This is a genomic window from Streptomyces hokutonensis, assembly GCF_000376565.1.
Taxonomy (GTDB): domain Bacteria; phylum Actinomycetota; class Actinomycetes; order Streptomycetales; family Streptomycetaceae; genus Streptomyces; species Streptomyces hokutonensis.
Genome location: NZ_BARG01000033.1, coordinates 1 through 110,490, shown reverse-complemented (window position 1 = coordinate 110,490; position 110,490 = coordinate 1). Strand labels below are relative to the sequence as shown.

Below are 110,490 nucleotides of genomic sequence, written 5' to 3'. Positions count from 1 at the left end.
TCCCGGGGACGATCGCCGACGTCGCCGGGTTTTCCAGGTGCGCTCCTACTCCAGCGGTTCGGTCGCCATCGTCGTGTCGTGGAACCGCGCCCAGGTGCACGCCACAAGCCCTCCACCGGCTTTCCGCACGCGCCGCGGCCCACCAATGGCGGGCGAGGGCAGGGGTGGAGTGTAGTCCCCGGCCGAGCGGCGAGGGTCCCTGTGGCTCACTCGGCGGCCCGCGTCCACGCCGCCTCGCGCAGCAGCCGCAGGCCGTTGAGGCCGACGACGACCGTGGAGCCCTCGTGGCCCGCGACGCCGAGCGGCAGCGGCAGATGACCGGCCAGGTCCCAGACGACGAGGCCCGCGATGAACACTCCGGCGATCACGAGGTTCTGCACGACGAGTCCGCGGGCCCGGCGCGAGAGGGAGATCACGGCGGGCACGGTGGTCAGCTCGTCGCGGACGACCACCGCGTCGGCCGTCTCCAGCGCGAGGTCGGAGCCCGCCCGGCCCATCGCGACACCGGTGTGCGCGGCGGCCAGCGCCGGGGCGTCGTTGACGCCGTCCCCGACGACCATGACCGTGCGGCCCGCTGCCTCAAGTTCCCTGACGGCGTTCACCTTGTGCTCGGGCAGCAGCCCGGCCCGTACGTCGCCGATGCCGACCTCGGCGGCGAGGCGGGCGGCCGCACGGGGGTTGTCGCCGGTCAGCAGCAGGGGCGCGGTTCCGGTGAGGGACGCCAGTGAGGCGACGGTCGTGGTCGCGTCGGCACGCAGGCGGTCGGCGATGCCGAGCACGCCCACCGGCCGCCCGTCGAGGGTGACCAGCACGGCGGTCCGTCCGCCCTCCTCCAGCGCGCCCACGAGCGCGGCGGCCCGCGCGGAGCCCGCGTCCGACGCCTCTGCGAGCAGCCGGGCCGGGGCTCCGACCGCGACCGGTCGCCCCGCGACGGTGGCGGTCACCCCGACCCCGGGCGTGGAGGTGAAGTCCTCCGCCACCGGCAGGGCGAGTCCGCGCTCGCGCGCCGCCTCCACCACGGCACGGGCCAGCGGATGCTCGCTCGGGTGCTCCGCCGCGGCGGCGAGTGCCAGCAACTCGTCCGCGCCCAGCCGGAATTCGGTGAGCGGCTGTACGTCGGTGACCCTCGGGGTGCCCTCGGTCAGCGTGCCGGTCTTGTCGAGCGCGACCACGTCGACCTGTCCCAGCCGCTCCATGACCACCGCCGACTTGACCAGCACACCATGGCGTCCGGCGTTGGCGATCGCGGAGAGCAGCGGCGGCATCGTGGCCAGCACGACCGCGCACGGCGACGCCACGATCATGAACGTCATGGCCCGCAGGAGCGCGTCGGTCAGTCCCGTCCCGAAGGCCAACGGGACGAGGAACACCGCGAGGGTCGCCACCACCATGCCCAACGAGTAGCGCTGTTCGACCTTCTCGATGAACAGCTGTGTGGGCGCCTTGGTCCCGGACGCCTCCTCCACCATCCGTACGATCCGTGCGATCACCGAGTCGGAGGAATCCCGCTCGACACGTACCCGAAGGACGCCGGTTCCGTTGAGGGTGCCCGCGAAGACCTCGTCGCCCTTCTCCTTGGCCACGGGCAGCGGTTCACCGGTGATGGTCGCTTGGTCCACCTCACTGGCCCCGTCGAGCACCCGGCCGTCGGCGCCGACGCGCTCGCCCGGCCGTACGAGGATCGTGTCGCCGACGGTCAACTCCGCTACGGCGACGCTCTGTTCGCCGCCGAAGGTGTCGAGGCGAGTGACCGTCGCCGGTGCCAGGTCCAGCAGACCGCGCACGGAGTCGGCCGTCCGTGCCGTGGCCAGCGCCTCCAGCGCACCGGACGTGGCGAAGATGACGATCAGCAGCGCGCCGTCCATGACCTGCCCGATCGCCGCCGCCCCGAGCGCGGCGACAATCATGAGGAGGTCGACGTCGAGGGTCTTGTCCTTGAGCGCCTTCAGTCCCTCCCAGCCCGGTTCCCACCCGCCGGTGGCGTACGACAGCGCGTACAGCGGACCCCACGCCCACGCCGGAGCACCGGCCCACTGCAACGGCAGCGCGAGCAGAAAGAAGACCGTGGCCGCGATCGCCCAGCGCGCCTCGGGCAGGGCCAGGACACGGGTGCGGCGGTGAGGGGTACGGCCGTCGCGCGGCAACGCGGCCCGGTCGGCGTGCGGCTGGGTGAGGGTGGAGGTCATCGGAGCGGAAGTCCTTCACGGAGACATGGCGAAACAGCGGTCGGCCGGGATCCGGCACCGCTCCCTTCACCGTACAGGACCACATGAAGACCCATTCATGTGTTCATGGGTCCACCTCCGTAGGATGGGCGCCATGGGCCACGGAGCTGACGCCAAGACCACCGCCACCGCACGCGAGCGCCTGGAGGCCGTGGGCGCCGCCGACGTCGCCGCCACGCTCCAGGCCCTGGCCACCCCTTCCCGCCTGCGGATCCTGACCCGCCTCCAGGAAGGCCCCTGCGCGGCGACCGAACTCGCCGACGCCGTCGGCATGGAACAGTCCGCCTGCTCCCACCAACTGCGCCTGCTGCGCAACCTCGGCCTGGTCACCGGCGAGCGCCGGGGCCGCTCGGTCATCTACGCGCTCTACGACAACCACGTCGCCGAACTGCTGGAGCAGGCCCTCTACCACGTCGAGCACCTGCGCCTCGGCCTGCGCGACACCCCGACGCAGCTCCCGACCACAGCGGCCGGAGCCTCCTGAAGCGGAGGGGATCCGCGCGACGGACCCCTCACCCGAGGAACGACAGCCGAACGGTCCTCTCAGGGTTGTCCCTGTTCGTGTCGACGAGACACACCGACTGCCACGTCCCCAACTCCAGCCGCCCGCCCAGCACCGGCAGCGTCGCGTGCGGCGGCACGAAGGCCGGGAGGACGTGGTCGCGGCCGTGGCCGGGGCTGCCGTGGCGATGCTGCCAGCGGTCGTCGGCGGGGAGGAGGGTGTGCAGGGCGGCGAGCAGGTCGTCGTCGCTGCCGGCGCCCGTTTCGAGGATCGCGACGCCCGCGGTGGCGTGCGGGACGAAGACGTTGAGGAGGCCGTCGCGGCCGGCCGCCGCCTCCCGCAGGAAGGCCTCGCAGTCGCGGGTCAGGTCCATGACCCGCTCCCGGGAGCCGGTGGCGACATGCAGAACTCGGGTGGTGAAGGCAGCTGACATGTTCCCATCCTGACCCATCCCCGGAGCCGCCCACCGGGTCGGCCGACCGGCCCGTGATACGAGGGGTCCAGTCCGCGAGACACCGTTGACCGTGGCACGCCATCTGACCTAGTTTCGGCCGCATGTTGCGTTCAGTTCTGCTCACCACGCGCGGTCACATCGACCTGCTGCGGGTGGCCTCCGCCGCGTGTTGTCGCGGCTGCTGACGCCTTCTTCCGCCTCACCCCCTCTTTTCCCGCACTCCGTCGCGCCCGCGCACACCGTCGTGACGCGGCGGCGTTGAGGCGTACCCCTTTCCTCACCGGACGCTCTCCCCACTCCGTGGAGCACCCATGAGCATCAGCCATGCGCCACCCGGCTCCTCCGAGCCCGACATTTCGCGTATATCCACCTCGAAGGCCGGCCCGGACGCGCGCCCGGACGACCACGCCCCCCTCGATCTCGTCCCCCTCGTCCCCACCTCCTCCCGCCGCACCCGTGTCCCCCGCTGGCTGCGCCGCACCACCGGCCCGCTCGTGCTGCTCGCGCTGTGGCAACTCCTCAGCAGCACCGGTGTGTTGACCTCGGACGTACTCGCCTCGCCCGGGCGGATCGCACACGTCGGCTGGGATCTGATCGACAGCGGTTCGCTGACCTCGGCCATGGCCACCTCGCTCCAGCGCGTCGCGATCGGGCTGCTCCTCGGCACCGTCATCGGTACCGGACTCGCCCTGGTCTCCGGCCTGTTCAGGATCGGCGAGGACCTGGTCGACGCTCCCGTGCAGATGCTGCGGACCGTGCCCTTCGTGGGGCTGATCCCGCTGTTCATCATCTGGTTTGGCATCGGCGAGGCCCCCAAGGTCGCCATCATCACGCTCGGGGTGACCTTCCCGCTCTATCTGAACGTCTACGCCGGAATCCGGGGCGTGGACAGCCAGTTGATCGAGGCCGGGGAGTCGCTGGGGTTGTCCCGCTGGGGGCTGGTACGGCATGTGGTGCTGCCGGGCGCGCTGCCCAACGCGATGACCGGGCTGCGTTACTCCCTCGGTATCGCCTGGCTGGCGCTCGTGTTCGCCGAGCAGATCAACGCGGACGCCGGGATCGGCTTCCTCATGGTGCAGGCACGGGACTTCCTGCAGACCGACGTGATCGTGGTCTGCCTGATCGTCTACGCCTTCCTCGGCCTGCTGGCCGACTTCGTCGTCCGAACCCTCGAAAGGCTGCTGCTGCAATGGCGACCGACGTTCACGGGCCGGTGACCGCACAGCCGGTCACCTCGCAGGCGGTGCGCGTCGAAGGGCTGACCCGCTCCTTCGACGGCCGTCCCGTCATCGACAGGCTTCAACTCGACGTACGGCAGGGCGAGTTCGTGGCGCTGCTCGGCCGCAGCGGCTGCGGAAAGTCCACGTTGCTGCGCATCCTCGCCGGACTCGACCGGGACATCGAGGGCACCGTCCTCGTCCCGCGCCGCAAGGCCGTCGCGTTCCAGGCGCCCCGGCTGATGCCGTGGAAGAAGGTGTGGCGCAACGTCCTGCTCGGACTGCCCGGCAAGCCCGAACGGGCCGTGGCGGAGCGCGCGTTGGCGGAGGTCGGGCTCGGGGACCACGCCGACGCCTGGCCCAAGACGCTCTCCGGCGGTGAGGCGCAGCGTGCCTCGCTGGCCCGTGCCCTGGTGCGCGAGCCCGATCTGCTGCTGCTCGACGAGCCGTTCGGCGCGCTCGACGCGCTCACCCGCATCAAGGCCCAGCGGCTGGTGGGCGAGCTGTGGCAACGGCGGGGCTGCGCCGTCCTGTTGGTGACCCACGACGTCGAGGAGGCGGTGCTGCTCGCCGACCGTGTCCTGGTGATGGACGACGGTGTCATCGCGCACGAGCAGCACATCGACCTCGACCGCCCGCGCGACATCACCGACCCCCGGTTCGCCGAACTGCGCGCCGGACTCCTGGAACGCCTCGGCGTCGACACCGCCGCCGAAGCCGCCTGAACTCCCCCCCCTCCCACCGCTCACTTGCACAGAACGGATCCCCCATGCGACGTCGCCTCGTCCCCGCCGCACTGCTCCTCCCCCTCGCCCTCCTGCTCACCGCCTGCGGTGGCAACTCGTCCGCCAGCACGGGGACCGACACCGACGGCACGGGTTCCGTCACGCTCGACGTCGGTGACCAGAAGGGCGGTTCGGAGGCCATCCTGCGGGCCGCCGGTGAACTCAAGAACCTCGACTACAAGATCAAGTGGTCCACGTTCACCTCCGGCCCGCCGCTCCTGGAGGCCGTCAACGCCAAGGCCGTCGACATCGGCGGTGTCGGCAACACCCCGCCGGTGTTCGCCGCGGGCGCGGGCTCCAAGATCAAGGTGGTGGCCGCCTGGCACGGCAACTCCCAGGGCGAGGCCATCCTTGTGCCGAAGGACTCCAAGCTGACGAGTCCCGAGCAGCTCAAGGGCAAGTCCATCGCCGTCGCGCAGGGTTCCTCCGCGCACTACCAGCTGATCGCCTCCCTCAAGGCGGCCGGGCTGACCCTGAGCGACGTCAAGGTCAAGTACCTCCAACCCGCCGACGCGCTGGCCGCGTTCACCAGCGGCAAGGTGGACGCGTGGACGGTGTGGGACCCGTACACCTCGCAGGTCCTCGAAGCGAAGCAGGGCCGCATCCTGACGACCGGTCAGGGTCTGGTCAACGGGCTCAACTTCCAGGTGGCGGCGCCCTCCGCGCTGGCGGACGGCAAGAAGGCCGCGGCCATCAAGGACTATCTGGAGCGGCTGCGGCGCGCCCAGGACTGGGTCTACGACCACCCCGACGCGTGGGCCAAGGTGTGGGCGAAGGACACCGGGCTGCCGTACGCGGTGGCGCTGGCCTCGGTGAAGCGCACCAACGCCTCCCGGATCGCGGTCGCCGTGGACAAGCCGCTGATCGCCTCGGAGCAGGCGATCGCGGACCAGTTCACCGCGTTGAAGCTGATCCCCCGCAAGGTTGATTTCGCCGAGTTCGTCGACACCCGCTTCAACGGCAGCCTGCCGGTCTCGACCACCGCGCCGCGCGTCTACAAGGAGAAGTGACATGACGGTCCGTCTCCACTGGTTCCTGCCGACCGGCGGCGACGGCCGTACCCTCGTCGACCGGCACGCCTACGGCCCCAACCGGGCGGGGTCGGTCCGCGGGGTGCGTCCGCCGGACATCGAGTACCTGGCCCAAATCGCCAAGGCGGCCGAGCAGTTGGGCTTCGAGGCGGTCCTCACGCCGACCGGCACCTGGTGCGAGGACGCGTGGCTGACCACCGTGGCACTCGCCCAGCACACCGAGCGGCTGAAGTTCCTCGTGGCGTTCCGGCCGGGGGTGATCTCGCCGACGCTGGCCGCGCAGATGGCGGCGACCTATCAACGCCTCACGCGCGGACGGCTGTTGCTCAATGTCGTCACCGGCGGCGACTCGGCCGAGCAGCGACGCTTCGGCGACCATCTCGACCACGACCGGCGGTACGCCCGCACCGACGAGTTCCTGTCGGTCGTACGAGGGGCGTGGCGGGGAGAGCCGTACGACTTCGACGGTGTCCACTACCAGGTCGAGGGCGGGCTCACCGCGCTGCCGCCCGATCCGGTGCCGCAGGTGTTCTTCGGTGGTTCGTCGGCGGCGGCCGGGCCGGTCGCCGCCCGGCATGCGGACGTGTATCTCACCTGGGGAGAACCGCCGGCCCAGGTCAAGGAGAAGATCGACTGGATTCGCGGACTCGCCGAGCGCGAGGGGCGGGACGTGCGGTTCGGGGTACGGCTGCACACGATCTCGCGCGACTCGTCGGCCGAGGCGTGGGCGACCGCGAACCGGCTGCTCGACGATCTCGACGCGGACACGATCGCGGCGGCGCAGGCCGCCCTCGGACGCAGTGAGTCGGTGGGCCAGCAGCGGATGCTGGCGCTGCACGGTGGTTCGCGGGCCGATCTGGAGATCCATCCGAACCTGTGGGCGGGGGTCGGTCTCGTCCGGGGCGGTGCGGGCACCGCGCTGGTGGGCAGCCATGGCGAGGTCGCCGATCTGATCGAGGAGTACCACTCGCTCGGCGTCGAGCACTTCGTGCTGTCCGGGTATCCGCATCTGGAGGAGGCGTACTGGTTCGGCGAGGGTGTGATTCCCGAGCTGACGGCGCGCGGACTGGTCGAGGGGCCGGAGCGGGCGGGTGTGCCGTTCCTCGTCGGCAGCGGGCGCTGAGCGCGCGGGAAGATCCACGGCCCCGGGGCTGTTCGTAGAAACGTGAACAACACCCGTGAGGTCGACGTGGTCGTCATAGGCGCCGGGCAGGCAGGACTGGCCGGCGCCTATCACCTGCGGCGCACCGGTTTCGAGCCGGAGCGCGACTTCGTGGTCCTGGACCACGCGCCCGCGCCGGGCGGCGCCTGGCAGTTCCGGTGGCCGTCACTGACGTACGGCAAGGTGCACGGGATGCACGCGTTGCCGGGCATGGAACTCACGGACGGAGATCCGGACCGGCCGTCCTCCGAAGTCGTCGCCGAGTACTTCGCCGCCTACGAGCGCGCCTTCGACCTGCGGGTACGGCGGCCGGTGGATGTGAGAGCGGTACGGGAGGGCGAGGGCGGGCGGCTGCTCGTCGAGACGTCCGACGGGACCTGGTCGACGCGGGCGCTGATCAATGCCACCGGCACCTGGGACCGGCCGTTCTGGCCGCGCTATCCGGGCCAGGAGACCTTCCGGGGGCGGCAGTTGCACACCGCGCAGTACCCGGGGCCCGAGGAGTTCGCCGGGCTGCGGGTGGTCGTGGTGGGCGGGGGCGCGTCCGGAACGCAGCATCTGATGGAACTGGCCCCGTACGCGGCGGCGACGACATGGGTGACCCGGCGTCCGCCGGTCTTCCGCGAGGGTCCCTTCACCGAGGACGTGGGGCGGGCGGCCGTCGCGCTGGTGGAGGAGCGGGTACGGCAGGGGCTGCCTCCGAGGAGCGTCGTCTCCGTGACCGGACTGCCGCTGAACGACGCGATCCGGCAGGCCGTCGCGGACGGAGTCCTCGACCGGCAGCCGATGTTCGACCGGATCACCCCCGACGGTGTGGACTGGGACGACGGCCGCCATGTGGACGCCGATGTCATCCTGTGGGCCACCGGCTTCCGGGCTGCCATCGACCACCTGGCACCGCTGAAGCTGCGCGGCCCGGGCGGCGGCATCCGCCTCGACGGCACCCGGGTGGCCGCGGATCCCCGCATCCATCTCGTCGGCTACGGTCCCTCCGCGAGCACCATCGGCGCCAACCGCGCGGGACGTTCGGCCGTACGGGACATCAGACGGCTGCTGGCCGGGGAGCCGGTCGCGGTCTGAGGTTGTTCGGGCGGGGGCGCTTCGTGGGCGGGGCGGAGGCGTCGAGAGCGCGCACGCCGTCGCCGATCCGCGCCTCCCGCTCGTCGGCCACGGGCCGCCTGCGGGCACCCGTCTACGACGCCGGCCGCGCGGCCGTAGGCGACATCGAGCAACTCCGCGCCGGAGGAACAGCCGCCGCCGAACACCGCGCCGCCCGTTACGGAGACCGTCCACATACGCCTCGGCACAGCCCCACGGGACATCGGACGGCTGCCGGCTGGAAAGCCGGTCGCCGCCCGACGCCGTCCCGCGCGGGTCACTTCGGCGGCTGCGAACTGCCGCTCTTCTGGGCCGCGTTGAACTCGGCCACGTTGCGCTGGTGTTCCTCGTAGGTGGCCGCGAAGCGGGTGTCGCCGGGCTTGACCGTGACGAAGTAGAGCCAGTCGCCCGGGGGCGGGTTGATCGCGGCGCGCATGGCGTCCTCGCCCGGGTTGTCGATCGGGGTGGGCGGCAGGCCCATGCGCTGGTAGGAGTTGTAGGGGCTGTCGATCCGGGTGTCGCTCGTGGTCGTCCTCAACGTGGTGCGGTTGAGGGCGTAGTTGACGGTCGAGTCCATCTGGAGCGGCATCCCGCGTTCGAGGCGGTTGAAGATGACACGGGCCACCTTCCCCATGTCGGCCTTGGAGGCCGCCTCGGCCTGCACGATGCTCGCGATGGTGACCGCCTGGTAGACGTTCATCGCGTTGCGCTGCGCGCCGGCGGCGACCGGGGCGCCGTTGAACTTCCGGTTCGCGATGTTGACCATGAACGAGAGCAGCGACTCCGGCGTCGCCTTCTCCTTCAGCGGATAGGTCGCCGGGAAGAGATAGCCCTCGGGGTTGCCCTCCGCGTCGTTCGGCAGCTTGAGGCCGGCCTTCGGGATGGACTTCTTGGTGGTGCCGGCCGGGAGCGCGAGGGCCTTGTCGACGGCGTCGTAGATCTGGCCCGAGCGCCAGCCCTCCGGGATGACCAGTGAGGTGGGACGCGCGTCCCCTTCGTCCTCCAGGCCGAGCAGCGGCACCGCCACGGCGGTGCCGGCCACGACGGCCCCGGTCGCGATGAGGGCGACCCGGCCCCGGCGGGTCAGTCGAATCGTTCTCCGTGGCGGAGTGTTCATCTGCATGCGGGCACGGTAACCCGCATATCGTCACAATCCCGGCATATCTTCAGCTTGTCGGTTCCAGTTGGGCATCCCGGCGTACGAGGGCCGCGTACCGCCCGTCGAGTTCCAGCAGTTCTTCGTGCGTGCCCCGTTCCGCCACGTGCCCGGAGTCGAGGACCACGATCTGGTCGGCGCTGCGGATGGTGGACAGGCGGTGGGCGATGGTGAGCGTGGTGCGGTTGGCCGACAGGGCGTCGATGGCGTCCTGGACGGCCGCCTCGGTGCGGTTGTCGAGGGCACTGGTCGCCTCGTCGAGGATGAGGACCGGCGGGTCGCGCAGGATCGTGCGCGCGATGGCCAGCCGCTGCTTCTCACCGCCGGAGAACCGGTGGCCTCGCTCGCCGACGACCGTGTCGTACCCGTCGGGCAGGCCCGCGATGTGGTCGTGGATCTGCGCCGCGCGCGCCGCCGCGTACAGCTCCTCGTCGGTGGCGTCCGGCTTGGCGAAGCGGAGGTTGTCGGCGACCGTGGCGTGGAAGAGGTACGTCTCCTGGGAGACGACGCCGACGGCACGCGCGAGCGTGTCGAAGTCCAGGTCGCGGACGTCGACGCCGTCGAGGGTGACCCGGCCGCCCGTCACGTCGTAGAGCCGGGGCGCGAGATAGCCGAGGGTCGACTTCCCGGCGCCGGTCGGGCCGACGATCGCGAGGCTGTTGCCGGCCGGGACGGTGATGTCGATGCCGTCGAGGATCGGGCCGCTCTTCTCGTCGTAGTGGAACTCGACGCCCTCGAAGGCGACTTCGCCCTTGACGCTGTCCAGGTGGACCGGGTTCTCGCGTTCGGTGATGTCGATCGGGAGGTCGAGGTACTCGAAGATGCGCGCGAAGAGGGCCAGCGAGGTCTGGATCTGGACGCCGGTCGACAACAGGCTGACGGCCGGGCGGAACAGGCCCTGCTGGAGCGAGACGAAGGCGACGATGGTGCCGATGGAGACGTCCGGGCCGCCCATCTGGAGGGCGATTCCGGCGGTCCAGTAGATGACGGCGGGCATCGCGGCCATGACGATCGAGATGACGGCCATGCGCCAGCGCCCCGCCATGTTCGACCTGACCTCCAGGTCGACGAGACCCTCGGACTCCTCGGAGAAGGACTGGGTGAGCGAGTCGGAGCGGCCCATGGTGCGGCCGAGCAGGATGCCACTGACGGACAGCGACTCGGTGACTGTGGCGGCCATCGCGGCCATCTGCTTCTGGCGCTGGGTGGCGATCTTCTTGCGTTCGTTGCCGACCCTGCGGCTGATCCAGACGAAGACCGGGAGGAGCAGCAGCGAGACGACGGTGAGCCGCCAGTCCAGGGCGATCATCGCGATGATCGTGGCGACCACGCTGGTCAGGTTCGACACCAGGGAGGTGGCCGTGGAGGTGACGGTGGCCTGCATTCCGCCGATGTCGTTGGCTATGCGGGACTGGACCTCGCCGGTGCGGGTCCGGGTGAAGAAGGCGAGCGACATGCGCTGCAGCCGGCCGTAGACCGCCGTGCGCAGGTCGTGCATGACGCGCTGGCCGACCGTCGTGGAGATGAGGGTCTGCAGGACGCCGAAGATGCTGGTCAGGACGGCGCTCAGGATCATGCCGAGCGCGAGCAGGCTCAGCAGTCCGGTGCGGCCCTGCGGGATGGCGACGTCCAGCGTCTCCTTGAGGAGGAACGGGGTCGCCACGGTGACCAGGGACGCGGCGCCGACCAGGAGGCCGACGACCGTGAGCCGGGCGCGGTAGGGCTTGAAGAGCCTGAGGATGCGGCGCACCTGCCGGGGCTGGTCGGTCGAGGTGCCGGGGGACGGTGTCCATTTGATGTCGTCGCGGGGCATGGTCTCCTGCGGATGGTGAGGTGATCAGGGCTGGTCGAGCACTCAGAACTCGTGGAGCAATGAGATCTGGTGGAGCATAGCTCATTGTTACCTATACTCACAATGAACAAGGTCCTGATATTGTTCCCGCATGACCACCCCCGATTCCGACGGCCTCCTCGCGGAGCAGCTGCTGCGGCTCACCCGCCGGGTGCACCGCATCCAGAAGCGCCATCTGGAGCAGCGCGACCTCGGCATCACCCCGGCCCAGTCCCGCCTGCTGCGCACGCTCGCGCACTTCGGCTCGCCGCCCCGCATGGCCGACCTCGCCGAGCGCCTCGAGGTGGTGCCGCGCGCGGTGACGACGCTGGTCGACGGCCTGGAGGCGAGCGGCAAGGTACGGCGGGTGCCCGACCCGTCCAACCGGCGGGTCATCCGCATCGAGATCACGGACGACGGTCGCAAGGCGCTCAGCGAGCTGCGCAGCGCCCGGCGGGGCGCCGCGGACGAGATCCTCGCGCCCCTCACGGATGTGGAGCGCGAGGTGCTGCGGACCTTGCTGGACACGCTGGTGGACGGCACGCCCGGTACCCATGAGGAGCACGGGCGGACCTGCTGACCACAGGCGGTCGCCACGGCGTCACTCCGGCCAGTCCGAGCCCTTGATCTTCTCGACGAAGTCGCCGCGCACGAAGCCCGGTACGAAGTGGGCCAGTACGTCCGCCTTGATGTTGCCGAAGGTGGTCTCGGGGCGGTCCTTGATGCCCTCGGTGAAGGCGGCGAGGATCCCGTTCTTGAAGTCCGGGCGGGGATGCGCCGCCACGACGGCCGCGCGCTGCCCCTCGGAGACGGCGTCGTAGCCGATGCCCACGACGTCCAGCGACACACCCCGGTTGACCAGGGCGATCTCGGCCGCCATGTGCAGCGGGATCTCCTGGGTGGTGTGCAGCGCGATGCTCGTCCAGACCCGGTCGGCCGACTCACCGGTGATGCCGTGCGCCTGCAGGAACCGGCGGGCCTCATCGGCGCCGTCGATCTCGAAGCGCTGGTCGGTCCGGCGGAACTTCTCGGTGAGCCCGAGGTCGTGGAACATCGCGGCCACGTAGAGCAGTTCGGGGTCGTAACGGATGCCCTGCTCCCGGCCGCGCAGGGCGCCCCACAGGAACACCCGCCGGGAGTGGTCGAACAGCAGCGGCGACGCGGCCTCGCGCACCAGTTCGGTCGCCTCCCGTGCCAGCGCGCTGTCCGGGATCTCCACGCCTGCGATCACTTCACTCATCGTTCTTCCCTCTCCTCGACGGCCTGTGCGTCCAGGATCTTCGGCGGCGTACGCTGGAGCCATGTCCTCAGAGCCATAAAAACCACGGATTCGGACATGACCGCGGTCCCGCTCCCTCGGGTCGGCTTCGTCGTCTTCGACGGCGTGACCCTGCTCGACGTCAGCGGCCCGGCCGAGGTGCTGCACCAGTCGGGCAAACTCGGCCATCCCTACGAGGTGGTGCTGGTCTCTCCGCACGGCGGCCCAATCACCACCGCCAACGGACTCGCCCTGACCGGCACGGTGACCGCGGCCGACGCGGGGCCGGTCGACACGGTGGTGGTCGCCGGGGGCGATCTACTGGCCCAACACCCCGCCGAGGAAGGGCTGTTGAGTACGACACGCGCCCTCACCGACCATGCGGCACGGGTCACGTCCGTCTGCACAGGTGCCTTCGTCCTCGCCGAACTCGGCCTGCTCGACGGCCGTTCGGCCACGACCCACTGGCGGCAGGCCGGGACACTGGCCCGCCGTTACCCCCGGGTGCGCGTCGAACCGGACGCCATCCACGTCCGCGACGGCCGCTTCGTCACCTCGGCGGGAATCACTGCCGGGATCGACCTGGCGCTCGCCCTCGTCGAGGACGACCACGGAGCGGCCGTGGCCCGGGACGTCGCCCGCGAGCTGGTGGTCTTCATGCAACGCCCGGGCGGCCAGTCGCAGTTCTCCGCGGCGACCACCACCCCGCCGCCGCGCACCGATCCCCTGCGGTCACTGATCGCGTCCGTGCTGGCCGACCCCGCCGCCGACCACAGCCTGCCCGCCATGGCGGCGACCGCGGCCGTCAGCACCCGGCACCTGACGCGGCTCTTCCGCACCGAACTCGGGACCACGCCCGCCCGTTGGGTCGAACGGGTGCGTCTCGACCGCGCCCAACACCTGCTCCTCGAAGGCCACAGCGTCACCTCCGCGGCACACCACAGCGGGCTCGGCACCGACGAGACCCTCCGCCGCGCCTTCGCCCGCCATCTGGACACCACACCGACGCACTACCGCAGCCGTTTCACGAGCACGCGCGGGCGGTCGTCGACGCCATGAGTCACCGACGGCACTTCACCTCTCCGCCGGTGGCATGCCGTTCAACAACGCCGTGAGGATGCGGGTCAGTTGGGGCTCGACGTCGACCAGCGCGTGCGCCAACTCGGGATGCGTCTCGTAGAGCGTGCGAAGCCTGGTACCGGGGGCGGCCATCTGGAGAAGCGCCCCGGCCATGCTCGTGGCCGTGGCGATCACGTCCACGGCGGCACGCTCGGTGATCTCGAGCAGTCGGCACAACTCGGCCGCCACGGCGGCGACTTCACCGAGTACGACGGTCTTGAACGCGTACACGGACTCCAGCGACACATTGCGTTCCAGGTTCAACGGCGCCTGAGCCAGGAGGTCGCAGAAGAACGGCCGCGCGACGAGCGACTGCGCGAGGACGGCCGCGATCGCACCACGATCCCCGTCGGCGACTTCGGTGACGTCGGTGAATTCACTCAGCCGCGCGCGGAGCGCCGCCGACCAGTCCTCCCAGCCCTCGGCGGTCAGCGCCAGGAAGATCTGCTCCCGCGTCTCGAAGTACCGCAGCATGGCGGACTTGTGCATGCCGACGGCGGCGGCGATGTCCGTGAGGGTGACCTCGCGCACGCTGCGGTCGGCGCCGAGCGCCCGGGCGGCGTCGAGAATCGCCCGTTCGCGCTGCTGCTTGGCCGCGGCGCTGCGGGCTCGTTGCGGGGTGGGCGTGCTCATGACGCAGAGCATAGCGCAACACAGTTGCACTAATAACGAAACAGTGTTTTGCTAGACCCATGACACAGACATGGTTCATCACCGGTTCGTCCCGCGGCTTCGGCCGCAACCTCACCGTCGCCGCCCTGGAGGCCGGCGACCGGGTCGTCGCCACGGCACGCAGGCCGGAGCAGCTGGACGACCTCGTGAAGGAGTACGGCGACCGCGTGCTCCCCGTGGCCCTCGACGTCACCGACCGAGCGGCGGCAACGGCGGCTCTACAGGCGGGAGTCGACCGCTTCGGGAGGATCGACGTGGTCGTGAACAACGCCGGGTACGCCAACCTCTCCCCGGTCGAGACGACCCCCGAGGACGACTTCCGCCGCCAGTTCGACACGAACTTCTGGGGGGTCTACAACGTCTCGACGGCAGCGCTCCCGTTCCTCAAGGCACAGGGTGCGGGCACGGTCGTGCAGTTCTCGTCGGTCGGCGGCCGGGTCGGCGGCAATCCCGGGCTCGGGTCGTACCAGGCGGCGAAGTTCGCGGTCGACGGCTTCACCCGCGTGCTCGCGGCCGAGACCGCACCGTTCGGCATCAGGTATCTCGTCGTGGAACCGGGCGGCTTCGCGACCGACTGGGCCGGTTCGTCGATGCAGATACCGGAAGTACCGCCGGAGTACGACGAGACGGTCGGCTCGCTGATCCGCCTCTTCGACGGTCCCGTGGTCGCCGCGGGCGACCCGAAGCGCGCCGGGGAGATCCTGGTCCGGATCGTCAAGCAGCCGACCCTCCCCTCCCACCTCCTCCTGGGCGCCTTCGCCGTGGAGCTCGCGCAGAACTACTCACGCGACCAGATCGCACAGGCGGAGGCATGGCAGCGGGTGAGCCAGTCGGCCGACTTCGACCAGCCCTACCCGGCGGACCTCGTCGACCACGCATAGAAGAACGGGCCGCGACTCCCCACCACCTGGGCGGATCAGGAGCCGCGACCCGTCACGACAGCGCTCAACCGGCCTCGGCGGCCGACTCCTTGACGAGCTGCGCGGGGATCTCCGCGTCCGCTTCCACGCCGTTCTCCACGCCATCGTCTTCTACTTCTACGACCGTGATCTCACCGTCGAGGACCTTCTTCGCCCGCTCGATGTCGAGCGCGCCCTCCCAGCGGGAGACGGCGAAGACGGCGACGCAGTTGCCGAGGAGGTTGGTGACGACGCGCATCGAGTCCATGATGCGGTCCACACCCAGGAGCAGGGCGACCGCGCCGGCCGGGATCGCGCCCAGCGAGGAGGCCGTGGCGGACAGGGCGAGGAAGGCCGAACCGGGGATGCCGGCCATGCCCTTGCTGGTCAGCATGAGCACCAGGATCACGGTGATCTGCTGGCCGAGGCTGAGGTCGACGCCGACGGCCTGGGCGATGAACAGGGTGCCGATGGAGAGGTAGAGCGAGGCTCCGTCGAGGTTGAAGGAGTAGCCGGTGGGCAGCACCAGGCCCACCGCGTCGTCCCGGGCGCCCGCCTTGCGCAGCTTCTGCATCACGCGCGGCATGACGGACTCGGTGGAGGCGGTGCCGAGCGCGAGCAGCATCTCCTCACGGATGTAGCGGAGGAACTTCCAGAGGCTGAGCCCGGTGACCAGCCGCAGCGCGACGGCGAGCAGTGCGACGAAGAGCGCGGCGGCGACGTAGCAGAGGATGATCAGCTTGGCGTAGGTCTTGATCACACCGAGCCCGTACTGGCCGACGAGGACGGCCATCGCGCCGAACACGGCGAGCGGGGCGAGCCGCATGACGAAGCCGACGATCGCGAAGATGATCTCCTGGGCCTGCTCGATCGCGGGCAGCACCTGGGGCACCTTGGTGTGGCCGAGGTGGAGCAGCGCGGCGCCCACCAGGCAGGCCAGGATGAGGACTTGGAGCAGGGAGTTCTCGGCGAAGGCGCCGATGAAACTGGTGGGCAGCGCGTTGACGATGAACTCGGTCGTCGAGGGCAGCGCGGCACCGCCCGTCTTCGCGTCCACCGCCGAGGTGTTGAGGGTGGACGGGTCGACGTGCATCCCGGAGCCGGGCTGGACGACGTTGGCGAGGACCAGGCCGATGATCAGCGCCGCGGTGGACGCGACCTCGAACCAGATCAGCGCCTTGAGGCCGATCCGGCCGAAGGCCTTGAGGTCACCGGCCTTGGCGATGCCCACGACGACCACACAGAACACGAGCGGCGAGATGATCGTCTTGATGAGCCGGGTGAATCCGTCGCCGAGGGGCTGGAAGTCTGTGGCCACGTCGGGCCACAGCTTTCCGACGAGGATTCCGAGGACGAGCGCGCAGGCGACCTGCGCGAAGAGAGAGGTACGCAATATGCGTGCGACGCGTCGCGGCAGGGGCGGGACGGACGGCGGCACGGGCACTCCTTGAGGGGGGACGGTCGTTCGCGGAAGCCGAATGGGGTGACTTCTGCGATACGGAAAGCGGCTTCCGTGACGATCACTTTGAAGCCGTTGTTGATCGCCCCGAAAACCTCCGTGTGACAGCCGTGTAAATCACGAACCCGAGTGACGCGTCGCACGCACGACGGCTCAGCAGCCGCTGCTGTCCTCGGTCAGCACCCCCTGCGCGGTCGCCAGCGAGCGGTCGTAGCAGCCGCCCGAGCCGTACAGCCGATAGCGCTCGCTCGACGTCCCGACGGCATGCCGCTGATCACGCGGGACGCCGAGCGTGTACGTCGCGTCCCCGCTGTAGGTGTCATCGAGCCGCGACCATCCGGTCCGCCGCCCGTCCCGCGTATCGACGACCGCCGCCCGGTCGCCGAGCGTGAGAACGGTACGCAGCCGGTCGTCCGTGCCGATGGTCGTCGCACCGTTCATCGTGTACGTCCGATGCGTGGCCGTCGTCCGGGCCGGCCCCCGTCCGTCTACGGTCACCGACTCGTCGTCCGTCCAGGTCGCGTCGAGCCCGTCCATGTTCTCGCCGTCGATCCAGCGGTGCACGGAGGTGTTCGTGAGCCTGCGGTCCACCGTGGTCGCCACCCGTCCGTGCGAGGTGTCGACGTAACCGGCGACGGTCAGCCGATGACCGGCGTCGGTGTCCACGCGTTCCTCCGAACCGGGCGTGTACGCCGAGGAGTTGGCGAGCTCGCCCGCCCGGTCGAGGGTGAGCTTTCCGGTGACGTGGGCACGCTGCGCGTCCTGCCAGACGAGCACGTTCACCGGCGCGCTCCAACCGCTCTGCCCCTCGGGCACGCCCACGACGGAGACGTCGACATGGTGCGGGCGGCCGTCGTTGAGCAGCCCGGCGAAGGGCGTGAGGTCGTATTCGATCGGCTTGACGTCGAAGGCGCGCGGGCCCGGAATGACGTACCAGAGGAAGGGGTCGGACCAGCCGCCGGTCCACACGTTCGGGAACGGGGCGGCGATTCCGGCGAGTTGACCGTCGACCTTGATCTGCACCTCGCGGTAGGGGCCCTTGTCGGCCTGGCAGGAGTACGGCGCCGAGTCGGGGACGGCAAGATACCAGAATTCCTCGCAGCCGCCGCCGGATCCGGTGGCGTACACCTCGGCGACGATGCGTTCGCTGTTGCGCGGGGTGGTGACGGTCGAGTCGGCGCCGAGGGTGAGGACGCGGTCGGGGCTCTGCGCCGCCGCGGGTCTGCCCTCGTAGAACGTCAGCGTGGCCTTGACGCCGATGACTCCGGTGTAGGTGTCGTCGACGACGTTGCCGATGAGCATCTCGACGTTCTGTGTGTCGCGGAAGGTGGCGCTGTAGCGGGTGACGTCCTTCTCGACGGACCATGCGATGCCGTCGGGCGAGGGCTCCGGTGTCGAGGTGCGCAGGATCTCGACCCCGCCGACGTGCAGATAGCCGAGCCGGTCGTACTGGCGCCCCTTGACCGTGCCGTCGAGGCGGAGCACGACCTTGCTCCAGCGGTCACCGCAGCCCTTGGGCGGTGTGTACGTCCCCTGGTACGGGGTGAAGTCGCGGAACTCGGTGTCGGCGAGGGTGACTTGGCAGGACTTGGTGGCGGGCCTGGCGATGGGTGGCGCGGCGGTCAGGGGGTCGTGCCAGTCGGTGCCGAACTCGGCGGGGACATCGGCCGGTTGGGCCTTGGTATCGACTGCCTGGGCGGGGCTCACGCCCAGCAGGGCGCTCGCCAGGAGGGTCGCCCCGGCGAGCATGGACATGACTATCCGGTTTCTCATGGGCGGTGTTCTACCCCTTGAGGTCCGCCCTGTCCCCCATCAGCACCACGGGATGCCGCTCCGGGTCGAGCGTGCGCAGCAGGTACTCCATCGCCTCCTTGGGCAGGCTGACGCACGCCGACGTACCGCTGCCGTGGTCCAGATGCAGCCAGATCCCGCCGCCCTTGTCCTCGCCCTCGGGCTGTTCGGCGTCGTCGGGCGGGGTACCCGGGACGCGGTTGTAGTCGATGGCGATGACGTAGTCGAAGTCGTGCCAGTGGGACTCGTCCCAGTCGCGCGGCGCCTCGTACGACTCGTCCTGGCTGTACGGGAGCGCCGTGCCCGGGTCGTCGAGCACACCGCCCGCGGCGGTCAGGGTGAACACGCCGACGGGGCTGCGTTCGTCCCCGAGGTGGTGGTCGAGGGTCCAGCCCCGCTTGCCGTTGTGCGCGGGCCAGCTGCGGGTCCGCTCCCAGGTGGAGCCGTGCTTCGTGAACAGGACGGCGGTGGAGTACGGGGAGTCCTTGCCGTCGCCGTAGACCGCGAGGACCTGGCGGGATTCGGCGGGGATGTCGCGGTGGAGCCGGTCCCCGACGTCCGGGATGCGGGTCCGGACGGCGACGGCTTTTCGCGGGTGGGCCGCCTGGGGCCCCGGTCTCCCCTCCCGGCCGTCGGCGTGTCTTGTCTCCGTGCTTCCGCACGCGGACAGGGTCGTCATCGTCAGGAGGGAACCGAGAGCCGCCATCGCGACCATCGCACGTCGTGTGCCGCCACTCTGCATCGGCCCATGGTCACATCGCGTTTGGCGACATTGCGTGAGGTCACGGACATCTCGGCACGAATGGGTGAACGCCGGTTCTGACCCCCGACGGGGAAAACCGCTTGCTTCCGACCACGCTGCGAGGCGAACCTTTCACGGTTTGTTGCCGCACTCCGCGGTTCCTTCCGCCGCCCCGACCAGAGCCACTGGGACGTCATGCAGATTCAAGACCTTCCGTATCCCGACCCGGGTGTGCCGGACGCCCGCTCGGGGCCCCGATTCCTGTGGTGGCTCGGCCGGAACCAGCTCGGCGGACAGTTCAAGTCGCTCGCCTGGGGACTGCTGCACTTCGTGTCCGTCTGCGCGCTGCCGTTCTGGGTGGGACTCGCCGTCCAGGCCGTGGTCGACCGCTCCGGCAGCCGGCTCGCCCTGACCGGCGGGCTGATGGCGCTGTGCGGAGCGGGCATCGCCGTGGGCGACACCTTCCTGCACCGGGCCGCCGTCACCAACTGGATCACGGCCGCCGCCCGCGTCCAGCAACTGCTGGCCCGCCAGGCCGCCCATCTCGGGTCGGCGCTGACCCGCCGGGTCGCGGCCGGTGAGGTCGTGGCCGTGTCCACGGGAGACGTCGAGAAGATCGGCTGGTTCGTCGAGGCACTGTCCCGCTTCCTGGCCGCCGCGCTGACCGTCGTCGTCGTGTGCGTCGGCCTGTTCGTGTACCAGCCGGCCCTCGGTGTCGTCGTCGCCGTGGGCATGCCCGTGCTGGCGGTCTCCGTGCTCCCGCTGCTGCCCCGCGCCACCCGGCGCGCGGACATACAGCGCGAGAAGGCGGGACGCGCCACCGAACTGGCCTCCGACACGGTCGCCGGACTGCGGGTGCTGCGCGGCATCGGCGGTGAGGAACTGTTCCTCGACCGCTACCGCCGTGCCTCCCAGGAGGTGCGCCACGCTGCCGTGCGCAGCGCCCGGATGTGGTCGCTGATCTCCGCGATCCAGGTGCTGCTGCCGGGTCTGCTGCTGATCGTCGTCGTCTGGCACGGTGTGCACCTGGCCCGCGAGGGCCGGATCACGGTGGGTGAACTGGTCACCGTCTACAGCGCGGTGATGGTCATGTCCTACCCGCTGCGGCACTTCGAGGAGATCGCCATGGCGTACTCCTTCTCCCGTCCCTCGGCCCGACGCGCCGCGCGTGTGCTGTCCCTGGAGCGGGTCACCGACACCGTGGGATCGCGCGCGGCCGAGGTGCCGGCCGGGGATCTGTACGACCCGGCCACCGGTCTGCTCGTGCCGTCCGGCCGGTTCACCGCCGTGGTGTGCGGCGACCCCGACGCGGCCGGGCGGCTGGCGGAACGCCTCGGCGGACACCCGGCCGAGGCGGGCACCTCGGTGCTCCTGGACGGCGTGGCGCTCGACGAACTCCCCCTCGCCTCCGCTCGCACCGCGGTCCTCGTCCAGGACAAGGACCCGGTGCTGCTGTCCGGTTCGCTGCGCGAACTGCTCGATGTGCCCTCCTCGGGTGCGGTCGGCGCGGAGCAGGCCCTGGCCGCCGCGCAGTGCGGTGACGTGCTGGTGGCGCTGGCGCAAGGTTCGCTCGACACCGACGACCCGATGGACGCCCGCATCACCGAACGCGGGCGCTCCCTCTCCGGCGGCCAGCGCCAGCGGCTCGCCCTGGCCCGGTCGTTGATCACCGATCCCGAGGTACTCGTCCTGGACGAGCCGACCTCCGCCGTCGACTCCCACACCGAGGCCCGGATCGCGGACGGCGTAAGGAAGTTGAGGGCCGGCCGGACCACGGCGGTGTTCACCTCCTCGCCCCTGCTCCTGGACCACGCGGACCGGGTGGTCCTCGTGCACGAGGACGAGGTCGTGGCGGTCGGCACCCATCGCGACCTGCTCCGGAGCGAGCCGCGGTACCGGGCCGTGGTGACCCGTGAGACGGAGGAGGAGACGGCACTGCACAACGCCGCCGACAGCGGGACCGCTCCGCAGAACGCCGTCGCCGACGAGGCCGCTCTGCGAAGCACCCTGGACGACCACGATGTCGCGCTGCGCGGCGCGCTGGAAGAAATCGAGGAGACCGCATGATCGGCGTGGCGCCCCCGGCGTACGACCCGGCGGCCCCGACCACGGCCAACACCCTGCCGGTCGGCGCCCCCGCGACCGTACGCGCCTACGTGTCCGAACTGTTCCGCCGTCATCGCCGGGCCTTCCTCCTCCTGGTCACCGTGAACACGGTCGCCGTGGTCGCGTCGATGGTGGGCCCCTATCTCCTCGGCGACCTGGTCGAACGGGTGTCGGACGGAGCGCGGGAACTCCATCTCGGCCTGACCATCGGGCTGTTCGGGATCGCTCTCGCCGTCCAGGCCGTGTTCATCCGGCAGGTACGGCTGCGGGGCGCGATGCTCGGCGAGCGGATGCTGGCCGATCTGCGCGAGGACTTCCTCGTACGGTCGGTCGGACTGCCTCCGGGTGTCCTGGAACGGGCGGGCACCGGCGACCTCCTGTCCCGCATCACCACCGACATCGACCGGCTCGCCAACGCGATGCGCGAGGCCGTACCGCAGTTGGCGATCGGCGTCGTGTGGGCGTTGCTGCTGCTCGGCGGCCTTGTCGTGACCGTGCCGGCGCTGGCGCCCGCCGTACTGATCGCGGTGCCGCTCCTGGTGGTCGGCTGCCGCTGGTACTACAAGCGCGCACCCGCCGGTTACCGCTCCGAGGCCGCCGGGTACGCCGCCGTCGCCGCGGCCCTCGCGGAGACCGTGGACGCGGGACGCACCATCGAGGCGCACCGCCTGGGCGACCGGCGCATCGCGCTCTCGGAGCGCCGCGTCAAGGAGTGGACGGCCTGGGAGAACTACACGCTCTGGCTGCGGTCGGTGCTCTTCCCGGTCATCAACATCACGCACGTGACGGTGCTCTGCTCGGTCCTGATGCTCGGCGGGGTGTTCGTCCTGCACGGCTGGATCGGGGTGGGCGAGCTGACGACGGGCGCCCTGCTCGCGCAGATGCTCGTCGACCCGGTGAACCTGATCCTGCGCTGGTACGACGAGCTCCAGGTCGCCCAGGTCTCGCTCGCCCGGCTGGTCGGTGTCCGGGACATCGAGCCCGATGCCGGGGACGCCGGGCTGTCCCCCGAGGGCCGGGACGTGCATGCGGACCGGGTGCACTTCGGCTACCGCGAGGGCGTCGACGTACTGCGCAAGGTGTCCCTGGAGGTCGCACCCGGCACCCGGCTGGCCCTGGTCGGCCCCTCGGGCGCGGGCAAGTCCACTCTGGGCAGGCTGCTCGCCGGCATCTACGCGCCCCGGGACGGCCGGATCACTCTCGGCGGCGCCGAACTCTCCCGGATGACCGCCGAACACGTCCGCTCCCATGTGGCCCTCGTCAACCAGGAGCACCACGTCTTCGTGGGCTCCCTGCGCGACAACCTCCTCCTCGCCCGGACCGACGCGGCGGACGCGGAGCTGTGGGCGGCGCTCGGCGCGGTCGACGCGGACGGCTGGGCGCGGGCACTGGACGAGGGCCTCGACACCGAGGTGGGCTCGGGCGGGCTTGCGCTCACCCCGGCCCAGGCCCAGCAGATCGCGCTGGCCCGGCTGGTGCTGGCCGATCCGCACACGCTGGTCCTGGACGAGGCGACCTCGCTCCTCGACCCGCGCGCGGCCCGCCATCTGGAACGGTCCCTGGCCCGCGTCCTCGACGGCCGCACGGTCGTCGCGATCGCCCACCGCCTGCACACGGCACACGACGCGGACGTCATCGCCGTGGTCGAGAACGGCCGCATCAGCGAACTGGGCAGCCATGATCAGCTGGTGGCGGCGGAGGGTGCATACGCGGCGCTCTGGCGGTCGTGGCACGGGTAGCTCCGCCGGTTTGACGGCGACCGACCTGGAGGTCGGTTGGGGGGCTGATCGCAGAGGGTCGTGACGTGGCTGCGGGCCGGTGGGGGCTGGTCGCGCCCACGCGGCGGAGCCGCACACGTCACGGCCCCGCGCCCCTGACGGGGCCCGTGCCGTTGCGCGCGGGGGAAAAGGGGTGGAAGGCTGGGGAGCGGCACCGGTTCGGGGAGTGCCCGGGGACCATGTGGTTCGTGCCGGGCTCCGCCTGTGCCCCGCACAGCGGCGGCCCGCCGCCGAGCGCGGTGAGTACGGGCCGGTCCCCACCACCTGGAGGTACCCGTGAACAGCGTCGACGGATGGGGAGACGACGTCTACCAGCCCGACGGATCCGAGGTACAGGACGACGCGGGCCTGCTCGACGCGGAGGACACCCTCGTGGCCGACGGTGTCGAGGACCCCCTCGACCGCGGCTGGTCGCCACCGGACCGCCCCTGGGCGGTGGAGCGCGCCGACGTCACGGCCGCCGAGCGTCAGCACGGTGAGACCCTCGACCAGCGCCTCGCCGAGGAGGTCCCGGATCTCGCGGTGCCCGACGGCGACGGCCTCGGCGACTCCGAGGACACCGACGGCGAACTCCTGGACATCGAGGTCGGTGACATCCGCTCCGGCCGGCTCGTGGCACCCGACGAAGGGGCGCACGAGGACGAGGAGAGCGGCCTGATCGCCACCGACGTGGGCATCGACGGCGCGGCGGCCTCCGCCGAGGAGGCCGCGATGCACATCGTCGACGAGGACGAGGGTTCGCTCTACGGCTGACCTCGCCGTCCCTCGGCCGTCACCCACACCCCCGCCGCACGAGGAGCAGGAGCAGCCATGCAGCAGGACAAGCAGCCCGACTACCACCCCGTGGTCTTCCGCGACCGCTCCGCCGGATACGCCTTCCTGACCCGGTCCACCGCGACCAGCGACCGGACCATCGACTGGGACGACGGCGAGACCTACCCGGTCGTGGACGTGGAGATCTCCTCGGAGAGCCACCCCTTCTACACGGGCAAGGCCAGGACGGTGGACTCGGAGGGCCGCATCGCCCAGTTCGAGCGGCGCTACGGCGGAGGGGCGGGCGAGGGTTCCGGCGGGGCGTAACCCAGGGGCCATGCCGGAACGGGGGCCGGGCCTCAGATCACGTTGAGCGCCGCCGCGCAGCCCACTCCCCCGAGCAGTATGAACACCGGCATCAGGACCTTGAGCTCGACCCAGCTGCCCGCGCGGAACCGCATCACCTTCGGCGGCCCGATCGGGTACCAGCGCTTGCGGCCCAGCGGGATCGGCCACAGGATCGGGCAGCCGGAGACGGTCAGCGCGTCCCCGATGTCGTGCACCAGCGCGCCCAGCACGACCGGCAGGCCCAGCCACAGGTACTGGTGCTGGTCCGTGAACAGCCAGTCCGAACCGTTGCCCGGCTTGTCCAGCACTCCGGCCAGGATCCACGCGCTCGTCGCCGCCAGCAGCCACACCAGGATGTCGCTGCTGGAGCCGCGGGCCGCCCGCCACAGCAGGCCCTCGATGGCCAGCACCATGTGCACGAAGAGGATCGCCAGCACTCCCCAGCGACCGCCCAGGATCGCCACGCCCGCACTCCCCGCCCCGATCAGGACCGCCCACAGCCAGGTGTGGGTGAGTGTGCGGTGCCCGCCGTTGCGGCGCGGGTCGCCCTGCTTCCTGGTCCCCTTGTAGACGGCGTACGAGAGCTTGTCGACGACCTCGCACACGCCCCGGGAGAGGGGGCCGAAGGCCCGCGAGATGGTCGCCGCCTTGTGGTCGAGGTCCGGGGCGAGCGCGGCGCCGGCACAGATCAGCGCGCCGACCAGGACCACCGGCCAGGGCATCGGGTGTCCTGCCGCGGCTGTCGCCGCCCCGACGCCGAGCCAGGCCGCCGCTCCCGACAGTGAGTGTGCTGGTCCCATCATGGCCGTTCCCCGCCCCATTCCTCTTACGCCGCCGGTCAGTTGCTCGGGCGCCCTGACACTCCGTCGGCGACACAGCGTAGCGGTAGCGATCTTCATCTCCGCAGCCGATTCCCCCATCGGCCACGGCGCCAGGCAAGATGGGGTCGTGACCCTCATCGACCAGTTGCCGCCGACCGCAGACCCCGACGCCCTCTACGAAGCCTTCGAGTCGTGGGCCCAGGAGCGCGGTCTCACGCTCTACCCCCATCAGGAGGAGGCGCTGATCGAGGTGGTCTCCGGTGCGAACGTGATCGTGTCGACGCCCACCGGCTCCGGCAAGAGCATGATCGCCGCCGGCGCGCACTTCGCCGCGCTGGCCCGGGACGAGGTCACCTTCTACACCGCCCCGATCAAGGCGCTGGTCTCGGAGAAGTTCTTCGAGCTGTGCAAGATGTTCGGCACCGAGAACGTCGGCATGCTGACCGGCGACGCGTCCGTCAACTCGGACGCGCCCATCATCTGCTGCACCGCGGAGGTCCTCGCGTCGATCGCGCTGCGCGACGGCAAGCATGCCGACGTCGGCCAGGTCGTCATGGACGAGTTCCACTTCTACGCGGAGGCGGACCGCGGCTGGGCCTGGCAGATCCCGATCCTTGAGCTGCCGCAGGCGCAGTTCATCCTGATGTCGGCCACGCTCGGCGACGTCGCGATGTTCGAGAAGGACCTCACCCGACGCACCGGACGCCCGACCTCGGTGGTCCGCTCGGCGGTCCGGCCGGTGCCGCTGTCCTACGAGTACAAGCTGACCCCGCTCACCGAGACGCTGACCGAACTGCTGGAGACCCGGCAGGCGCCGGTCTACATCGTGCACTTCACCCAGGCGCAGGCCGTGGAGCGGGCGCAGGCGCTGATGAGCATCAACATGTCCTCGCGCGAGGAGAAGGACCAGATCGCCGAGCTGATCGGCAACTTCCGCTTCACCACCAAGTTCGGCCGCAATCTCTCCCGTTACGTACGGCACGGCATCGGCGTCCACCACGCCGGCATGCTGCCCAAGTACCGGCGCCTGGTGGAAAAGCTCGCGCAGGCCGGTCTGCTGAAGGTCATCTGCGGCACGGACACGCTCGGGGTGGGCGTCAACGTGCCCATCCGCACAGTGCTGTTCACGGCGCTGGCCAAGTACGACGGCGTCCGGGTTCGCACGCTGCGTGCCCGCGAGTTCCACCAGATCGCGGGCCGCGCGGGCCGCGCCGGTTTCGACACGGCGGGGCTCGTCGTCGCCCAGGCTCCGGAACATGTCGTCGAGAACGAGAAGGCGCTCGCCAAGGCGGGCGACGACCCGAAGAAGCGCCGGAAGGTCGTCCGGAAGAAGGCGCCCGAGGGCTTCGTCGGGTGGACGGAAGGCACCTTCGAGAAGCTCATCACCTCCGAACCGGAGCCGCTCACGTCCCGGTTCCGGGTCACGCACACGATGCTGCTGTCGGTCATCGCCCGTCCGGGCAACGCCTTCGAGGCGATGCGGCATCTCCTGGAGGACAACCACGAGCCGCGCAAGCAGCAGCTGCGGCACATCCGGCGCGCGATCGCGATCTACCGCTCGCTCCTGGACGGCGGCATCGTCGAGAAGCTCGACACTCCGGACGCCGAGGGCCGCATCGTGCGCCTCACGGTCGACCTGCAGCAGGACTTCGCCCTCAACCAGCCGCTGTCGACGTTCGCGCTCGCCGCGTTCGAGCTGCTGGACCCCGAGTCGCCGTCGTACGCGCTGGACATGGTGTCCGTCGTCGAGTCCACGCTGGACGACCCCCGGCAGATCCTGGCCGCCCAGCAGAACAAGGCGCGCGGCGAGGCCGTGGCGGCGATGAAGGCGGACGGCGTCGAGTACGAGGACCGCATGGAGCGCCTCCAGGACGTCAGTTACCCCAAGCCGCTGGAGGAGCTGCTCTTCCACGCGTACAACACGTACCGCAAGAGCCACCCGTGGGTCGGCGACCACCCGCTGTCGCCGAAGTCCGTGATCCGTGACATGTACGAACGGGCCATGTCCTTCACGGAGTTGACCTCCTACTACGAGCTGGCCCGCACCGAGGGCATCGTGCTGCGCTACCTCGCCGGTGCCTTCAAGGCCCTCGATCACACCGTCCCGGACGACCTCAAGTCCGAGGACCTGCAGGATCTGATCGCCTGGCTCGGCGAGATGGTGCGCCAGGTCGACTCCAGCCTGCTGGACGAGTGGGAGCAGCTCGCCAACCCGGAGGAGATGACCGCCGAGGAGGCCCAGGAGAAGGCCGACCAGGTCAAGCCGGTCACCGCGAACTCGCGTGCCTTCCGGGTCCTCGTCCGCAACGCGATGTTCCGCCGGGTCGAACTGGCCGCCCTCGACCATGTCGCGGAACTGGGCGAGATGGACGCCGAGTCCGGCTGGGACGAGGACGCGTGGGGCGAGGCGATGGACAAGTACTGGGACGAGTACGAGGACCTCGGCACCGGCCCCGACGCCCGCGGGCCCAAGCTCCTGCTCATCGAGGAGGAGCCGCAGCACAACCTGTGGCGCGTTCGGCAGATTTTCGCCGACCCGAACGGCGATCATGACTGGGGCATCAGCGCGGAGATCGATCTCGCGGCCTCCGACGCGGAGGGCCGTGCGGTCGTCCGTGTCACCGACGTCGGCCAGCTGTGAGCACAGGAGAATCCCACCCATGACGAACCCGGCAGAGCGGCTCGTCGACCTGCTCGACCTGGAGCAGATCGAGGTCAACATCTTCCGTGGCCGCAGCCCGCACGAATCCCTCCAGCGGGTCTTCGGCGGCCAGGTGGCCGGCCAGGCGTTGGTCGCCGCGGGGCGCACCACGGAGGGCGACCGGCCCGTGCACTCGCTGCACGCGTACTTCCTGCGCCCGGGCCGGCCGGGCGTGCCGATCGTGTACCAGGTCGAGCGGGTGCGGGACGGGCGGTCGTTCACCACCCGCCGGGTCACCGCCGTACAGCAGGGCCGCACGATCTTCAATCTCACCGCCTCCTTCCACAAGCCTGAGCAAGGTCCTTTCGAGCACCAGCTGCCGCCCCGCGAGGTCCCGGACCCGGAGTCCCTGCCGACGGTGTCGGAAGAGGTCCGGGCCCATCTGGGCGTGCTGCCCGAGCAGTTGGAGCGGATGGCACGCCGTCAGCCCTTCGACATCCGGTACGCGGACGGGCTGCGCTGGAGCGCCGAGGAGATCAAGGACGCCGAGCCGCGCAGCGCCGTGTGGATGCGCGCGGTGGGGCCGCTCGGCGACGATCCCCTGGTGCACACCTGCGCGTTGACGTACGCCAGCGACATGACGCTCCTGGACGCCGTCCGGATCCCCGTCGAACCCCTGTGGGGGCCGCGGAACTTCGACATGGCGTCGCTGGACCACGCGATGTGGTTCCACCGGCCGTTCCGCGCGGACGAGTGGTTCCTGTACGACCAGGAGTCCCCGATCGCGACGGGCGGACGAGGTCTGGCCCGCGGACGCATCTACGACCTGGAGGGACGCCTGCTCGTCTCGGTCGTCCAGGAAGGGCTGTTCAGGGCGCTGTAACTGGCGGACGTGCGCTGCGGCTCACCCTTTTCGCGACTCACGCGCTTCTGCGGCGCAGCCAGCTCAGCATGCCGCGTGATCGCTTGGGTTCCGGCGCCGGCTCGGACGGGTGCTCGCTCGGGGTCGGCGGTGGTCCGGCCAGACGCTCGCTCGGGCGCGGCGGTGATCCGGCTGGTTGGGAGGCGGGGCGCGGTGCCGGGCGCTGGCTGCGCGCCTCGTCCAGTACCTGGGCCAGGTCCGCCCGCAGCCAGCTGATCTCGTCCGGGTGGTCCGCCGTCATGATCCGCTCGGCGAGGTGGGCGGAGGGCGAGCCCGGAGTGCCGTGGGCGGGCGGGTCGGGCCGGAACCGGTTCAAGTGGGCGCGCTCGTAGGGGTCCGGGACGATCTCGGCCACCTGGAGGGGGTCGAGCAAGGCGGACAGAGCACCTGCGCGTTCCCATGGACCGTCCGCCTCGCGCAGCAGGAATCCCAGGTGGCGTCCGCGCCAGTTGCGGGGCCGCAGATCCAGGCCCTCCTGGAGTTGGTCGCGCAGTCCTTCGGGCGTGCGGCCGTTCAGCAGTGCGGTGTGGTTCTTGTCGGTGGCGAACTGCCGTAGTTCTTCGGCGAGATAGAGCCAGACCACGGCTCGGTAGCGGTTCAGATAGAACCTCACCGGCACCACCAGTCCCAGCCGGGCGAGGCGGGTGAACCTGGCGGGGGTGACCTCCATGAGGGCCGCGCCGTCCGTGGTGCCCACGGTCCTGACGCTCTCCACGAGCGATTCCGGGAACCCCTCCGCCGAGCGCAGGCGGTCGATCTCGGTGCGGGCGACGCGTCGGCCGCCGCCCCCTTCGTCGGGCACGGTGCGGATGCGTCCGAGATGGACGGCGAGGTCGAACTCGCCTCGTTTGAGGCCCAGTTCCCGTGCCGCGCGACTCGGAGTGAACGCGAGTTCCGACGGTGTGGTGATGATGTTGCCTGCCATGGTCGATCTCCCCCGTGGAGTCCGTTGCTCACGCTGTGTGCGTTCGCGATGGACAAACCGTAGCCGGTTCGGAGAATCTCGTGGCGAGCCTGTGGATAACTTCGCGGGAGCAGACGAACTCGCAGGTCAGAGGTCCGTGACCGGAGTTCGCTCGGGCTGCCGGGCGTCCACGCCGAGGTGCTCGCCGACGCGGTTGACGAGCAGTGTCATCTCGTAGGCGATCTGGCCGATGTCCGCGTCCGCGCCGCTGAGGACGCACAGACAGCTGCCGCTGCCCGCGGCGGTGACGAACAGGACGGCGTCGTCGAACTCGATCATCGTCTGCCGCACCCCGCCGGCGCCGAAGTGCCGCCCCGAGCCCTTGGCCAGGCTGTGCAGTCCGGACGAGACGGCGGCGAGATGCTCGGCGTCCTCGCGGCGAAGTCCCGTGCTCGCGCCGGTCACCAGTCCGTCGTTGGACAGGACCAGCGCGTGGCGTACGTGTTCGACGCGCTCGGTCAGATCGTCCAGCAGCCAGCTCAGTCCCTGGTTCTGCGCCATGTTCCGGCCTCCCCGTGTCGCGTCTCCCCCTGGCCGGAGGATCTCCCGTCAGCCTTCACCACGCCCGTCGCCCGAGCAAGGAGGATAGGGGCATGGCACAGAACATGACCGACGAGGAATGGCGGGCGTTTGTCTCGCACGGCACGCGCACGGGCAAGCTGTCGACCGTTCGCGCCGATGGGAGCCCACATGTGGCGCCGATCTGGTTCCTGCTCGACGGGGACGACGTGGTGTTCAACACCGCGAAAGGAACGGTAAAAGGGCGCAATCTGGCCCGTGACGGGCGAGTCGCCCTCTGCGTGGACGACGATCGGCCGCCGTTCGACTTCGTGGTGCTGCAGGGGCGCGCCACATTGTCGGAGGACCCGGACGAACTCCGGTACTGGGCCGCCCGGATCGGGGCCCGGTACATGGGCGAGGAGCGTGCCGAGGAGTTCGGCGCCCGCAACGGAGTGCCGGGCGAACTCCTCGTCCGCGTCACGGTTGAGAAGGTGGTGGCCCTGAAGGGGATTTCGGAGTGAGAGCTCCGGTCAGCCCACCGAGTCGAGCATCCGGGCGGTATGCATCCGTCCGGCGTACTCGACAAGCCGGATCAGCACCTCCTTCCCCGAGTCGCGGTCCCGGGCGTCGCAGAGGACCACCGGTGTTCCCCGGTCGAGGTCCAGGGCGCGGGAGACATCGTGGGCGCCGTAACTGCGGGCGCCCGTGAAGCAGTTGACGGCCACCACGAACGGGATGTGCCGGTGCTCGAAGTAGTCGACCGCGGGGAAGCAGTCCTCGAGGCGCCGGGTGTCCGCGAGGACCACGGCTCCCAGGGCTCCCTGTGACAGCTCGTCCCACAGGAACCAGAAGCGGTCCTGGCCAGGGGTGCCGAACAGGTAGAGGGAGAGACCGGACCTGATGGTGATACGCCCGAAGTCCATGGCGACGGTCGTCGTGACCTTCTGGTCCACGCCGTCGGTGTCGTCCACCAACTGGCCGGCCTCGCTGAGCAGTTCCTCGGTGCGCAGCGGCCTGATCTCACTGACCGCGCCCACCATGGTGGTCTTGCCCACGCCGAATCCGCCGGCGACCAGGATCTTCAATGCCAGGGCGGTCGTCTCGCCGCCTTCGGCATCGGAGTGCTCGGAGACCATCGATCACTTCTCTCGGGAGTGCCGGCAACGGTCGACGTCCGTAGGTGTGCATCCTGGCAAGTACGGCCTCACTACGGGCGGTTGGACCGCTATTTGCCCGATGTGACCGTCTCGCACCTGTTCGGTGTACGGAAGGGTGCACAAGTCGTCGTCGTACGCGTTCGAGTGGTGCTGAAGTTTCATCACAGTGCCCGGAGTCCTTCGATCACCTCGCGCAGAATCCGTTCGTCAGGAAGCTGCGCGGGCGGCACGGGACGGCTGACGGTGACACAGCCGAGCTCCAGGAGGTCGCCCAGGAGCACCCTGACCACTCCCAGGGGAAGGTCCGCTCCTGCGGCCAGTTCGGCGACGGACTGTGTCTCCGCGCGGCACAGGTCGATGAGGGCCCGGTGTTCCGGTCCGAGCCCGGTGTCGTCGTCGAAGCCGGGCGCGCCCGCGTCCAGCGTGACCAGCGCGATCAGGTCGAACCGCACTCCTGTGGGGCCCGGTTTGGTACGTCCGCCCGTCATGGCGTAGGGGCGGACGAGAGGGCCGGCCTCCTGGTCGTACCACTGGCTGCCCGGCTCGTGCGGGACACCGGTCATGTCTTCGGTCATCGGAACGGACCGCCTTCTCGCCTCATCCGGCGGCGGGTGGCCGCGCACCGACGCGCGGCGGCGTGTACAGGTGCTCGCCGACGCGCTTGACCAGCCGTGCCATCTCGTACGCCACCAGGCCTATGTCGGCGGTCACAGAGGTGAGGACGGCGAGGCAGGAGCCGTCCCCGGCCGCCGCCACGAACAGGAAGCCGTCGTCCATCTCCACCATGGTCTGCCGCACTCCGCCGGCGCCGAAGTGCCGCCCCGCGCCCTTGGCGAGGCTGTTGAATCCGGAGGCGACCGCGGCGAGGTGTTCCGCGTCCTCGCGGTCGAGGTCGGTGGAGGCTCCGATGGCGAGGCCGTCGTTGGACAGCACCACGGCATGCCGTACTTCGCCGACGCGCATCACCAAGTCGTCCAGCAGCCAGTCGAGTTCACCTGACCGCTGGGCGGCCCTCATGCTCGGGTCCTGGATCATGCGGGGTCTCCTTCGCTGCTGTCGCTGCCCGTTGCGGGGCCTGGGGTGGCGCCGCGGCCCGGCTGCCTGCCGCCGCCGCGCGTCCAGCCTTCGCGGTAGGCCGCCATCCGGTCCCGTACGACCTCCGGACTGCGGTGCTCGTCGCGAGGGGCGGCAGGCGCCCGTTCCCGGTCCGCGGCGGGCTGTTCGCGGAGCTGGGGGGCGAGGCTCGCCTGCCGTACCCGGCGGGGGAGGTCGTCGCCGTCCTCGGGGCCCTCGGTGTCCTCGGGAGGTCGGTGCAGTCGCAAGGTGGTGACTCCAGGGGGCGGGGTGCCGTTCGCCGGCTCCGCCGAGACCCGGGGCGGGGACGCCAGCGCGGGTCGGTCGGCCGGTGCCGGGACGGACTCCTGGTGCGGGGGCGGGGACGGCACGCGCGCGTACTCGCGTTCCACGGCCCGCTGTCCGTCGTCCACTGCCGCGCGGGGGGCGCGTTCGGCCGCGCCGCCGTGCAATAGGGCCGTCGGCAGCAGTACGACCGCTGTCGTTCCGCCGTAGGGCGAGGTCCTCAGGTGCACCTTGATGCCGTGGCGGGCGGCGAGCCTGCTGACCACGAAGAGGCCGAGCCGGTCGCTGTCGAAGAGGTCGAGGGCCTCGGACTGCTCGATGCGGCGGTTGGCCTCGGCCAGCGTCTCCGGGCCCATGCCCAGACCCCGGTCCTCGACCTCGACGGCATACCCGTTGCCGACGGGTTCGCCGGTGACGCGCACACGCGTGTGCGGCGGCGAGAACTGGGCGGCGTTCTCCACGATCTCGGCGAGCAGGTGCGTGAGGTCGGCGACGGCCGTGCCGAGGACGGAGGCCTCGGGGAGTTGGCGTACCTCCACGCGCGCGTAGTCCTCGACTTCGGACACGGCGGCGCGGACCACGTTGGTCAGCGAGACCGGCATGCGCCAGGCCCGGCCGGGTGCCGCGCCGGAGAGGATGATCAGGCTCTCGGCGTGCCGTCGCATACGGGTGGTGAGGTGGTCGAGGCGGAACAGGTCGCTCAGTTCGTTCGGGTCCTCGGAGCGGCGCTCCATGCTGTCCAGAAGGCTGAGTTGACGGTGCACCAGGACCTGGCTGCGGCGGGCGAGGTTGACGAAGACCCCGGAGATGCCGCTCGCGAGTTCGGCGCGTTCGACAGCGGCCCTCAGGGCGGCTCGGTGCACGGTGCCCAGGGCCTCGGCGACCTGCCCGGTCTCGTCCTCCGCTGCCGGTCCGGGCGGAGCCTCCGCGCGGACGTCGATCTCCTCCCCCGCGCGCAGTCTGCGCATGGCCTCGGGGAGTTTGTGGCGGGCGATCGCCAGGGCGTCGTTGCGCAGACTCACCAGTTCGACGACGAGACCGCGCCCGATGCGCACCGAGATGACGAGCGACGCGATGACGGCGGCGAGACCGAGCAGGACGGCGGCGCCGGCCGGGGTGAGCAGTCCTCGTGCGAAGGGATCGGCGCGGTCCGCGACTCCGCCGCCCGCGTCCTCCTCGATGGCGCGCATGCCGTCCCGCACGCGTGCGTGCGCGTTGTTCCAGGTGCTCTCGGGAGCCGAAGCGATCGCGCGGGTGCCCGAGTTGGCGGCGAGGACCTTGTCCTCGACCGCGCCGACCACCGTGTAGGCGCCGGTGTCGGCGAGGTTCCGCCAGGCGGTGCGTTCGGAACCCCGCAGATCCCCGGTGGCGGAGTCGGTGAGGGTACGCCGCGTTTCGACGGCGCCGGTGAACAGCCGCAGCCGCTCCCCGTCGAGGCGGCCGTCGAGACGGGCACCGGCGAGCACCACGTCCTCCTGCGACAGCGATTCCGCGGCCCGGGAGAACTCCAGCAGCACGCGCGCGTCGGAGCCGAGGGCGGCGTCCTGGATTCCGGTGAGCGCCCCGCCCACGGCGAAGGCCGTCGAGATGGTCCTCGTGTACTGCCCGTACGTCTCGTCCCATCCCGCGCGGTGGGCGAGTACGTCGGCCCGCAGCGAGCGCAGTCGCTCGGCTCCGGTGACGAAGGTCTCCAGGCGTTGGGCGACTCCGGCCGGCAGTTCCTCGCCGTCGGCGACGGTGCTGGTGTCGCCGAGCCGCAGCCGCGCGACGGCCAGGTCCGTGTTCGCGGCCAGCTTCTTCAGGTCACCGCTCGGCTCGGCGCCGGGGTCGGTGGCGTAGCGCACCGCGGCCGACCGCTCGGCCTGCAGCGCGACGACGGCGACCGCGACGGGGCTGCGCACCGCCGAGTCCACGCGCTGCAACTGCCGTAGCCGGGCGACGTCCTGGGCCGTGCTGACGGTGGCGTACGCCCACAGGGCGAGCAGGGAGACGACCGGCACCATCAGCAGGCAGACGATCTTGGCCCGTACGGTGCGGGGACGCATCCGCCAGCGTCCCACGCGCGGGGACACCTCGTCCTGCGGTGCGTCCAGGGGCTCGTCGAAGAGTTCGTCGGCGGGTGGTCCGGCGTGTGCGCGGCGACCGCGCACGGGCGGCGGCGTCTCGGCGCCGGCTCTCGGGGTCCTACGGGGGTTGCGCATGGCCTCCTCGCTCGGGAGTGGTTCGGGGCGTGCCGTGGCGGGCCCTTGTCGGTCGGGCCGCTTGTCAGTGGGCGACGCTCTCGGCGGGCCGCTCGGCCGAGGCGGTCGCCTCGCGTTCTCCCGTCGTCGGCGACAGTGCGACGAACGCCGAGGTCAGGAACAGGTAGGACCCGAGGCCGACGGCGAGGGGGAAGATGAACTGCATCGCCGTGGCCCCGGGCAGGACCGAGCCGGAGGGGGTGACGTGCACGCGCACCGCGAACATCCCGGTGTAGTGCATGCTGGCGACGGCCGCCCCCATGACGAGTGAGGCGACGGTGACGGCGATGGGCGACTTGATGTTGAGGGCCGCCCACAGGGCCGCGGTCGCCGCGACGACGGCGATGAGGACGGAGAGCCCGACGAGCATCGGGTCGTAGCTCACATCGCCGTGCAACCGCACCGCCGCCATTCCCAGGTAGTGCATGCTCGCGACGCCCAGTCCGGTGGTGAGGCCGCCGAGGAAGAGCGCGCGGCCACGGTCGCGGCCGTAGCCGACCGCGAAGACGCCCGCGCAGACGACGACGATGGCGACGACGAGGCTGAGCACGGTCAGTGGCACGTCGTAGCGGATGTCGGTGCCGCTGACGCCGAAACCGAGCATGGCCACGAAGTGCATGGTCCAGATGCCGGTGCCGAGCGCGGAGGCCGCGGTGACGAGCCAGTTGCGGCGCGAGCGGCCGGTCGCGCCGAGCGCGCGGACGGTGCAGCGCAGCCCGAGTGCGGAGCCCATGCAGGCCATCACGTAGGACAGCACGGGGGTCAGCCAGCCGAAGGTCGCGTGGTCCAGGTGTCCCATGACCAGGGGACGCTAGTAGGGGCATGGGCGCACAAAGGGGGCGCATTTCGAAAGGTGTTGCAATATGACGCAGTGAGGCGCCTGAACGACCGCGTCACGCTCGAACGTGTGCACCGAAGCGTCATCCGTGTCGGTGAGGGATCATGCGGAACATGAACGACGACCACACGCATGTCCGGGAGTTCTTCGGTGCGCGCGCCGCGGACTGGGACAGCCGCTTCCCGGACGACGGCCCCGCCTACGCGGCGGCCGTGGCCGAACTTGCGCTGCGCGCAGGGGATCGCGTGCTCGACGCGGGCTGCGGGACGGGGCGCGCCCTGCCGCCGCTCCGTGCGGCCGTGGGGCCCTCGGGAGTGGTGGTGGGGGCCGATCTGACCCCGGCCATGCTGGAAGCCGCCGTACGGGCCGGACGCGGCCGTGCCGGGTGCCTGCTGCTCGCCGATGTGGCCGCGCTGCCGCTGCGGCCGGAATCGCTCAATGCCGTGTTCGCGGCGGGTCTGATCGCGCATCTTCCCCAACCGGAGGTGAATCTGCGGGAGTTGGCGCGTGTGGTGCGCCCCGGCGGCACGCTCGCCCTGTTCCACCCGATCGGCCGCGCGGCGCTCGCGGCGCGTCAGGGACGGCAGATCACCCCGGACGACCTGCGCGCGGAGCCCAATCTCCGTCCGCTGCTTGCCGGTTCGGGATGGCGTATGACGTCGTACACCGACGAGGACGCCCGCTTCCTGGCGCTGGCCGTGCGCGAGGGCTGAGTCGCACCGCTGCGGGACGCTCCAGGCGCTTCACCGCAACGTCCCCCTTCTGTCGCCGCAACTCCAACTCTAGGTTGGGTAGCAGTAGATGGACGGTCGGCGACAGAACACCACGCAGGGGGAAGGTGGTCAGCATGTTCGACAGGCCCCGCAAGACCTTCGCCAGACTTCTCGCCTCCACGCGCACGGAGACCGGCGACGGCCCCGAACGGCGGGGGCACAACCTGTTCGAGGCCGCGGCCGTCTACGTCTCGGCACGCGCGGAGGACGACCAGGACCGGATCGACGAGGCCGCGGGCTGGGTGTCGCCGGAGGCCCTGTCCTTCGGGGTGAGCGAGTTGGCGTGCCGGGCCGTGGTCGCGCTCGCCAGGGAGCGTGACGAGTCGCCGCGGACGGTGGCCCGGGCCCTTCTCGGGCTCCCTGCGGCCTGACACTTCGGGTCGCCGGTGGTCATTTCGCCCTGTCCAGACGGAAAACTGCAGCTCCGCGTGTACTTGGGAGTCGTGACAAGCGGCTTCCGGGCACACTAGGGTGCGCGCGGTTGGACGAATGATGGGGAGGCTGGGATGGCCGACACGGATGAAGAGGCCGTCGCCGCCGAGGACGACGCGCTCTATGTGCTCACGGCGGTGCTGCTGACGCCGGCGAAGTTCCCGAGTGTGCTGGGTGACGACTATCCGGAGGCCTGCGCCGCGCTCGGTATGGCGCCGCTCGCCGACGGGTACGGCCTGGTGCTCGGCCAGGACGGCGACGGTGCGCGGTGGACGGTCGTCATCGACGACGTGTCGCTGGTCGCGGTCGCCATCGCGTCCTGGGACTGCGGCATGGAGTACGACCTGTCGCCGAGCGAACGCACGGTGGTCGCGGCCCTGCCGGGCTGGCCGCTCGCGGTCGCGGTCGCGGCTCCCAATGTGCCCGCGCCGCACGACCCGGACCCCGACCTCGTGGACCGGCCGCCGTTGGCCCCGCCGGACACCACCACCTGGGGCCCGGCGCAGCGACGGCTGGGCGCCGACGAGATCGCGCTGCAGTGGGCCCTGTGGCGGGAGCAGATCGACGACTCGGCCTTCCCGGCCCAGGGCAGCGCGGCCGAGGCTTCGGAGTCGTCGCCGGGTGACGTCACCTCCGAAGACGCGTCCGAGTCGGACGAGGTCGCTTCGGGCGGCGGCGGAGAAGGCCCGCAGACGGGCCACAGCGGGGTCCGCAGGGTGCTGTCGGAGGCCCGCGCGTACGTGGACGCCCCGCCGCCACTCGGGCGCGTCAGATCGTCCTTCGCGCCGGGCGAGGCGCGCACGCTGCGGGCCGACGGCCCCGGCTGGTCGATGGTGGCCCGGACCGACGACATCGCGTTCGTCCTGCTCGACGAGGAGCCGGGCGAGGTGCTGCCAGTTGGTCGAGGTCCGGAGTTGCCAGGTCTTCTGGAGGCGCTGGACAAGCTTGCCGTACGGCCGAGTTGAGCGACCGTACGCTCCCGTAGCCGGGCACTGTCCGCGAAGCTGCTGTCAGCAGCCCCGCGGACGGTGCCGTGCTGTTCTCTGTTCCCGCGCGCCGGACGGGAGCGCGGTGGGGCGTCGGTGTGTCGGTGTCAGCGGCCGATCTCCTTGCCCGCGACACGGCGCAGCCGGCGCCGCTGCGAGGGATCCAGCGTGAGATACGCGGCGGCCGGCACTCCCACGACTATCAGGAATGAGACCCACCAGGGCAGCCAGATCAACAGGATCAGTCCGACCGCCACACCTCCTACAACGATCTTCGTGTTCCTCGACATGTGTTGCCTCCTCCGCGGCCACGGCCGCTCTCTGATGTGAAAACGGGTCCGCGCTTCCCACAGTTCCGGACCGCGACCCTGAGACATCCCTGAGACGCTTCCCCTACTGGTCCCCGGGGGCCACCCGTCCCCGAGCCGTCAGCCGTTCCGTCGTCACTCCGTCCACTCCGGCCTCAGCGGCTCCCCCACCTCGTGGAGGTGGCGCAGGGCCTGTCGGTAGGAGTCGACGAGCCCGGTCTCCACATAGGGGATACCCACATCCTCGCAGTGGGCGCGCACCAGCGGCTGGGCGAGCCGCAGATTGGGCCGCGGCATGCTCGGGAAGAGGTGGTGTTCGACCTGGTAGTTGAGCCCGCCGAGGAACCAGTCCGTGAGGGGGCCGCCCCGGATGTTCCGTGAGGTGAGCACCTGGCGACGGAGATGGCCCCATCGTTCGCCGTTCGGGTCCGGCATCTCCATGCCCTTGTGGTTGGGGGCGAAGGCGAGACCGAGGTGCAGTCCGAACAGGGCCTGGTGGAGTGCGGCGAACGCGAGTGCCTTCCCCGGGGACATCGAGGTCAGCAGCAGCGTGGCGTAGGCCGCGAGATGACCCACCAGGAGCGCGCCTTCGACGGTCCGTTCGCGCCGGGGCTGCCGCCGCAGGTCCTGGAATCCGTGGACCTTGAGGGCGATGCCTTCGAGGAGGGTGAGCGGGAAGAACAGCCCGGCCTGGTTGCGGGTGAGCCAACGCCGGAAACCGGAACGGTGCCTGGCCTGCTCACCGGTGAACACGAGGATGTCGGCGACGACGTCCGGGTCCTTGTCGATGTGGTTGGGGTTGGCGTGGTGGCGGTTGTGCTTGTCGTTCCACCAGGAGTAGCTCATTCCCAGCAGCAGATTGCCGTGGATCAGACCGATGAGGCGGTTGACGGCCCTGCCGCCGGCGATCTGGGAGTGACCCGCGTCGTGGCCTATGAAGGCCGTTCGGGCGCCGAACACGGCGAGCAGCGGGGCCAGGAGCAGGGACGCCCAGGAGTCGCCGATCAGCACGATGCCGGTGACGATGCCGGCCAGCGCGAGGGCGTTGACGGAGACGCAGAGCGCGTACCAGGCGCGCCGCCGCTCCAGTAGGCCTCGGCTCTTGACCGTGCGCAGGAGAGGCGCGAACTCGCTTCCTGGGGACGCCGTTACGGCATCCCCGGGATCATGCGCGCCGACGACTGCGGTGGTCTGGGACATGTCCGGTCTCCGGCTCTCTCAGGCAACGGGGTGACCTGAGCAAACGTACGAATCGGTGACCGGTCGCGACCATGGCGGCACCCCCCGTGTCCGTACGGGGGTCACCCGGGTCCTCCCAGGGGGGTTGACGACACCCCCGGCGACCCGGTCCGAAGAAATCGAGCGCCCGGAGAAGCGCGTCGGAAAAGGTGTCGGAAAAAGGCAATGGCAAGGAGGTCGTCCGCTCCTTGCCACACCCAACGTATAGCGCAGCACGGGGCTTGCGGCAAGGCCCCTGCAGTGCCGCAAAATGGCCGACCGAGGCCTGGAGCTGCGGAAACGCGGGGTCCGTGAAACAGATGCCCTCAGGGCGGCCGGCCGGAAAGCAATCTCTTTGAATGGGCGTTTCGATGACGGACGTGATCGTGGCCGGCGGCGGACCGACCGGCTTGATGCTGGCCTGCGAATTGCGGCTGCACGGCGTGCGCGTGGTCGTGCTGGAGAAGTTGACCGAGCCGACCGGGGAGTCCCGCGGGCAGGGTCTGCACGCGCGCAGTGTGGAGATCATGGACCAGCGCGGACTTCTCGACCGGTTTCTCGCGGTGAGTGAGAAGTTCGTGGCCGGCGGTCTCTTCGGCGGCATCGTCAAGCCCTGGCCGGACGGCTTGGACACGGCTCACCCCTATGGGGTCGCCACCCCGCAGCCGGTCACCGAGCGGCTGCTGGGCGAGCGTGCCGTCGAGCTCGGTGCCGAGATCCTGCGCGGCCGTGAAGTCGTGGGGCTGAGCCAGGACGCGGACGGGGTGACCGCCGAGCTGGCGGACGGCGCACAGCTGCGCTCGCGCTACCTCGTCGGGTGCGACGGCGGCCGCAGTGCCGTGCGCAAGTCGCTCGGTGTCGGTTTCCCCGGGGAGCCCGCCACCGTCGAGACACTGCTGGGAGAGATGGCGGTGACCGAGGATCCGGCCACGATCGCCGCCGCCGTCGAGGACGTCCGCAAGACCCAGCTGCGGTTCGGCGTCAGCCCCGGCGAGAACGGCATGTACCGCGTCGTGGTGCCCGCGGACGGGGTGGCCGAGGACCGCGCGACCCCGCCGACCCTGGACGACTTCAAACGGCAGCTGCGGGCCGTCGCGGGCACCGACTTCGGCGTGCACTCGCCGCGCTGGCTGTCACGGTTCGGCGACGCCACACGGCAGGCCGAGCGCTACCGGGTCGACCGGGTGCTCCTGGCCGGCGACGCGGCGCACATCCATCCGCCGACCGGCGGACAGGGGCTCAACCTCGGTGTGCAGGACGCCTTCAACCTCGGCTGGAAACTGGCCGCCGCGGTCAACGGGTGGGCTCCGGAAGGACTGTTGGACAGCTACCGCCTCGAACGGCACCCAGTGGGCGCCCGCGTGCTCGGCAACACGCGCGCGCAGATCACGCTTCTGGGGACCGATCCGGGTGCGACCGCACTACGGGGGCTGTTCTCCACGCTGATGGACTTCGAGGAGGTGAACCGGTACGTGACCGGGATGATCACCGCGGTCGGCATCCGCTACGACTTCGGCGACGACCATGAACTCGTCGGCCGACGGATGCGGGACGTGAAGTTGACGCAGGGGCACCTCTACGGGCTGATGCACGGCGGCCGAGGGCTGTTGCTCGACCGGACCGGCCAACTCTCGGTTACCGGCTGGGCGGATCGCGTCGACCATGTCGTCGACGTCGTCGAGGAACCCGAACTGGACGTACCCGCCGCCCTCTTGCGGCCGGACGGCCACGTGGCCTGGGTCGGTGACGATCAGGAGGGCCTGCTCGATCGGCTGCCCAAGTGGTTCGGTCCCCCGCGCTGAGTGCAGCGTTCGGACCCGCTCCTGCCCGACGAGCGGCCGACACCCTGGATTCATCCGGCCGTCGACCGCGGTTCCTCATGGGGCCCAACTCTGGCCGCTGTCAACGAATTTGCCCTCAGGAGGCCAGATGTCCCCGCATGCCCCCGTCCGGCGCCGCGTCCGTCGTCCCGTCGCGGCGGGCGTTCCGCTCGCCGTCGCGGTCGCCCTCATGGCGGCCGGTACGGCCGCCGGAGCCCCCTCCGGGAGCGGGGCCGCCCATGTCACCCGCACGGCGACACTGGGTGACATCCCTCTCGGCGCCTTCAGCAACGCGCTGCTGCCCGGGTCGGTGGACAACGACCGGGGAGTGGATCTCGGCGGCATCGGCAGCGACATCTACCCGGCCGGCCGCAAGGGCGAGTACTGGACGATCACCGACCGCGGGCCCAACGGCCAGATCAAGGTGAGCGGGACGAAGCGCCGTACGTTCCCGGTGCCCGGTTTCGACCCGGCGATCGTGAAGATCCGTGTCTCCGGGGACACGGTGCAGGTCCTGGACGCCATCCCGATCACCACATCCTCCGGGAAGGGCGTCACGGGGCTCTCGAACCAGCAGGGACGCGACGAGGCGCCGTACTCCTACGACGCGCAGACGCCGCTGTCGTACAACCCGAACGGGCTGGACACGGAGGGCATCGTGCGGGCCGGGGACGGTTCGTTCTGGCTCGTCGACGAATACGGCCCTTCCCTGGTGCATGTCTCCGCGCGCGGGAAGGTGCTTACGCGGTACGTGCCCAAGGGGCTGCGTCTGACCGGGGCCGACTACCCGGTGGTGGAGGCGCTGCCGGCCGTCCTGTTGCACCGGAAGATCAACCGAGGCTTCGAGGGGCTCGCCCAACTGCCCGGCGGTGACCTGGTGATGGCCCTGCAGAGCCCGCTGTCGCTGCCGGACGGGGACGCCGGGAACGCGTCGCTCAACACCCGGCTGCTGCGCTTCTCCACGAAGAAGAAGGCGGTCACGGCGGAATACGCGTACCGCTTCGACCCGGTGAACGTGGTCGACCCCAGCGAGGACGACACCTCCGAGCTCAAGATCTCCTCGGTGGTCGCCGTGGGCGGCGACCGGCTCCTGGTCGAGGAGCGCACCGACAAGGCGGCCCGGCTCCAACTGGTGAGGCTGGAGCGGAAGTCGAACATCCTGGGCGGGCGCTACGACGACGACACGACGTCCCCGTCGCTGGAGCAGCTCGACGACCCCGCCGCCGCGGGTGTCCCGGTGCTGGCCAAGAAGCTGGTCGTGGACCTAGGGACCGTTTCCGGGGTGCCGCTGAAGATCGAGGGCATCGCGCGCGTGGACCACGACACGCTCGCCCTGATCAACGACAACGACTTCGGGATGACGGACGGCGCGGGCGCGTTCGACGCGCAGGGGCGACTCGTCGACAGCGGTATCGAGACGACCCTGGTGTACCTGAAGCTCCCCCATGGCATCTAGGAAGCGTCGCCTTCTGAGGGAACTAGCCGAGCAGGGACGGCAGCAGCGACTGGATGTCGCTCGGGATCTCGCTCGGCAGTTCCGAGGGGAGTTTCGACGGAAGCGCCGTCGGAAACTTGGTCGGCAGGCTGGTGGGGAGTTTCGTGGGGAGGGTCAGGGGCGGGCTCTTGCTCGAACTGCTCTCCGCCGGCTGCTTCTTGTCCGGTGAGTCGTGTCCCCCGAGGACCATCAGCGCGACGGCGACGACGGCTCCGGCCGCCACGATCACGGTGAGCAGGATGTACAGCGGTCGCGGGCGCCTACGGGGCTGCGGTTCATAGTCTCCGTAGCCCCCTCCTGATCCGTGCCCGAAGTCTCCGGGAGGTGGTCCGAAGCCGCCTCCTTGAGGCGGGGTGGCGTCCGGTGGCCCGGGCGGTCGAGGCGGTACGGGCGGCATGGCCATACCGACAAGAGTCGCCGCGCAGAGGTCATGACGCGACCCCCGCGCGGTGGTTGATACGGACTCATGCCATGGATCACATGATTCCGGAGCATTCCGCGCGGGGGTCGGTCACAACCCGGGCTTCGAGTGACGCACGCGTGCGTGCCGTCAGCCGCGTGCTCCCAGGAGGTGGTCCATGGCGAGCTGGTCGAGCTGCTCGAAGGCCATCCCGCGCTGGGCGGCGGCCTCCACGTCGAAGTCCTCGAACGCCGAGCGGTCCGCGAGCAGCGCCTTGAGGCCGTCCGCCGCGGTCTGCTGCGCCAGTTCGTCCAGACGCGAGGCGCGCAACGCCTCCTGGACCACCGGGTCGGCGCGGAAGGCGGCCGAACGCTCCTTCAGGATCAGGTAGTTGCGCATGCAGCCGGCCGCGGACGCCCACACGCCGTCGAGGTCCTCGGTACGCGGCGGCTTGAAGTCGAAGTGCTTCGGGCCGGCGTAACCGGCGCTCTCCAGGAGGTCGACCAGCCAGAAGGCGGCACGCAGGTCGCCGTTGCCGAAGCGCAGGTCCTGGTCGTACTTGATGCCGGACTGGCCGTTGAGGTCGATGTGGAAGAGCTTGCCCGCCCACAGGGCCTGGGCGATGCCGTGCGGGAAGTTGAGCCCGGCCATCTGCTCGTGGCCGACCTCGGGGTTGACGCCGTAGAGCTCGGGGCGCTCCAGGCGCTCGATGAACGCCAGGGCGTGGCCGACGGTGGGGAGCAGGATGTCGCCGCGGGGCTCGTTCGGCTTGGGCTCGATGGCGAACTTCAGGTTGTAGCCCTGGTCGGTGACGTACTCGCCGAGGAGGTCGAAGGCCTCCTTCATGCGGTCGAGCGCGACGCGTACGTCCTTGGCGGCGCCGGACTCGGCACCCTCACGGCCGCCCCAGGCGACGTAGGTCTCGGCTCCGAGTTCGACCGCGAGGTCGATGTTGCGGATCGTCTTGCGCAGGGCGTAGCGGCGTACGTCGCGGTCGTTCGCGGTGAACGCGCCGTCCTTGAAGACGGGGTGCGTGAAGAGGTTGGTGGTCGCCATCGGCACCTTCATGCCGGTCGCGTCGAGGGCCTCGCGGAAGCGCTTGATGTGCGCCTCGCGCTCAGCGTCCGAGGACCCGAAGGGGATCAGGTCGTCGTCGTGGAAGGTCACACCGTGGGCGCCCAGCTCGGACAGGCGCTGCACCGTCTCGACCGGGTCGAGGGCACGGCGGGTGGCGTCGCCGAACGGGTCCCTTCCCTGCCAGCCGACGGTCCACAGGCCGAAGGTGAACCTGTCCTCGGGGGTGGGCTGGTAGTTCATGACGCGGCTCCTTGTTGCTTCGCTCCGACTATTTCGTCATGGCGGTTTACAAATTAGTATGCCGGAGCGTCTCTGGGAAGGGACAATGTGTCTCCGGGCGGAGACACATGCCGCACACAAGGGAGAAACCCGATGTCAGCAGCCGAGGGTCCGCTCGTCGTCGGTGTGGATTCGTCCACCCAGTCCACCAAGGCACTGGTCGTCGACGTGTCCACCGGACAGATCGTCGCGAGTGGCCAGGCGCCGCACACCGTCTCCTCGGGGGCCGGCCGGGAGAGCGACCCCCGGCAGTGGTGGGACGCCCTGTGCGAGGCTCTGCGCCAGTGCGGGGACGCGGCCCACGAAGCGGCGGCCGTGTCGATCGGCGGCCAGCAGCACGGCCTGGTCACCCTGGACGCCCAGGGCGAGCCGGTACGGCCGGCCATGCTGTGGAACGACGTACGGTCGGCGCCGCAGGCCCGCCGCCTCATCGAGGAACTGGGCGGTCCTAAGGCCTGGGCGGAGCGCACCGGCAGCGTGCCGGGTGCCTCCTTCACGGTCACGAAGTGGGCCTGGCTCGCCGAGCACGAACCGGAGGCCGTGCGCGCCACCACGGCCGTACGCCTCCCCCACGACTACCTCACCGAACGGCTCACCGGACAGGGCACCACCGACCGCGGCGACGCCTCCGGCACGGGCTGGTGGGCCTCGGGGACCGAGTCGTACGACGAGGAGATCCTCCGGCATGTCGGGCTCGACCCGGCGCTGCTGCCCCGGGTGGTGCGACCGGGCGAGGTCGCCGGCACGGTGCGCGACTGCCACGACCTGCCGTTCTCCAAGGGCACCCTCGTCGCCCCCGGAACCGGCGACAACGCGGCCGCCGCACTGGGTCTCGGCCTGCGCCCCGGCGCGCCCGTGCTCAGCCTCGGCACCTCGGGCACGGTGTACGCGGTGTCGAAGCACCGCCCCGCCGACCCGTCCGGCACGGTCGCGGGCTTCGCCGACGCGCACGGCGACTGGCTGCCCCTGGCCTGCACCCTGAACTGCACCCTCGCCGTCGACCGGATCGCGGCCCTGCTCGGCCTGGACCGGGAGGCCGTGGAACCCGGCACGTCGGTCACGCTGCTCCCCTACCTGGACGGCGAGCGCACCCCGAACCTCCCCAACGCCTCAGGCCTCCTGCACGGCCTGCGCCACGACACCACCGGCGGCCAGCTCCTCCAGGCCGCCTACGACGGTGCCGTGCACGCGCTGCTGGGCGCGCTCGACCTGGTCCTCGACGAGGACGCGGACCGCACCACGCCGCTGCTGCTGATCGGCGGGGGCGCGCGGGGCACGGCCTGGCAGGAGACCGTACGGCGGCTGTCGGGGCGTCCCGTCCAGGTGCCCGAGGCGAAGGAACTGGTCGCGCTCGGCGCCGCCGCGCAGGCCGCGGGCCTGCTGACCGGCGAGGATCCGGCCGCGGTGGCCCGGCGCTGGAACACGGCCGCCGGGCCGGTGCTGGACGCCGTGGAGCGGGACGAGGCGACGTTCGCCAGGATCTCCGGGGTACTCTCCGACGCGGCTCCGCTGCTCGAACGCGACCCGAGCGGCCGTTGACGCACACCGATCAAGGACTGAGGGAGGCATGACCGCACCGCTGCACGAGGCGCACCCCGCCGGGCCCGGGCGTGCCCTGCCCGACACCCAGCAGGGCATGCGCCGCCGCAATCTCGCCCGGGTGATGCACACGGTGAGCGCCGAGGGTCCGCTCTCGCGCGCGGCCGTCGCCTCGCGCATCGGGCTGACCCGTGCGGCGGTGTCGACGCTGGTGGACGAGCTGATCCGGTCGGGGCTCCTCGAAGAGCTGGGCCCCGAGCGGCCCGGCCGGGTGGGCCGCCCCGGATCGGCGCTGGCCGTCAGCGGGCGCGGTCCGGCCGGGATCGGCGCGGAGGTCGGGGTCGACCATCTCGCCGTCTGCGCGGTCGACCTTCGCGGCGAGATACGGGCCCGGGCGGTGCGGCACGGTGTGAACCGCGGCCGTTCCCCCGAGCCGGTGCTCGCCGAACTCACCGCGCTGGTACGGCAGGTCGTCGCCGAGGCGGACGCGGAGGGCCTGTGGCCGGCCGGGCTCGCGGTCGCCGTACCCGGTCTGGTGGCCCGCGACGGCCGTACGGTCGTCCGCGCCCCGAACCTCGACTGGCACGACACGGATCTCGGCGCCCTGCTGCCCGCCGAACTCCCGCCCACGGTGGACAACGAGGCCAACTTCGGCGGGCTCGCCGAACTCTGGCTGGGCGAGACCACCCCGCGTGACTTCCTGCATGTGTCGGCCGAGATCGGTATCGGCGCGGCGGTCGTGGTGGACGGCGGACTGCTGCGCGGAACCCGGGGATTCGCGGGCGAGTTGGGGCATGTGCCGGTCCGTCCGGACGGACCGGAGTGCGCGTGCGGCGGGCGCGGATGTCTCGAGCAGTACGCGGGCGAGGAGGCGGTGCTGCGCGCCGCCGGCCTCGAGCCCGGCACGGACCGGGTCGGTCTGCTGGCCAACCGCGCCGCCGACGGCGACGAGGCGGTACGGCGTGCCCTGCACGACGCGGGTACGGCGCTCGGCATCGCGCTGACCGGCGCGGTCAATCTGCTCGATCCTCAACTGGTGGTGCTGGGCGGCGCGTTGTCCGGGCTCGCGCCCTGGCTTCTGCCGTCGCTGGAGGCCGAATTGGCGCGGCGCACCGCGGGGCCGCCCTGCCCGGTGTCGGTGTCGCTGCTGGGGCCCGAGGGTCCGCTGCTCGGGGCCGCGCACTCGGTGGTGCGGGCCGTGCTCGACGACCCGGCGGCCGTGGCCGAACGGGCCGGGGCGACCGCGACCGGACGGACTGTGGACATCGTGGCCGAACAGGCCTGAAACACAACCGACTTCACTCGGCCTTCGCTCGTTCGGGTGGCCGGGTTTTCCACAGATCCTCCGTCGTCCACGGAACCACGCCACGCCCTACTGCCCAACCCGCAAGCGCCGTACCGTGATTCACGCGAGGCGCAGCCGTCGTGACGTGACGACGGCGGGCGTGCACGGATGGACAGGTGGACGAGGGGGGATTCACGTGTCGGCGGAGACAGTTCAGGGGCTGCGGCGGGACGCCGTCGGCCTGCGCGAGGTTCTCTTCCAGAGCGTCACGGCGATGGCGCCGGCCGCCGCGGTCGCCGCGTCGATCCCGTCGGGCGCGGCCTTCGCGGGCGGCAGTCTGCCGCTGTCGGTACTGATCGCGCTGGTGGCCTGTCTGTTCACCGCGTCCTGCGTGGCGGAGCTGGCCCGGGAGTTGCCCGCCGCCGGTTCGGTGGCGACGTACGCGGCGCAGGGGCTGCATCCGGCCGTCGGCTTCCTGGTCGGCTGGGGCTATGTCTTCGTGGAGGCACTGGTCCCACCGCTGCTGCTCCTCCAGCTCGGCTTCACCACGGCGGGCACCCTGCACCAGGAGTGGTCCTCTTATCCGGAGAACCTGTGGTGGCCGTGGGCGCTCGCGGGCGCGGCGATCATCGCGGCGGCGGGCTGGTTCGGAGCGCGCGCCTCCGCCCGCTTCGGCACGGTCCTGGGCGTCTTCGAGATCCTCGTCTTCCTGGTGTTCGCCGTATGGCTGATCGGCAAGGCCGGCAGCGCCAACACCCTGTCCGTCTTCGGCACTTCGCACACCGCGAAGGACTACTCGGGCCTCGGCGGGGTCTTCGCCGGCTCGGTCTACACCGTGCTCGCGTTCGCCGGATTCGAGGCCGCGGCACCGCTCGCCGAGGAGACCCGGGACCCGCGCCGGACAATGCACCGCGCGGTGCTCGGCGCGGCCCTGGGTATCGGCCTCTTCTACGTGCTGACGACCTACGCCATGACGGTGTACTACGGCCCGGACCGCTTCGCCGGATTCGGTGCCTCCGGCGCGGCGTCCTGGGAGGGGGTGGCACGCGCGTCGTTCGGCCTGTTCTGGGTGCTGGTGTTCCTGGCCGTGGTCAACTCGACGATCGCCAACGCCAACGCGTGCGCCACCGTCTCGACCCGCACCGCCTTCGCCCTGGCCCGCATCCGGGTACTCCCCCGCGTCCTGGCCACGCTGCACCCCCGCCACCGCTCCCCCGTCGCCGGCATCGCCGTGCAGACGGTCGTCGCGGTGGGCGCCGTACTGGGCCTCGGCCTCGGCTACGACCCGGTGACCGCGTTCCTCCTGCTGGCCACGGTGATCGTCACGGTCGTCATCGCCGTCTACATCGTCGTGAACCTGGCCTGTGCGGGCTACTTCCTGCGCCGCAGACCCGAGTTGCTCAAACCGGTACGGCACCTGCTGGTGCCCCTCCTCGGGATCGTGGCATTCGTCCCGGCCCTGCTCACCGCGGCAGGTCTCCCGGTCTTCGACTTCGTCACCGAGCTGACCGCTCCCGTCTCGTACGCCGGACCGGTCGTCGGCGTCTGGATGGCGGCAGGGACCGTAGTGCTGCTGGTTCTGCTACGGCGCCACCCCGAGCGAATAGCCGAGACCGCCCGTGTCCACCTCGACGACCCCGCCCCCAGTGGTCCTCCTCAGAACGGAGCAGTACAGCCATGAACGACCCCCGGATCCTGACGGTGCGGCCCGAACCGGGCGAGTACGCCTGGACGTTCGGCGGTGCGCCGCCCGTGGCGCGCATCGCGCCCGGCACTGTCCTCGACCTGTACACGGAGGACTGCTTCGCCGGGCGGGTGCGGTCCGAGAAGGACCTGGTGTCCGAGGTGTGCGAGTTCCCGTTCCTCAACCCGCAGACCGGCCCCTTCCATGTGGAGGGCGCGGAGCCGGGCGACACGGTCGCCGTGCACTTCGTGTCGATCGAACCGGCCCGCGACTGGGCCGCCTCGACCACGGTCCCCCTCTTCGGCGCGCTCACGTCGACGCACACCACGGCGACACTGCAGCCGCCGCTTCCGGAGACCGTCTGGATCTGGCAGTTGGACCGCGCCCGCCGTACGGCGTTGTTCCGCGCGCGGGACAGCGACATCGAGATCGAGCTGCCCATGGACCCGATGCACGGCACGGTGGGCGTGGCCCCGGCCAACTTGGAGGTGCGGTCGGCGCTGGTGCCCGACGCGCACGGCGGGAACATGGACACCCCCGAGATGCGGGCCGGAGTCACCTGCTATCTCGGGGTCAACGTCGAGGGCGCGCTCCTCAGCCTCGGTGACGGGCACGCCCGGCAGGGCGAGGGCGAGACCTGTGGTGTCGCGGTCGAGTGCGCGATGAACACCGTGGTGATCGTCGAGCTGCTCAAGGGCGTCGCGACTCCCTGGCCGCGCATCGAGTCGGACACGCACATCATCTCGACGGGTTCGGCACGCCCGTTGGAGGACGCGTTCCGCATCTCCCAGCTCGACCTGGTGCGGTGGCTGGTGCGGGACTACGGGTTCAGTGAACTGGACGCCTATCAATTCGCCACCCAGGCGGTCGAATCGCCGTTGGCCAACGTGTGCGACACCAACTACACCTGCGTGGCCAAGATCCGCAAAGAGTGGCTGCCCGCGCGCGAGACTCACCGAGGGCTGCACGCGCGGTTGCGTGAGACCGCTGCGGCCCTCCGGCACTGAACGGAAAGGCAACCCGACCATGGAACGGGCAACACCGCTCCCGAGCAGGCGATGGCTCCTGAAGGGCGCCGCCCTCGCCGCCGTCCCCTACGCGTTACTCCCCGCCCCACAGGCCGACGCGCAGCCGCAGGCCGTCGACTATCCGTCGGCCGAGTGGCAGCCGGCGACCTCGTCCAACTACACGGCGTCCAGTCGCCCCGGCAGCTATCCCGTCGACTACGTGGTCATCCACGTCACCCAGGAGACGTACTCCTCGACGCTGTCCATCTTCCAGAATCCGAAGAAGAAGGTGTCCGCGCACTACCTGGTGCGGTCGGCCGACGGGCATGTGGCGCAGTGCGTCCGGGAGGCCAACATCGCCTGGCACGCGGGCAATTGGGACTACAACACCCGCAGCATCGGTATCGAGCACGAGGGCTGGGTGGATCAGCCCGCGTACTTCACCGACGCGCTCTACGAGCAGTCGGCCAGTCTCACGGCGGCGATCTGCGCGAAGTACGGGCTCCCCAAGGACCGGTCCCACATCATCGGGCACTACGAGGTGCCGGGCACCGACCACACCGATCCGGGGCCGAACTGGGACTGGACCCGCTATATAAGGCTGGTCACCTCGGTCTGACAAGGCTGGTCGCTTCGCCTGATGAGGCTGGTCGGTTCGGCCCGAGGAGGCTGGTCACTTCGGCCTGATCCGAACCGGGCCGGAGTCCGATCCGGGGCTGCTCCCCGCCTGATCCGACCGGGATGTGCCGCGTTCGGACCGGCCCGGTCGAAACGGTTGTCCGTACCCTTCCCCGGAGTGACGATGTCCGCAGGCGTTTCCCCGCCGTATCGCGGGCGTGTCACCGCTGTATCGCGGTACTCGCGACGCCGTATCGCCTTCCTGGGAGGCCGAGTTGACCGATCCATGGGTGGCCCTTGAGGCGGGGGCCGACCCTGCCGAGCGGGTGCGGGTGCTGCGCCGGGCGCACGAGACGTTCGCCGTGGCGGGCACGGTGCCGCAGCCGGTGCGCTCGGTGGTGGCGGACTCCTGGCGGCGTTCGGCACGTGCCGGTGTCGGTCCCGAGGGCACGGCCAACGTGGAGCTCACGGACGGCGACCTGGGCGTCTATCGCGCACAGCATCCGCTGGCGCGGGTGATGCCGCTGATCCGGGAGTTGATGGGCACGTTCGCCGCCGACGGCGAGCATCTGCTCGCGGTGTGCGACGCGCAGGGCAGGCTGTTGTGGGTCGAGGGGCATCCGGCGACCCGGCGGAAGGCCGGCCGGATGAACTTCGTGCCGGGTGCGCGCTGGGCGGAGAGCGCGGTCGGGACGAACGCGCCGGGTACGGCCGTCGCCGTGGACCGGCCGGTGCAGGTGTTCGCGGCCGAGCACTTCATCCGGCGGGTGCAGCCGTGGACGTGTGCGGCGGCTCCGGTGCACGATCCGCGCACCGGGCGGGTGCTCGGTGCCGTGGACATCACCGGCGGGAACGGTCTTGCCCATCCGCACAGCCTGGGTTTCGTACAGGCGGTGGCGCGCGCCGCCGAGTCCCAGTTGGCGCTGCTCGCCCCGGAGCAGACATCGGTGGACGGACCCGAGCTGACGGCGCTCGGCCGGGACGAGGCCCAACTGTGCGTCGACGGACGCAAGATGAGACTGAGCCGTCGGCACAGCGAGATCCTGGTTCTGCTGGCCCGGCATCCCGAGGGGCTGACCGGCGACGAGCTGCTGTGCGCGCTGTACGAGGACGAGTCGGTGCCGCCGGTGACACTGCGGGCCGAACTGGCCCGCCTACGCAGGCTGTTGGGACCGGGGCTGCTCGCCTCGCGCCCCTACCGGCTCACGCTGCCGGTCGAGTCCGATGTGGCGATCGTCGAACGGCGGCTGGAAGGAGGCGCGGTCACGGGAGCCGCGACGGCGTACACGGGTCCGCTGCTCCCGGGTTCGCAGGCCCCGGCGGTGGTCCGGCTCAGGGCCCGCCTCGCGGACGGGCTCCGTACGGCGCTCATCGCCCGCCGCGACCCCGACCTGCTGGCCGACTGGGCGCACGCGCCGTGGGGCGAGGACGACCTCGACGTATGGCGGGCGCTCGCGGCGATACGTCCGACGGCACCGGTGCGCTCCCGACTCGCGGCCCTGGAGTCGGAGTTGGCGGCACCGGGTCCTTGGTCCCGCGGCACGGGCCGCTGACGTGACTCGGCTGACGTACCTCACGGGAGGCACCGCAACGTACATGCAACGTCCCGCTCCCTAGCCTCGCGCCGAGAGCTGCCCAACGGCGGGCAGCGCTGCTCCGGGAGGCACACCAGCATGACCCGTTACACGGCACCCGGCACCGAGGGCGCGATCGTCTCCTATCAGGCGCGCTACGACCACTTCATCGGCGGCGAGTACGTGCCGCCGGCTCGCGGGCAGTACTTCGAGAACCCGTCACCGGTGAACGGGCAGCCGTTCACGGAGATCGCGCGCGGCACCGCGGAGGACGTGGAACGGGCGCTGGACGCGGCGCACGCCGCCGCGCCGGGCTGGGGGCGCACCTCGGTGACCGAGCGGTCCGACATCCTGCTCAAGATCGCCGACCGGATGGAGGCGCACCTGGAGCCCCTCGCGGTCGCGGAGAGCTGGGAGAACGGCAAGCCGATCCGCGAGACCCTCGCGGCCGACATCCCGCTCGCCATCGACCACTTCCGCTACTTCGCGGGGGCGATCCGGGCTCAGGAGGGTTCGCTGGGCGAGGTCGACGACGACACGGTGGCGTACCACTTCCACGAACCGCTCGGGGTCGTGGCGCAGATCATCCCGTGGAACTTCCCCATCCTGATGGCGACGTGGAAGCTGGCCCCGGCGCTCGCGGCGGGCAACGCGGTCGTCATCAAGCCCGCCGAGCAGACCCCGGCGTCCATCCACTACTGGATGAGCCTGATCGCGGACCTGCTGCCGCCGGGGGTGGTGAACATCGTCAACGGCTTCGGCGTCGAGGCGGGCAAGCCGCTGGCGTCCAGCCCGCGCGTGGCGAAGGTCGCCTTCACCGGCGAGACCACGACAGGGCGGCTGATCATGCAGTACGCCTCCGAGAACATCAAGCCGGTCACGCTGGAGCTCGGCGGCAAGTCGCCGAACATCTTCTTCGACGACGTGTCGTCGGCGAACGACGACTTCCTCGACAAGGCGCTCGAGGGCTTCACGATGTTCGCGCTCAACCAGGGCGAGGTGTGCACCTGCCCGTCCCGGGCGCTCGTCCAGCGCGGCCACTACTCCGACTTCCTCCAGGCGGCTGTCGCCCGCACGGAGTTGATCAAGCCGGGGCACCCGCTCGACACCGACACGATGATCGGCGCCCAGGCCTCCAACGACCAGCTGGAGAAGATCCTCTCCTACCTGGACATCGGCCGGCAGGAGGGCGCGAAGATCCTCACGGGCGGCGAACGACTCGACTACGACGGCGAGTTGAAGGGCGGCTACTACGTCCAGCCGACGATCTTCGAGGGCGACAACCGGATGCGGATCTTCCAGGAGGAGATCTTCGGACCGGTGGTCTCGGTGACCTCGTTCGACGACTTCGACGACGCGATCAAGGTCGCGAACGACACGCTGTACGGTCTCGGCGCCGGTGTGTGGACCCGGGACATCAACACGGCGTACCGCGCGGGCCGGGCGATCCAGGCGGGCCGGGTGTGGACCAACTGCTACCACGCGTACCCCGCACACGCGGCGTTCGGCGGCTACAAGCAGTCCGGCATCGGCCGTGAGAACCACAAGATGATGCTGGAGCACTACCAGCAGACCAAGAATCTGCTGGTGTCGTACTCGCCGAAGAAGCTAGGCTTCTTCTAGGCATACGAAAAGAGGCGCCTGACCTGGGCTTTCACCCGTCAGGCGCCTCTCTCACAGCCCGCTCTCGACCGAGCCCGGCTTGCGTGCTAACTCCCAATTCCTCCCACAGCTGTACCCGTCCTGACCAGTGCTTCCGGACCAGTCGCGGACCGAAGCCCCGGTTCAGTCCTCTGCTGCGTCACCTTGGCTGACGCGCTGCCACTCGTTCATGGACTGCTCGATGAGGCGGTTCGCCTGCTCTCGAAGACCGTCGAGGAACTTGGCATAGTGGCGGAAGAGAACCTCGATGCTCTGGCCTGCGCGGCGGGCGCATTCGGCCGGGTCCACGCCGGAGTAGAGCCAGAACGAGATCCCGGCGTGCCGGAGATCGTAAGGTCGCTTGGCCAGGTGAGAAGTGCGCTCGGTACGAGTCAGGGCGTACTCCCGGGCCCGCGCCCACGTGATGCCGTATGCGGCAGCGTCCACGTAGTTGCCAGCCTGGTTCCGGAAGAGTCGGCCGTCGGGTGCCACGTCGTACCGTTTCACATGGGCACGCAGCATGCGTACGAATTGCGGTGGGATGGGAACAGGCCGCGTCGCGCTTGCCGCGCGACGCTTGAGCGAGTGCACCTCGTGCACCTCACCGTCGTCGGTCCACTCCTTGCCAGACGTGACAACTCCCACCTGATCGTCGCCGCGGCCCGCCGGAGAGCCACGGCAACCCGCCGACGCGCGGTCGCCGCCCTGCGGCGGATGGATGCCACCGGCACCGCGATCACCTTCGGGACCGTCGCCCGCGAAGCGGGCGTCTCCCGGTCCTGGCTCTACAACCAGCCGGACCTGAGAACCGAGATCGAGCGACTTCGCGCTCGCCGCCAGTCGATCCCCGCGGCCCGGCCGGTTCCCGACCGGCAACGAGCCTCCGACGCCTCCCTTCTACGGCGGTTGGAGGCTGCCACCGAGCGCAACCGATAACTGGAGTCCGAGAACCGGGAGTTGCGCGAGGCCCTCGCCCTCGCGCTCGGGGAACGACGCACCGCCGACCTGCCGGGCCGCCACGACGACACGCCGAGAAAGAAGTCTTCCGCCGTCATCGGACCCTGCTGACGAGACCGTCGAGGACACTGTCCTCCACACAACACACCAGGTCAGGAACCTGCGAGATCGGCGGGCTCAAGATAACGCCCGTAAGCGCAGCATCGTCGTCGACACCCTCGGCTTATTACTGCTGGTCATGGTGACCGCGGCCAGCGTCTCCGACAACGAGGCCGGCAAGCAGCTGCTCAGTCAGATCGCCGCCGACCACCCCACGATATCCAAGGCGTGGGTCGATACCGGCTACAAGACCCAGGCCATCGAACACGGCGCCACCCTCGGCATCGACGTCGACGTCGTCCCGCGAAACACCCAGGTCAAGGGCTTCTCAGTGGTACCGCGACGCTGGGTGGTAGAGAGAAGTTTCGGTTGGATCATGATGCACCGGCGCCTCGCTCGCGACTACGAGGCCAAACCCGCGCACTCCGAGAGCATGATCCGTCTCGCGATGATCTCGAACCTCGCGAGACGAGCAACCGGCGAAACGCCCATAACCTGGCACAATCCATGAACTATCCCCCAATCAAACGGGACGTCCTCTAAGAACTCCTGACGAAATGGGTGTTCGGGAACGGCAGGCTCGGTGGCCATGAGTCGGAACGGTTCGCAAGCAGCGGCATTCTTCCGAAATGTCCACCAAGGCAAAGTAGTCTGGCTTGTCCGGGATGGCGACGGAAGTCCGACTCACCTCTCCTCGGACGGCAGGCGAAGTCTCCCCTTCTGGTCGACCTCGCTCCGCACCCAGAGGGCAGCGAAGATCTGGGGGCATGAGCTCCGCGTTGAGTCCATGCCCTTGGACACCTGGTGCAATCGCGTACTGCCCGATGCCGGCCGAGATGGACTCGTGATCGGCATCAACTGGAGCGGGCCGCGCCTGGTCGGCTGGAGCTTCACCGCCAAGGAAGTTCTCAACCGGCTAGCGGCGGCTAACTAGCCGACGGCATCGGGCATCAGAGCGCACAGTCGCCGCCAGCAGATGAGTACGCATCCGAGGATGAGGAAGACACCTCACGACATGCTCTTGCCGGACGCCCGCGTCACCGGTGCCGCCTGGGCACACGAGCCGGCGACAGCGGCGCCACACGTCTCACAAATCATCAGGGCGCAAGATCAGCAGGCACCTAAAGATCCTGCCGACACGACTCCCAACCGCCAAGCCCCACAACATATTTGATTCTGAAATGATCAGTTACTCGGTGCTGCCCAGGCGGTGCTTCCCTCTGTCGTCGCGAGTAGTTCTGGCTTCTCCCCCTTCGGTGGCGCACTGCTGGGTCTGGTGCTTCATCCAGGTCGCGGCGCCTCGATGTTCACTGGATGAACAGGGGCGTTGTAGGAGCAGACCGGCCTCCGGATACTCGTGTGACTGCTTGCCGCGGGTCGGCAGCCGACCGTGACGAGGGGACGCCGACGTGATCATCCTGGACGAAAGCCAGCTCACCGCGGCGGTGCTTGCCGAGACAGAGCGGGCCGGAGACCCGCGGGTCAAGGAGATCACCCAGGCGCTGGTACGCCATCTGCACGGCTTCGCTCGCGAAGTACGGTTGACCGAAAAGGAGTTCGACACCGCCATCAACATCGTGACCAGGCTCGGCCGGCTCACCACGCCCAGCCACAACGAAGTCAGGCTGATGGCGGGTTCGTTGGGTCTGTCGACGCTGGTTTCCCTGATGAACAACGGCACCGAGGACAGTCCGACCTCTGCGAACCTGCTCGGCCCGTTCTGGCGCCAGGGCAGCCCGACCATGAACAACGGCGAGTCGATCGTCCGCTCGCCGACCGAGGGACCACCGCTGTTCTTCACTGGCCGGATCGTCGGCACCGAGGGAAACGCGGTCGCCGGCGCGGAAGTCGACATCTGGCACGCATCACCAGCCGGCTTGTACGAGAACCAGGACCCCGAGCAGGCCGAGTGGAATCTGCGCGGCAAGTTCTTCAGCGACGAGGAAGGTGTGTTCGCCTTCCGCAGCATCAGGCCTTCCGGTTACCCGATACCGATGGACGGGCCCGTGGGCGATCTCCTGACCGCGCTCAACCGCCATCCCTTCCGGCCGGCCCACCTCCACGCGCTGATCCACAAACCGGGCTACAAGACGATCGCCTCCCAGCTCTACAGCCACGACGACCCCATCCTGGAGACCGACGCGCAGTTCGGCGTCGTACAGAATCTCGTCGGCATCTATACGCGCCACGAGAACGAGCCGGCACCGGATCCGGACGTGACCGAAGCCTGGTACAGCCTCGAGTTCACCTTCGTCGTCGAGCCGGGTGAGGCCTGGCTGCCGACGCCGCCCGTGTCGGCCAAGCGCGACACCGAGCCGGACAGCGCGTGACGTGACCGCGCCGTCACCGGGGCCGGTGCATGCCCTGTTCCACCCGAACGCCGCACGAGGACACTTCGCACCCGCGGGAGGAAACCGGTGATCACCGAAGCAGAACGTCGCGCAGCCGCGGCTGCCCTCATGCAGGCCGACCGTGATCGTCAGCCGATCACCCAGCTCAGCCTGACCTATCCCGATCTCGAGATCGTCGACGCCTATGCCATTCAGCAACTCTGGGCCGCCGAGCGTGTGGCGGCCGGAGCTCGGCTCGTCGGGCACAAGATCGGACTGACGTCTCGTGCCATGCAGATGGCCTCGCAGATGACAGAACCCGACTACGGCTTCCTCACCGACGACATGGTCGTGGGCGACGGCGCCTGCCTCGACGCGAGCCGGTACACGAAGCCCAGGCTGGAGGTCGAGCTCGCGTTCGTGCTCGGCGCGGATCTGTATGGGCCGAACCTGCGCGTTCACGACGTCCTGCGGGCGACGGAGTACATCGTCCCCGCGCTGGAGATAATCGATTACCGCACCGAGGTGCCGCGCTCGATCACCGACACCATCGCGGACAACGCCGCCGCCGCGGCGATGGTCGTCGGTGGGCGGGTCGTGCGCCCGATGGACGTCGATGTCCGGTGGGTGGCTGCGACGTTGGCGAAGAACGGGGTGATCGAGGAGTCCGGGGTCTCGGCCGCCGTCATGGGACACCCGGCGGCAGGCATCGCCTGGCTCGGCAACAAGCTCGCCGCGGTCGGCCGGCATCTTGAAGCGGGTCAGCTGCTGCTGTCGGGCTCGTTCACCCGGCCCGTCTCGGTCGAACCGAACACCGTCATCCACGCCGACTTCGGCCCGCTGGGCTCGATCGGGGTGTCGTTCCGGTGACCGTGCACAACCCGTCGGTCGGCGCATCGCGGCCCGCACCGGGCCAGTGGCCCCTGCCGCCGAACGCGTTCAAGGCGGCGCTTGCCCGAGGCCAGCAGATGATCGGCATGTGGTGCTCGCTGGCAGACCCGTACCCGGCCGAGATCGTCGCCGGCGCCGGCTTCGACTGGCTGCTTCTCGACACCGAACACTCGCACGCCGATGTCGCGACGGTGCTCTCACAACTCCAGGCCGTCGCCCCCTACCCCTGCTCGCCCGTGGTGCGTCCCCCGGTCAACGATCCCGTCGTGATCAAGCGGCTCCTGGATGTCGGCGCGCAGTCGCTGCTGATTCCGCAGGTCGAGTCGGCCGAAGAAGCGCGCGACGCCGTCGCCGCGACCCGTTACGCCCCCACCGGCGTCCGCGGCGTGTCGGCATTGACCAGAGCCACCCGCTTCGGTCGGGTCAACGACTACGCCGAACTGGCACACACCGAACTGTGCGTGCTCATCCAGGTGGAATCACGGCACGCCCTGGAGCAGATCGGGCAGATCGCGTCCGTCGATGGCGTGGACGGGATCTTCATCGGCCCCAGCGACCTGGCCGCCAGCCTCGGTCACCCCGGAGACCTCAACGCACCGAGTGTCATCGAGGCGGTGGAGGGGGCCATCGGGCGCGTGCGATCAGCGGGCAAACCGGCCGGCGTCCTGACGACCAACCCCGCGTTCGCGCGACGGTGCATCGATCTCGGGAGCACGTTCACCGCCGTCGGCGTGGACGTAGGCCTGCTGGCACGCGGCGCCGACGCCCTCGCCCAGGCTTTCCGGCAACAGGCCGCGACGGCTGCCGCGCCTGCCACCGCGAGCGGGGACCCGGGGACCCGGTGAGAGGGAAGCGGATGAGTCCCAGCCCGGTGAGTTCACTGTGCGGCCTGCCCAGTTGGCGGGGCCCCGGGCGGCTGCCAGGCCGGCGAGAACGCCTTGCGTGACTGCGCGACTGGCGCAGGTCACGCCTTCGTGGTCGAGCGCAGTGCGCGCAAGGCCGCCTCTACGCGGACGAGTTCGTCAAGCATCGCTGTCGCGGATCCGGTCATGACGTCGTTCGCAACCAAGCCCTCTTCCTCGTCGATGAGTTGGTGCACGAAGGGAATCGACACCGACTCGACGACCGGTGTCATCTTCAAGGTGGTCAGGACCTGCTTGATCATCTGCGCGGCACGGGTGCCGGCCGAGACACCCCCGTAGCTGACCAGGCCGACCGGCTTGTACTGCCACTCGCGGTGCAGGTAGTCGATGGCGTTCTTCAACTCGGCGTTGTAGCCGAAGTTGTACTCCGGCATCACGAACACGAAGGCGTCCGCCTCCGCGACCTTGGCGCTCCAGTCACGGGTGTGCTGGTGGGTGTACGTACCCAGGCGCGGGTGGTGCGGCTCGTTCATGAACGGCAGGTCGACCTCCGCCAGGTCCAACAGCTCGATGTCGTCGAATCCGCCGTGTTCCTTGGCGTGGTTCTCGAACCACTCACCGAGGGTGCGGCCGATCCGGCCCGGCCGCGTGCTCGCGATGATGATCTTCAGCTTGGCCATGGGAAGTTCTCTGCTCCTTTGATACGGGACGCGGGGTGCGGCGACATGTGGGTCTGTTACCGCGTGGATCGTCATGACGGAGCTCCTGATCTCGGCGGAGATCCGACTGACTTGGGCTCTGGCGCGGTGGGGGTGTACCGAGATGCGATCGCGCTAGTGCGCGGCCGGGACCAACCGGGACAGCTCGCTCAGCTGATGCCAGGTCCGGTTGTGGTAAACCAGCGGACCCGAGGCGTCACTTCGGGCGTCGGCGCCCGTCGGCGCATGGTGCGCGTGGGTGGCGTTGACGACCACGAGCGTCGAAGCCCCGGCCGCGCAGGTGGCCGCGATCCTGCCCCGGATGCTTACCGGAGCCGCGACGAAATGCGGCTCGCCGGTCGGCAGCCGGGTCCAGGCGGTGGTGTCCGCGAAGCGGTCCGCTCCGCTCGTCGCGCAAAGACGTGCGAGGTCGACCTGTCCGGCCCCCAGTAGGTGTACGACCACGGACGACGACTCCAGGATCGTCGACGTCGACGAAGAGAGGGTCGAGGCGGAGAACACGAGAAGAGGGGGTGTTGCGCTCACCGATATCACCGATGTCGCGGTCAGGGCGACCGGGCCTCGGCCGGCGTCAGCGGTCACTACCGCTACGCCGCCCGCATGGTTCCGGAACGCCTCGCGGAAATCGTCGGGCGACAGCCCCGGCTCCAGGGAAAGATCGTCGATCAGCGCGACGTGCTCTCGCGCCTGCTTGAAATTGGTGAGTTCGGACATCGGCGGCGTCTCCAGTCAACATCGACGAAACGATGTATTCATGGAACCCGAAGGTCCGACCTGCCCTCTTGCCCGATCTCACCAAATTGCCCTTTGCCGATTGCGCCGACGAACCAACGTCTCGACGAGCGACTTGTTGCGGGTCGACGCGGCAGAACCTGTGTCCGGGCCGATGACGGCCGCGCGGCTCGACGAGGCGCCCGGTTCGAGTTGACGAGGCCTGATCTCCGGCCGAGCGGTTCCTCCGTGCGCTTGACGCGACAGACGACGGTCTTCTTCGCCACGAACACGGCGCGAGTCACGTCCTGCGGTCGGCAGTTGGGATCGCAGGCACGCCCGCAACGTCTCGTGCAGCACGCGCGGTGTATCTCCGCTTCCGCTCAGCTTGTTTCATGGTGTGGGGCTCGGTGTGGCCGGGCTCGACCTGTTCGCGCGGGTGATACGGATCGCCCTCGTGGGCGGCGGGCTGCAGTTCCGGGTGGACTTGTTGAAGACGCGGTTTGCGGGCCGGCCGCCGCGGCATCTCCACGTCCAGCTCATCGGCAAGGTGCTGGCGGGCGAATTCGCCATCGGCGTCCGCCACAGTCTCGGCTGTGGACGCGATGGCCTTGTTCGCGCATGCCGGCTTCGGACGTGATCCGGCTGCACCATTGGGGCGGGCGTGTTCTCAGGCGGTCGGGGGTTGTCCGGACCAGGCGGCGCGCAGGAGACGGCCGAGGCCGTCCGCGGTCACCTCACGGGGGTTGGCGTAGGGGTTGGCCAGCGTGACCTGGACGATCCGGTCGATGGCGCTCTCGGCCATGCCGAGCTCCCTCAGGGATCGCGGGGCGCCGAGCCGGCCGGCGAGGTCCCACAGGTGGGTGGCCGGGTCGGCGGGGGTGCCCAGGGCGCGGCCTAGCGCGGCCACCGCCTTGGGCGCCGTGCCCTGGTTGTGGGCGAGGGCGTGCGGGAGGACCACGGAGTGGGTGGGGGCGTGCGGCAGGTCGAGGGTGCCGCCGAGGGCGTGGCAGAGCTTGTGGTGCAGGGACATGGTGGTGGCCCCGAGGCAGGCGCCGCACAGCCAGGCGCCGTACTGGGCCTGGGCGCGGGCGTCGAGGTCGGTGCCGTCGGCCACGAGGTCCGGGAGTGCGACGGCCAGCGCCCGTACGCCTTCCTCGGCCATCAGGTCGACGATGGGGGAGGCGTCCGGGGCGTACAGGGCCTCGACCGCGTGCGCGACGGCGTTCATGCCGCTGGTCACGGAGACGGCCGGGGGCAGGGTCACGGTTAGCGCGGGGTCGTACAGCACGGAGACCGGCAGGACGCATGGATCGCGGCCGGTGCGCTTGACGCCGTTCTCGGTCACACCCCACACGGGCGTCATCTCGGACCCGGCGTAGGTCGTCGGGACGGCGATGACCGGCAGGCCGTAGCGGAGGGCGACGATTTTCCCGAGGCCGATCGCCGAGCCGCCGCCGACGGCGACGCAGCCGTCCGCGTTCACCAATTTCGCGCGTCGTTGGGACTCGGCCGCCGACTCGGCGGGCACGTGCATACGGGCGTGGGGGTGGATGTCCACGGCGCGGGGACCGATGAGACCGGCGACCGTCGCGGCGAGCTCCCGCTGTCCGGGCGAGCACAGCACGCACGTCGGAGAGCAGGATGAACTCCTGACGGGTGGGATCACATTTGTGCCCGACGGCGGTGAGGTAGTCCACCGCGTACTCCCACTCCTGGATCGTGGGGCGCAACTCACGGACGTAGCCGTGCAGATGGCGCACGAGCCCTTGGAGCAGTTCACGCAGCCGAGGGTCCGGGGTGTCACGGAAACTGTCCACGGCGGCGGCCGTTATCGCCTTCGCCGCTTCGTCGGTTCCGGGCATGGCATACCTCCAGTGGCGGCGGGCGATCGAGGAAACGGATCCCGGTGGACGAACTGGCCCCCGTCATCGCACGTGCCGTCCCGGCCGGCTCCGGGGTGGTGCCGCACACCGAGAACGGCACGCTCAACACAGGACCGAAGGCCGAGGGCGACGCGGTCGACCCCGACCTGACCAACGCCGGCAAAGTCTCGGTGACCGAACTGCCCACGGCGGCGTGCTTGGTCAGGCGCCGTCGTTCTTCGGGATGAGCACCTGCAGCTCCGTGATCAGCCCGTCCTCGTCGACGGTCACGCGCTCGATGCCACTCTGGGATCCGAGTCGGCCGTCGGCGGCGCGCCACGCGGCTATGAAGCGGACCTCGTTCGTTCCGTCGTCGAGCACCGTGGTGGTCCACACATGCTTGCTGTCGGCCATGTCCGAGTAGAGGTTTCGGTAGAACTCCGTGATGTCGGCCAGACCGGTCACCGGAGGGAGTTCACCGAACTGCACAGTGGCCTTGGGCGCGAACACCGCCTCGAGCTGCGTCAGTGCTTCGGGCTCGTGCACCGCGCGGTCGACGGTCGTCATGTAGCGGTCCACCACTGTCTCGATCGTACGAGTCATTGCTTTTCTCTTTCTGGTGAGGTGTCGGCCCATCAGGGCTTTGTCCAGCTTGGCGCCGACCCGGGGGGAAGGCCGCGCGGATCAAGGGGCTACCGGGTGCCGAACAGTGGCGCGCGATGCCGTTCGCTTCCTGCGGTCGCCGGGGCGGCCGTAGACGTGATTGCCACCGGCGACGGGAGCCGATCTCGCGGCGGCGTCACCGCGACTGCCGGGTGAGCACACGCCAGGGGCTCCACCGCATGGTCAGCCCAACTGCCGTGCCCCGACGGCAGGTCGGAATGGCTCGTCGGCCCTAGATGGTGTTCAGGTCCAGCCCGAAGTGGGCCCTCGCCGTCGTCATGGTGATGACGGGCACGTGCTCCGCGATCTGCGCCTTCGACATCTGCGTCACCAGGAAGTAGTCCTGCAGCGGCAGCCCCTTCCGCGCCACCGAGGAGCCCACCGAGCGGAACAGCAGTTCAGTGGCCTCGTGGGACAGCCGACACGACGCGTACAGCACGTTGCCGAGGGCAACCCAGTCCTCGAAGGTCGGGTGGTCACCGCTCGCCCAACGCTCGCCCAGCCGCTCGTAGTCGCGTGCCGCTGTGAGAAGGACGGCCTGCGCGGCGTCGATCGTCGCCCGTGCCTGGCCCCAGATCCTCTGGCTCTCTTCGTGCTTGTACCGCTCGACCAGCGGCGGGTACAGGCGCTTCTTGGTCAGGATGGTCTCTTCGTAGGCGTCTAGTGCCGCCCACGCCGCTCCGACCTGGACAGCCGCGAGCGAGGCCGGATACAGCGGCTGGATCTGGCCCAGGTACAGGGGGTTGCCGGTGGAACGGGTGCCGTGCGTGCCGTCGGGGAAGTTCGAGTATCCCCACTCGAACAGGGGAGACACGTTCTCGGCCGGGATGACGACGTCCTCCACGACGACCGTGTTCGACCCGCTCGCGCCGAGGGCCATCGTGGCGTGCGCTCCCCAGTCGTCCCGGACGGAGTAGTCGCCGCGTGGGAGGAGAGCCACGGCCGGGACGGGGTCACTGCCCTCGGCCAGGATGATCGTGCTCACCATCGCGTGGGTCGAGTACGGGACACCGGACGAGTACGGCCACTCCCCCGTGAGGCGGTATCCGCCTTCCGTGGGGACGAGCGCTCCTCGGGGGGTGGCGGAGTGCGGCGCGATGAAGACACCGTCCTCGCCGAAGGCCTCCCGCACCACCTCCTCCGGGAAGTGCGCGACCAAGGGGACCGTGTGACCGGTCCCCAGGGTCAGGCACCAGCCGATGCCGGGGTCGCCGCGCGAGATCTCGATCATCGTCCGGTAGTACGTCTCCAGGCCGAACTCGTACCCGCCGTACTTCCGCGGCTGCACGAGGCGGTAGAAGCCGGCGTCCTCGAACGCCTTGTGGAGCTCGGCCGAGTACCTGCCCTCCTCCGCTGCTTTCACGCGATTCTCGCGAAGAGTCGGGCGCATCGCCGCGGCACGGGCGATGACCTCCTGCGGGGTGAGGTCCGGCTCCGGTACCCGGAGATCGCCGATCACAGCGGTTGTGTCGTTCGACGACATCGTCGTTCCCTTCGTCCGCTCCTTCTCACCCGGCCTCGTTGCCGTGGGATGAGGAGTGGATCGAGTCAAACCCCCCGCACCCGCGCGTCGCTTGCCCCGATACGCCAAATCCGGCGCAGCGGATTGCCCCAGGGAGGCAAGCGAAATCGGCGCGCGCGGAACGAGCATGAGAAGCGGCTGCTCGATGAACGCGCAGTCCTACGACGAAACGACGGAAGAGTTGGTGGCGATGGTCGACGAAGACTTTTCGTACCCACTGGCGGATCGGGCAGCGAGCCTGCGCGAGCCGGCCGAAGAAGGGCGCTTCTGATGGCGAGTGTCCAGCACCTGGCCGTACGCGTCTCGGACATCGAGCGCTCCACGAGGTTCTACGTCGAGACATTCGGCGGTAAGAAAGTCCTCCACCCGTACCACACCGGCAAGCAGATGACCGAGATCATCTTCGGCCTGAAGGACACCGACTACCGGATCGGATTCATCGAGCTGCCCGACGGCTTCGGCCTCGAACTGTTCCAGTTCCTCCCCGATCGCCACCCTACGATCGGGGTGCCGCAGCCGGAGGCGTCGTTCATGCACTTCGCCATCGCCGTCGACGACGTCGAGGCCACGTTGGCGCGTGCAGTGGCGAACGGCGGGGAGAGCTTCGGCGATCCGGCCGGGTGGGCTCCGAGCGACCCCGCGAAATACGCCTACGTCAAGGACCCGGACGGCAACATCCTCGAAGTGAACGACACCACGTGGGAGCGCATCCTGCACTCCGCGATCGAGCTGTACCCGGAGGCCGAGCAGTAGCATGGGCTGAATCGAAGGGAGGGGCGGAGCACCGTCCCCGCCCTTCCCGCCGGCGCCGCCCCTTCAGCGGGATGCGCGCAGAGAGTGTCCTGCCGGCAGGCCCGACCACCTCGGGCGCTCGCGACGATGCGAGAGGGGATGCGGATGTCCGCCACCGGGTCCTGGGTGTGTCGGCTGCACCCCACCGCTCCCCCTGACGAGCTCGAGCCGACCTGCCTCCCGGAGACCTGGAACCGGACCGTTGCCGGCATCGGAATCGGGGCGTCCTCGTGGGCCGTCGAGTTCTGTCACGAGCTCGCGGGGCTCGCTGTCGACCCCGACGTCCTTGCCCTGCGCCGCGCCGAGGCCACGGAAGAGCTGCGCCCCACCGCCGAGGCGGTCGTCATGGAGGCCCTGGTGGCTCTTTGCCTCGGCCGGCCGGTCCCCACGACGGTCCCCCCGGAAACCACACGACAGATCGCCCGAGCGGTGAGACAACGGATTCCGCTGGAGCGCATACTCGCGTTCCAGCGTGTTTCCCATGCTCGCTTCAGCGACGCCCTTGTCCGCGAGTTCCGTCGTCTTGTGCCGGCCGATCAGCAGTCGGAGGGGTTCTCCGACCTGTCGCGGTTTCTGGTCGACCTCGTGAGTTCGTTCTCGCTCGCATGCAGCGCCGCGTACGCGGCCGAGGAGCAATTGTGGCTCACGAGCATCGACGGCTCGCGTGGGGAGCTGGTCAGGACGCTGCTGCGTGGCGACCACACGGACCTGGACCCCGCCAAGGCCCTGCGGTACGAGCTCGCGAACCGGACCCATGTCGGCCTGATCCTGCGACGCGACGCGCGCGACGACGCGGAGTCGGAGGGACTCGATCGGGTGGCTGCCAAGCTCTTGACGCGCATCGGCGCGACCGCGCACCTGGTGATCCCGTCGGACGATCGCGAGGTATGGGCATGGGGCGGGTTCACCGACCCGCGGAGTGCGGCGGTCCGCTCGATCCCGGTGCTGCCGGGTGCCCTGGTCGCGGTCGGTCGCCCGTCGCGTGGCCTCGACGGCTTCCGGGCCACGTACGAAGAGGCGAAGGCAGCGGCCCGCGTCACGCTGTACTCGGCCTCCCGCTCACGCGCCCGCACGGTCTTCTTCGAGGACGTCCGGCTCGCGGCACTGCTCACCTCGGACCCGGAGCGGGCGCAAGACTTCGTCCGGGACGAGCTCGGGGCCCTGGGGCATCCGCGAGAGGCGCTGCTCCGGGAGACCGTGCGCGTCTACCTCGAATGCAACTGCAGCCCCGCGACTGCAGCGGCGCGGCTCGACGTGGTGAAGAACACCGTTGTGTACCGCATCCGGCGTGCTGAAGAGATGCTGGGGCGGAGTGTCAAGGAACAGCAGGGCATTCTGTGGGCAGCGCTCCATCTGGTCGATGTCGTCGACCCCGCGGAGTCGCAGTATTCGGCCTGACGGCGGAACGTGGAGCCGGGTGCCCTTCGACTGGAGGCAAACACGTGCTGCCGCGGCGGTGGGCACAACGGACGCCGCAGGTAGTTGGCCCGTCCAACAAGGCCGCCGGTAAGGTCGTCCATGTGACAGGGGAAGAGGCGACACCAGGAAAGTCGGGAGCGGCGTCCGGCAGGCAGCAGCGCCGGAGGCACCCCGATGATCCCGGTCGTCAGCGCGACCCGGTGGGCACCCGGCGGGCCATTCTGGCCGCCGCCGGCGCGGAGTTCGCCGCCCACGGTTTCGACGGGGCCCGGGTCGTGCGGATCGCGGAGTCCGCCGGCGTCAGCCATCAGCTGATCACCTACTACTTCGGGGGAAAACGCGGGCTGTACGAGGCGCTGAGCGATCAGTGGCTCGAGGAGTCCATGCGCGTCAGCCAGGCCCGTACCTTCGCGGATGCCGCGCGGCGCTACGTCCACTGGGCGCATGAGGACCCCGCGTGGGTGCACACGCTGACGCGCGAAGAGCCCGGCACGCGCCCGCCCGCCGAGGACGAGCGGGCCGCCGAGCTGTTCAAGCACGTCGAGGAACTCCGCGAGCGGCAGGCGCGCGGTGAATTCCGGAGCGACCTCGACGTGGGGGCCGTGGCCCTCGTCTTCTTCGCCGCCTCGATCGCTCCGGTGGCCATCCCGTGGATCGCCCGTGAACTCGGCCAACAGGACCCGGAGTCACCGGAGTTCATCGACCACTATGCGGAGCAGGTGGGCCGGATCGTCTCCGCGCTCGCCGAAGCGACAACGGCGACACAGGCGCCACTGGACGAGAGCTCGCCGGTGGACGGCGAGCCCCAGGACTGACAACCACCGGATCCCCGGGTTCCGGGAGTCCGTGCGCCGCTCAGCCGGGCGGCAGCCGCCGGGCCATCTGGAGGTGCGCCAACTGCCGGCCGCCCGACGGGGAGCGCACCCAGACCCGGGTGACGACGGCCTGGATGACGAACGGGGTCAGCTCGGGCACGAAGGCGACCCGCATCTCCTGGAGACAGCTGACCACGGCCGTGGTGCCGAAGCGCTGGACGGTCACGTCATGGGTGTCCACCTGACTGGTACGCCCCAGGCGTGCCGCGTACCGCAGCCAGTCGTCGACGCCGTGGATGTGGCCCACCGCCGAGTGCACGATCACGCAGTCGGGATGCATCAGGGCGCGGAGCGCCGGTTCCGGGTCCGGGAGGGTCTGGGCGGCGAGCCAGGCGGCCTCGGCCTCCTCGACCGTGGCGGGAGCGGAGGCGGGGTCGGGGGCAGCGTCGGCGAGGTCTTTCGCCGCGGTCGATGAGGTGGTCACAGTTCCAGCTCCAGGATCGGGGACTTCGACCGGGACGAGCAGGGGGTGAACAGACCCTCCCCGCGCTCCTCGTCGGTCAGGACGTCGTCCCGGTGGTCGGGCTCACCGGCGCGCACCCGCACGATGCATTCGCCGCAGATGCCCTGTCCGCACGAGTTGGGCGCCGCGACGCCGTTCGCCAGCAGGACGTCCAGGACGCTCTGGTCCTCGGGGACGAGGTATTCCGCGCCCGTGGAGGACAGGCGCACGGTGAATCCGCCTTCCCCTCCCCCGCCGGGCTCGGTCGCGACCGGGGGCGAGGCGCTGAAGCGCTCCTTGTGCAGGGCGGACGCGGGCCATCCGAGCTCGGCCGCCCGCCCCAGCGCGTAGTCCATGAACCCGCCGGGGCCGCAGACGTAGACCGCGGTCCCGGGAGCGGGGTCCCCCAAGTCGCTTGCCAGATCCAGGCGTTGCTCCGGGGGCTCGTCGTCGAAGTGGAGGGTGACCCGCGGGTGGTTCTCCAGGTCGGTGAGGAAGGCGGCCTCGCTGCGGCTGCGGGCGCAGTAGTGCAGGTGGTAGTCGCCCCCGGTGGCGTCGAGGCTCTGGGCCATCGACAGCAGCGGGGTGATACCGATGCCGCCCGCGAGAAGCACGTGCCGGCGCGCGGACGTCAGGCCGAAGCGGTTGCGCGGTGCGGCGATGCGCAGCGTGTCGCCCTCGGCGAGGGCGTGCATGGCGCGTGAACCGCCCCGCGAGGCGGGCTCGTCGAGGACCGCGAGCCGGTACTGCTTGCGGATGCCCGGTGGTCCGCACAGGGAGTACTGCCGGATCAGTCCCGCCGTACCGACCTGTACGTCGATGTGGGCACCCGGCTCGTACTCCCACAGTTCGTCGCCGTCGGCCCGGGCGAGGTCGAGGACCGCGATTCTCGGCGTGGCGTCGTACCGGGCCACGACGACCGCGTCCGTCCAGATGGTGCTCACGCTTCGGTCACGCCCCTGCCGCCGTGGGCGCTGCCGCCCAATCCGTCTCCGTGGGCGCCTCCGGCCGGGTGACGAGGCCGGCCTCCACACGGCGGACCGGCTCGCCGGGGGTAGCGACGCCGAGCGGGGTGCGTCCGGCCTCGACGTCGTCCAGCATCGTGCGCAGCATGCGCCGGAGCATGACGACGCCCTTGTCGGACGGCGCCAGGGTCTCCTCGGAGTGCTGGGTGATGGGGCCCTGGGACCACTGGGCCTCGTAGTCGCCGGGGAAGCGCTGTTTCTCCTCCTCGCTCAGCTGCCAGCCGTCCTTGCCGTTCTGCTTGATGCCGAACATGAAGGAGGTGGCCCGCTCGGGGTCGGCGGAGCGGATGGAGAAGACCAGCCGGTGGTGGGTGTCGTCGGCGGGGACGACCCAGATCAGCATGTCGTTGCGGACGTCGGGGGTCGAGCGGATGAAGTCGGGCAGGGCGATGATGTTGGGCAGCATGCACTCCACCGACCACTCCAGGTCGACGGGTGCGCCACCGTCGCCCTTGGTGTCCTGGTAGCGCCAGACGTACTTCACGCCGTTGTCGGTGCGGTGGTAGGTGGTGCGCTCGGCGGCGGTACGGTGGTCGTAGTAGTGCTCGGGGAAGCCGGTCGTGCCGGTACCCTGGAACTGGAACCCGCTGTGGTTGGAGTGCAGCCACGCGGCGTGGACGGGGTCGACGGCGTTCTCGAACAGCTGGAGCCAGTTGTAGTCCTGCTCCAGGCCGATGACCTCGGCGCCGGGCACCGTCCAGCTGGTGTGGTAGCTCTCGCCCTCGCCCAGGGGTTCGAGGCTGTCGTAGCGCGGCAGCGGGGGCTTGAGTTCGGGCGGGCCAATGTAGACGAAGACCAGGCCGTAGGCCTCCTCCACCGGATACCACGGCTGACGTGCGAGATTGCGGCGCTTGCCGCCGTCGAGTTCGCAGGCCTGGTCCAGGCAGTGGCCCTGCACGTCGAACTTCCAGCCGTGGTAGCAGCAGCGGATGCCGTCCTCCTCGACGCGACCGTAGAAGAGGCTGCTGCCTCGGTGCGCGCACCGCTCGAAGACGACGCCGGGGCGGCCCCGGCCATCCCGGAAGACGATCAGGTTCTCGCCCAGCAGGCGCACGCGATGCGGAACGTCGCTGGTCAGAGCGGTGGAGCTGGCGATCGGCTGCCAGTGGCGGCGCAGCGCCTCGCCCATCGGAGTGCCGGGGCCGACCTCGGTCAGGCGGGCGTCGTGGGAGGAGGGCTTACGGCCGTAGCCGGTTCCCGTGTCGGGCACGGTCGTGTCGGTCATGTGGACCATCTCCTCGGCGTTGAGGCAGTGGGGACGCGTGTACGAGGGCCGCTCGAAGGGGTCGGACGGCCCGCGGTCGAGGCTGCTTCGCGCTGTCGCGAGGCGTCATGGCACGAGCGTGCGGCGGCTCTTCCGGCACGCTCGCACAGGGGCGGACGGGCACCTCGAGCGGTGTGCGCCCCTGAGGCGTTCATGCTGTTGTACGGCTCTGATGAAAAACTGTCAATGGCTCCGACCTGCTTTGATGAATTACTTGCAGACCCCTGTCGGATCGGCGGACACCCTTGTTACGGTGACCCGGCACCGAGGTGACGCCCCACTCGCGGACCAGCCGCACCTCGCGACAACACCTGAGAACGTGCCGAGCCGGCGACCGCCTCCCCGCGATGTCCCGCAGCTCCTCCAGCGCGCGTTCGCTCCAGAGCCGAAGGAGACGAAATGTCGGGACCCAGCGCAGGACCCTCCGTATGAGCACCGGACACAGCGCCGAGTACGACTACGTCGTCGTCGGCGCCGGCACGGCCGGCTGCGTCCTCGCCGCGCGCCTGTCCGCGGACACCGGGACACGGGTGCTGCTGATCGAGGCCGGCCCGCCCGCGGACCGCGGTCTGCTCGTTCAACTCCCCCTCGGGGTAGGGCTGCTGTCGGGACGCGAGGACATCGGCTGGGGTTACGAGTCGGAGCCCGAGCCGGGCCTGAACGGCAGGCGTATCCCGGTTCCGCGTGGCCGGCTGGTCGGCGGCACCGGATCGATCAACGGCTCGACCCATGTCCGCGCGCACCGCCTCGACTACGACGACTGGGTCAAGTCCGGTGCGACGGGCTGGGGTTGGGATGACCTGCTGCCGTACTTCCGCCGCTCGGAGAGCAGTTGGCGCGGGGACACCGAGCACCACGGCGGGTACGGACCCGTCACCGTGTCGACCACGGTCCGGCGAGGTCCCTTCGGCCGCCGTCTGGACCGCGCCGCCCGATCGCTGGGCATCGGGTTCCCCGACGACACCCAGAGCGGGGACCCCACCGGAGCAGGCCAGGTCGAGAACGCCATCCACCGCGGGCGGCGGCACAGCACCGCCGCCGCGTACCTGCGCCCCGCGCTGCGTCGACGCCCCGGCCTCGCCCTGCTCACCGGGGTGCTGGTGGACACGCTCGTGCTCGACCGGGGACGCGTGACGGGCGTCCGTGTCGTGAAGGGCGGGCGAAGCCGGGTGATCCGGGCGGCTCGCGAGGTCGTGGTCTGTGCGGGTGTCTACAACTCGCCGCAGCTGCTGATGCGTTCGGGCATCGGACCTGCGGATCACCTGCGCGAGCACGGCATCGGACCGGTGGCGGACCTGGCCGGCGTCGGCGCCAACCTCCAGGACCACCCGGCGGCTCCCGTGCTGTTCGACGTCAGGGATCCGGTGACCTTCCACGAGCACCTGCGCGCCGACCGCGCGGCGGTGGGCGCGCTCCGCTGGCTGCTCACGGGGAACGGTCCGCTGGCCGGGATGCCCGAGTTCCTCTCCGCGTACATTCGCACCCGCCCCGACCTGGACCGTCCCGACGGGTTCCTCGGCATCCTGGCCGGCGGTTTCGACGCCCGGCCGTGGTTCCCCGGTATCCGGCCGCTGAAGGACCGGCACTGCGTGGCCCTCAACGCCGTCGCGACCCCCCGCAGCCGCGGCGAGGTCAGGCTGGGCTCCGCCGACCCGGCCGCCCCGCCGCGGATCACGTTCAACCTGCTCACCGAGCCGGAGGACGTCGCCGCGCTGCGGGAGACCGTGCGCACCACGCTGGCCCTCCTGCGCAGCCCGGAGGTCTCCCCGATGATCCGGGCGGAGCTCGCACCGGGCCCCGACGTGCGCACCGACGCCGACTTCGAGCGCTATCTGCGCGAGACCGGTTACTCCGCCAACCACGCCTGCGGCACGTGCGCCATCGGAACCTCCGAGACCTCGGTCGTCGACCTCGAGCTGCGGGTGCGCGGCATCGACGGACTGCGTGTCGTCGACGCGTCGGTGCTGCCGACCGTGCCCGGCGCGAACATCAACGCCACCGTCATCGCCGTGGCGGAGAAGGCCTCGGACCTGATCCGTGGCATTCCGGCGGCCTCCGGTGCCCCGCTCCAGGAGAGGACCGCGGGATGAGGGAACCGCTGTCGTACGCCATCGCGCACAAGGCGGCCGAGGCCGCGCTGGACGCGGCGCGGGCCGAGGGGGCGCGAATCTGCGTGGCGGTCGTCAACCGCAGCGGCATCACCAAGGTGCTGCTCAGCGACGACGGAGTCGGCCCCCTCGGGATCGAGACCGCGCGCCGCAAGGCCTACACCGCCGCCGTCACCGGCGTGCCGACCTCGAAGTTCGCCGCTTTCGCCGCGTCACCCGCGATGGCGGTCGCGCCCGTGCACCACGTCGACGCCGGCCTCCTCGCCGTACCGGGCGGGATGCCCATCACCGTGGACGACGGCGAGGTCATCGGTGCCGTCGGCGTCGGCGGAGCCGACGCCGAGACCGACGAACGACTCGCCTCCCGCGCCCTGGAAGGCCTGAAGGACCTGCTCGCCTGAGCAGCCGTACCACCCGTGACACCCGAAGGAGAACGACCGTGATCGAGGACTTCCTCGTCGTCGAGGGCGTGGCCCACAACTACAACTTCCGGCCCGAGAACTGCGTCAACCCGCACATCGGAGCGGCCATCGGCGAGCACCTCTACGGCCTGCACAAGCGGGTCAGCGGCCCCGAATACACCCTCGAACGCTCCACCTACATGCAGGGCGCGGGCGCGGACATCATCGGCCGGGCCCTGCTCGCGGAGAGCCAGACCGACGTGATCGCCTACCACGAGACGCCCATCTACGGCCACTTCCGGGACGGGGGCTCGGCGCTCGGCATCGGCCTTGAGATGCGCGAGAAGTGGCCGGAGCGCGTGCTGATCTACGGCGCGGTGTCCCCGCTGCGCCCCGGCGCCCTGGACCGGGTGGACGAGCTGGTGGAGAAGCACCGGGTCAATGCCCTCAAGCTCTATCCGATCGACGTCGTCGAGGGCCGGGTGACCGCGCTGGACATGGGTGACCCGGAGATCTGCTTCCCGCTGCTGGAGCGGGCGCGGCAGCACGGTCTGAAGGTCGTGGCCATCCACAAGGCCCTCCCGGTCGGGCCCGGGCCGACCTCCGCCCTCGGGATGAGTGACGTGGAAGCCGCCGCGCTGGCCTTCCCCGACCTCACCTTCGAAGTCGTCCACGGCGGCATGGCCTTCGTCGAGGAAACGGCCCTTCAGCTGGAGTCCTTCCGCAACATATGGGTCAACCTGGAGGCCACGTCGTTCATGGCCGTCTACGCGCCCCGCCGCTTCGCCCAGGCGATGGGTGCCTTCCTCCAGGCCGGTGCCGCCGAGCGGATCATCTGGGCGACCGGCTGCGACGCCGTCCACCCCCGGCCGGCCATCGAGGCGTTCTGGAACTTCGAGATGCCCCGTGACCTGATCGAGGAGTACGGGCTGCCCGAGCTCACCAAGGAGATCAAAGCCGACATCCTCGGCCGCAACTTCCTGCGGATGCACGGCATCGACGAGAAGGACGTCCGCGCGCGCATCCGCGGCGACGAGTTCGACACCACCGAACTCCGACAGCCGTGGGGCGGACGGGCCGCCCCGGTCGACGACGTACTGGCCGGTGCCCGATGACGGTCACGGAAACCCAGGTCCGCGCGACGCTCAACGCGATCCTCGATCCGTGCAGCATCACCGCGGGGGTCCCCGCCGGACTCGACGACATGGGACTCGTCGGTGACGTTCGCGTACAGGACGACGGCGCCGGCGGTCAGCGCATCGCGGTCACCGTCGGCGTGACAGAGCCGAGCTGCGTGCTCATCGGCTCGTTCGCGACCGAGGCCCAGGTCCGGCTCATCGCTCTGCCCGGTGTCTCCGCAGTGGACGTGCGGCTGGCCGACGACTTCGACTGGACCCCGGACCGGCTCGCACCGCACTACCGGCAACGGCTCGACGAACACCGTGCACACAAGCGTCGCACCCTCCCCCTTCTCACCATGACCAGAACAGGACCAGCCGTTGACCAGTAAGACCTCACAGCAGCCGCACACCTCAGACCCGACGGCCGTGGCGGCGAACAACGCCGCGGTCATGGGCCGCTTCATGGAAGGGCTCAGCCGGGCACCGCTCCCGCCCGAGAGGGTCGACACCACGTCCGTCCGGGTGGTGCGCGACATCGCCTACGGCGCGGCACCGGGCGTGGACCTGCGGATGGATCTGTACCTGCCGACGTCGTCCGCGACGACCCCCACCCCCGTGATCGTATGGCTGCCGGGTGGCGGCTGGCGGCATCAACGCCGGGGCTACGGACCCCACTTGCCCCGGCTCTTCGCCGAACGCGGATACGCCATGGCGGACATCGAGTACCGCTCCTCCGAGGTCGCCGTCTGGCCCGCGCAACTGCACGACGTCCAGGCCGCGTTGGGCCGCCTGCACGACCTCGCGGACGCCTACGGCCTGGACCCGGCGTCGATCGGCCTGTGGGGCAGCTCGTCCGGTGCGCACCTCGCACTGCTCACGGCCTTCGCCACCGACGGTTCCCCCCGCGTGCCCGGCGTACGCGCGGTGGTGGCGGGCTATCCCCCGACCGACCTGCTCCGGCTCAATGAGGACGCGCTGCCCGGTGGAATGCTGGGCGTGGACCCCTCCGATCCGGCGTGGGGTCTGCTGGGCGGCCCGCCGTCGGACCGGGCCGCCGCCGCGGTCGAGGCCAGCCCGGCCCGGCAGGCCCACCCGCGGGTGCCGCCCGTGCTGCTCCTGCACGGCGACGCCGACCTGCTCATCGGCCCGGCCCAGAGCCGCCGCCTCCACGACACCCTGGTCGCCGCGGGCGCCGAGTCCCATCTGCTGCTGGTGCACGGCGCCGACCACGGCCTCCTCAACACCGGCGCCTGGGAACTGAACCCCATGACGGCCACGGTGCGGTCCTCACGATTCCCGGACGCCGAGGGCTCCGTGCGGCTTACCCCCCAGCTGATCGAGCGCTTCTTCGACCGCCACCTGCGAACGGACCCCTGGAACACCTGACACACCACGGCGCTACGACGACATCTGCCGCGCTCCGCTGCCGCCTCCGTGACTCACCTCCGGCTCACGGCATCGTGCGCACCTCATCGTCACACCAGGCGTCTCGTGCCGGCGCGCTGTCCGGTTGCCGCTCGGCGTTGTCCACCACCTTTCGCGGCACGCAGCAAGGGTCAGGGTCGGGACGACCCCGACCCTTGTTGACGCTGTTCAGCGGCCGGGAGAGCGGGGCCGGTCGGCCGGCCAGATGGTCGCCTTCCGCCGGAGCCCGGCACAGTGCGGGCGGTGCGGCAAGGAAGCGGCCTACGACAGTTGGATGCCGAGTCGTTCCGCGATTTCGTGGGCGCTGACGCCGTACGTCTCACGGATCCGTACGCCGTCGGGGCCGACGTCGAAGACGCCGTGGTCGGTGTAGACGCGGCTGACGCAGCCGACGCCGGTGAGCGGGTACCCGCACCGGGGCACGAGTTTCGGCTCACCGGAGCGCGTGAAGAGCGTCATCATCACGTAGACGTCCTTGGCGCCGATGGCGAGGTCCATGGCGCCCCCGACGGCGGGGATGTCCTCGGGCTTGCCGGTGGTCCAGTTGGCGAGGTCGCCGTCGAAGGCGACCTGGTAGGCCCCCAGGACGCAGACGTCGAGGTGCCCGCCGCGCATCTTCGCGAAGGAGTCGGCGTGGTGGAAGTACGCCGCCCCGGGCAGCTCGGTCACCGGGACCTTGCCGGCGTTGGTCAGGTCGGGGTCGACCGCGTCGCCCTCGGCCTTCGGGCCCATGTTGAGCATGCCGTTCTCGGTGTGCAGCACCACCCCCGAGTCGGCCGGCAGATGGTCGGCGATCCTGGTGGGCTGCCCGATACCGAGGTTGACGAAGGAACCGGCCGGGATGTCACGTGCGATGACGGCGGCCAGCTCGTCCATCGAGAGTTGGTGGTCGGCGCGCACCTGATCGCTTGGCGTGGTGGTCATCGTGCCCCCTGGACGGTGTAGTGGCGGGCCTCGACCTGGACGATCCGGTCGACGTAGATGGAGGGGGTGACGACGGCCTCGGGGTCGAGCTTTCCGGGCTCGACGACCTCGTCGACCTGGACGATGGTCGTCGTGGCGGCCGTGGCCATGACCGGTCCAAAGTTGCGGGCGGTCTTTCGGTACACGAGGTTGCCCAGCGCGTCCGCGATGTGCGCACCGATCAGCGCGTAGTCGCCCTTGATGGGGTACTCCAGCAGGTACTTCCGGCCGTCGATCTCCCGCTCCTCCTTCCCCTCGGCCAGCGGTGTGCCGACCGCGGTCGGGCAGTAGAACGCGCCGATACCGGCACCGGCCGCGCGCATCCGCTCGGCGAGGTTGCCCTGTGGCACCACCTCGAGTTCGATCTTCCCGGCGCGGTAGAGGCCGTCGAAGACCCAGGAGTCGGCCTGGCGCGGGAAGGAGCACAGCACCTTGCGCACCCGGCCCGCGGCCAGCAGCGCGGCCAGCCCGACGTCGCCGTTGCCGGCGTTGTTGGACACGATGGTGAGGTCCTTGGCGCCCTGCCGGATGAGCGCGTCGATCAGGTCGAACGGCATCCCGGCCAGGCCGAAGCCTCCGACGAGGATCGTGGACTCGTCCTCGATCCCGGCGACCGCAGCGTCGGTGCTTTCGAGGATTTCTGCCCGGCTCATCGGTCCGACTCCGTGACGTCGCAGTTCTCGAGTACGACGGCCAGGCCCTGACCCACCCCGATGCAGATCGCGGCGACGCCGTAGCGTTGCCTCGTCTCGCGCAGCACCTTGGCCAGCGTGGCGAGAACGCGGCCGCCCGAGGCGCCCAGGGGGTGGCCGATCGCGATGGCGCCGCCCTTCTGGTTGACGATGGCCGGGTCGATCTTCCACGCGTCGAGGCAGGCGAGCGACTGCACGGCGAAGGCCTCGTTGAGCTCGACCGCGCCCACCTGGTCCCAGCCGATCCCGGCCCGCGCCAGCGCACGGTTCGCGGCCTCGACGGGGGCGTAGCCGAAGGCCTGCGGTTCCAGCGCCATCACACCGCGGCCCGCGATACGGGCGATCGGGTCGGCCCCGATCACAGCCGCGGCCTTCTCGCTGCCCAACAGCACCGCGGAGGCACCGTCGTTGAGCGGGCTGGCGTTGCCCGCCGTGATGGTGCCGCCCTGCTCCGCCGTACGGAAGACCGGCCGCAGCCCGGCCAGGACCTCCGGCGTGGATCCGGCCCGGATGCCCTCGTCGCGGGCCAGGCCGACGCCTTCGACCGGCGCCACCAGGTCGTCGTAGAAGCCCGACTCCCATGCCTGGTGGGCGAGTTGGTGGGAGCGGGCGGCGAACGCGTCCTGCCGCTCGCGGGAGATCCCGAAGCGCTCCCGCAGCTGCTCGTTGGCCTCGCCGAGGCTCACCGTCCACTCCTTCGGCATCCGCGGGTTGACCAGCCGCCAGCCGAGCGTGGTCGACACCGCGGTGACATCGCCGGCCGGGAACGGCTTCGCCGACTTCGGCAGCACCCACGGCGCACGCGTCATCGACTCCACACCACCGGTCAGCACCACCTCGGCGTCCCCGGACTCGATCGTGCGACTGGCCGTCATCGCCGCGTCGAGGCTCGACCCGCACAGCCGGTTGACCGTGGTGCCGGGCACGCTTACCGGGAGCCCGGCGAGCAGCGCCGCCATACGGCCGACGTTGCGGTTCTCCTCACCGGCGCCGTTGGCGTTGCCCCACACCACGTCGTCGATCGCGGCGGGGTCGAGACCCGGCACCCGGGCGAGTGTGGAGGTGATCGCGGCGGCGGCCAGGTCGTCGGGGCGCACCCCGGCCAGCGCGCCGTTGAAGCGGCCGAACGGCGTGCGAGTGGCGGCGTACAGGAAAGCACTCATGGCAACGACGCTAGTCCCGGGCCGCGATATTCTGAAGTACGTATATCCGAGCCAATTGATACGGACGACATATGGATCTGCGCCACCTGCGATACTTCGTGGCAGTGGCCGAGGAGCGTCACTTCGGTCGCGCCGCCGAGCGGCTCCACATGGCCCAGCCGCCTCTCTCCACGCAGATCCGCCAGCTCGAGGACGAACTCGGCGTCGAACTCCTCCACCGCACCACACGCCGCGTCGACCTCACCGAGGCCGGCCGGGCCTACCTCGAGCGGGCGCGCGCGATCCTCTCCGACGTCGACGAGGCCACCCACCACGCACGGCTCGTCGCCGCCGGCTCGGTGGGCCACCTCTCGATCGGGTGCGTGGGCTCGGCGACGTACAGCCTCCTGCCCGCGCTCTCCCGGCGGCTCACGGAGGAGCTGCCCGGCGTCGACTTCTCCTTCCGCGGTGAGATGCTCGCCCCCGACCAGGTCGAGGCACTGCGCACCGGCGCGATCGATGTCGCCCTGCTGCGTCCTCCGGCGGCCGACCTGTCCCTCACCGTGCGCACCCTGCGCCGGGACCGGCTCGTCGTCGCCGTACCGGTCGACCACCCACTGGCCCGCCGTAAACGACTGCGGGCAGCGGACCTGGCCGGTGCCGACCTGATCGTCCACTCCGCCGACCGCCGGTCGGTGATGTACGACGTGGTGCTGGGCCTTCTACGCGACGCCGGTGTCGAGCCGCGCATCCGCCACGAGGTCGGCGAGACCTCGACGCTGGTCACGCTCGTGGCCGGCGGCCTCGGCGTCGCGATCGTGCCCGAACCCGTGACAGCGCTGGCACTCGACGGCGTCACCTACCTGCCGCTGGCCGGCGCCGACGCCCGCGTGGAGCTGGCCGTCGCCCACCGCGCGGACCGCTCCGAGCCGCACCTGGAACGCACCGTGGGGATCATCCGCGCGATGTTCTGAGACGTCCACCGACGCCGGACAAGGCCCCCCGCTCGGCGCGACAACCCTGCCTGGCAACGTCGGGCGACTCAGTGGGCCCGGTGGGCGCCGGCCTGCGGAGCTGCCACCCCAACTGCCGTCCCTCCCCCTGGGCTCGGCCTTTACCGAGCTCATCCCCTCACCAGGAGGTCGCCGTGGCCGGTGCGCGCCGCGCTCTCGTCGGGCAGCGCGAAGAGTCTGGCCCGGATCGACGCCTGTGGGGTCAGCCTGCCGCTGAAGGAGCGACCGGGTCGAGCTCCACGAGCACCGTCTTCGATCGGATCCCGGTCACTTCCGGCCGTTCAGTGTGATCATGCGATTCGGCTGCTCCTGATTGCCGGAATCGGCGGCAGGCACTGCTCTCGGTTCCGGCAGCGGCAGCTTCAGGAGGCCGGGCCGCAGTTCAGCGAGGCCGGGTCGATCGTTCCGCGCTGCACCTTCGCGTCGTGAGGCTCGGCGAAGCCGGCGTTGGTGATGTAGATCCGGTTTCCGCGTATGGCGACGGAGGTGGGTGAAGCGAGGCCGTCCGAGGCGGTCAGGACAGTCTCGGTGGCCCCGTCGGGGTGGACGACCGCGACCTGGTTGAGGCTGTTCTGCGCGGCGAACACCACGTCGGAGCGGTCGTTGAGGAAGGTGAAGTCGTCGACGCCGGTGAGGCCGCTGGTCACGGTGCGGATACGGCCCGGGGCACCGGTGGCGGTGACGGGGATCCGCAGCAGGGTGCCCTTGGCGAGGTTGGAGACCCAGACGGCGCCTCGGTGGAAGCGGAGCCCGTTCGCGCCGAACGGGACGGACGGGTCGGGCGCGAGGGCGGGGTCGGTCAGCCAGGCGGTCGCCTTCCCGCCCGAGGCCGGGACGGCCCAGACGATGCCCTTGTTGCTGTCGGCCACGTACAGGGTGCGCCCGGCGCGGTCGAGGGCCAGGCCGTTGGGGAGTCCGTCGGTGGGCAGAGCGGCGACGCGGCGAGGGGCGCCGCCCGGGGGCAGCTTCCATACGCCGGCCCGGGAGGCGTCATCAGAGACCACGTTGTAATAGGTGGTGCCGTCGCGGTCGCGCGCGATGCCGCTGAAGGCGTCGCCCTGCTGCCCGGCCACGATCACCGTGCTGCGCCCGGACGGGTCGATCCGCAACAGTGCCGGGCGCTCGCCCGCCGCGGTGTGGCCGCCCAGAGTGGAGACGGTCAGCGAGTTGTCCGGGTTGACGGTGATGTTCTCCGGAGAGTCGCCGGCGGTGAAGTCGAGTGCGGCGAGAGTTCTCACGTCGGCGACGAGCGGCTTGGAGAACTCTTGTTGTGTCACTGCGGATGCGTACGGCGCCGAGGCGAGGACGGCCGCCGCGGCGATCAACGCCGCCAGTCCGGACCGCTTGTTCAGGAGGGTTGCTGTGGGGACCGCTTCGGAGATGTCCATGTGGGCTTCGCACTCTTCTCGAGGGGCGCAGATGTGCCTGCGCGGGAAGTGGGACATGAAGGGGGGCCGGGGCAGTCGCCCCGGCGTGTTGCGTGGTCAGTCCTGGGCAGCGGGGAAGGGCAGGAGTCGCCGGTAAGCAGGGACGGCGATGGCGGCGACGACGACGTGCATGACCATCAAGGCGATGACAGCACCCCAACTGGTGCCGGGCCGGCTGTCGGAGATGCCGACCATGATGTCCGGGATCAGGCTGACGATCAGGATGGCGGGCACGAGGGTGCGCATCAGCCGGGCCGGGTGTGACGAGCGTGCGCGGATGATCGCCCAGGCGGCAGCGGCGGCCAGAGCGCCGAAAACGGTGAGGGGGGCGTAGGCGGAGAGTTGGAGGGGCTGGAAGTCGTCCGAGGCGCCGGCAGCGTGGGCTGTCGCGGCGACAACGGCGTTGACGGCGACGGCGACGGCAGCGGTGCCGATCAGACCGCCGGTGACGACGAGGCCGCCGGGACGGGCCGGGTGGGTGGCGAGCTGGTGGCTCATGGTGATTCTCCGGATCGGGTGAGGAGGAGACCGGGGGAAGAGCAGACGGGGGAAACAGAGTCGGGTCAGCCGGCGATGACGACAGCGCGACGGCTGGTGGTCGTGTCGGTGAGCGCGGCGAGCATCCACGCGGCGACGTCGGCGCGGCTGATGGTGTCCGCCATGCGCAGGGTGCCCGACCCGGGCAGCAGCTTGGTGACACCTGTGGCGGGGCCGTTGGTGAGGCGGACGGCGTGGACCAGGGTGTAGTCGAGGTCGCTGGCGCGCAGCGCGTCCTCGGCGGCCGCCTTGTCCTTGACCATGGCGCCCATGGCCGTGCTGGACATGAGCTTGGCGGGCGCGCTCAGGCGCTCGCGCAGCACGGCGAAGGAGGAAAGCTCCACGAACCGGGTGACGCCGGTGGTGGCGGCACCGGATATGACGGCACGTGTGGCGTCGGTGATGACGGTTCCGCCGGTGGCGCCGAGCGTGCTGATCACCGCGCCGACGCCCGACATGGCCCGCGTGACGTCGCCGGCGTCGGTGGCCTGCCCTGCAACCACGTCGAGGCCGGGCCGGGCATCCAGCTTCTGGGGTGAGCGAACGAGCGCGCGCACGGTGTGGCCCGCGGCCAGGGCCTGGGCGACGACGAGGCGCCCGGTGGCACCGGTGGCACCGAGTACAAGCAGCTTCACGGGAGAACTCCTCAAGGCGTCGACGCTGCACGGAACCCCCGGGCAGTGACTTAAAGCATGAAGTCAAAACTAGCCGCAATGACTTAAAGCTTCAAGTGAAGACGAGGTGGATTCACTTAAAGAATGAAGCGTCGGTACATTGGAGGGCATGACGAACACCCCCGCTGACGAGGCGCCCCGCTGGCTTGACGAGGAGGAACGCCGGGCCTGGCTCGGCCTGGTCGGCATCATGAGGCGGCTGGAACACGTGCTCGACACGCAACTGCGCGAAGAGGGGCTGACACACTTCGAGTACGGGGTGATGGCGGCACTGTCGGAGTCACCGCAGCGGGAACTGCGCATGAGCGCGCTCGCCGCGTACGCCGAGGGCTCGCTCTCCCGTCTTTCCCAGGTCGTGGCTCGTCTCGAGCGCAAGGCGTATGCCCACCGCCGCCCCGATCCGGCCGACGGCCGCTACACCCTGGCCGCCCTGACCGACGAGGGATACGAGAAGATCGTCAACGCCGCTCCTGGCCACGTCGCAGAAGTGCGCCGCCTGGTGTTCGACCCGCTGACCAAGGCGCAGGTCAAACAGCTCTCCCACATCGGCCGTCGCATCCTGCACGCCATCGACCCCGACCACAGCGACGGCGACCGCGGCTGAGCCCCTCACACCGGCCGGGCGCCCACCTGTGGGCTCAGGCGCGCCGTCTCCCCGACGTCGGCGCGCCTCTCGGGGCAAACACACGGACAAGCCGGCTCGCACGGCCGCCTGCTGCCGCTTCTCTCTACCGCCACTTCTCGCGAATATCGAACACTTCCTGGCGACGGCGCCGCCCAACGAGATGAACAGCCGCGGAAGGCGCGAGGCCGCGGGGCCGGCGTCGCATCAGAGTCCAGATGGACGATCTGCACCAGCTCCGACCAAGAGCGACGGAGAGCCGACCTCTCATGCGACAAGCGCGGGGCGTGATCGCCACCGCGTCCGGCCTGGGCATGAAGTCCGGCACACACGCTTCGGCCGCGAACTCCGGCTCACCCTTCCGCGCGAGGGGCGCCGTCATCGCATCGACCCGGGTCGACGTTCCTGGGAGCGCCGGGCACGTCACGCGAGGTCACACGGACCGGCACCCGGAGATCAGCCATACCCAGGGGCCGCGACGACGGCAGAGACGCCCAGCCCAGCCGCCGCACCGACCGGAGGGAGGTCCAGGCAACGACTTACGCGACGATCTTCGCGACGGAATCGCGAGCCTGCTGCGCGATGCGGTCGTCAGTGACGTCGTCCGCCCCGCCCACGCCGATCGCGCCGATGACCTCCCCGTCGGCCGTCATGATCGGCACGCCGCCGGCGACCGGCAGAAGGTTGGCATCGACCAGGTGGGGAGGCGCCACCTGCATCTGCGGGGACGCGGCGAATGCCGCGAACTTGGCCGTGGGGACACCACTCACGGCCGACGTGTAGGCCTTGCGTCGCGCGGTCTCCACGCCGAGGAGTCCAACGCCGTCGTCGCTGAGAAGGACCTTCGTGACGCCACTGCGGTTGACCACGACAGCACACACCTTGTGCCCGTCGGCCCTTCCCGCTTCGAGAGCGGCGAGTGCGGCGCCGTGCGCGATCTCGTAGCTGAGCGGCTCTCGCATGGAGCGGTTCCTTCCCTCGTCGGGCGGACGGTCAACCGGCCGTCTTCGTGGGTCGGGCCACTGTGCCGCCGCCAGATGTGAACATGAAGATAGAATCACATTCACATCGGGAGATCTACCGCCGGACTCACTGCGGCGCAGCGCCGAGCAGGTACAGACAGACGGCGTTGATCAATTCGTCGGTGAGTTGACGCCACGTCAGCGGCCGCTCGGACTCGAAGCGTTCGCCGTGCAGCACGCGGTTCATGCACGCTGCGTACACCAGACGGAAGGCGACATCCAGGCGCAGCTCAGACTCCGGCGCGCCGATCACCGGCACAACCGGCTCCAGGAATGTCCGGAAGACCCGGCCGGCATCGACGCTGGCCTCGGATCCCACTTGAGCCACTCCGGGATCAGTGGTGCCCGCGGTGATGAAGACACGCATCAGACGCGCGTGCGCCTCGAACGTCTCAGCGAGCCCGGCGACCGCCGAGGCGACCAGGGTGGCCGGATCGGTGCGCAGCGGAGCGAACCGGCGAATGATGTCGGCGCGGAACTGGTCGATCATGGCGTGCTGCAGGCCCGCGATCAGACGGTCCTTGCCACCGAAACGCCGATAGACACTGCCCACGGAGACGCCCGCCCGAGAGGCGACGGCCGCGATGGTGAGCGCTTCGGTGCCGCCCTCCTCGAGAAGGGCCGTGCCCGCTTCCAGGATCCGCTGCTGGGTCCGCCGACTGCGCGCCTGCTGTGGCTGCGGCAGATCGAGCGACGGTTCGGTAGTCACCGGCCCACCGTATACGGAGCCGGCATCCGCCCCGACACCTCCGCGACCCGCGATCAAGGCGGCACCGGAACTGCCCCTTGACGCCTCGCCACGCAAAATGCGAATGTGAATCAACTTATCAGTTTGAGGGTCTCACAGGACGGTGCCCTCGCAGGTTTTTTCCCCCCACAGCCCTGCACGGGGCCACCGCCTGTGCCCCCGAGCCGCACGGGAGACAGCGCGATGACCACCACTTCAGAGATCGACACCGGCACGGCCTACGGCCGCCCGAAGCCCTCGTACAACGCCCGCCTGCGGGAGGTCGGGCCCGGTACACCGATGGGCGAGGCCCTGCGCCGCTACTGGCACCCGATCGCCAGCTCGGAAACACTGATCGCCGGTGCCCTGCCGCAGAAGACCCGCGTACTGGGCGAGGACCTGGTCGTGTTCCGGGACGGACAGGGCAATCCCGGTGTCGTGATCGAGCGCTGCGCCCACCGCGGCGCCAGCCTCTTCTACGGCCGTGTCGAGGACGACGGCATCCGCTGCTGCTACCACGGCTGGAAGTTCGACGTCCAGGGCCGCTGCATCGAGCAGGCGTGCGAGCCGGGCCTGGGACGCAGGCGCGACGCCGCCCGTCAGCCGTGGTACCCCGTGGAGGAGCGCTACGGCCTGGTCTTCGTCTACATGGGCCCGCCCGAACTCAAGCCCGAACTCCCCCGCTACGACGCACTGGAGAACCCCGCCGAAGACGAGAAGTACCTCGCCAGCTGGCCTGTCCCGCACGCCGCGGTACTCGGCATGCCGACGGACTTCAGCTGGCTCAACATCTACGAGAACTCCGCCGACCCGACACACGTCACCTGGCTCCACTCCACGCACAGCGGATACCAGATGCTGGGCACCGGCACCTTCGGCTACCCCGAGAACTTCTTCGACCCGGCCACCATCGCCGAGCGCCTGACGTACGAGCGCACCGACCACGGTCTGAAGTACACCCAGAGGTTCGAGATGGAGGGCGAGGACGGCGAGGTCACCGAGTACGGTTTCGCGGTCGATCAACACCTGCCCAACGTCTTCGGCCTGCCGGACTACGTGAAGCCCACCCCCGATGGGCGGGCAGACCAGTTGCTGTGGGTCGTGCCCTCCGACGACACCAGCCACCGGCTCTTCTTCTCGATCCGCACGAACGATCCCGAGCGCATGCTCCGCTTCGTCATCGGCATCACGCAGAACGGCAAGCAGAACCACGAGCTGACCGACGAGGAGCGCCAGAGGTTCCCCGGGGACACGGAGGCCCAGGGCTCGCAGGGAGCGATCACCCTGGACTCCGAGGAGACCCTGGCCACCGGAGACCGCGGCGTGGTCATGCTGCGTCGCATGCTTCTCGCGATGGCCGACGACGTCGAGGCCGGGCGCGACCCGATCAACATCGTCCGCGACGCGTCGCAGGTCCACCGCGTCGAGACCGGCCTCTTCACCCTCGGCAGGCGCCCGGCGGGCGACGCCGCCGCGGCCGCCGCCGGCGTCTGAGCCAGAACCATGAGCAACGAGTGGTTCGACACCATCGTGGTCGCCCGGCGCGACGCGACCGCCCGGATCGTGGTGCTCGACCTGGTCAGTCGCGACGCCGCCGAGCTCCCGGAGTTCGCCGCCGGCGCCCATGTCGACGTCCTCGTGGACCGTGCCACCGGGCTGGTCCGTCAGTACTCCCTGTGCGGGCCGCCGCAGGACCGCACCCGCTATCGGCTGGCCGTGCTGGCCGAGGCGGCGTCGCGCGGCGGCTCGCTGGGGATGCACCGGCTCCGTGAGGGCGACAGGCTGCGGATCTCCCGTCCGCGCAACAGGTTCGGGGTCTCGGACGAGGCACGTCGCCATCTGCTGGTGGCCGGCGGCATCGGCGTCACTCCCCTGCTGGCGATGGCGCACGCGCTCGAAGCCAGGGGCGCGGAGTACGAGTTGCACTACTGCGCCCGGAGTCGGGCGGATTCGGCGTTCGTCGAGGAGCTGGAGAACAACCCCCGCGTGCGGCTCCACTTCGACGACGGCCCGGACGACCAGCGCTTCAGCGTCACCGGCGACATCGGCCCGCCCGACCCCGAGACGGCGATCTACGTGTGTGGTCCCGGAGGCTTCATCGACTTCGTGATCTCCTCCGCACGCGGAGCGGGATGGCCCGCCGAAGCGATCCACAAGGAGCGTTTCGCACCCGTGGACGACACCGCCGCGCACACGGCCGGCGGGGCCTTCACCGTGCGGCTCGCCAAGTCCGGGGACGAGTACGAGATCAAGGACGGCGAGAGCGTCCTCGACGTCCTGCTCGCGGCCGGCGTCGACGCCCCCTACTCCTGCCAGCAGGGAATCTGCGGCGAGTGCATCGTGCGCGTACTCGCGGGAGACCCCGACCACCGCGACGACATCCTGACCGACCGTGAGCGCGCCGACGGCATGTTCACCACGTGCTCCTCGCGAGCACACTCACCGATTCTGGAGCTGGACCTATGACGACAACCACATCCACCACATCCACCGCAACCACCGGGACCATCGAGGCGATCGAGCAGGCAGAGGCCGCGTGGCTCGCGGCTCTCACCGAGAGCGAAGACGCGATCGCCTCTCTCATGCTGGAGGACAGCCGGGCCGTCCACGGCCCCGTCGGAAAGATCGACGACGGCAGGACCTTCGCCCATTTCACCTGGACCCGCCGCCGCCACGTTTTCGCCAAGGCCGAGGAGCTCAGCATCACGGTGCGTGGCACCACGGCGATCACCACCTGTCTCCAGGAGATGCACATCATCTTCGACGAGAGCCTCCCGCCGTTCCCGGTCCAGGAGACGGTGACGCGCGTCTGGGAGGAGACCCCGGAGGGCTGGCGCCTGGCGCACCTGCACCAGTCGAAGCGGATGCCGCCGGCCTGAGGCCCGGGAAGGCCGGCCACGTCACCCCCACTCCGCTGTTCGATGAACGGACAAGAGGCTTCAGCGCGGGCCGTCGGCCCCAGAGAGTTCCACACGAAGAGTTCGCGCGGCGATCGCCGCTGTCGTGAAGGTGAGGCAACACATGTCAGCCACTGAGACCGAGGCACCCACGTCCGGTGCGGTCCGGACCAGCGATCTCCTCATCGCGGGCGAGTACGTCGCGGCCAGGGACGGCCGCTATTTCGAGACGACCGAGGCCCTGACCGGTGAACCGATCGCGCGGGTCGCGGCGGCCTCCGTCGAGGACGTCAACCTCGCGGTGGACGCGGCGGCGGCCGCCCTTCCGGAGTGGTCGAGCCTCCCGCCGGCCGCACGCCGGTCGGTGCTGGAGCGTGCGGCCGTCCTGCTGGGCGAGCGCACCAACGAGATCGTGGCCACGATGAGCCGCGAGATGGGGGCCACTCTCCCCTGGTGCGGTTTCAACGTGCATGTCGCGAAGGGCATGTTCGTCGAGGCGGCCGCCCAGGCGTACGCGGCCGTCGGCGAGGTCATCCCGTCGGACGTGCCCGGCCTCACCGCTCTCGGCGTACGTCAGCCGGTCGGTGTCGTCGTCGGCATCGCACCGTGGAACGCACCGCTGATCCTCGGCGTACGCGCCATCGTGTGGCCGCTGGTGTGGGGCAACACCGTGGTCCTGAAGTCCTCCGAGCAGACGCCGCTCACCCAGGCCGCCATCGTGCGGGTGCTGCACGATGCCGGCGTGCCCGCCGGAGCGGTCAACCTCATCAGCAACGCGCCTCAGGACGGTCCGAGCGTCGTCGAGGCGTTGATCGCCCACCCGGCCGTGACCCGTGTGAACTTCACGGGATCCAGCAAGGTCGGCCGCATCATCGGCGAGCTCGGCGGTCGCCACCTGACCCGTGTGGTCCTCGAACTCGGTGGCAAGGCGCCCTTCCTGGTGCTTCCCGACGCCGATCTGGAGGAGGCCGCCGCCGCGGCCAGCTTCGGGGCCTTCATGAACCAGGGCGAGATCTGCATGTCGACCGAACGCGTCATCGTGAACAGGACCGTCGCCGACGAGCTCTCCTCCCGTCTGGCCGAGCGTGCCGCCAAGCTGGTCGTCGGACCGCCGAGCGATCCCTCCTCACAGATCGGTCCGCTGGTCCACGCCGCCGCCCGAGAGCACGTGGTCGCGTTGATCGACGACGCCCGCGCCAAGGGCGCCCAGGTCCTGACCGGTGGCACGGCCGACGGCCTGTTCGTGCAGCCCACCGTGCTGCGCGGAGTCACTCCGGACATGCGCGTCTACAGCGAGGAATCCTTCGGACCGGTGGTCTCGATCATCGAGGTGGATTCGACCGACGAGGCTGTCGCGGTCGCCAACGACACCGAGTACGGACTCTCCGCAGCGGTCTTCGGCAAGGACGCGGCCGCCGCGCTCGACGTGGCCCGCCGGATCAGGTCCGGCATCTGCCACATCAACGGCGCCACCGTGCACGACGAACCCCAGATGCCCTTCGGCGGTGTCGGCGCCAGCGGCTGGGGCCGGTTCGGGTCCCGGGCCGCGCTGGAGGAGTTCACCGAGTTGCGCTGGATCACCATCCAGTCCGGATCCCGCCACTACCCCATCTGACGATGCGACGAAGTCGTACGGCGCACGTGACACGGCGTGCGCCGGGCCCCCGGGCCTTGCCCGGCTGGATGTGGTGCCTTGCCGCGGCTTTCAGCCCGGCGGTGGGAGCGGCATGGCTGGCGGAGGTCCGAGAGACAGAGGCCCTCGAGCAGCTCCACCGAGAGGTGGAGGAGTTCCTCCGGTCCTTCTGACGAGGCCCCTGCACCAGGGCCCCCACCCTTCCAAGGAGTCAACAATGTCGCGGGTCGACAACGACCGCCACGAGATCCGGCAGCTCATCGAGAACTGGGCGCTGTGGCGCGATGCCGCGGACTGGGGCCGCTTCGCCACGGTCTGGCATCCGCGCGACGGCTGGATGAGCGCCACCTGGTTCCAGGGAAGTGCCACCGACTTCATCAAGGCCAGTCGTGAGGGCTTCGAGAACGGAGTCAGCATCCTCCACTTCCTGGGTGGCCACACCGCGGACATCGCCGGCGAACGGGCCATCGCCCAGACGAAGATGACGATCAACCAGCGCGAGACCATCGACGGCGTCGAGGTCGATGTCGTCTGCACCGGCCGCTTCTACGACTTCCTCTCCCGGCACGAGGGGCGCTGGACCCTCGTGCGCCGGCAACCGATCTACGAGAAGGACCGGCTCGACGTCGTCGACCCCGCTGTCTCACTGTCGTTGGATCCCGAGCTCCTGGACCGGTTCCCGGCCGGCTACCGGCACTTGGCCTACCTGCAGACCAAGGCGGGTTTCATGGTGAAGGACGGGCTCCCCGGTCTCACCGGCCCAGCGGTCGAGCACCTCTACTCCGAAGGCACGCGATGGCTGGCCGGGGCCTGAGGCCGCAGAGCCACCGAAGGAGCAAGCGATGAGATTCACGCACGAAACCCTCCCCCAGCGGGTGGTGTTCGCGGCCGGGGAGTCGCCCACCGCCGTGGCCGCGGAGGTCCAGGCGCTCGGCGGTTCCAAGGTCATGCTGATCGCGTCGGACCGCGAGAAGGACCTGGCCGACCCGATCGCCAAGGAGATCCCGGTCGTGCTGCGTCACGAGGAGGTCGTGATGCACGTACCGGTCGAAGTCGCGGCACGAGCCCTCCAGGCCGCAGCCGGCGCGGGCGCGGACATCCTGGTCAGCGTCGGCGGCGGCTCGACCACGGGTCTGGCCAAGGCGGTGGCGTTGACCACCGGGCTGCCGATCGTCGCGGTACCCACCACGTACGCCGGCTCGGAGGCGACCAACGTGTGGGGCCTGACCGAGGGTGAGACCAAGTCCACCGGTGTGGACGGCAGGGTGCTGCCCGCGTCGGTCGTCTACGACGCCGGTCTGCTGACCACGCTGCCCGGGGAGATGACCGTGGCCAGCGGTCTGAACGCGATGGCGCACTGCGTGGACTCCATGTGGGCGCCGCGTACCGACCCGATCGACCGGGCGCTGGCGCAGGAGGGCATCCGCGCACTGGCGACCGGCCTGCAGACGGTGGCCGACGACTCGACGAGCGTGGAGGGCATCGAGCAGACGCTGTACGGCGCCTACCTCGCCGCTGTCGCGTTCGCCTCCGCCGGATCCGGGATGCATCACAAGATCTGCCATGTCCTCGGCGGCATGTTCAATCTCCCGCACGCACAGACCCACGCGGTCGTACTCCCCTACGTGCTGGCCTTCAACGCCCCGCACGCGCCCGAGGCGGAGGCGCGGATCGCCCAGGCCTTCGGCACGGTCTTCCGTACCCGGACCGCGAACGGCGGCCTGGCCGCCCTGCGCCAGGTGCTGGACGCCCCGAAGGCGCTGCGCGACTGCGGCATGCCCGAGGACGGCATCGCCAAGGCGCTGGGGCCGATCACGCAGGCGATCCCCTCCGACAACCCCACCGCCGTCACCGACGAGAACCTGACCGCGCTGCTGAAGGCGGCGTGGGCCGGCGACCCGATCAACTGAAGGAGGCCGTCATGGCTACCTACGTCAACCCCGGCTCGGCCCAGGCCCACGGCACCGTCTACCGCGAGGTGTCACCGGAGCAGCAGGCGGTCGAGCAGCGGCTCGTCGACAACGTCCTGGCCTCATTCGACGCCTGCCAGGACCCACGGCTGCGGGAACTCATGGCCTCCCTGGTCAAGCACCTGCACTCCTTCATCCGCGAGGTCCGGCTGACCGAGGAGGAGTGGGGGACGGCGATCGACTTCCTCACCAGGGCCGGCCACATCACCGACGAGGTCCGGCAGGAGTTCATCCTGCTGTCCGACACCCTCGGCGCGAGCATGCAGACGATCAACGTCAACAACCAGGCCTACCAGGGCGCCACCGAGGCGACCGTCTTCGGTCCGTTCTTCGTCGAGGACTCCCCGTCGATCGAGCTCGGCGACGACCTGGCCTTCGGCGCCCCCGGTGAGCCCTGCTGGGTCGAGGGCACCGTCACCGACACCGACGGCACCCCGCTCGCCGGCGCGCGGATCGAGGTCTGGGAGGCCGACGAGGACGGGCTCTACGACGTGCAGTACGAGGCCGGCAAGCGGGCCGGCCGGGCGCACCTCTTCTCCGCGGCCGACGGCGGCTACCGCTTCTGGGGCCTCACCCCGACGCCGTACCCCATCCCCAACGACGGACCCGTCGGCAAGATGCTCGACGCGGTCGGCCGCTCACCGCTGCGCGCCGCCCATCTGCACTTCATGGTGTCCCACGAGGGCGGGCGCACGCTGGTGACGCACATCTTCCCCGAGGGCGACCCGATCGGCCGCAAGGACACCGTCTTCGGCGTGAAGGACTCACTGATCAAGCGGTTCGAGCAGCAGGCCGCCGGCACGCCCACGCCCGACGGCCGCGTCATCGACGGCACATGGAGCCGGGTGCGCTTCGACATCGTGCTCGCCCCCAAGGGCGTATGACCTGCCTACCAACGCTTCGTGTCTCCCAGGGCCGGCACGCCGTCCACCAACAGGCCGGCCAGGGCCTCAGCCCTGGCGGGACGGTCCGTCTGTGACAGGTGCTCGGGGCGGCCCAGGCGCCGGGCGAAAGGCTCATGCACCGGTCCTGCCACGGGAACGACGACGGCGAAGAGCAGGACGTCCATTCCCCATGGCCCCCGCCACAGGCCTCACCCATGCCCCCGACCAGGCCAACCAGTTCTGGTGCGAGACCGCCGGGTGCCACCGGTACGTGTTCCTGGCCCACGACATCACCTGGGCGGGCGACAGCAAGAAGACCAACGGCGCGACAGTCCTGGAGCCCTGACTGCACCCAGACCGTTGCCGAGGCGACCCTTGCACCCGACGAGTCCACCCTCTGGACCAGCCCGACCACCGGCAAGAGCCACCCCACACGCTGGAAGGTCACCATCCCGGGCGAGCACGCCGAGCTGAACGTCACCGTCCACGCCAAGCACCAGAAACTGACGGGCCCTGGACCCGGCTACGAAGGCAGCGCCGCCGTCACCGGCACCTACGACCGTCGCCCGGTCACCGGCAACACCCACATCGAACTCACCAACGGCCAGGAGCGGCCCACGGGCAACGACGACGAATGCTGCGGACGACCGGTCGTCCGCAGCGTTCGTCGGGCCTTCGACAGGAGTCAGGCCGGCAGCAACTCCGCGAAGTCGCGCAGAGGTCGCGACCCGTCCCAGTCGACTGATGCCCGCCAGACGCCGGTGAAGATCTCTCGCGTGATCTCGCTGTCCTGGACGAGCTCGATCATCCCCGGGGGATCTTCACCGGCGTCCAGGAAGTAGACGTCACCTCCTGGGGTCAGATCGTGAAAACGCACCGACGCTCCGCTCGCCTCACGACGTTCGACCTCTTCCCTGACGTTCGGCACGGCCTTGGCGATGTGGTGGAAGCCGTAGCCGTGGCGTTCGTAGGCGTCCTTGTAGATGGACGGCTCGTCGTCGAGGGTCTGGATGAGCTCGACCATCGTGTGCCCCGAGAAGGCGAGGGCGAGGGCGAACTCGGCCTCCCCCGGCTCACCACGGTAGGTGGAGCCCTCGCCGCCGATCCTCTCGTTCACGAACCAGGGCCCGACGCCGAGTTCGTCGGTCCACCAGCGCATCCCGGCAGCGAGGTCGGGGACCGTGTACGCGACCTGGATGATGGCGTCGGTCGGCTGGCCGAAGGGAAACTCCATGGTGGTTGTCCTCGCTCGGGTCCTGGGGTGCGACTGGTGATCGACGGCGCCCGTCACCGCTGGGCCGGCGGGCGGGTGAAGCCGGTGGCGCCGCCGTCCACGGGGAGGGCCGCACCTGTGATGTAGCTGGCCTCGGACGAGGCCAGGAAGAGCACGGCGTCGGCGAGCTCGTCCGGTTCTCCTTCTCGGAGCATGGGAGTACTGAGCCTGACCCGCTCCCGGAAGGCCTCGGCTCCGCCCGGTGGAAGGCCCGTCGTCCGGGCGGCGATGTCGGTGTTCATACCGCCGGGGATGACGATGTTGACCCGGATTCCCTCGCCGATGACTTCGGCGGCGAGGATGCGTGTCAGGTGCTCGAGTGCGGCTTTGCTGGTCCCGTAGGCGGCGGTTCCCGCGCTGGCCCGTCGGCCGGCCGCCGAGCCGCAGAAGACGACGGCCCCGCGGGGCGCGAGCAAGGGCCTGAGACCCTGCATGAGGAAGAACGAGCCCTTGACGTTGGTGTTGAACACCGTGTCCCAGGTGGCTTCGTCCATGTCGTCGAGTCGCCTGATGCCTGCCTGCCCGGCATTGAGGAACGCGGCATCGACGTGGTCGACTTGTGCGGCGACCTCCGTGACCGCGGCCTTAATGGCCGCCGGCGAGGAGAGGTCGGCTGCCACGGCGATCGTGCCCTCGCCGATCAGACCGCTCGCGATCTTCAGTTGCTCGGGGTCGCGCGCGATGACGACCACGCGTGCGCCCTCGCGCGCGAACGCCTGTGCGGCTGCCAGTCCCAGTCCTCTGCTGCCGCCGGTGACGAGGCAGGTCTTCCCGAGGAAACGCTGACGCCGGTCTTCGACGGTCCGGTCGTGGGCTCCGGTGTCAGTCGTGTCGTTCATGGTTCTCCTTCGTGGGGGGTCAGGAGTGGCAGTTCATGCGTCGATCTCGATGCCGCCGAACGGAGCTCCGCCGTTGAGGACGCGCTCCTCCGGCGGGATGGGGGCAAGGCTCACGCGCACGTCGATGCACGTCGGCCGGCGGCCCGCGAGAGCGGCCTCGATCGCGGGTCGGAGCTGGTCGAGTTCCGTGACGTCGACACCGTCCGCGCCCAGAGCTCGTGCCACGCCGCTGTAGGAGCCGTTCTGCAGGCGGTTGTTGGTGACGCGGTCCTGTCCGAAGAAGAACTGCTGGGTGTGCAGGGTGGCGCCCCAGGCCTGGTTGTTGAGGACGATCACGATGACCGGGAGTCCCGCGCGGACGAGGGTGTCGAACTCGGCGAGGCTGTAGCCGACGGCGCCGTCGCCGGTGACGAGGATGGTCGCTTTGTCGGGGGTCGCGTACTGCGCTCCGACGGCCACGCCGAAGTTGCTCCCCATCGAGCTGAGGTAGCCGTGCCCGAGGTAGTGGGCCAGCGGGGCGAGGGCGATCGTCTCGGAGAGCCACAGCTCGGTCAGGGCACCGTCGACAACCACGGTGGCGTTGTCGGGGACGCTCTCGGCGATGGTGCGGACCGCGAGGTACGGGTGGATCGCGTCGTCCCCGTGCTCCTCGGTCTCGGCGGCGAGCGCGGATCGCCGGGTGGCCGAGATGTCCCGCAGGGTCTTCAGCCAGTCGTCGCGCCCGGGGGGCACGGGGCTGTCGCCCAGGCGCTCGTTCAGCACGCCGACCGTGCCGACCGCGTCGGCCTGGATGCCGAGTTCGACCTCCTGGAGACGGCCGAGTTCACGGCCGTCAGGGTCGATCTGGAAGATCCGCGCGCTCTTCGGGAGCAGTCGGCCCGTGCCGAACTGGGTGGCCATGCCGAAGCGCAGCCCCAGCAGGAGGACCAGGTCGGGCCGCTCGTCCTCGGTGACGGTGGCCAGGGTCTGGAGGAGACCGACGTGCCGCTCGGAGCCGACGATCGCCCCGAGACCCTCCCAGTCGGAGAAGAGGGGCACTCCGGTACGGGCGGCGAACTCGTGCAACCGGGCCCGTGCGTCGGCGGTGACGAAGGACTTGCCGACCAGCGCGATCGGCCGCTCGGCTGTGCTGAGCGCCTCGACGATCCGATCGACGCCGTCGGCGGAGGCGATGCCGCTGCCGTCGATCTCGACGCGGTAGTCCTCGGCCTCTTCGACATCGACCTGCTGGCGGAGGATGTCCCAGGGAATGTCGAGGAGCACCGGCCCCTTGGGCTCCGACTGAGCGATCCGGATCGCCTGCGCGACCAGGCGGGGGATCAGCTCGGTACGGGTGACGCGGTGCGCGAACTTGGTCACCGGGGTTGCCATCGCCACCTGGTCGAACCCGGCCTGCTGGTCGTTGACCTGGTCCGTCTCGAGGGGCCCGGAGCCCACGACATAGAGGACCGGGGTCCGGTCCAGATGGGCGTTGGCGACAGAGGTCAGGACGTTGGTGAAGCCGCCGCCGGCCGTGACGACGGCAACCCCCAGGTTTCCGGTGACCCGCGCATAGCCCTCGGCCGCGTGGCCCGCGTTCATCTCGTGGCGCACGTCGACGATCCGGAGCTTGGCATCCAGGGCGTCCTGGAGGATGCCGTCGATATGTGCTCCGGGCAGGCCGAAGGCGACGTTGACTCCGGCTCGCTGCAGCGTTCGCACGACGAGCCCACTACCGGTTGCGGGTGCCATTCGATGATCCGCCCTTCTGGACGTGCTCAGGGTTTCAAGAGAAGTCACTGGGGACAGGGCCGTGTCTCAGGCCGTCCGCACTGGAGTCTCCGGCGTGGCCTGGGTGACGACAATGACCGTGTTCGTTGGATGGTCAACGCCTTGATCGACTTAGGAACATCGCGACCTCGGGGTCGTACTCGTAGATCCAGCCGTTCGCCCTGAGTGGGTCGGCCTGCGAGTAGGCGAGGTCGCGGGCCTGCTGCTCGGGGCCGTCCGGAAGGTGGTTGACGTGGGACCTTCCGTGCGACACCTCCTGCAGGCGTGCCGTGCGATGCCGACGAAGCTCTTCGTAGCGGCCCAGCGCCGCGACCGGGTTGTCCGGGTCCTCGGCAAGGCAGAGGGCCAGGACAGCGCCGTCCTCGATCGCCTGGGCGGCGCCCTGGGCGAAGAACGGGAACATCGGGTGGGCCGCATCACCCAGGAGGGTCGCGTTTCCACGGTTCCAGTGGTCGAGGGGCTCGCGGTCGAGCAACGCCCAGCGCCCCGGCGTGTCCGCGGCCCTGATCAGCTCCACCAGACGCGGATCCCAGCCGGCGAACTCGTCGAGCAGTTCCTCGAGCGTCGCGGTGGCCGTCCACGACTCGACACTGCTCGTTCCGGCCGGTGCGAAGGCGACGAGGTTGACGTACTCCTCGCCGGAGACCGGGTAGTGCACGAGGTGGCGGTCCGGGCCGATCCAGAGGGTCTGGGCGTGCCGCCTGGCGAAGTCGGGCGCCTTCGCCGCCGGTACGAGGGCGCGGAAGGCGCAGATGCCCGACTCCCTGGCCTGAGTCGGACCGACGACGGCGCCGCGCACGCGTGAGTGGACTCCGTCGGCGCCGATGAGGATGTCCGGGCGGATCGTGTCACCGTCCTCGAACCGCAGAACCGCCTGGTCGCCTTCGAACTCGACCGAGACGCAGCGCTTGCCGAGGTGGACCGAGTGCTCGGGGACGGCCGACCTCAAGGCGTCCAGCAGGTCGGCGCGGTGGGCGGCGTAGGTGTGCTCGCCGTACAGGCGTATGCACCCCTCCTGGAGGTTCTCCGCCGAGAGGACCGTGCCGTTCTCCCAGCGCCGGAACTCCCAACCGATCTCCATCCTGACCGCGCGCTTGTGGAACCGGTCCAGCACGCCGAGACGCCGGAGCAGGCGGGCGGCGTTGGGGGCGATCACCAGTCCGGCACCGACCTCGGTCAGGGCGGCGGCCTGCTCGTAGACGTCACTGTGGAAGCCCTTGTCGCGGAGGAAGGCCGCAGCAGCGAGGCCTCCGATGCCGCCGCCGAGGATCGCGATCCTGGGTCCTGCTTCCGTACTCATCATGCTCTTTCACTCCCGTGGGCCTGTGGCGAGGTGGCAACTGGCTGCCTGCAAGAGTTCGGCAAAGTACGCACTGAAAGAACTACTTCATCCGTCCAACGAACATCGAAGGTAGAGTGACCAAGGCCGCACATGATGAAGGAGAGGCCCATGCCTCGCGCGAACGAGCCAGGACGCACCGTCAGCTCCCGACTCTGGGATCTGCTGTTCGCCTTCGACCCCAACAACACCGAGCTGACCCTCGCCGACCTGGTCCGGCGCACCGGCATGCCGCACGCCACCGCCAGGCGCCTGACACTCGAACTCGTGGCGGCCGGCGCGCTGGAGCGCACCAGCGACAACCGGTTCGCGATCGGCCTGCCCCTGTGGCGCCTCGGGACTCTCGCACCGCGGGCCGAGACGCTGCGCAGCGCCGCGCAGCCGTTCGTGGAGGACCTGTACACGGCGCTTCGCCAGCATGTGCAGTTGGCCGTCCTCGAGGGTGACCGGGCCGTGATCATCGAGCGGCTGTCGGCGGTCAACGCCGTCGGTCTGACGTCGCAGGTCGGCGGCCTTCTGCCCTTGCACTGCTCAGGTGTGGGCAAGGTGCTGCTGAGCCACGGCAGTCCGGCCTTCATCGATGAGGTGCTGGCGGGGAGGCTCCAGCGCTTCACTCCCAGGACGATCGTGGACCCGGCCGAACTCCGCCGCGAGCTGGCGTCCTGCCGCTCGACCGGAACGGTGGTCGTCAAGGAAGAGCTGAGCGAAGGGGCCGAGTCGGTCGCGACGCGCATCGTCGACGGCAGCGGCAAGGTCGTCGCGGCTCTGTCCGTCGTGGTGGCCGCCGGCTCGATCAAACTGCAGGCGGCCGTTCCCTCCCTGGTCACGAGCGGACTGGGACTGTCCAGGAGTCTCGGCTGGAGACCGGGCATTCCCATTCGCACGGCGTAACCCCTCGCGGGGCGAGGGAACCGGCACGTCATACCGACGGTTGCCGCCGGGAGAGCTGCATGTGGCCGAGGCGCCATCCCTCGTGGGTCGAGAACCACACCCGGGTGGCCACGGCCTGCACCAGGAACGGCGGCAGGTCGGGCACGCGCCGGATGTTCATCTTCTGATAGCACGTCACGATGGCCCGTCCCCCTCGCTCACGGCACATCACTTCGCTGGTCTCGGCCGTCTCGGTGGCTCCCATGGACGCGTTGTAGGTGAGGAAGCGCTCGCGGTCATGGACGTTCCCGACCGGGCCGTGGACGATCACACAGTCGCGGAGCATGAGGTGACGCTGCTCCTCGTCGCCCTTGGTGATCGCGACGAGCCACGCCGCCTCCGCCTGAGCGACCGTGGCCGGCATGCGGTCGTCGTTCGTGCCGGTCGGCTCCGAGTATGCGGTGGTCATTGTTCGACTCCTGTCCGAGTGCGTCTGTCGATCGTTGTGTCGTGTACGCCGCGGCCCGCCGCGACTGCTGCTCCTGAGGAGGAGGCCGAGTCGCGGCGGGCGGTCGGTTGGCCTGGCCGGTCTGCTACCCGTGTCCCGGCCCTGGCGCGTTCGTCATGCGGTCAGTCGGCGAGGGTGTGCGGGTCGTCGTCGAGATGAGCCTGGTCCACGCCGCCGCGCACGCCGACGAGAATGAGCGCCGCCGCCACGAGAGCCGCCACGCCGGCGAGCACGTACGCGATGGAGTAGCTGCTGCTGAGGGCGTCGAAAGCGACGTCCTTGAGCGGGTTGAAAGGCACCACCTTGCCATCCGGCAGTGTGATGTCGGCCGGGACCGAGTTGGCGCCGAGCGGGCCCGACTGCACGGCGCGCACCGCTGCCTCGAGCTGTGGTCTCTGATCCGCGGGAGCATGGGCCGCGGATGCCTGGAAGGCCTCGTAGGCCTTGCTCAGTGCGGGATCGCCGCCCAGCTTTCGGGCGATCTCGTCGGAGGCCCGGCCCAGTGCGACAGCACCGGCGATCGCGGGGCCGAGGGCGAACCCGAGGTCCCGGAACGTGCTCGTGACGCCGCTCGCCATACCGGCGAGGTGGTTGGGCAACGTGTTGACCGCGACCGCGGTGATGGAGGCGAAGGCGAGTGCCGAGCCGACACCGGCGAGGATCAGCGGCCCGACGATGGCGCCGATGGACCGACTGGTCGTCGGGACGACGGCAAACCACAGCCCGCTGGCACCGATGAGGGTCAGGGCCGCGCAGAGAACCCACCGGGGGTTGTAGCGCTCGAGCAGCTGGGAGGTGAGAGGCAGCAGCACGAAGCCGATGCCCCCGAAGAAGAGGTAGGCGACTGAGCTCTGCAGTGGGCTGAATCCCTGGATGATGGTGAGGCGGATACTGGTGCTGTACATGATCACGAGGAACGCGAACATACCGATCAGGGTGACCACCGAGTTCATGGCGAACGCCCGGTTCCGGAACACGCTCAGGAGAAGCAGCGGCGCGGCCGCACGGCTCTCGGCGAAGACGAACAGCACGAGGAAGACGGCCGCGGCGACGAACGCGATGGCGATCTGGGCGCTCCCCCAGCCGCTCTCGGAGCCCTGGATCACGGCGTACATCAGAGCGAACAGGCCGAGCGCGGCAGTGATCTGCCCCGGCCAGTCGACGGAACGGCCCTCGGGCGAGGCGGAGTTCTGGGCGAGGGCCAGCGACAGGACCACGCTCACCACGGCGATGACAAGGACGCCGACGAAGGCCCATCGCCAGTTCGCGTTCCCGGCCCAGCCGAGGTCGATCTTGGCGGCGAGGCCCGCCAGCAGCGGGCCGAGGAAGCCGCCGACCGAGAGCGCGGTGGCCCAGATCGCCACGCCCCGCGCGCGGGTGGCGGTGGTGTGCGTACCGGCCGCCACCATGGCCAGGCTCGTCGGGAAGATGGCCGCGGCCCCGACACCACCGAGGACCTGGGCAAGGATCAGCAACGTCACCCGGGTGTCGGACGAGTGTCCCGTACCCGGAACCAGGATCGCGAGAGCCGATCCCACGGCAATGAGCGCGGCGCCCCCGACGAGCAGGCGCTTACGGCCGAAGAGGTCGCCGAAAACGCCGAAGCCCAGTCCCAGGGCGGCGACGGGAAGCATGAAGGCCTCGGTGATCCACGTCAGTTGGGCCGAGGACGGCGCGAGATCCTGCTGGATCAGCCCGTTGATGAGCGAGGGGACGGAAAGGGCTATCTGCGCGAGGCACACGGCGAGGACCACCGCGGCCAGGGTGCCCGGGGCAAGGGTGTATCTGCCACCCTCTCCCTCCGCCGCCTTGGCTGAATCGATCTGAACCATGGACGACTCCTTGGCGCAAAGCGCTGCTGTCGGAACCGGCGTCCGCTGCCGGAACCTGCTGTGGGTGCTTTTGTCGCGGTCTTCCCGGCAACACCGCTGCCGTGCCGCCCCTGAGCCTTGCGGAGTGCCTCCGCGCCGCCCTTTCACCGGACCTGATTCAGGACGCTCGGCGCGGTGGCCGACCCGCCGGGCAGCGTCAAGGTAGGAATGACCCCCGTCACGCTCAACAGTCATGTTCATTGGACGGACAAGCCGCCGCTGATCCGCGGTCCCGGAGCGCACCATCCCTGGAGGACGGCCTTGCCACGGCCGCCCGGAAGCAGCGGAAGGAGCAGTGACTCATGATGGGGAGGCTGACGGGCAGGACCGCCGTCGTGACCGGGGGCAGTACGGGCATCGGGCAGGAGATCGCCCGCAGGCTCGCGGCGGAGGGAGCGGACATCGCGGTCGCGGACATCGATCCGGCCGACGAGACGAGGGATCTCGTCGCGGAGACCGGTCGGCGATTCCTCAGCGACAAGGTCGACGTCTCGGACGAGGACGCGATCCACGCGTTCGCCGCCCGGGTCCGACGTGAGCTCGGCGCCGCCGACATCCTGGTGAACAACGCGGCTGTCGTTCTGCTGGCCGATATCGACCACGTGACCTTCGACGAATGGCGTCGCACCTTCGCCGTCAACGTGGACGGCCCCTTCCTGGCCTCCAGGGCGTTCCTGCCCGACCTGAAGGAGTCCGGGTCGGGACGGATCATCAACATCACGTCCGCGAGCTACTGGACTCCGCCGCCTGCGTTCGTCTCCTATGTCTCCGCCAAGGGCGCGCTGAACGGACTCACCTCGGTCCTGGCCGCCAACCTCGCCGCTCACCACATCACCGTCAACGGCGTCGCGGCGAGCCTGGTCCGGACGGCCACGGCCGCGGAGAAGACGAGCGAGTTCTTCTTCGAGCAGACCGTGCGGATGCAGAACATCAAGCGTGTCCAGATGCCGGCCGACGTGTCGGGCGTCGTGGCGTTTCTCGCCTCCGACGACGCCGCGTTCATCACGGGACAGATCGTCGTCGCGGACGGCGGAAGTACGCGCCGCTGAGGGGCTCTTCGGAGTGGGCGCCCCCTCTCAGCTCTCAGCGGCCTCCTGGTCAGGTCCGGCGACGAGATGGCCGTCGACCTGCGCCCCCTCACCGGATCCGCACTGTAAAGCGATGGGATCACTCGATCGTGGGCTCTTCCGCGGCTGGCCCGGCTGTGGAAGACACCGGCCGGCGAGGCTCCGGAGCGCCGACAGGACGCCGACCGGGCTTTGATCCCTGACCTGGGGAAACGTGCCGCTTCACCGATCATCCTCCGGGAAAGCACCGGCTCACTCACGGTACGGGGACGCATGGATGATCAGGTAGGCGCCAGGAGGCACCGGCCACCAAGGGGGAATTAGTATTTTGACATAGGTTTCTTGTCATAGGTAGCTTGGGGTCGTGACCGGAATCAGTGAGGCTCGTCCGAGCCAGGGTGTCGACCAGGTGGCCGCGGGCCTCGTGGCGTGCCTGCCCGCGCTGAACCGGTTCGTCAAACAGAGCATCGACCGGCGACTGCCCCATCTCAAGCTCCCCGAGCGGCAGTTGGCCCTGCTCCAGTACGTCGCCGAGCACGACGGCGCGACCGTCCACGAGGCGGCCGACGCGCTGCGGATGATGCCGAACAACGTCAGCGCCCTGGTCACCCGCCTCACCGACGCGGGCCTGCTGGAACGGCACCAGGACGACACCGACAAGCGCGTCGCGCACCTGCGTGTCACCGCCGAGGCGCGTCAACGCATCCGCCAGGCCGAGGACGTCGCGGCGCGACAGCTCGTGGCCGCGCTGCGGACTCTCACGGACGGCGACCGCGACGCCCTTGGCTCGGCGCTCGGTGCCCTTGAGGCTCTCACCCGGCGCCTGCGCGACGACTCCGCCGTCTGACCGTTCGGTCCGGCTCCCGTACGCCTACTGCCCTTGCCGCTGCCGCGGCAGGGCTCGGTGTGCTGCTCCCTGCCACCCCACACACAGCTCGCCCCCACATGTCCACGCGCCCCAGCCGCGCGCCACACGTCCCGAGGACAGCTCACACATGTCTGTCACCGCTGTTTCCACAGCGTCCACTCCCGTATCCGACCCCCACCCCCGCGGTCCGCGCGCCAACCCCTGGCTGACACTGCTCGCGGTCGGGCTCGGCCTGTTCATGGTCGGCCTCGACGGCTCAGTCGTCTCGATCGCCAACGCCGAGATCGCCCGCGACCTGAACGCCACCACCGCCGAACTGCAGTGGGTGACCAACTCCTACTTGCTCGCCCTCGCCGCCGCCCTCATCCTCGGCGGCAAGCTCGGCGACCGCTTCGGGCGCCGCACGGTCTACCTCGTCGGCGTCGTCGGATTCACCGTCGCGTCCGTCGCGATCGGCCTCGCCGGCTCGGTCGAGGGCGTCATCGCCTTCCGCGCCGCGCAGGGCCTCTTCGGCGCGATGCTCATGCCCAACACCCTGGCGTTGCTCCGTGCGGTGTTCCCGCCGAAGAAGTTCGGCATGGCGGTCGGCATCTGGGCGATGATCTCCTCCGTCGCCACCGCGCTCGGCCCGATCGTCGGCGGACTGCTCGTCCAGCATGTCAACTGGGAGTCCGTCTTCTACATCAACGCCCCCATCGGCGTGATCGCCCTGGTCTTCGGTCTCGTGGTGCTGCCGCAGTCCAGGAACGAGGCGGCGGCGAGCGAGAAGTTCGACGTGCCCGGCGTCGTCCTGCTCGCGCTCGGCCTGATCGCCGTCGTCTTCGGCGTCGTCAAGGGCGAGACGTGGGGCTGGACTTCGGCCGGCACGCTCGGCGCGATCGTCGGCGGTGTCGTCGCCTTGGTCCTCTTCGGCTGGTACGAGACCCGCGTCGCGCACCCTCTCCTGCCCATGCGGCTGTTCCGCAACCCGGCCCTGACCATCGGTGTGTTCGTCACCGCGCTGAACTTCTTCGTCCTGCTCGGCGCGATCTTCTTCGTGATGCTGTACCTCCAGAACGTGCACGGATTCACGCCCGTCGAGTCCGGTGTGCGCACCCTGCCGCTCAGCCTCGCCTCCATGGTGGCCTCGCCGCTCGGCGCGAAGCTCACCGAGAAGTTCGGCCCGCGCCTGACCATGCCGCTGGGGATGGTGCTCCAGGCCGGCGCCGCGTTCGCGATGCTCGCGTGGAGCGCCGACTCCTCGTACGCCGCCATGTGGCCGCCGTTCGTCGCGCTCGGTCTCGGCGTCGGCATCGTGATGGCCGCGTCCTCCGACGCGATCGTGGGCAACGCCCCCGTCAAGGACGGCGGCATCGCGGGTGGCCTGCAGGCCACCTCGCTCCAGGTCGGCGGCGCGCTCGGCACCTCGGTGCTCGTCTCCCTCATCAGCAGCCGTGTCGGCTCCACGCTCACGGACTCACTGACCGACGCCGGCGTGCCCCGCTCGGCGGCGGCCCGCTTCGAGGAGGCGAAGGACGCGGTCGCGATGGGCGTCGCCCCGGTCTCCGACGCGATGCCCGCACAGCTCAGGGCGGCCGTGGTGGAGGGCAGCCACACCGCCTTCATGAACGGCGTCCACACCGCCGTCCTGGTCACCGGCATCCTCGCCCTCGTGGGCGCCGCCCTGGCCGCGTTGGGCCTTCGAGGCCGGGAGGACGACCGCCGCTACCGGCCGCACGGCTGAGCAATGCACAGGTCGGCCTCGAAGAGCTGCTCACTCCCGAGGGGGCCGCAACACCGGTCTGGGCGTGCTGCGCGGATGCTCGTGTCGGCCAGGCGGACTGTCGCGGGCGACGACTCGCCCGCGACAGTCCGGGACTCCGCGTGGCGGGGTCAGAACTGGTTCTCGCCGCCGTTGACGTGCAGGGTGGTGCCGAGCATGAAGCTGCTGTCCGCGGAGGCGAGGAAGGCCACCGCGGCGGCGACCTCCTCCGGGCGCCCCCTGCGGCCGATCGGCACTCCCGCCGCGAGTTCCGCCTTGACGGCGGCCGCGTTCTCCTCGCCGATGGCGATGTCGACTCCGGGGGTGTCGATCGCGCCCGGCGCGACCGTGTTGACCCGGATGCCCCTGTCCTTCAGCTCGTTGGCCCAGGTCCGCGCGAGGGAGCGGATCGCGGCCTTCGACGCCGCGTACAGTCCGAAGGCCTCCCGGCCGTCGTCGGCGCGGATGGAGTCGTTGAAGATCACCGAGGCGCCGTCGTTGAGCAGCGGCAGCGCCTTCTGCACGGTGAGCAGTGTGCCCCGGACGTTGACGCCGAAGAGCTGGTCGAACTGTTCCCCGGTGGCCTGCGCCAGCGGTGCGAGCGTGGCCATGCCCGCGTTGGCGAAGAGCACGTCCAGGCCCCGGCCGCGGTCACGGACCGCGTCGTAGAGCCGGTCCAGGTCGGTCGGTTCGGATATGTCGCCCGGCACTGCGGTGACCGCGGGACCGATCGACTCGACGGCCCTGTCGAGCGCGTCCTTGCGCCGGCCGGTGATGAACACGTGGGCGCCCTCTGACGCCAGGCGCGCGGCGGTGGCCAGGCCGATTCCCGTGCTCCCGCCGGTGACGACGGCGGTCTTGCCTTCCAGCTGTCCCATTGCTTGAACTCCCGAAACTTAGATACCGATCGGTGCAGAATGGAACCGTAGCACTTCTGCACCGATCGGTATCGAGGCCGTAGGATGGAGCCATGGAGATCACCCGGAAAGCGCCGATCGGCCGGCCGAGAGGCTTCGACGCCGACGAGGCCCTGGAGCAGGCGATGCTGGTCTTCTGGGAGCAGGGCTACGAAGGCGCCAGCCTGACCGACCTGACCGGCGCCATGGGCATCACCCGCAAGAGCATGTACGCGGCCTTCGGCAACAAGGAGGAGCTGTTCCGCAAGGCCCTGGAGCGCTACACCGAAGGTCCCGCCGCCTATGCGGCCCGCGCACTGGAGAAGCCGAGCGCCCGCGAGGTGGCCACGGCGTTCCTCGCCGGCTCGGTCAGCACGACCACCCGCCCCGACTGCCCCGCCGGATGCCTGGGCGTACAGGGCTCGCTCGCCGCCGGCGACTCCGGACGGGCGGCCCAGGATGCCCTGATCGCCTGGCGCGACGACGGCCGTGCTCGCCTCCGCCACCGGTTCCAGCAGGCCGTCGACGAGGACGATCTGCCCCCCGGCGCGGACCCGGAACTGCTCGCCCGATACCTCATGACCGTGGCGAACGGCATCGCCGTCCAGGCTGTCGGCGGCGCCACCCGCTCCGAACTCCAGCAGGTGGCCGACGCCGCGCTGCGGAACTGGCCACCCGTCTGACAGCAGGTGCCCGCGGGAGCGTGTCGCGCCACCCGCGGCGAGGAACCGCACCCACATCAGCGACATCGCCGGCCATCAAGCCCTCCGCCTGGACAACGAAGTTGGTCGCCGCAGGTCGCAGAACCGCTCTCGGCCAACTTCGCTGTCCAAGGGCGCACCGGGTGACTTCGAGGTTCGTGAGCGGTGTTGAGGGCGACCTCTCCCCGTCGGAACCAAGCAGGCGGACGCTCGCCTCCAGGGCGGCGAATGCCACGGCGACGCCGGAAGGGTGGGTAGCCACACCGACGCGGGGACATCCTCGCCTGGAACGCACTGGCCGCAGCCCTGGTCACCGACTTCTCCCGCATCCCGGAAAAGCACCGCGACTATCCCCGGATCCAGTTCACCGACCCGGACATGCGCACCCTGTACGCCGACTGGGAGACCTCCGCACAGATCTCCGCCGCCCAGGAACGACTGCGCATCCTCGCCTCCTGGGCCGCCGACCCACACCTGCCAGCCTCGCCACCCCTCACCTGACCCCGCCGGCCGCTCCACGACTCCGACGGCAGACGGCCGACACCGTCCACCGTGCCCTCAGCTGGTCCGACTCCCGCGCCATGAACGGACTCCCCGCGCCAGGGCCAGGCTTTCGTTCACCATCACGCGCCACCGCGCAAGGAGCGCCACGATGCACACCCGCACACTCAGCCAGGGCCTCGGCGGAGAGTTCTCGGTCGGCGCCGGCGTCGAACGCGTCATGCGGGAAGTCGCCACCGACGTGACGGGACTGGTCGTCCCCAGCACCGGCCACTTCGTCACCGAAGAAGCAACCGACGCCATCACCAAGGCACTGCTCGACTTCTTCCGCTGAACCGACGCCGCCCCGCCCCGGTGCGCCGGGCGGGGGCAGGAGCGGCGGTCGAGCTCGGAGTCGTGCACCGCACAACCCTGACGAGTGAGGACCTCAGCAAGCGAGTGTGGAGCCGTCTGACGGCCTCCGAGAGCTACAGGAGGTTCTCATCACTGACGCGCCTTCGAACCCGCACGCCCGTCCACGGCAGGCGAATCTGGTCGTCGACGAGGTCGATCGCACCCGCAGTCGAGGCCCTCGCCCTCCCCGCCAGCTGGAGCGCCCCTTGCCACCCGTGCCGGCCCCGCACGGAAGAGCACCGCTGAGGAGACCGCACCCCAGATCCGCCGAGTCGGCGGCGCTCGGCGACGAGTGGTCGCTGTTTCACGACATGGTCGCCGAGTACAGGCCTCTGGTCGCTTGGCGCCGATCCGGCGAAGGGCGACCGAAGACTGGCGGGACCCATCGCCGCTGCCTCGTGATCGGCGAGGGCGGCCGTTGTCGTGAGGGTGCGGTCACGCGGCGAAGGAGGCGAGCAGTTCGTTGTACTGCTTGCCAGCGGTGGCCAGATCCTGGTCGGAGAGACCGAAAGCGGTGCCGTACAGCTCGACCATCGGCTGAATGTCGAACTGGCACAGCCGCAGGGTTGCGTGCCAGTTGCTGAGGAGGGTCTCGAGGGTGGTCTTGTTCGAGCCTTCGGGGGTGTAGTGGTCGGCGGGGACGCCGGCGGTGACGGCGACGACTGCCTTCTTGCCGGCCAGTTGCGAGGGCGAGCCGTCCATGGTGAAGGCCCAGCCGAGGGTGAAGACCTTGTCCTGCCACTGCTTGAACAAGGGGGTGGTGTTGTACCAGAACACCGGGTGCTGGAAGACGATCACATCGTGCTCGGCGAGCAGCGCCTGCTCGGCGTCGACGTCGATCCGGAAGTCGGGGTAGGCGGCGTAGAGGTCGTGCACGGTGACATGGGCCAGCTCGCGGACGGCGTCAACGAGCGCCGCGTTGGCCTTCGACCGGGACAGGTCGGGGTGACCTACGACAAGGAGAACCTTGGACATGATGAGAAAACCTCTTCAGTGATCAGTGAAATGGATGAACGGATGTGGGTTGGGCGGGTGCGACGGGTCAGCAAGTTGCCGGGGCGTCAGATCACCCGTCGATGGTGGCCATGTTCGCCTCGTCGTGGCGTTCGCCCGCGGCCGGTGTGAGGTTGTTCAGGCGGTCGAGCTGAGCGGCGCTGAGTTCCACGGCGTCGGCGGCGGTGTTCTCTTCGACGCGGGAGACCCGCCGGGTGCCGGGGATGGGGGCGATGTCGTCGCCGCGGGTCAGCAGCCACGCCAGCGCGGTCTGGGCCGGGGTGGCGCCGATCTCGGCGCCGATGGCCCGCACCTCGTCGACGATGCGCAGGTTGCGCTGGAAGTTCTCGCCGGTGAAGCGCGGGTTGGTCTTGCGCCAGTCGTCGTCGGTGAAGTCGTCGACGGTACGGATCTGCCCGGTCAACAGGCCGTGCCCGAGCGGGGAGTAGGGCACGAACCCGATACCCAACTCGCGCAGCAGCGGGAGGATCTCGGCCTCGACATCGCGGGTCCACAGGGAGTATTCGGTCTGCAGCGCGGCCACCGGGTGCACGGCGTGTGCGCGGCGGATCGTCTCGGGGCCGGCTTCCGAGAGTCCGATGTGGCGCACCTTGCCTTCGGCGACCAGTTCGGCCAGCGCGCCGATGGTCTCCTCGATGGGCGTGTTCGGGTCGACGCGGTGCTGGTAGTAGAGGTCGATGTGGTCGGTGCCGAGCCGCAGGAGCGAGCCCTCGACCGCGGCCTTCACGTTGCCGGCGCTGCTGTCGATCACGCCGGGACCGTCGCCGGCGTGGGAGACGAGGCCGAACTTCGTCGCCACGACGACGTCGTCGCGCCGACCCTTGATGGCCTTGCCGACGAGTTCCTCGCTGTGGAAGGGGCCGTAGATCTCGGCGGTGTCGATGTGGGTGACCCCGAGGTCCAGGGCCCGGTGGATGGTGCGGATCGACTCGGCGTCATCCAGCCCCCCGCCCGTCGTGTAGACGCCTGCCATGGTCATGGCTCCCAGGCCGATGCGGGAGACATCGAGCCCGCCCAGTGATACGTGCTTCATCAGGTACTCCTTGTCGTGACGGCCGTCAGGCCGGTCGGTGGTCATGAGTAGTGGGGTGCGCCACCAGTTGGCGGACCGTGCTGGGGTGATCCCCGCGCTGTTGACGCGGGCACCGTTGCCTGGGTAGCTGGTCAGAGCCGTAGGTGCACCCGGCGGCTGCCGGCCTCGGCCGGGGCATGGTGCTCAGGCATGGGCGTCCTCGTAGGTCAGGCTTCTGAGAACATCTGTGCCACGGTCGTTCGTGATGTTCTTCGTCCAGGCAGGCCGGCCGCGCGCTGCCCGACCAAGGGGGATTCGAGCCGGCCGCTGTCAGGTGGGGTCCGACGCTGGTGTGGCCAGGGACAGACTGCGGGGAATCCGCGGGCTGGACCGGCTGCGCCGGGTCAGTGCTCGTGCGCCGCCGGCTCCAGAACGAGGACCGGGATCGCACGAGTGGTGTTCTTCTGGTACTCGGCGTAGTCGGGGAACGCCTCGACGGCTCGGGCCCACCACAGCGCCTTCTCGTCCCCGGTCACCTCGCGTGCCAGCATGTCCTGGCGCACCGGGCCGTCCTGGAGTTCGACTCGGGGGTCGGCCACCGCGTTGTGGTACCAGACCGGGTGGGTGGGGGCTCCTGCCATGGAGGCGATGACGGCGTAGGTACCGTCGTGCTCCACCCGCATGACCGGGGTTTTGCGGATCTTGCCGCTCTTCGCGCCCAGGGTGGTCAGGATGACGACGGGCAGGTCCCGGAGCCTCTAGTCTTCTTCCCGTGCGACCAGGACACTCAGCGTCGTCCCTTGCGTACCGCCGGAGTTCTCGTACAGCTCCACCTGGTCACGTACAAACTGCGCCTTGCTCGGCTCATACTCGCCTTTGATGGGCATGCTGACTCTCTCCGTGCTGTCGAAACGCACCCGGCGCGGCGCTGCGTCCCAGGCGGGGTGCGGGGCGTGGTGCTCAGGCGTGGGCGTCGTCGTAGGTCAGGCTGTCGCCCAGTTCGCGGGAGGCTTCGGCCTGCGCGAGGAGTTCCTTCGCCTTGGCCTCGGCAGCCTCGATGGCGTCCGCACCGGCGACGAATCGCAGCAGCGGCTTCTCCTGCTGGGCGATGGTGAGCAGGGCGCGGGCGAGCTTGGCGGGGTCGCCGGGCTGCTGGCCGTTCATGCTCTTCATGCCCTCGATCCGCGGGGCGGTGCGCGGGGCGTAGTCGTCGATGGACAGTTCGGGCCAGGTGGTGGAGCCGTCCACGAGGAGTTCGGTGCGGAAGTAGCCGGGCTCCACGATCGTGGTGTGGATGTTGTACGGCTCGACGTCGTAGCGCACTCATACGTCACGAAGTCGGTGGAGGGCATTCTCGGAAGCAGTGACAACATTCGACGGCGCCGCGGTTCAGCGAGGGAAAGCGGGCGGCGGCGCGGTCTGCGTCCGGAGCGGTCCGGTGCGCGACCCGTCCCGCTCCCCTCTGTTTGGTACCTTTCACTGGACACGCAAATCGATCGGATGTTCGCTTACTGGGATCTCCGAGACGTCCGTTGTCGGCAGCAGACGCTCACGTTCTCCGACGTGCGGCGTGCCACACAATCGGACCGGGTGAAAGCTCATGGCAGGAACCGACCACGAAAAGGCGCTGGACACCGCGCTCGCACAGATCGAGCGGAAATTTGGCAGGGGCGCGGTGATGCGCCTGGGCGAGCGGCCCAATGAGCCCATCGAGGTGATCCCCACAGGATCGACCGCGCTGGACGTGGCGCTCGGCGTGGGCGGTCTGCCCCGCGGCCGTGTGGTGGAGGTGTACGGGCCGGAGTCCTCCGGCAAGACGACCCTGACGTTGCACGCGGTGGCGAACGCACAGAAGGCCGGCGGCTCGGTGGCCTTCATCGACGCCGAGCACGCACTCGACCCCGAGTACGCCAAGAAGCTCGGCGTCGACACCGACAACCTCATCCTGTCCCAGCCGGACAACGGTGAACAGGCGCTGGAGATCGTCGACATCCTGATCCGCTCCGGCGCGATCGACTTGATCGTGATCGACTCCGTCGCGGCCCTTGTGCCACGCGCCGAGATCGAGGGCGAGATGGGCGACTCCCACATGGGTCTGCAGGCCCGTCTGATGAGCCAGGCACTCCGCAAGATCACCGGCGCGCTGAGCCAGTCCAAGACCACCGCG

108 protein-coding genes and 6 pseudogenes are annotated in these 110,490 nt (G+C 70.0%); 64 read left to right on the top strand and 50 right to left on the bottom strand.

Annotation, left to right across the window (positions count from 1 at the left end):
* Window positions 1–206: 206 nt before the first annotated feature.
* Window positions 207–2,186: a heavy metal translocating P-type ATPase gene (locus tag SSP08S_RS19825; protein WP_019069365.1), complete on the bottom strand. Its 1,980-nt coding sequence runs from the start codon at window positions 2,184–2,186 to the stop codon at window positions 207–209.
* A gap of 133 nt (window positions 2,187–2,319) precedes the next feature.
* On the opposite strand from SSP08S_RS19825, the gene SSP08S_RS19820 reads away from it, so the two are divergent.
* Entirely contained in the window at window positions 2,320–2,709 is a 390-nt protein-coding gene (locus SSP08S_RS19820) for an ArsR/SmtB family transcription factor (protein ID WP_019069364.1), read from the top strand.
* 28 nt (window positions 2,710–2,737) lie between these two features.
* Here the strand turns inward: SSP08S_RS19820 and SSP08S_RS19815 are convergent, their stop codons facing one another.
* Entirely contained in the window at window positions 2,738–3,160 is a 423-nt protein-coding gene (locus SSP08S_RS19815; RefSeq protein ID WP_019069363.1) for a secondary thiamine-phosphate synthase enzyme YjbQ, read from the bottom strand.
* Between the two features lie 122 nt (window positions 3,161–3,282).
* Here SSP08S_RS19815 and SSP08S_RS64515 point away from each other — a divergent pair, with 122 nt between their 5' ends.
* The 6 genes from SSP08S_RS64515 (at window position 3,283) to SSP08S_RS19790 (ending at window position 8,456) form a co-directional block, all read left to right on the top strand.
* Window positions 3,283–3,366 (top strand): putative leader peptide, encoded by an 84-nt coding sequence (locus SSP08S_RS64515; protein ID WP_315986669.1) that lies wholly within the window; start codon window positions 3,283–3,285, stop codon window positions 3,364–3,366.
* A 126-nt stretch (window positions 3,367–3,492) separates the two neighbouring features.
* Window positions 3,493–4,398, top strand: a complete 906-nt coding sequence (locus SSP08S_RS19810) for an ABC transporter permease (RefSeq protein WP_019069362.1) — start codon at window positions 3,493–3,495, stop codon at window positions 4,396–4,398.
* Complete coding sequence (locus SSP08S_RS19805) at window positions 4,371–5,123, top strand: ABC transporter ATP-binding protein (RefSeq protein ID WP_019069361.1); 753 nt, start codon at window positions 4,371–4,373, stop codon at window positions 5,121–5,123. Before SSP08S_RS19810 ends, SSP08S_RS19805 begins: the two co-directional genes overlap by 28 nt.
* A 44-nt stretch (window positions 5,124–5,167) precedes the next feature.
* The gene (locus tag SSP08S_RS19800) at window positions 5,168–6,193 is read left to right on the top strand and encodes an ABC transporter substrate-binding protein (RefSeq protein ID WP_019069360.1); all 1,026 of its coding nucleotides are present in this window, start codon (window positions 5,168–5,170) and stop codon (window positions 6,191–6,193) included.
* 1 nt (window position 6,194) lies between these two features.
* Entirely contained in the window at window positions 6,195–7,337 is a 1,143-nt protein-coding gene (locus SSP08S_RS19795; protein ID WP_019069359.1) for an LLM class flavin-dependent oxidoreductase, read from the top strand.
* A gap of 42 nt (window positions 7,338–7,379) precedes the next feature.
* Complete coding sequence (locus SSP08S_RS19790) at window positions 7,380–8,456, top strand: NAD(P)-binding domain-containing protein (RefSeq protein ID WP_019069358.1); 1,077 nt, start codon at window positions 7,380–7,382, stop codon at window positions 8,454–8,456.
* Window positions 8,457–8,751: 295 nt separating this feature from the next.
* Here SSP08S_RS19790 and mltG read toward each other — a convergent pair whose 3' ends face one another.
* Together mltG and SSP08S_RS19780 are read right to left on the bottom strand one after the other, a co-directional pair.
* Entirely contained in the window at window positions 8,752–9,597 is an 846-nt protein-coding gene (gene mltG, locus SSP08S_RS19785) for an endolytic transglycosylase MltG (RefSeq protein WP_019069357.1), read from the bottom strand.
* A 43-nt stretch (window positions 9,598–9,640) separates the two neighbouring features.
* Window positions 9,641–11,443: an ABC transporter ATP-binding protein gene (locus SSP08S_RS19780; protein ID WP_019069356.1), complete on the bottom strand. Its 1,803-nt coding sequence runs from the start codon at window positions 11,441–11,443 to the stop codon at window positions 9,641–9,643.
* A 130-nt stretch (window positions 11,444–11,573) separates the two neighbouring features.
* Here SSP08S_RS19780 and SSP08S_RS19775 point away from each other — a divergent pair, with 130 nt between their 5' ends.
* The gene (locus SSP08S_RS19775; protein ID WP_019069355.1) at window positions 11,574–12,041 is read left to right on the top strand and encodes a MarR family winged helix-turn-helix transcriptional regulator; all 468 of its coding nucleotides are present in this window, start codon (window positions 11,574–11,576) and stop codon (window positions 12,039–12,041) included.
* 21 nt (window positions 12,042–12,062) lie between these two features.
* Here the strand turns inward: SSP08S_RS19775 and SSP08S_RS19770 are convergent, their stop codons facing one another.
* Complete coding sequence (locus SSP08S_RS19770) at window positions 12,063–12,701, bottom strand: HD domain-containing protein (RefSeq protein ID WP_019069354.1); 639 nt, start codon at window positions 12,699–12,701, stop codon at window positions 12,063–12,065.
* A 96-nt stretch (window positions 12,702–12,797) separates the two neighbouring features.
* Between SSP08S_RS19770 and SSP08S_RS19765 the strand changes: the two genes are divergently transcribed.
* Window positions 12,798–13,778: a GlxA family transcriptional regulator gene (locus SSP08S_RS19765; protein ID WP_019069353.1), complete on the top strand. Its 981-nt coding sequence runs from the start codon at window positions 12,798–12,800 to the stop codon at window positions 13,776–13,778.
* A gap of 15 nt (window positions 13,779–13,793) precedes the next feature.
* Here SSP08S_RS19765 and SSP08S_RS19760 read toward each other — a convergent pair whose 3' ends face one another.
* Window positions 13,794–14,471, bottom strand: coding sequence for a TetR/AcrR family transcriptional regulator (locus tag SSP08S_RS19760; protein ID WP_026178647.1), 678 nt, complete (start codon window positions 14,469–14,471; stop codon window positions 13,794–13,796).
* 59 nt (window positions 14,472–14,530) lie between these two features.
* Here SSP08S_RS19760 and SSP08S_RS19755 point away from each other — a divergent pair, with 59 nt between their 5' ends.
* On the top strand, window positions 14,531–15,391 hold the full coding sequence (locus SSP08S_RS19755; RefSeq protein ID WP_019069351.1) for an SDR family NAD(P)-dependent oxidoreductase: 861 nt from the start codon (window positions 14,531–14,533) through the stop codon (window positions 15,389–15,391).
* A gap of 64 nt (window positions 15,392–15,455) precedes the next feature.
* Here SSP08S_RS19755 and SSP08S_RS55565 read toward each other — a convergent pair whose 3' ends face one another.
* The 3 genes from SSP08S_RS55565 to SSP08S_RS19740 all read right to left on the bottom strand — a co-directional run bounded on the left by SSP08S_RS55565 (window position 15,456) and on the right by SSP08S_RS19740 (window position 19,401).
* Window positions 15,456–16,847, bottom strand: coding sequence for a C4-dicarboxylate transporter DctA (locus SSP08S_RS55565; RefSeq protein WP_019069350.1), 1,392 nt, complete (start codon window positions 16,845–16,847; stop codon window positions 15,456–15,458).
* Window positions 16,848–17,021: 174 nt separating this feature from the next.
* On the bottom strand, window positions 17,022–18,641 hold the full coding sequence (locus SSP08S_RS19745; protein ID WP_304951784.1) for a peptide-N4-asparagine amidase: 1,620 nt from the start codon (window positions 18,639–18,641) through the stop codon (window positions 17,022–17,024).
* A 10-nt stretch (window positions 18,642–18,651) separates the two neighbouring features.
* Window positions 18,652–19,401, bottom strand: coding sequence for a L,D-transpeptidase family protein (locus SSP08S_RS19740; RefSeq protein ID WP_043259551.1), 750 nt, complete (start codon window positions 19,399–19,401; stop codon window positions 18,652–18,654).
* A gap of 195 nt (window positions 19,402–19,596) precedes the next feature.
* Here SSP08S_RS19740 and SSP08S_RS19735 point away from each other — a divergent pair, with 195 nt between their 5' ends.
* The 4 genes from SSP08S_RS19735 (at window position 19,597) to SSP08S_RS19720 (ending at window position 24,365) form a co-directional block, all read left to right on the top strand.
* Complete coding sequence (locus SSP08S_RS19735; protein ID WP_019069347.1) at window positions 19,597–21,468, top strand: ABC transporter ATP-binding protein; 1,872 nt, start codon at window positions 19,597–19,599, stop codon at window positions 21,466–21,468.
* Window positions 21,465–23,246 carry an ABC transporter ATP-binding protein gene (locus tag SSP08S_RS19730; RefSeq protein ID WP_019069346.1) on the top strand — a complete coding sequence of 594 codons (1,782 nt, stop codon included), beginning with the start codon at window positions 21,465–21,467 and terminating at the stop codon, window positions 23,244–23,246. Before SSP08S_RS19735 ends, SSP08S_RS19730 begins: the two co-directional genes overlap by 4 nt.
* Before the next feature lie 315 nt (window positions 23,247–23,561).
* Window positions 23,562–24,038 (top strand): DUF5709 domain-containing protein, encoded by a 477-nt coding sequence (locus SSP08S_RS19725; protein ID WP_019069345.1) that lies wholly within the window; start codon window positions 23,562–23,564, stop codon window positions 24,036–24,038.
* Window positions 24,039–24,095: 57 nt separating this feature from the next.
* Window positions 24,096–24,365, top strand: a complete 270-nt coding sequence (locus tag SSP08S_RS19720; RefSeq protein ID WP_019069344.1) for a type B 50S ribosomal protein L31 — start codon at window positions 24,096–24,098, stop codon at window positions 24,363–24,365.
* A gap of 32 nt (window positions 24,366–24,397) precedes the next feature.
* Here SSP08S_RS19720 and SSP08S_RS19715 read toward each other — a convergent pair whose 3' ends face one another.
* Complete coding sequence (locus SSP08S_RS19715; RefSeq protein WP_026178646.1) at window positions 24,398–25,189, bottom strand: metal-dependent hydrolase; 792 nt, start codon at window positions 25,187–25,189, stop codon at window positions 24,398–24,400.
* A 145-nt stretch (window positions 25,190–25,334) separates the two neighbouring features.
* Between SSP08S_RS19715 and SSP08S_RS19710 the strand changes: the two genes are divergently transcribed.
* Entirely contained in the window at window positions 25,335–27,848 is a 2,514-nt protein-coding gene (locus tag SSP08S_RS19710; protein WP_019069342.1) for a DEAD/DEAH box helicase, read from the top strand.
* Window positions 27,849–27,867: 19 nt separating this feature from the next.
* Complete coding sequence (locus SSP08S_RS19705; protein ID WP_019069341.1) at window positions 27,868–28,731, top strand: acyl-CoA thioesterase; 864 nt, start codon at window positions 27,868–27,870, stop codon at window positions 28,729–28,731.
* A gap of 37 nt (window positions 28,732–28,768) precedes the next feature.
* Here SSP08S_RS19705 and SSP08S_RS19700 read toward each other — a convergent pair whose 3' ends face one another.
* Both SSP08S_RS19700 and SSP08S_RS19695 read right to left on the bottom strand, forming a co-directional pair.
* A complete protein-coding gene (locus SSP08S_RS19700; protein WP_019069340.1) occupies window positions 28,769–29,695 on the bottom strand; it encodes a DUF6397 family protein in 927 nt (308 codons plus the stop codon).
* A gap of 126 nt (window positions 29,696–29,821) precedes the next feature.
* Window positions 29,822–30,235 carry a roadblock/LC7 domain-containing protein gene (locus SSP08S_RS19695; RefSeq protein WP_019062680.1) on the bottom strand — a complete coding sequence of 138 codons (414 nt, stop codon included), beginning with the start codon at window positions 30,233–30,235 and terminating at the stop codon, window positions 29,822–29,824.
* A gap of 92 nt (window positions 30,236–30,327) precedes the next feature.
* Between SSP08S_RS19695 and SSP08S_RS19690 the strand changes: the two genes are divergently transcribed.
* Window positions 30,328–30,756: a PPOX class F420-dependent oxidoreductase gene (locus SSP08S_RS19690; protein WP_019069339.1), complete on the top strand. Its 429-nt coding sequence runs from the start codon at window positions 30,328–30,330 to the stop codon at window positions 30,754–30,756.
* 9 nt (window positions 30,757–30,765) lie between these two features.
* Here SSP08S_RS19690 and SSP08S_RS19685 read toward each other — a convergent pair whose 3' ends face one another.
* The 5 genes from SSP08S_RS19685 to SSP08S_RS19665 all read right to left on the bottom strand — a co-directional run bounded on the left by SSP08S_RS19685 (window position 30,766) and on the right by SSP08S_RS19665 (window position 35,790).
* Window positions 30,766–31,371, bottom strand: coding sequence for a GTP-binding protein (locus tag SSP08S_RS19685; protein WP_019069338.1), 606 nt, complete (start codon window positions 31,369–31,371; stop codon window positions 30,766–30,768).
* Between the two features lie 182 nt (window positions 31,372–31,553).
* Complete coding sequence (locus SSP08S_RS19680; RefSeq protein WP_019069337.1) at window positions 31,554–31,967, bottom strand: DUF742 domain-containing protein; 414 nt, start codon at window positions 31,965–31,967, stop codon at window positions 31,554–31,556.
* A gap of 22 nt (window positions 31,968–31,989) precedes the next feature.
* Window positions 31,990–32,427, bottom strand: a complete 438-nt coding sequence (locus tag SSP08S_RS19675; RefSeq protein ID WP_019069336.1) for a roadblock/LC7 domain-containing protein — start codon at window positions 32,425–32,427, stop codon at window positions 31,990–31,992.
* Window positions 32,424–34,952 (bottom strand): sensor histidine kinase, encoded by a 2,529-nt coding sequence (locus SSP08S_RS19670; protein ID WP_026178645.1) that lies wholly within the window; start codon window positions 34,950–34,952, stop codon window positions 32,424–32,426. Before SSP08S_RS19670 ends, SSP08S_RS19675 begins: the two co-directional genes overlap by 4 nt.
* Before the next feature lie 64 nt (window positions 34,953–35,016).
* Window positions 35,017–35,790 (bottom strand): MHYT domain-containing protein, encoded by a 774-nt coding sequence (locus tag SSP08S_RS19665; protein WP_019069334.1) that lies wholly within the window; start codon window positions 35,788–35,790, stop codon window positions 35,017–35,019.
* Between the two features lie 152 nt (window positions 35,791–35,942).
* On the opposite strand from SSP08S_RS19665, the gene SSP08S_RS19660 reads away from it, so the two are divergent.
* The 3 genes from SSP08S_RS19660 (at window position 35,943) to SSP08S_RS19650 (ending at window position 37,999) form a co-directional block, all read left to right on the top strand.
* Window positions 35,943–36,542: a class I SAM-dependent methyltransferase gene (locus SSP08S_RS19660; protein WP_026178644.1), complete on the top strand. Its 600-nt coding sequence runs from the start codon at window positions 35,943–35,945 to the stop codon at window positions 36,540–36,542.
* Between the two features lie 134 nt (window positions 36,543–36,676).
* Complete coding sequence (locus SSP08S_RS19655) at window positions 36,677–36,973, top strand: hypothetical protein (protein WP_019069332.1); 297 nt, start codon at window positions 36,677–36,679, stop codon at window positions 36,971–36,973.
* 135 nt (window positions 36,974–37,108) lie between these two features.
* Window positions 37,109–37,999, top strand: a complete 891-nt coding sequence (locus SSP08S_RS19650; protein WP_019069331.1) for a hypothetical protein — start codon at window positions 37,109–37,111, stop codon at window positions 37,997–37,999.
* Window positions 38,000–38,127: 128 nt separating this feature from the next.
* On the opposite strand, the gene SSP08S_RS19645 is transcribed toward SSP08S_RS19650, so the two are convergent.
* Both SSP08S_RS19645 and SSP08S_RS19640 read right to left on the bottom strand, forming a co-directional pair.
* Window positions 38,128–38,310, bottom strand: a complete 183-nt coding sequence (locus SSP08S_RS19645; RefSeq protein ID WP_019069330.1) for a tail-anchor membrane protein — start codon at window positions 38,308–38,310, stop codon at window positions 38,128–38,130.
* Between the two features lie 153 nt (window positions 38,311–38,463).
* Window positions 38,464–39,528, bottom strand: coding sequence for a fatty acid desaturase family protein (locus SSP08S_RS19640; protein ID WP_019069329.1), 1,065 nt, complete (start codon window positions 39,526–39,528; stop codon window positions 38,464–38,466).
* A 389-nt stretch (window positions 39,529–39,917) separates the two neighbouring features.
* Here SSP08S_RS19640 and rox point away from each other — a divergent pair, with 389 nt between their 5' ends.
* Window positions 39,918–41,348 carry a rifampin monooxygenase gene (gene rox / locus SSP08S_RS19635; RefSeq protein WP_019069328.1) on the top strand — a complete coding sequence of 477 codons (1,431 nt, stop codon included), beginning with the start codon at window positions 39,918–39,920 and terminating at the stop codon, window positions 41,346–41,348.
* A 127-nt stretch (window positions 41,349–41,475) separates the two neighbouring features.
* Window positions 41,476–42,822, top strand: coding sequence for an esterase-like activity of phytase family protein (locus SSP08S_RS19630; RefSeq protein ID WP_019069327.1), 1,347 nt, complete (start codon window positions 41,476–41,478; stop codon window positions 42,820–42,822).
* 22 nt (window positions 42,823–42,844) lie between these two features.
* On the opposite strand, the gene SSP08S_RS19625 is transcribed toward SSP08S_RS19630, so the two are convergent.
* The gene (locus tag SSP08S_RS19625) at window positions 42,845–43,090 is read right to left on the bottom strand and encodes a hypothetical protein (RefSeq protein ID WP_019069326.1); all 246 of its coding nucleotides are present in this window, start codon (window positions 43,088–43,090) and stop codon (window positions 42,845–42,847) included.
* Window positions 43,091–43,411: 321 nt separating this feature from the next.
* Complete coding sequence (xylA, locus tag SSP08S_RS19620) at window positions 43,412–44,578, bottom strand: xylose isomerase (protein WP_019069325.1); 1,167 nt, start codon at window positions 44,576–44,578, stop codon at window positions 43,412–43,414.
* Between the two features lie 132 nt (window positions 44,579–44,710).
* On the opposite strand from xylA, the gene xylB reads away from it, so the two are divergent.
* The 7 genes from xylB (at window position 44,711) to exaC (ending at window position 53,947) form a co-directional block, all read left to right on the top strand.
* Window positions 44,711–46,156: a xylulokinase gene (xylB, locus tag SSP08S_RS19615; protein ID WP_019069324.1), complete on the top strand. Its 1,446-nt coding sequence runs from the start codon at window positions 44,711–44,713 to the stop codon at window positions 46,154–46,156.
* Between the two features lie 28 nt (window positions 46,157–46,184).
* On the top strand, window positions 46,185–47,441 hold the full coding sequence (locus SSP08S_RS19610; RefSeq protein ID WP_019069323.1) for an ROK family transcriptional regulator: 1,257 nt from the start codon (window positions 46,185–46,187) through the stop codon (window positions 47,439–47,441).
* Between the two features lie 196 nt (window positions 47,442–47,637).
* Window positions 47,638–49,122: an APC family permease gene (locus SSP08S_RS19605; RefSeq protein ID WP_019069322.1), complete on the top strand. Its 1,485-nt coding sequence runs from the start codon at window positions 47,638–47,640 to the stop codon at window positions 49,120–49,122.
* The gene (locus tag SSP08S_RS19600; RefSeq protein ID WP_019069321.1) at window positions 49,119–50,132 is read left to right on the top strand and encodes an acetamidase/formamidase family protein; all 1,014 of its coding nucleotides are present in this window, start codon (window positions 49,119–49,121) and stop codon (window positions 50,130–50,132) included. Before SSP08S_RS19605 ends, SSP08S_RS19600 begins: the two co-directional genes overlap by 4 nt.
* Window positions 50,133–50,151: 19 nt before the next feature.
* Window positions 50,152–50,751 (top strand): N-acetylmuramoyl-L-alanine amidase, encoded by a 600-nt coding sequence (locus SSP08S_RS19595; protein ID WP_019069320.1) that lies wholly within the window; start codon window positions 50,152–50,154, stop codon window positions 50,749–50,751.
* Window positions 50,752–51,025: 274 nt separating this feature from the next.
* Entirely contained in the window at window positions 51,026–52,303 is a 1,278-nt protein-coding gene (locus SSP08S_RS19590; RefSeq protein ID WP_043259550.1) for a GAF domain-containing protein, read from the top strand.
* Window positions 52,304–52,423: 120 nt separating this feature from the next.
* Window positions 52,424–53,947, top strand: coding sequence for an acetaldehyde dehydrogenase ExaC (gene exaC, locus SSP08S_RS19585; RefSeq protein WP_019069318.1), 1,524 nt, complete (start codon window positions 52,424–52,426; stop codon window positions 53,945–53,947).
* A gap of 162 nt (window positions 53,948–54,109) precedes the next feature.
* Here the strand turns inward: exaC and SSP08S_RS55560 are convergent, their stop codons facing one another.
* On the bottom strand, window positions 54,110–54,556 hold the full coding sequence (locus SSP08S_RS55560; RefSeq protein ID WP_245607913.1) for a site-specific integrase: 447 nt from the start codon (window positions 54,554–54,556) through the stop codon (window positions 54,110–54,112).
* Here SSP08S_RS55560 and SSP08S_RS59410 point away from each other — a divergent pair.
* The 6 genes and pseudogenes from SSP08S_RS59410 (at window position 54,551) to SSP08S_RS19550 (ending at window position 59,087) form a co-directional block, all read left to right on the top strand.
* On the top strand, window positions 54,551–54,901 hold the full coding sequence (locus tag SSP08S_RS59410) for a DUF6262 family protein (RefSeq protein ID WP_019069316.1): 351 nt from the start codon (window positions 54,551–54,553) through the stop codon (window positions 54,899–54,901). The two genes, SSP08S_RS55560 and SSP08S_RS59410, sit on opposite strands and share 6 nt — an antisense overlap.
* A gap of 127 nt (window positions 54,902–55,028) precedes the next feature.
* A pseudogene (locus tag SSP08S_RS55550) lies at window positions 55,029–55,532 on the top strand (transposase); the annotation flags it as partial.
* A 78-nt stretch (window positions 55,533–55,610) separates the two neighbouring features.
* A complete protein-coding gene (locus tag SSP08S_RS59405; protein ID WP_078532475.1) occupies window positions 55,611–55,955 on the top strand; it encodes a DUF2750 domain-containing protein in 345 nt (114 codons plus the stop codon).
* A 475-nt stretch (window positions 55,956–56,430) separates the two neighbouring features.
* Complete coding sequence (locus tag SSP08S_RS19560; RefSeq protein WP_019069312.1) at window positions 56,431–57,351, top strand: dioxygenase family protein; 921 nt, start codon at window positions 56,431–56,433, stop codon at window positions 57,349–57,351.
* 87 nt (window positions 57,352–57,438) lie between these two features.
* Complete coding sequence (locus tag SSP08S_RS19555) at window positions 57,439–58,221, top strand: fumarylacetoacetate hydrolase family protein (protein ID WP_019069311.1); 783 nt, start codon at window positions 57,439–57,441, stop codon at window positions 58,219–58,221.
* Window positions 58,218–59,087 (top strand): aldolase/citrate lyase family protein, encoded by an 870-nt coding sequence (locus SSP08S_RS19550; RefSeq protein WP_019069310.1) that lies wholly within the window; start codon window positions 58,218–58,220, stop codon window positions 59,085–59,087. Before SSP08S_RS19555 ends, SSP08S_RS19550 begins: the two co-directional genes overlap by 4 nt.
* 119 nt (window positions 59,088–59,206) lie before the next feature.
* Here the strand turns inward: SSP08S_RS19550 and SSP08S_RS19545 are convergent, their stop codons facing one another.
* Together SSP08S_RS19545 and SSP08S_RS19540 are read right to left on the bottom strand one after the other, a co-directional pair.
* Window positions 59,207–59,785 (bottom strand): NADPH-dependent FMN reductase, encoded by a 579-nt coding sequence (locus SSP08S_RS19545; RefSeq protein ID WP_019069309.1) that lies wholly within the window; start codon window positions 59,783–59,785, stop codon window positions 59,207–59,209.
* A gap of 153 nt (window positions 59,786–59,938) precedes the next feature.
* Window positions 59,939–60,538, bottom strand: coding sequence for a flavin reductase family protein (locus tag SSP08S_RS19540; RefSeq protein ID WP_019069308.1), 600 nt, complete (start codon window positions 60,536–60,538; stop codon window positions 59,939–59,941).
* A 409-nt stretch (window positions 60,539–60,947) separates the two neighbouring features.
* Between SSP08S_RS19540 and SSP08S_RS19535 the strand changes: the two genes are divergently transcribed.
* Complete coding sequence (locus tag SSP08S_RS19535) at window positions 60,948–61,175, top strand: hypothetical protein (protein WP_019069307.1); 228 nt, start codon at window positions 60,948–60,950, stop codon at window positions 61,173–61,175.
* Between the two features lie 30 nt (window positions 61,176–61,205).
* On the opposite strand, the gene SSP08S_RS19530 is transcribed toward SSP08S_RS19535, so the two are convergent.
* Window positions 61,206–62,162 (bottom strand): maleylacetate reductase, encoded by a 957-nt coding sequence (locus SSP08S_RS19530; RefSeq protein ID WP_019069306.1) that lies wholly within the window; start codon window positions 62,160–62,162, stop codon window positions 61,206–61,208.
* Window positions 62,163–62,175: 13 nt separating this feature from the next.
* Window positions 62,176–62,400, bottom strand: a pseudogene (locus tag SSP08S_RS63455) (dioxygenase); the annotation flags it as partial.
* A gap of 38 nt (window positions 62,401–62,438) precedes the next feature.
* Here SSP08S_RS63455 and SSP08S_RS19525 point away from each other — a divergent pair.
* Window positions 62,439–62,615, top strand: a pseudogene (locus tag SSP08S_RS19525) (3-oxoadipate CoA-transferase); the annotation flags it as partial.
* Between the two features lie 7 nt (window positions 62,616–62,622).
* Here the strand turns inward: SSP08S_RS19525 and SSP08S_RS19520 are convergent.
* Both SSP08S_RS19520 and SSP08S_RS55545 read right to left on the bottom strand, forming a co-directional pair.
* Window positions 62,623–63,003 carry a nuclear transport factor 2 family protein gene (locus tag SSP08S_RS19520; RefSeq protein ID WP_019069304.1) on the bottom strand — a complete coding sequence of 127 codons (381 nt, stop codon included), beginning with the start codon at window positions 63,001–63,003 and terminating at the stop codon, window positions 62,623–62,625.
* 292 nt (window positions 63,004–63,295) lie between these two features.
* Entirely contained in the window at window positions 63,296–64,546 is a 1,251-nt protein-coding gene (locus SSP08S_RS55545; protein WP_019069303.1) for an acyl-CoA dehydrogenase family protein, read from the bottom strand.
* 184 nt (window positions 64,547–64,730) lie between these two features.
* Between SSP08S_RS55545 and SSP08S_RS64205 the strand changes: the two genes are divergently transcribed.
* The 4 genes from SSP08S_RS64205 (at window position 64,731) to SSP08S_RS55540 (ending at window position 67,611) form a co-directional block, all read left to right on the top strand.
* The gene (locus SSP08S_RS64205) at window positions 64,731–64,856 is read left to right on the top strand and encodes a hypothetical protein (protein WP_019069302.1); all 126 of its coding nucleotides are present in this window, start codon (window positions 64,731–64,733) and stop codon (window positions 64,854–64,856) included.
* Window positions 64,856–65,338, top strand: a complete 483-nt coding sequence (locus tag SSP08S_RS61770; RefSeq protein ID WP_019069301.1) for a VOC family protein — start codon at window positions 64,856–64,858, stop codon at window positions 65,336–65,338. Before SSP08S_RS64205 ends, SSP08S_RS61770 begins: the two co-directional genes overlap by 1 nt.
* 144 nt (window positions 65,339–65,482) lie before the next feature.
* Window positions 65,483–66,775 (top strand): PucR family transcriptional regulator, encoded by a 1,293-nt coding sequence (locus SSP08S_RS19500; RefSeq protein ID WP_158697182.1) that lies wholly within the window; start codon window positions 65,483–65,485, stop codon window positions 66,773–66,775.
* Between the two features lie 122 nt (window positions 66,776–66,897).
* A complete protein-coding gene (locus SSP08S_RS55540) occupies window positions 66,898–67,611 on the top strand; it encodes a TetR/AcrR family transcriptional regulator (RefSeq protein ID WP_063739167.1) in 714 nt (237 codons plus the stop codon).
* 40 nt (window positions 67,612–67,651) lie between these two features.
* Here the strand turns inward: SSP08S_RS55540 and SSP08S_RS19490 are convergent, their stop codons facing one another.
* Genes SSP08S_RS19490 through SSP08S_RS19480 form a run of 3 tightly spaced genes read right to left on the bottom strand, consistent with a single transcriptional unit; the run spans window position 67,652 to window position 70,363 of the window.
* Complete coding sequence (locus tag SSP08S_RS19490) at window positions 67,652–68,095, bottom strand: nuclear transport factor 2 family protein (protein ID WP_019069298.1); 444 nt, start codon at window positions 68,093–68,095, stop codon at window positions 67,652–67,654.
* The gene (locus SSP08S_RS19485) at window positions 68,092–69,057 is read right to left on the bottom strand and encodes a PDR/VanB family oxidoreductase (protein WP_019069297.1); all 966 of its coding nucleotides are present in this window, start codon (window positions 69,055–69,057) and stop codon (window positions 68,092–68,094) included. Before SSP08S_RS19485 ends, SSP08S_RS19490 begins: the two co-directional genes overlap by 4 nt.
* Before the next feature lie 7 nt (window positions 69,058–69,064).
* On the bottom strand, window positions 69,065–70,363 hold the full coding sequence (locus SSP08S_RS19480; protein ID WP_019069296.1) for an aromatic ring-hydroxylating dioxygenase subunit alpha: 1,299 nt from the start codon (window positions 70,361–70,363) through the stop codon (window positions 69,065–69,067).
* Between the two features lie 467 nt (window positions 70,364–70,830).
* Here SSP08S_RS19480 and SSP08S_RS19475 point away from each other — a divergent pair, with 467 nt between their 5' ends.
* Genes SSP08S_RS19475 through SSP08S_RS55535 form a run of 5 tightly spaced genes read left to right on the top strand, consistent with a single transcriptional unit; the run spans window position 70,831 to window position 75,418 of the window.
* Window positions 70,831–72,492, top strand: a complete 1,662-nt coding sequence (locus tag SSP08S_RS19475; RefSeq protein WP_019069295.1) for a GMC family oxidoreductase — start codon at window positions 70,831–70,833, stop codon at window positions 72,490–72,492.
* Complete coding sequence (locus SSP08S_RS19470; RefSeq protein WP_019069294.1) at window positions 72,489–72,911, top strand: GlcG/HbpS family heme-binding protein; 423 nt, start codon at window positions 72,489–72,491, stop codon at window positions 72,909–72,911. The genes SSP08S_RS19475 and SSP08S_RS19470 overlap by 4 nt, the downstream gene beginning before the upstream one ends.
* A 38-nt stretch (window positions 72,912–72,949) precedes the next feature.
* On the top strand, window positions 72,950–74,026 hold the full coding sequence (locus SSP08S_RS19465; RefSeq protein ID WP_019069293.1) for an amidohydrolase family protein: 1,077 nt from the start codon (window positions 72,950–72,952) through the stop codon (window positions 74,024–74,026).
* Window positions 74,023–74,421: a metal-sulfur cluster assembly factor gene (locus tag SSP08S_RS19460; RefSeq protein WP_019069292.1), complete on the top strand. Its 399-nt coding sequence runs from the start codon at window positions 74,023–74,025 to the stop codon at window positions 74,419–74,421. The genes SSP08S_RS19465 and SSP08S_RS19460 overlap by 4 nt, the downstream gene beginning before the upstream one ends.
* Window positions 74,411–75,418, top strand: coding sequence for an alpha/beta hydrolase (locus SSP08S_RS55535; RefSeq protein ID WP_245607912.1), 1,008 nt, complete (start codon window positions 74,411–74,413; stop codon window positions 75,416–75,418). Before SSP08S_RS19460 ends, SSP08S_RS55535 begins: the two co-directional genes overlap by 11 nt.
* Before the next feature lie 300 nt (window positions 75,419–75,718).
* Here SSP08S_RS55535 and SSP08S_RS19450 read toward each other — a convergent pair whose 3' ends face one another.
* From SSP08S_RS19450 to SSP08S_RS19440, 3 genes are read right to left on the bottom strand one after another with little or no spacing between them, the layout of a single operon-like run.
* Window positions 75,719–76,381, bottom strand: a complete 663-nt coding sequence (locus SSP08S_RS19450; protein ID WP_019069290.1) for a CoA-transferase — start codon at window positions 76,379–76,381, stop codon at window positions 75,719–75,721.
* Window positions 76,378–77,073, bottom strand: coding sequence for a 3-oxoacid CoA-transferase subunit A (locus SSP08S_RS19445; RefSeq protein ID WP_019069289.1), 696 nt, complete (start codon window positions 77,071–77,073; stop codon window positions 76,378–76,380). The genes SSP08S_RS19450 and SSP08S_RS19445 overlap by 4 nt, the downstream gene beginning before the upstream one ends.
* Window positions 77,070–78,275 carry a thiolase family protein gene (locus SSP08S_RS19440; RefSeq protein ID WP_019069288.1) on the bottom strand — a complete coding sequence of 402 codons (1,206 nt, stop codon included), beginning with the start codon at window positions 78,273–78,275 and terminating at the stop codon, window positions 77,070–77,072. Before SSP08S_RS19440 ends, SSP08S_RS19445 begins: the two co-directional genes overlap by 4 nt.
* Before the next feature lie 71 nt (window positions 78,276–78,346).
* Between SSP08S_RS19440 and SSP08S_RS19435 the strand changes: the two genes are divergently transcribed.
* Window positions 78,347–79,228, top strand: a complete 882-nt coding sequence (locus SSP08S_RS19435) for a LysR substrate-binding domain-containing protein (protein WP_019069287.1) — start codon at window positions 78,347–78,349, stop codon at window positions 79,226–79,228.
* Between the two features lie 401 nt (window positions 79,229–79,629).
* On the opposite strand, the gene SSP08S_RS19430 is transcribed toward SSP08S_RS19435, so the two are convergent.
* The 3 genes from SSP08S_RS19430 to SSP08S_RS19420 form a co-directional block, all read right to left on the bottom strand.
* The gene (locus SSP08S_RS19430) at window positions 79,630–80,655 is read right to left on the bottom strand and encodes an SMP-30/gluconolactonase/LRE family protein (RefSeq protein WP_019069286.1); all 1,026 of its coding nucleotides are present in this window, start codon (window positions 80,653–80,655) and stop codon (window positions 79,630–79,632) included.
* Between the two features lie 96 nt (window positions 80,656–80,751).
* Complete coding sequence (locus tag SSP08S_RS19425) at window positions 80,752–81,192, bottom strand: DUF6069 family protein (RefSeq protein ID WP_019069285.1); 441 nt, start codon at window positions 81,190–81,192, stop codon at window positions 80,752–80,754.
* A 65-nt stretch (window positions 81,193–81,257) separates the two neighbouring features.
* Window positions 81,258–81,866 (bottom strand): NAD(P)-dependent oxidoreductase, encoded by a 609-nt coding sequence (locus SSP08S_RS19420; RefSeq protein WP_019069284.1) that lies wholly within the window; start codon window positions 81,864–81,866, stop codon window positions 81,258–81,260.
* Window positions 81,867–82,014: 148 nt separating this feature from the next.
* Here SSP08S_RS19420 and SSP08S_RS19415 point away from each other — a divergent pair, with 148 nt between their 5' ends.
* On the top strand, window positions 82,015–82,509 hold the full coding sequence (locus SSP08S_RS19415; protein WP_019069283.1) for a MarR family winged helix-turn-helix transcriptional regulator: 495 nt from the start codon (window positions 82,015–82,017) through the stop codon (window positions 82,507–82,509).
* A gap of 557 nt (window positions 82,510–83,066) precedes the next feature.
* Here the strand turns inward: SSP08S_RS19415 and SSP08S_RS19410 are convergent.
* Window positions 83,067–83,489: a GlcG/HbpS family heme-binding protein gene (locus SSP08S_RS19410; protein WP_019069282.1), complete on the bottom strand. Its 423-nt coding sequence runs from the start codon at window positions 83,487–83,489 to the stop codon at window positions 83,067–83,069.
* Window positions 83,490–83,616: 127 nt separating this feature from the next.
* Window positions 83,617–84,258, bottom strand: coding sequence for a TetR/AcrR family transcriptional regulator (locus tag SSP08S_RS19405; RefSeq protein ID WP_019069281.1), 642 nt, complete (start codon window positions 84,256–84,258; stop codon window positions 83,617–83,619).
* A gap of 222 nt (window positions 84,259–84,480) precedes the next feature.
* Here SSP08S_RS19405 and SSP08S_RS19400 point away from each other — a divergent pair, with 222 nt between their 5' ends.
* The 8 genes from SSP08S_RS19400 (at window position 84,481) to SSP08S_RS63445 (ending at window position 92,006) form a co-directional block, all read left to right on the top strand.
* Window positions 84,481–85,770, top strand: a complete 1,290-nt coding sequence (locus SSP08S_RS19400; protein WP_019069280.1) for a Rieske 2Fe-2S domain-containing protein — start codon at window positions 84,481–84,483, stop codon at window positions 85,768–85,770.
* A 9-nt stretch (window positions 85,771–85,779) separates the two neighbouring features.
* Complete coding sequence (locus SSP08S_RS19395; RefSeq protein WP_019069279.1) at window positions 85,780–86,742, top strand: PDR/VanB family oxidoreductase; 963 nt, start codon at window positions 85,780–85,782, stop codon at window positions 86,740–86,742.
* Window positions 86,739–87,155, top strand: coding sequence for a nuclear transport factor 2 family protein (locus SSP08S_RS19390; RefSeq protein WP_019069278.1), 417 nt, complete (start codon window positions 86,739–86,741; stop codon window positions 87,153–87,155). Before SSP08S_RS19395 ends, SSP08S_RS19390 begins: the two co-directional genes overlap by 4 nt.
* A gap of 142 nt (window positions 87,156–87,297) precedes the next feature.
* Complete coding sequence (locus tag SSP08S_RS19385) at window positions 87,298–88,788, top strand: aldehyde dehydrogenase (protein ID WP_019069277.1); 1,491 nt, start codon at window positions 87,298–87,300, stop codon at window positions 88,786–88,788.
* A 235-nt stretch (window positions 88,789–89,023) separates the two neighbouring features.
* Window positions 89,024–89,620, top strand: coding sequence for a nuclear transport factor 2 family protein (locus SSP08S_RS19375; RefSeq protein ID WP_019069275.1), 597 nt, complete (start codon window positions 89,024–89,026; stop codon window positions 89,618–89,620).
* A 28-nt stretch (window positions 89,621–89,648) separates the two neighbouring features.
* On the top strand, window positions 89,649–90,716 hold the full coding sequence (locus SSP08S_RS19370; RefSeq protein ID WP_019069274.1) for a maleylacetate reductase: 1,068 nt from the start codon (window positions 89,649–89,651) through the stop codon (window positions 90,714–90,716).
* Between the two features lie 11 nt (window positions 90,717–90,727).
* A complete protein-coding gene (locus SSP08S_RS19365) occupies window positions 90,728–91,660 on the top strand; it encodes an intradiol ring-cleavage dioxygenase (protein ID WP_019069273.1) in 933 nt (310 codons plus the stop codon).
* Window positions 91,661–91,850: 190 nt separating this feature from the next.
* Window positions 91,851–92,006, top strand: a complete 156-nt coding sequence (locus SSP08S_RS63445) for a hypothetical protein (protein ID WP_019069271.1) — start codon at window positions 91,851–91,853, stop codon at window positions 92,004–92,006.
* Between the two features lie 339 nt (window positions 92,007–92,345).
* On the opposite strand, the gene SSP08S_RS19350 is transcribed toward SSP08S_RS63445, so the two are convergent.
* The 4 genes from SSP08S_RS19350 to SSP08S_RS19335 all read right to left on the bottom strand — a co-directional run bounded on the left by SSP08S_RS19350 (window position 92,346) and on the right by SSP08S_RS19335 (window position 96,845).
* Window positions 92,346–92,894 (bottom strand): VOC family protein, encoded by a 549-nt coding sequence (locus SSP08S_RS19350; RefSeq protein WP_019069270.1) that lies wholly within the window; start codon window positions 92,892–92,894, stop codon window positions 92,346–92,348.
* Window positions 92,895–92,947: 53 nt separating this feature from the next.
* Entirely contained in the window at window positions 92,948–93,772 is an 825-nt protein-coding gene (locus SSP08S_RS19345; protein WP_019069269.1) for an SDR family NAD(P)-dependent oxidoreductase, read from the bottom strand.
* A 33-nt stretch (window positions 93,773–93,805) separates the two neighbouring features.
* Window positions 93,806–95,503, bottom strand: coding sequence for a thiamine pyrophosphate-binding protein (locus SSP08S_RS19340; RefSeq protein ID WP_078532462.1), 1,698 nt, complete (start codon window positions 95,501–95,503; stop codon window positions 93,806–93,808).
* 133 nt (window positions 95,504–95,636) lie between these two features.
* Complete coding sequence (locus SSP08S_RS19335; RefSeq protein ID WP_019069267.1) at window positions 95,637–96,845, bottom strand: FAD-dependent monooxygenase; 1,209 nt, start codon at window positions 96,843–96,845, stop codon at window positions 95,637–95,639.
* 147 nt (window positions 96,846–96,992) lie between these two features.
* Here SSP08S_RS19335 and SSP08S_RS19330 point away from each other — a divergent pair, with 147 nt between their 5' ends.
* A complete protein-coding gene (locus SSP08S_RS19330) occupies window positions 96,993–97,772 on the top strand; it encodes an IclR family transcriptional regulator (RefSeq protein WP_019069266.1) in 780 nt (259 codons plus the stop codon).
* Between the two features lie 28 nt (window positions 97,773–97,800).
* Here the strand turns inward: SSP08S_RS19330 and SSP08S_RS19325 are convergent, their stop codons facing one another.
* Both SSP08S_RS19325 and SSP08S_RS19320 read right to left on the bottom strand, forming a co-directional pair.
* Window positions 97,801–98,220, bottom strand: coding sequence for a nuclear transport factor 2 family protein (locus tag SSP08S_RS19325; RefSeq protein WP_019069265.1), 420 nt, complete (start codon window positions 98,218–98,220; stop codon window positions 97,801–97,803).
* Between the two features lie 161 nt (window positions 98,221–98,381).
* On the bottom strand, window positions 98,382–100,091 hold the full coding sequence (locus SSP08S_RS19320; RefSeq protein ID WP_019069264.1) for an MFS transporter: 1,710 nt from the start codon (window positions 100,089–100,091) through the stop codon (window positions 98,382–98,384).
* Window positions 100,092–100,432: 341 nt separating this feature from the next.
* Here SSP08S_RS19320 and SSP08S_RS19315 point away from each other — a divergent pair, with 341 nt between their 5' ends.
* The 3 genes from SSP08S_RS19315 (at window position 100,433) to SSP08S_RS19305 (ending at window position 103,788) form a co-directional block, all read left to right on the top strand.
* Window positions 100,433–101,179, top strand: coding sequence for an SDR family NAD(P)-dependent oxidoreductase (locus SSP08S_RS19315; protein WP_019069263.1), 747 nt, complete (start codon window positions 100,433–100,435; stop codon window positions 101,177–101,179).
* Between the two features lie 391 nt (window positions 101,180–101,570).
* The gene (locus tag SSP08S_RS19310) at window positions 101,571–102,044 is read left to right on the top strand and encodes a MarR family winged helix-turn-helix transcriptional regulator (RefSeq protein ID WP_026178640.1); all 474 of its coding nucleotides are present in this window, start codon (window positions 101,571–101,573) and stop codon (window positions 102,042–102,044) included.
* A gap of 148 nt (window positions 102,045–102,192) precedes the next feature.
* Complete coding sequence (locus SSP08S_RS19305; RefSeq protein ID WP_019069261.1) at window positions 102,193–103,788, top strand: MFS transporter; 1,596 nt, start codon at window positions 102,193–102,195, stop codon at window positions 103,786–103,788.
* Window positions 103,789–103,937: 149 nt separating this feature from the next.
* On the opposite strand, the gene SSP08S_RS19300 is transcribed toward SSP08S_RS19305, so the two are convergent.
* Entirely contained in the window at window positions 103,938–104,684 is a 747-nt protein-coding gene (locus SSP08S_RS19300; protein ID WP_019069260.1) for an SDR family NAD(P)-dependent oxidoreductase, read from the bottom strand.
* Window positions 104,685–104,776: 92 nt separating this feature from the next.
* Between SSP08S_RS19300 and SSP08S_RS19295 the strand changes: the two genes are divergently transcribed.
* From SSP08S_RS19295 to SSP08S_RS19285, 3 genes and pseudogenes are all read left to right on the top strand, one after another.
* Window positions 104,777–105,385: a TetR/AcrR family transcriptional regulator gene (locus SSP08S_RS19295; RefSeq protein ID WP_019069259.1), complete on the top strand. Its 609-nt coding sequence runs from the start codon at window positions 104,777–104,779 to the stop codon at window positions 105,383–105,385.
* Window positions 105,386–105,667: 282 nt separating this feature from the next.
* Window positions 105,668–105,880, top strand: a pseudogene (locus SSP08S_RS59380) (MmyB family transcriptional regulator); the annotation flags it as partial.
* 175 nt (window positions 105,881–106,055) lie between these two features.
* Window positions 106,056–106,238: an alpha/beta fold hydrolase family protein gene (locus SSP08S_RS19285; RefSeq protein WP_019069257.1), complete on the top strand. Its 183-nt coding sequence runs from the start codon at window positions 106,056–106,058 to the stop codon at window positions 106,236–106,238.
* 494 nt (window positions 106,239–106,732) lie between these two features.
* Here SSP08S_RS19285 and SSP08S_RS19275 read toward each other — a convergent pair whose 3' ends face one another.
* From SSP08S_RS19275 to SSP08S_RS55525, 4 genes and pseudogenes are all read right to left on the bottom strand, one after another.
* Window positions 106,733–107,272, bottom strand: a complete 540-nt coding sequence (locus tag SSP08S_RS19275; protein ID WP_019069256.1) for an NAD(P)H-dependent oxidoreductase — start codon at window positions 107,270–107,272, stop codon at window positions 106,733–106,735.
* 91 nt (window positions 107,273–107,363) lie between these two features.
* Window positions 107,364–108,344, bottom strand: coding sequence for an aldo/keto reductase (locus SSP08S_RS19270; RefSeq protein WP_026178639.1), 981 nt, complete (start codon window positions 108,342–108,344; stop codon window positions 107,364–107,366).
* A 383-nt stretch (window positions 108,345–108,727) separates the two neighbouring features.
* Window positions 108,728–109,210, bottom strand: a pseudogene (locus SSP08S_RS55530) (nitroreductase family deazaflavin-dependent oxidoreductase).
* A 73-nt stretch (window positions 109,211–109,283) separates the two neighbouring features.
* Window positions 109,284–109,646, bottom strand: a pseudogene (locus SSP08S_RS55525) (short-chain dehydrogenase/reductase); the annotation flags it as partial.
* Window positions 109,647–109,923: 277 nt separating this feature from the next.
* Between SSP08S_RS55525 and recA the strand changes: the two are divergent.
* Window positions 109,924–110,490, top strand: a 567-nt coding sequence (recA, locus tag SSP08S_RS19255) for a recombinase RecA (protein ID WP_019069251.1), incomplete at its 3' end; no start/stop codon positions are given.

Excerpts from the sequence above, each read along its gene's own strand:
- SSP08S_RS19685 (WP_019069338.1), bottom strand. The coding sequence starts at position 31,371 with ATGGTCTCCGAGCACTCCGATGCCGAAGGCGGCGAGACGACCGCCCTG.
- SSP08S_RS19640 (WP_019069329.1), bottom strand. The coding sequence starts at position 39,528 with ATGTCCCAGACCACCGCAGTCGTCGGCGCGCATGATCCCGGGGATGCC.
- SSP08S_RS19410 (WP_019069282.1), bottom strand. The coding sequence starts at position 83,489 with ATGCGAGAGCCGCTCAGCTACGAGATCGCGCACGGCGCCGCACTCGCC.
- SSP08S_RS19475 (WP_019069295.1), top strand. The coding sequence starts at position 70,831 with ATGAGCACCGGACACAGCGCCGAGTACGACTACGTCGTCGTCGGCGCC.
- SSP08S_RS19665 (WP_019069334.1), bottom strand. The coding sequence starts at position 35,790 with ATGGGACACCTGGACCACGCGACCTTCGGCTGGCTGACCCCCGTGCTG.
- SSP08S_RS19690 (WP_019069339.1), top strand. The coding sequence starts at position 30,328 with ATGGCACAGAACATGACCGACGAGGAATGGCGGGCGTTTGTCTCGCAC.
- SSP08S_RS19430 (WP_019069286.1), bottom strand. The coding sequence starts at position 80,655 with ATGGACATCTCCGAAGCGGTCCCCACAGCAACCCTCCTGAACAAGCGG.
- SSP08S_RS19425 (WP_019069285.1), bottom strand. The coding sequence starts at position 81,192 with ATGAGCCACCAGCTCGCCACCCACCCGGCCCGTCCCGGCGGCCTCGTC.
- SSP08S_RS19810 (WP_019069362.1), top strand. The coding sequence starts at position 3,493 with ATGAGCATCAGCCATGCGCCACCCGGCTCCTCCGAGCCCGACATTTCG.
- SSP08S_RS19305 (WP_019069261.1), top strand. The coding sequence starts at position 102,193 with ATGTCTGTCACCGCTGTTTCCACAGCGTCCACTCCCGTATCCGACCCC.
- SSP08S_RS19740 (WP_043259551.1), bottom strand. The coding sequence starts at position 19,401 with ATGCAGAGTGGCGGCACACGACGTGCGATGGTCGCGATGGCGGCTCTC.
- SSP08S_RS19675 (WP_019069336.1), bottom strand. The coding sequence starts at position 32,427 with ATGATCCAGGACCCGAGCATGAGGGCCGCCCAGCGGTCAGGTGAACTC.
- SSP08S_RS19520 (WP_019069304.1), bottom strand. The coding sequence starts at position 63,003 with ATGACTCGTACGATCGAGACAGTGGTGGACCGCTACATGACGACCGTC.
- SSP08S_RS19795 (WP_019069359.1), top strand. The coding sequence starts at position 6,195 with ATGACGGTCCGTCTCCACTGGTTCCTGCCGACCGGCGGCGACGGCCGT.
- SSP08S_RS19315 (WP_019069263.1), top strand. The coding sequence starts at position 100,433 with ATGATGGGGAGGCTGACGGGCAGGACCGCCGTCGTGACCGGGGGCAGT.
- SSP08S_RS19765 (WP_019069353.1), top strand. The coding sequence starts at position 12,798 with ATGACCGCGGTCCCGCTCCCTCGGGTCGGCTTCGTCGTCTTCGACGGC.
- SSP08S_RS19745 (WP_304951784.1), bottom strand. The coding sequence starts at position 18,641 with ATGAGAAACCGGATAGTCATGTCCATGCTCGCCGGGGCGACCCTCCTG.
- exaC (WP_019069318.1), top strand. The coding sequence starts at position 52,424 with ATGACCCGTTACACGGCACCCGGCACCGAGGGCGCGATCGTCTCCTAT.
- rox (WP_019069328.1), top strand. The coding sequence starts at position 39,918 with ATGACGGACGTGATCGTGGCCGGCGGCGGACCGACCGGCTTGATGCTG.
- SSP08S_RS59405 (WP_078532475.1), top strand. The coding sequence starts at position 55,611 with ATGAGTCGGAACGGTTCGCAAGCAGCGGCATTCTTCCGAAATGTCCAC.
- SSP08S_RS19660 (WP_026178644.1), top strand. The coding sequence starts at position 35,943 with ATGAACGACGACCACACGCATGTCCGGGAGTTCTTCGGTGCGCGCGCC.
- SSP08S_RS19630 (WP_019069327.1), top strand. The coding sequence starts at position 41,476 with ATGTCCCCGCATGCCCCCGTCCGGCGCCGCGTCCGTCGTCCCGTCGCG.
- SSP08S_RS19735 (WP_019069347.1), top strand. The coding sequence starts at position 19,597 with ATGCAGATTCAAGACCTTCCGTATCCCGACCCGGGTGTGCCGGACGCC.
- SSP08S_RS19445 (WP_019069289.1), bottom strand. The coding sequence starts at position 77,073 with ATGAGCCGGGCAGAAATCCTCGAAAGCACCGACGCTGCGGTCGCCGGG.
- SSP08S_RS19815 (WP_019069363.1), bottom strand. The coding sequence starts at position 3,160 with ATGTCAGCTGCCTTCACCACCCGAGTTCTGCATGTCGCCACCGGCTCC.
- SSP08S_RS61770 (WP_019069301.1), top strand. The coding sequence starts at position 64,856 with ATGGCGAGTGTCCAGCACCTGGCCGTACGCGTCTCGGACATCGAGCGC.
- SSP08S_RS19730 (WP_019069346.1), top strand. The coding sequence starts at position 21,465 with ATGATCGGCGTGGCGCCCCCGGCGTACGACCCGGCGGCCCCGACCACG.
- SSP08S_RS19330 (WP_019069266.1), top strand. The coding sequence starts at position 96,993 with ATGCCTCGCGCGAACGAGCCAGGACGCACCGTCAGCTCCCGACTCTGG.
- SSP08S_RS64515 (WP_315986669.1), top strand. The coding sequence starts at position 3,283 with ATGTTGCGTTCAGTTCTGCTCACCACGCGCGGTCACATCGACCTGCTG.
- SSP08S_RS19320 (WP_019069264.1), bottom strand. The coding sequence starts at position 100,091 with ATGGTTCAGATCGATTCAGCCAAGGCGGCGGAGGGAGAGGGTGGCAGA.
- SSP08S_RS19645 (WP_019069330.1), bottom strand. The coding sequence starts at position 38,310 with ATGTCGAGGAACACGAAGATCGTTGTAGGAGGTGTGGCGGTCGGACTG.
- SSP08S_RS19275 (WP_019069256.1), bottom strand. The coding sequence starts at position 107,272 with ATGTCCAAGGTTCTCCTTGTCGTAGGTCACCCCGACCTGTCCCGGTCG.
- SSP08S_RS19695 (WP_019062680.1), bottom strand. The coding sequence starts at position 30,235 with ATGGCGCAGAACCAGGGACTGAGCTGGCTGCTGGACGATCTGACCGAG.
- SSP08S_RS19610 (WP_019069323.1), top strand. The coding sequence starts at position 46,185 with ATGACCGCACCGCTGCACGAGGCGCACCCCGCCGGGCCCGGGCGTGCC.
- SSP08S_RS19470 (WP_019069294.1), top strand. The coding sequence starts at position 72,489 with ATGAGGGAACCGCTGTCGTACGCCATCGCGCACAAGGCGGCCGAGGCC.
- SSP08S_RS19345 (WP_019069269.1), bottom strand. The coding sequence starts at position 93,772 with ATGAACGACACGACTGACACCGGAGCCCACGACCGGACCGTCGAAGAC.
- SSP08S_RS19480 (WP_019069296.1), bottom strand. The coding sequence starts at position 70,363 with ATGACCGACACGACCGTGCCCGACACGGGAACCGGCTACGGCCGTAAG.
- SSP08S_RS19700 (WP_019069340.1), bottom strand. The coding sequence starts at position 29,695 with ATGGCAGGCAACATCATCACCACACCGTCGGAACTCGCGTTCACTCCG.
- SSP08S_RS19650 (WP_019069331.1), top strand. The coding sequence starts at position 37,109 with ATGGCCGACACGGATGAAGAGGCCGTCGCCGCCGAGGACGACGCGCTC.
- SSP08S_RS19720 (WP_019069344.1), top strand. The coding sequence starts at position 24,096 with ATGCAGCAGGACAAGCAGCCCGACTACCACCCCGTGGTCTTCCGCGAC.
- SSP08S_RS64205 (WP_019069302.1), top strand. The coding sequence starts at position 64,731 with ATGAACGCGCAGTCCTACGACGAAACGACGGAAGAGTTGGTGGCGATG.
- SSP08S_RS19400 (WP_019069280.1), top strand. The coding sequence starts at position 84,481 with ATGACCACCACTTCAGAGATCGACACCGGCACGGCCTACGGCCGCCCG.
- SSP08S_RS19300 (WP_019069260.1), bottom strand. The coding sequence starts at position 104,684 with ATGGGACAGCTGGAAGGCAAGACCGCCGTCGTCACCGGCGGGAGCACG.
- SSP08S_RS19780 (WP_019069356.1), bottom strand. The coding sequence starts at position 11,443 with ATGCCCCGCGACGACATCAAATGGACACCGTCCCCCGGCACCTCGACC.
- SSP08S_RS19760 (WP_026178647.1), bottom strand. The coding sequence starts at position 14,471 with ATGAGCACGCCCACCCCGCAACGAGCCCGCAGCGCCGCGGCCAAGCAG.
- xylA (WP_019069325.1), bottom strand. The coding sequence starts at position 44,578 with ATGAACTACCAGCCCACCCCCGAGGACAGGTTCACCTTCGGCCTGTGG.
- SSP08S_RS19595 (WP_019069320.1), top strand. The coding sequence starts at position 50,152 with ATGGAACGGGCAACACCGCTCCCGAGCAGGCGATGGCTCCTGAAGGGC.
- SSP08S_RS19670 (WP_026178645.1), bottom strand. The coding sequence starts at position 34,952 with ATGCGCAACCCCCGTAGGACCCCGAGAGCCGGCGCCGAGACGCCGCCG.
- SSP08S_RS19325 (WP_019069265.1), bottom strand. The coding sequence starts at position 98,220 with ATGACCACCGCATACTCGGAGCCGACCGGCACGAACGACGACCGCATG.
- xylB (WP_019069324.1), top strand. The coding sequence starts at position 44,711 with ATGTCAGCAGCCGAGGGTCCGCTCGTCGTCGGTGTGGATTCGTCCACC.
- SSP08S_RS19395 (WP_019069279.1), top strand. The coding sequence starts at position 85,780 with ATGAGCAACGAGTGGTTCGACACCATCGTGGTCGCCCGGCGCGACGCG.
- SSP08S_RS19820 (WP_019069364.1), top strand. The coding sequence starts at position 2,320 with ATGGGCCACGGAGCTGACGCCAAGACCACCGCCACCGCACGCGAGCGC.
- SSP08S_RS19370 (WP_019069274.1), top strand. The coding sequence starts at position 89,649 with ATGAGATTCACGCACGAAACCCTCCCCCAGCGGGTGGTGTTCGCGGCC.
- SSP08S_RS19270 (WP_026178639.1), bottom strand. The coding sequence starts at position 108,344 with ATGAAGCACGTATCACTGGGCGGGCTCGATGTCTCCCGCATCGGCCTG.
- SSP08S_RS19440 (WP_019069288.1), bottom strand. The coding sequence starts at position 78,275 with ATGAGTGCTTTCCTGTACGCCGCCACTCGCACGCCGTTCGGCCGCTTC.
- SSP08S_RS19460 (WP_019069292.1), top strand. The coding sequence starts at position 74,023 with ATGACGGTCACGGAAACCCAGGTCCGCGCGACGCTCAACGCGATCCTC.
- SSP08S_RS19450 (WP_019069290.1), bottom strand. The coding sequence starts at position 76,381 with ATGACCACCACGCCAAGCGATCAGGTGCGCGCCGACCACCAACTCTCG.
- SSP08S_RS19335 (WP_019069267.1), bottom strand. The coding sequence starts at position 96,845 with ATGATGAGTACGGAAGCAGGACCCAGGATCGCGATCCTCGGCGGCGGC.
- SSP08S_RS19285 (WP_019069257.1), top strand. The coding sequence starts at position 106,056 with ATGCACACCCGCACACTCAGCCAGGGCCTCGGCGGAGAGTTCTCGGTC.
- SSP08S_RS19340 (WP_078532462.1), bottom strand. The coding sequence starts at position 95,503 with ATGGCACCCGCAACCGGTAGTGGGCTCGTCGTGCGAACGCTGCAGCGA.
- SSP08S_RS19705 (WP_019069341.1), top strand. The coding sequence starts at position 27,868 with ATGACGAACCCGGCAGAGCGGCTCGTCGACCTGCTCGACCTGGAGCAG.
- SSP08S_RS19375 (WP_019069275.1), top strand. The coding sequence starts at position 89,024 with ATGTCGCGGGTCGACAACGACCGCCACGAGATCCGGCAGCTCATCGAG.
- SSP08S_RS19365 (WP_019069273.1), top strand. The coding sequence starts at position 90,728 with ATGGCTACCTACGTCAACCCCGGCTCGGCCCAGGCCCACGGCACCGTC.
- SSP08S_RS19775 (WP_019069355.1), top strand. The coding sequence starts at position 11,574 with ATGACCACCCCCGATTCCGACGGCCTCCTCGCGGAGCAGCTGCTGCGG.
- SSP08S_RS19390 (WP_019069278.1), top strand. The coding sequence starts at position 86,739 with ATGACGACAACCACATCCACCACATCCACCGCAACCACCGGGACCATC.
- SSP08S_RS63445 (WP_019069271.1), top strand. The coding sequence starts at position 91,851 with ATGGCCCCCGCCACAGGCCTCACCCATGCCCCCGACCAGGCCAACCAG.
- SSP08S_RS19385 (WP_019069277.1), top strand. The coding sequence starts at position 87,298 with ATGTCAGCCACTGAGACCGAGGCACCCACGTCCGGTGCGGTCCGGACC.
- SSP08S_RS55545 (WP_019069303.1), bottom strand. The coding sequence starts at position 64,546 with ATGTCGTCGAACGACACAACCGCTGTGATCGGCGATCTCCGGGTACCG.
- SSP08S_RS19680 (WP_019069337.1), bottom strand. The coding sequence starts at position 31,967 with ATGACCGAAGACATGACCGGTGTCCCGCACGAGCCGGGCAGCCAGTGG.
- SSP08S_RS19500 (WP_158697182.1), top strand. The coding sequence starts at position 65,483 with ATGTCCGCCACCGGGTCCTGGGTGTGTCGGCTGCACCCCACCGCTCCC.
- SSP08S_RS19800 (WP_019069360.1), top strand. The coding sequence starts at position 5,168 with ATGCGACGTCGCCTCGTCCCCGCCGCACTGCTCCTCCCCCTCGCCCTC.
- SSP08S_RS19715 (WP_026178646.1), bottom strand. The coding sequence starts at position 25,189 with ATGATGGGACCAGCACACTCACTGTCGGGAGCGGCGGCCTGGCTCGGC.
- SSP08S_RS19755 (WP_019069351.1), top strand. The coding sequence starts at position 14,531 with ATGACACAGACATGGTTCATCACCGGTTCGTCCCGCGGCTTCGGCCGC.
- SSP08S_RS19825 (WP_019069365.1), bottom strand. The coding sequence starts at position 2,186 with ATGACCTCCACCCTCACCCAGCCGCACGCCGACCGGGCCGCGTTGCCG.
- SSP08S_RS19415 (WP_019069283.1), top strand. The coding sequence starts at position 82,015 with ATGACGAACACCCCCGCTGACGAGGCGCCCCGCTGGCTTGACGAGGAG.
- SSP08S_RS19770 (WP_019069354.1), bottom strand. The coding sequence starts at position 12,701 with ATGAGTGAAGTGATCGCAGGCGTGGAGATCCCGGACAGCGCGCTGGCA.
- SSP08S_RS19435 (WP_019069287.1), top strand. The coding sequence starts at position 78,347 with ATGGATCTGCGCCACCTGCGATACTTCGTGGCAGTGGCCGAGGAGCGT.
- SSP08S_RS19655 (WP_019069332.1), top strand. The coding sequence starts at position 36,677 with ATGTTCGACAGGCCCCGCAAGACCTTCGCCAGACTTCTCGCCTCCACG.
- SSP08S_RS19600 (WP_019069321.1), top strand. The coding sequence starts at position 49,119 with ATGAACGACCCCCGGATCCTGACGGTGCGGCCCGAACCGGGCGAGTAC.
- SSP08S_RS19295 (WP_019069259.1), top strand. The coding sequence starts at position 104,777 with ATGGAGATCACCCGGAAAGCGCCGATCGGCCGGCCGAGAGGCTTCGAC.
- SSP08S_RS19540 (WP_019069308.1), bottom strand. The coding sequence starts at position 60,538 with ATGTCCGAACTCACCAATTTCAAGCAGGCGCGAGAGCACGTCGCGCTG.
- mltG (WP_019069357.1), bottom strand. The coding sequence starts at position 9,597 with ATGCAGATGAACACTCCGCCACGGAGAACGATTCGACTGACCCGCCGG.
- SSP08S_RS19545 (WP_019069309.1), bottom strand. The coding sequence starts at position 59,785 with ATGGCCAAGCTGAAGATCATCATCGCGAGCACGCGGCCGGGCCGGATC.
- SSP08S_RS19350 (WP_019069270.1), bottom strand. The coding sequence starts at position 92,894 with ATGGAGTTTCCCTTCGGCCAGCCGACCGACGCCATCATCCAGGTCGCG.
- SSP08S_RS19805 (WP_019069361.1), top strand. The coding sequence starts at position 4,371 with ATGGCGACCGACGTTCACGGGCCGGTGACCGCACAGCCGGTCACCTCG.